This is a genomic window from Clostridioides sp. ES-W-0018-02, from assembly GCF_020658175.1.
Taxonomy (GTDB): Bacteria; Bacillota; Clostridia; order Peptostreptococcales; family Peptostreptococcaceae; genus Clostridioides.
Genome location: NZ_JACVVY010000001.1, coordinates 115,344 through 230,686 on the forward strand (window position 1 = coordinate 115,344; position 115,343 = coordinate 230,686).

General features: G+C 27.9%; 103 protein-coding genes, 1 tRNA gene, 4 riboswitches and 2 other annotated features (1 of these 110 only partly in view). Of the genes, 87 read left to right on the forward strand and 17 right to left on the reverse strand.

Translation table 11 applies throughout. The annotated features are described in order from the left end of the window. Nucleotides 1-274 precede the first annotated feature (274 nt). The 5 genes from IC219_RS00565 (at nt 275) to IC219_RS00585 (ending at nt 4,496) form a co-directional block, all read left to right on the forward strand. Nucleotides 275-976, forward strand: a complete 702-nt coding sequence (locus IC219_RS00565; protein ID WP_227432970.1) for a response regulator transcription factor — start codon at nt 275-277, stop codon at nt 974-976. 7 nt (nt 977-983) lie between these two features. After that, complete coding sequence (locus IC219_RS00570; protein ID WP_227831118.1) at nt 984-1,901, forward strand: sensor histidine kinase; 918 nt, start codon at nt 984-986, stop codon at nt 1,899-1,901. Between the two features lie 157 nt (nt 1,902-2,058). Beyond that, on the forward strand, nt 2,059-2,982 hold the full coding sequence (locus tag IC219_RS00575) for an ABC transporter ATP-binding protein (protein ID WP_227432974.1): 924 nt from the start codon (nt 2,059-2,061) through the stop codon (nt 2,980-2,982). Continuing rightward, nucleotides 2,975-3,712 (forward strand): ABC transporter permease, encoded by a 738-nt coding sequence (locus IC219_RS00580; protein WP_227432975.1) that lies wholly within the window; start codon nt 2,975-2,977, stop codon nt 3,710-3,712. Before IC219_RS00575 ends, IC219_RS00580 begins: the two co-directional genes overlap by 8 nt. 10 nt (nt 3,713-3,722) lie before the next feature. Continuing rightward, nucleotides 3,723-4,496 carry an ABC transporter permease gene (locus IC219_RS00585; RefSeq protein WP_227482363.1) on the forward strand — a complete coding sequence of 258 codons (774 nt, stop codon included), beginning with the start codon at nt 3,723-3,725 and terminating at the stop codon, nt 4,494-4,496. 669 nt (nt 4,497-5,165) lie between these two features. Here the strand turns inward: IC219_RS00585 and IC219_RS00590 are convergent. Next, nucleotides 5,166-5,732, reverse strand: a complete 567-nt coding sequence (locus IC219_RS00590; RefSeq protein WP_227432977.1) for a MarR family winged helix-turn-helix transcriptional regulator — start codon at nt 5,730-5,732, stop codon at nt 5,166-5,168. A 280-nt stretch (nt 5,733-6,012) separates the two neighbouring features. On the opposite strand from IC219_RS00590, the gene IC219_RS00595 reads away from it, so the two are divergent. The 5 genes from IC219_RS00595 to IC219_RS00615 all read left to right on the forward strand — a co-directional run bounded on the left by IC219_RS00595 (nt 6,013) and on the right by IC219_RS00615 (nt 11,850). Continuing rightward, nucleotides 6,013-6,954 carry an alpha/beta hydrolase gene (locus IC219_RS00595; RefSeq protein ID WP_227432979.1) on the forward strand — a complete coding sequence of 314 codons (942 nt, stop codon included), beginning with the start codon at nt 6,013-6,015 and terminating at the stop codon, nt 6,952-6,954. 127 nt (nt 6,955-7,081) lie between these two features. Then, nucleotides 7,082-8,293: a helix-turn-helix domain-containing protein gene (locus tag IC219_RS00600; protein WP_227823760.1), complete on the forward strand. Its 1,212-nt coding sequence runs from the start codon at nt 7,082-7,084 to the stop codon at nt 8,291-8,293. Nucleotides 8,294-8,591: 298 nt separating this feature from the next. Beyond that, nucleotides 8,592-9,389: a 3D domain-containing protein gene (locus IC219_RS00605; protein ID WP_227482365.1), complete on the forward strand. Its 798-nt coding sequence runs from the start codon at nt 8,592-8,594 to the stop codon at nt 9,387-9,389. Nucleotides 9,390-9,499: 110 nt separating this feature from the next. Continuing rightward, nucleotides 9,500-10,090 (forward strand): SGNH/GDSL hydrolase family protein, encoded by a 591-nt coding sequence (locus IC219_RS00610; protein ID WP_227432984.1) that lies wholly within the window; start codon nt 9,500-9,502, stop codon nt 10,088-10,090. Nucleotides 10,091-10,152: 62 nt separating this feature from the next. After that, nucleotides 10,153-11,850 carry a phospho-sugar mutase gene (locus IC219_RS00615; RefSeq protein WP_227432985.1) on the forward strand — a complete coding sequence of 566 codons (1,698 nt, stop codon included), beginning with the start codon at nt 10,153-10,155 and terminating at the stop codon, nt 11,848-11,850. Nucleotides 11,851-12,145: 295 nt separating this feature from the next. Here the strand turns inward: IC219_RS00615 and IC219_RS00620 are convergent, their stop codons facing one another. Both IC219_RS00620 and IC219_RS00625 read right to left on the reverse strand, forming a co-directional pair. Further along, nucleotides 12,146-12,322: a hypothetical protein gene (locus tag IC219_RS00620; RefSeq protein WP_227432987.1), complete on the reverse strand. Its 177-nt coding sequence runs from the start codon at nt 12,320-12,322 to the stop codon at nt 12,146-12,148. 291 nt (nt 12,323-12,613) lie between these two features. Further along, a complete protein-coding gene (locus tag IC219_RS00625) occupies nt 12,614-12,808 on the reverse strand; it encodes a DNA-directed RNA polymerase (protein WP_227432990.1) in 195 nt (64 codons plus the stop codon). Between the two features lie 626 nt (nt 12,809-13,434). Between IC219_RS00625 and IC219_RS00630 the strand changes: the two genes are divergently transcribed. The 25 genes from IC219_RS00630 to IC219_RS00750 all read left to right on the forward strand — a co-directional run bounded on the left by IC219_RS00630 (nt 13,435) and on the right by IC219_RS00750 (nt 39,337). Next, a complete protein-coding gene (locus IC219_RS00630; RefSeq protein WP_227823762.1) occupies nt 13,435-14,274 on the forward strand; it encodes a YihY/virulence factor BrkB family protein in 840 nt (279 codons plus the stop codon). Between the two features lie 129 nt (nt 14,275-14,403). Further along, entirely contained in the window at nt 14,404-15,024 is a 621-nt protein-coding gene (gene dhaL, locus IC219_RS00635) for a dihydroxyacetone kinase subunit DhaL (protein ID WP_227831117.1), read from the forward strand. Between the two features lie 55 nt (nt 15,025-15,079). Next, complete coding sequence (locus IC219_RS00640) at nt 15,080-16,081, forward strand: dihydroxyacetone kinase subunit DhaK (RefSeq protein ID WP_227831116.1); 1,002 nt, start codon at nt 15,080-15,082, stop codon at nt 16,079-16,081. Between the two features lie 23 nt (nt 16,082-16,104). Beyond that, a complete protein-coding gene (lsrF, locus tag IC219_RS00645) occupies nt 16,105-16,989 on the forward strand; it encodes a 3-hydroxy-5-phosphonooxypentane-2,4-dione thiolase (RefSeq protein WP_227432997.1) in 885 nt (294 codons plus the stop codon). A 44-nt stretch (nt 16,990-17,033) separates the two neighbouring features. Then, a complete protein-coding gene (locus tag IC219_RS00650) occupies nt 17,034-17,345 on the forward strand; it encodes a hypothetical protein (RefSeq protein WP_227853314.1) in 312 nt (103 codons plus the stop codon). A gap of 116 nt (nt 17,346-17,461) precedes the next feature. Beyond that, nucleotides 17,462-18,397 carry a sugar-binding transcriptional regulator gene (locus IC219_RS00655; protein WP_227433000.1) on the forward strand — a complete coding sequence of 312 codons (936 nt, stop codon included), beginning with the start codon at nt 17,462-17,464 and terminating at the stop codon, nt 18,395-18,397. Between the two features lie 127 nt (nt 18,398-18,524). Then, a complete protein-coding gene (locus IC219_RS00660) occupies nt 18,525-20,378 on the forward strand; it encodes an ATP-binding protein (protein WP_227831114.1) in 1,854 nt (617 codons plus the stop codon). Between the two features lie 80 nt (nt 20,379-20,458). Beyond that, nucleotides 20,459-20,699: a binding site (T-box leader), on the forward strand. 69 nt (nt 20,700-20,768) lie between these two features. Then, nucleotides 20,769-21,007 (forward strand) — a binding site (T-box leader). Nucleotides 21,008-21,091: 84 nt separating this feature from the next. Continuing rightward, the gene (locus IC219_RS00665) at nt 21,092-22,309 is read left to right on the forward strand and encodes a homoserine dehydrogenase (protein ID WP_227433002.1); all 1,218 of its coding nucleotides are present in this window, start codon (nt 21,092-21,094) and stop codon (nt 22,307-22,309) included. 113 nt (nt 22,310-22,422) lie between these two features. Then, complete coding sequence (locus IC219_RS00670) at nt 22,423-22,959, forward strand: hypothetical protein (protein WP_227831113.1); 537 nt, start codon at nt 22,423-22,425, stop codon at nt 22,957-22,959. Nucleotides 22,960-23,183: 224 nt separating this feature from the next. Then, the gene (hisD, locus tag IC219_RS00675; protein ID WP_227831112.1) at nt 23,184-24,449 is read left to right on the forward strand and encodes a histidinol dehydrogenase; all 1,266 of its coding nucleotides are present in this window, start codon (nt 23,184-23,186) and stop codon (nt 24,447-24,449) included. A 218-nt stretch (nt 24,450-24,667) separates the two neighbouring features. Further along, nucleotides 24,668-25,762, forward strand: coding sequence for an ROK family protein (locus IC219_RS00680; RefSeq protein ID WP_227823767.1), 1,095 nt, complete (start codon nt 24,668-24,670; stop codon nt 25,760-25,762). A gap of 1 nt (nt 25,763) precedes the next feature. Next, entirely contained in the window at nt 25,764-26,714 is a 951-nt protein-coding gene (locus IC219_RS00685) for a BadF/BadG/BcrA/BcrD ATPase family protein (RefSeq protein ID WP_227831111.1), read from the forward strand. Then, entirely contained in the window at nt 26,707-27,891 is a 1,185-nt protein-coding gene (locus tag IC219_RS00690; RefSeq protein WP_227831110.1) for a hypothetical protein, read from the forward strand. Before IC219_RS00685 ends, IC219_RS00690 begins: the two co-directional genes overlap by 8 nt. 12 nt (nt 27,892-27,903) lie before the next feature. Next, nucleotides 27,904-29,400 carry a sugar ABC transporter ATP-binding protein gene (locus tag IC219_RS00695; RefSeq protein ID WP_227482377.1) on the forward strand — a complete coding sequence of 499 codons (1,497 nt, stop codon included), beginning with the start codon at nt 27,904-27,906 and terminating at the stop codon, nt 29,398-29,400. A 24-nt stretch (nt 29,401-29,424) separates the two neighbouring features. Further along, nucleotides 29,425-30,375 carry an ABC transporter permease gene (locus IC219_RS00700; protein WP_227433013.1) on the forward strand — a complete coding sequence of 317 codons (951 nt, stop codon included), beginning with the start codon at nt 29,425-29,427 and terminating at the stop codon, nt 30,373-30,375. A gap of 23 nt (nt 30,376-30,398) precedes the next feature. Then, nucleotides 30,399-31,361, forward strand: a complete 963-nt coding sequence (locus IC219_RS00705) for a sugar ABC transporter substrate-binding protein (RefSeq protein WP_227831109.1) — start codon at nt 30,399-30,401, stop codon at nt 31,359-31,361. Between the two features lie 368 nt (nt 31,362-31,729). After that, nucleotides 31,730-32,362 (forward strand): YitT family protein, encoded by a 633-nt coding sequence (locus IC219_RS00710; RefSeq protein WP_227433016.1) that lies wholly within the window; start codon nt 31,730-31,732, stop codon nt 32,360-32,362. Nucleotides 32,363-32,530: 168 nt separating this feature from the next. Continuing rightward, nucleotides 32,531-32,674, forward strand: a complete 144-nt coding sequence (locus tag IC219_RS00715; protein WP_227823772.1) for a hypothetical protein — start codon at nt 32,531-32,533, stop codon at nt 32,672-32,674. 23 nt (nt 32,675-32,697) lie between these two features. Further along, entirely contained in the window at nt 32,698-32,775 is a 78-nt protein-coding gene (kdpF, locus tag IC219_RS21925) for a K(+)-transporting ATPase subunit F (RefSeq protein WP_227433307.1), read from the forward strand. 45 nt (nt 32,776-32,820) lie between these two features. After that, nucleotides 32,821-34,497 (forward strand): potassium-transporting ATPase subunit KdpA, encoded by a 1,677-nt coding sequence (kdpA, locus tag IC219_RS00725; protein WP_255612887.1) that lies wholly within the window; start codon nt 32,821-32,823, stop codon nt 34,495-34,497. A 24-nt stretch (nt 34,498-34,521) separates the two neighbouring features. Continuing rightward, entirely contained in the window at nt 34,522-36,579 is a 2,058-nt protein-coding gene (gene kdpB, locus IC219_RS00730; RefSeq protein WP_227831108.1) for a potassium-transporting ATPase subunit KdpB, read from the forward strand. 18 nt (nt 36,580-36,597) lie between these two features. Further along, on the forward strand, nt 36,598-37,224 hold the full coding sequence (locus IC219_RS00735) for a K(+)-transporting ATPase subunit C (protein ID WP_227433020.1): 627 nt from the start codon (nt 36,598-36,600) through the stop codon (nt 37,222-37,224). Nucleotides 37,225-37,461: 237 nt separating this feature from the next. Continuing rightward, nucleotides 37,462-38,370 (forward strand): cysteine synthase A, encoded by a 909-nt coding sequence (cysK, locus tag IC219_RS00740; RefSeq protein WP_227433021.1) that lies wholly within the window; start codon nt 37,462-37,464, stop codon nt 38,368-38,370. A gap of 26 nt (nt 38,371-38,396) precedes the next feature. Further along, the gene (epsC, locus tag IC219_RS00745; protein ID WP_227433022.1) at nt 38,397-38,987 is read left to right on the forward strand and encodes a serine O-acetyltransferase EpsC; all 591 of its coding nucleotides are present in this window, start codon (nt 38,397-38,399) and stop codon (nt 38,985-38,987) included. A gap of 161 nt (nt 38,988-39,148) precedes the next feature. Beyond that, a complete protein-coding gene (locus IC219_RS00750; protein ID WP_227433029.1) occupies nt 39,149-39,337 on the forward strand; it encodes a ferredoxin in 189 nt (62 codons plus the stop codon). Between the two features lie 53 nt (nt 39,338-39,390). On the opposite strand, the gene IC219_RS00755 is transcribed toward IC219_RS00750, so the two are convergent. Both IC219_RS00755 and IC219_RS00760 read right to left on the reverse strand, forming a co-directional pair. Continuing rightward, nucleotides 39,391-40,260, reverse strand: a complete 870-nt coding sequence (locus tag IC219_RS00755) for a methionyl aminopeptidase (RefSeq protein ID WP_227831107.1) — start codon at nt 40,258-40,260, stop codon at nt 39,391-39,393. 143 nt (nt 40,261-40,403) lie between these two features. Further along, nucleotides 40,404-41,657 (reverse strand): anthrax toxin lethal factor-related metalloendopeptidase, encoded by a 1,254-nt coding sequence (locus tag IC219_RS00760; protein ID WP_227831106.1) that lies wholly within the window; start codon nt 41,655-41,657, stop codon nt 40,404-40,406. Nucleotides 41,658-41,947: 290 nt separating this feature from the next. On the opposite strand from IC219_RS00760, the gene IC219_RS00765 reads away from it, so the two are divergent. From IC219_RS00765 to IC219_RS00815, 11 genes are all read left to right on the forward strand, one after another. Continuing rightward, nucleotides 41,948-42,259, forward strand: coding sequence for a GIY-YIG nuclease family protein (locus IC219_RS00765; RefSeq protein ID WP_227433034.1), 312 nt, complete (start codon nt 41,948-41,950; stop codon nt 42,257-42,259). Nucleotides 42,260-42,352: 93 nt separating this feature from the next. Then, nucleotides 42,353-42,445: riboswitch (TPP riboswitch) on the forward strand. A gap of 103 nt (nt 42,446-42,548) precedes the next feature. Beyond that, a complete protein-coding gene (thiD, locus tag IC219_RS00770) occupies nt 42,549-43,343 on the forward strand; it encodes a bifunctional hydroxymethylpyrimidine kinase/phosphomethylpyrimidine kinase (protein ID WP_227433035.1) in 795 nt (264 codons plus the stop codon). Between the two features lie 22 nt (nt 43,344-43,365). Continuing rightward, entirely contained in the window at nt 43,366-44,157 is a 792-nt protein-coding gene (gene thiM / locus IC219_RS00775; RefSeq protein ID WP_227433036.1) for a hydroxyethylthiazole kinase, read from the forward strand. A 21-nt stretch (nt 44,158-44,178) separates the two neighbouring features. After that, nucleotides 44,179-44,811, forward strand: a complete 633-nt coding sequence (gene thiE, locus IC219_RS00780; RefSeq protein WP_227831105.1) for a thiamine phosphate synthase — start codon at nt 44,179-44,181, stop codon at nt 44,809-44,811. Between the two features lie 136 nt (nt 44,812-44,947). Next, the gene (locus tag IC219_RS00785) at nt 44,948-45,250 is read left to right on the forward strand and encodes a PTS sugar transporter subunit IIB (RefSeq protein ID WP_227433038.1); all 303 of its coding nucleotides are present in this window, start codon (nt 44,948-44,950) and stop codon (nt 45,248-45,250) included. Nucleotides 45,251-45,676: 426 nt separating this feature from the next. Beyond that, on the forward strand, nt 45,677-48,433 hold the full coding sequence (locus tag IC219_RS00790; RefSeq protein ID WP_227433040.1) for a sigma 54-interacting transcriptional regulator: 2,757 nt from the start codon (nt 45,677-45,679) through the stop codon (nt 48,431-48,433). 132 nt (nt 48,434-48,565) lie between these two features. Beyond that, the gene (locus tag IC219_RS00795; RefSeq protein ID WP_227433042.1) at nt 48,566-49,045 is read left to right on the forward strand and encodes a PTS sugar transporter subunit IIB; all 480 of its coding nucleotides are present in this window, start codon (nt 48,566-48,568) and stop codon (nt 49,043-49,045) included. A gap of 15 nt (nt 49,046-49,060) precedes the next feature. Then, complete coding sequence (locus IC219_RS00800) at nt 49,061-49,483, forward strand: PTS mannose transporter subunit IIA (protein ID WP_227831104.1); 423 nt, start codon at nt 49,061-49,063, stop codon at nt 49,481-49,483. A gap of 28 nt (nt 49,484-49,511) precedes the next feature. Next, nucleotides 49,512-50,303, forward strand: a complete 792-nt coding sequence (locus IC219_RS00805) for a PTS mannose/fructose/sorbose/N-acetylgalactosamine transporter subunit IIC (RefSeq protein ID WP_227831103.1) — start codon at nt 49,512-49,514, stop codon at nt 50,301-50,303. After that, nucleotides 50,296-51,096 (forward strand): PTS system mannose/fructose/sorbose family transporter subunit IID, encoded by an 801-nt coding sequence (locus IC219_RS00810; protein ID WP_227831102.1) that lies wholly within the window; start codon nt 50,296-50,298, stop codon nt 51,094-51,096. Before IC219_RS00805 ends, IC219_RS00810 begins: the two co-directional genes overlap by 8 nt. A gap of 48 nt (nt 51,097-51,144) precedes the next feature. Beyond that, nucleotides 51,145-52,200 (forward strand): SIS domain-containing protein, encoded by a 1,056-nt coding sequence (locus IC219_RS00815; protein ID WP_227433048.1) that lies wholly within the window; start codon nt 51,145-51,147, stop codon nt 52,198-52,200. A 182-nt stretch (nt 52,201-52,382) separates the two neighbouring features. Here IC219_RS00815 and IC219_RS00820 read toward each other — a convergent pair whose 3' ends face one another. Genes IC219_RS00820 through IC219_RS00830 form a run of 3 tightly spaced genes read right to left on the reverse strand, consistent with a single transcriptional unit; the run spans nt 52,383 to nt 54,550 of the window. Beyond that, complete coding sequence (locus IC219_RS00820; protein WP_227433050.1) at nt 52,383-53,132, reverse strand: ABC transporter permease; 750 nt, start codon at nt 53,130-53,132, stop codon at nt 52,383-52,385. Then, a complete protein-coding gene (locus IC219_RS00825; protein WP_227433051.1) occupies nt 53,126-54,088 on the reverse strand; it encodes an ABC transporter ATP-binding protein in 963 nt (320 codons plus the stop codon). The genes IC219_RS00820 and IC219_RS00825 overlap by 7 nt, the downstream gene beginning before the upstream one ends. Nucleotides 54,089-54,091: 3 nt before the next feature. Next, the gene (locus tag IC219_RS00830; protein ID WP_227482395.1) at nt 54,092-54,550 is read right to left on the reverse strand and encodes a GyrI-like domain-containing protein; all 459 of its coding nucleotides are present in this window, start codon (nt 54,548-54,550) and stop codon (nt 54,092-54,094) included. A gap of 353 nt (nt 54,551-54,903) precedes the next feature. Between IC219_RS00830 and IC219_RS00835 the strand changes: the two genes are divergently transcribed. The 10 genes from IC219_RS00835 to IC219_RS00880 all read left to right on the forward strand — a co-directional run bounded on the left by IC219_RS00835 (nt 54,904) and on the right by IC219_RS00880 (nt 67,073). Next, nucleotides 54,904-55,260, forward strand: a complete 357-nt coding sequence (locus IC219_RS00835) for a GntR family transcriptional regulator (RefSeq protein WP_227433053.1) — start codon at nt 54,904-54,906, stop codon at nt 55,258-55,260. A 72-nt stretch (nt 55,261-55,332) separates the two neighbouring features. After that, on the forward strand, nt 55,333-56,049 hold the full coding sequence (locus IC219_RS00840; protein ID WP_227433054.1) for an ABC transporter ATP-binding protein: 717 nt from the start codon (nt 55,333-55,335) through the stop codon (nt 56,047-56,049). Beyond that, on the forward strand, nt 56,042-56,866 hold the full coding sequence (locus IC219_RS00845) for an ABC transporter permease (protein WP_227831101.1): 825 nt from the start codon (nt 56,042-56,044) through the stop codon (nt 56,864-56,866). Before IC219_RS00840 ends, IC219_RS00845 begins: the two co-directional genes overlap by 8 nt. A 10-nt stretch (nt 56,867-56,876) precedes the next feature. Further along, entirely contained in the window at nt 56,877-58,088 is a 1,212-nt protein-coding gene (locus IC219_RS00850) for a hypothetical protein (RefSeq protein ID WP_227831100.1), read from the forward strand. A 20-nt stretch (nt 58,089-58,108) separates the two neighbouring features. Beyond that, the gene (locus IC219_RS00855; protein WP_227831099.1) at nt 58,109-58,909 is read left to right on the forward strand and encodes a hypothetical protein; all 801 of its coding nucleotides are present in this window, start codon (nt 58,109-58,111) and stop codon (nt 58,907-58,909) included. A gap of 11 nt (nt 58,910-58,920) precedes the next feature. Continuing rightward, on the forward strand, nt 58,921-60,189 hold the full coding sequence (locus IC219_RS00860) for a hypothetical protein (protein ID WP_227831098.1): 1,269 nt from the start codon (nt 58,921-58,923) through the stop codon (nt 60,187-60,189). A 313-nt stretch (nt 60,190-60,502) separates the two neighbouring features. Beyond that, nucleotides 60,503-61,684 (forward strand): metal-dependent hydrolase family protein, encoded by a 1,182-nt coding sequence (locus IC219_RS00865; protein ID WP_227823784.1) that lies wholly within the window; start codon nt 60,503-60,505, stop codon nt 61,682-61,684. A 285-nt stretch (nt 61,685-61,969) separates the two neighbouring features. Then, nucleotides 61,970-62,764, forward strand: a complete 795-nt coding sequence (locus IC219_RS00870) for an ABC transporter ATP-binding protein (protein ID WP_227433060.1) — start codon at nt 61,970-61,972, stop codon at nt 62,762-62,764. Beyond that, nucleotides 62,765-64,837 carry an ABC transporter permease subunit/CPBP intramembrane protease gene (locus IC219_RS00875; protein ID WP_227831097.1) on the forward strand — a complete coding sequence of 691 codons (2,073 nt, stop codon included), beginning with the start codon at nt 62,765-62,767 and terminating at the stop codon, nt 64,835-64,837. Between the two features lie 691 nt (nt 64,838-65,528). After that, nucleotides 65,529-67,073, forward strand: a complete 1,545-nt coding sequence (locus IC219_RS00880; RefSeq protein WP_227831096.1) for a putative bifunctional diguanylate cyclase/phosphodiesterase — start codon at nt 65,529-65,531, stop codon at nt 67,071-67,073. A gap of 192 nt (nt 67,074-67,265) precedes the next feature. Here the strand turns inward: IC219_RS00880 and IC219_RS00885 are convergent, their stop codons facing one another. Next, nucleotides 67,266-68,225, reverse strand: coding sequence for a helix-turn-helix transcriptional regulator (locus tag IC219_RS00885; RefSeq protein ID WP_227482401.1), 960 nt, complete (start codon nt 68,223-68,225; stop codon nt 67,266-67,268). A gap of 108 nt (nt 68,226-68,333) precedes the next feature. Here IC219_RS00885 and IC219_RS00890 point away from each other — a divergent pair, with 108 nt between their 5' ends. The 9 genes from IC219_RS00890 (at nt 68,334) to IC219_RS00930 (ending at nt 78,263) form a co-directional block, all read left to right on the forward strand. Then, nucleotides 68,334-68,786 carry a DUF6194 family protein gene (locus tag IC219_RS00890; RefSeq protein ID WP_227482402.1) on the forward strand — a complete coding sequence of 151 codons (453 nt, stop codon included), beginning with the start codon at nt 68,334-68,336 and terminating at the stop codon, nt 68,784-68,786. A 392-nt stretch (nt 68,787-69,178) separates the two neighbouring features. Further along, entirely contained in the window at nt 69,179-69,547 is a 369-nt protein-coding gene (locus IC219_RS00895) for a GntR family transcriptional regulator (RefSeq protein ID WP_227433073.1), read from the forward strand. A 1-nt stretch (nt 69,548) separates the two neighbouring features. Next, nucleotides 69,549-70,274, forward strand: coding sequence for an ABC transporter ATP-binding protein (locus IC219_RS00900; protein ID WP_227433074.1), 726 nt, complete (start codon nt 69,549-69,551; stop codon nt 70,272-70,274). Further along, nucleotides 70,268-71,032 (forward strand): ABC transporter permease, encoded by a 765-nt coding sequence (locus IC219_RS00905; RefSeq protein ID WP_227433076.1) that lies wholly within the window; start codon nt 70,268-70,270, stop codon nt 71,030-71,032. The genes IC219_RS00900 and IC219_RS00905 overlap by 7 nt, the downstream gene beginning before the upstream one ends. Before the next feature lie 254 nt (nt 71,033-71,286). Beyond that, complete coding sequence (locus IC219_RS00910) at nt 71,287-72,537, forward strand: MFS transporter (protein WP_227482403.1); 1,251 nt, start codon at nt 71,287-71,289, stop codon at nt 72,535-72,537. A gap of 184 nt (nt 72,538-72,721) precedes the next feature. Then, complete coding sequence (locus IC219_RS00915; RefSeq protein ID WP_227433080.1) at nt 72,722-73,606, forward strand: mechanosensitive ion channel family protein; 885 nt, start codon at nt 72,722-72,724, stop codon at nt 73,604-73,606. Nucleotides 73,607-74,169: 563 nt separating this feature from the next. Further along, nucleotides 74,170-74,787 carry a PepSY domain-containing protein gene (locus IC219_RS00920; protein ID WP_227433082.1) on the forward strand — a complete coding sequence of 206 codons (618 nt, stop codon included), beginning with the start codon at nt 74,170-74,172 and terminating at the stop codon, nt 74,785-74,787. 107 nt (nt 74,788-74,894) lie between these two features. After that, nucleotides 74,895-77,426, forward strand: coding sequence for an FAD-dependent oxidoreductase (locus tag IC219_RS00925; RefSeq protein WP_227433083.1), 2,532 nt, complete (start codon nt 74,895-74,897; stop codon nt 77,424-77,426). 216 nt (nt 77,427-77,642) lie between these two features. Beyond that, nucleotides 77,643-78,263 (forward strand): TVP38/TMEM64 family protein, encoded by a 621-nt coding sequence (locus IC219_RS00930; RefSeq protein WP_227433084.1) that lies wholly within the window; start codon nt 77,643-77,645, stop codon nt 78,261-78,263. 128 nt (nt 78,264-78,391) lie between these two features. On the opposite strand, the gene IC219_RS00935 is transcribed toward IC219_RS00930, so the two are convergent. Together IC219_RS00935 and IC219_RS00940 are read right to left on the reverse strand one after the other, a co-directional pair. Further along, nucleotides 78,392-78,928 (reverse strand): metal-dependent hydrolase, encoded by a 537-nt coding sequence (locus IC219_RS00935; protein WP_227433086.1) that lies wholly within the window; start codon nt 78,926-78,928, stop codon nt 78,392-78,394. Nucleotides 78,929-79,040: 112 nt separating this feature from the next. Next, complete coding sequence (locus IC219_RS00940) at nt 79,041-79,745, reverse strand: superoxide dismutase (protein WP_285891625.1); 705 nt, start codon at nt 79,743-79,745, stop codon at nt 79,041-79,043. A 170-nt stretch (nt 79,746-79,915) separates the two neighbouring features. Here IC219_RS00940 and asnB point away from each other — a divergent pair, with 170 nt between their 5' ends. After that, the gene (asnB, locus tag IC219_RS00945; protein ID WP_227831095.1) at nt 79,916-81,799 is read left to right on the forward strand and encodes an asparagine synthase (glutamine-hydrolyzing); all 1,884 of its coding nucleotides are present in this window, start codon (nt 79,916-79,918) and stop codon (nt 81,797-81,799) included. Between the two features lie 73 nt (nt 81,800-81,872). Here asnB and IC219_RS00950 read toward each other — a convergent pair whose 3' ends face one another. Further along, nucleotides 81,873-83,309: a trypsin-like peptidase domain-containing protein gene (locus tag IC219_RS00950; protein ID WP_227831094.1), complete on the reverse strand. Its 1,437-nt coding sequence runs from the start codon at nt 83,307-83,309 to the stop codon at nt 81,873-81,875. Nucleotides 83,310-83,638: 329 nt separating this feature from the next. On the opposite strand from IC219_RS00950, the gene IC219_RS00955 reads away from it, so the two are divergent. The 10 genes from IC219_RS00955 to IC219_RS01000 all read left to right on the forward strand — a co-directional run bounded on the left by IC219_RS00955 (nt 83,639) and on the right by IC219_RS01000 (nt 95,392). After that, nucleotides 83,639-84,217 carry a TerD family protein gene (locus tag IC219_RS00955; RefSeq protein WP_227433090.1) on the forward strand — a complete coding sequence of 193 codons (579 nt, stop codon included), beginning with the start codon at nt 83,639-83,641 and terminating at the stop codon, nt 84,215-84,217. Between the two features lie 34 nt (nt 84,218-84,251). Next, nucleotides 84,252-84,830 carry a TerD family protein gene (locus IC219_RS00960; protein ID WP_227433091.1) on the forward strand — a complete coding sequence of 193 codons (579 nt, stop codon included), beginning with the start codon at nt 84,252-84,254 and terminating at the stop codon, nt 84,828-84,830. Between the two features lie 85 nt (nt 84,831-84,915). Next, nucleotides 84,916-85,545: a TerD family protein gene (locus IC219_RS00965; RefSeq protein ID WP_227433092.1), complete on the forward strand. Its 630-nt coding sequence runs from the start codon at nt 84,916-84,918 to the stop codon at nt 85,543-85,545. Next, the gene (locus IC219_RS00970) at nt 85,535-88,294 is read left to right on the forward strand and encodes a calcium-translocating P-type ATPase, PMCA-type (RefSeq protein WP_227823788.1); all 2,760 of its coding nucleotides are present in this window, start codon (nt 85,535-85,537) and stop codon (nt 88,292-88,294) included. The genes IC219_RS00965 and IC219_RS00970 overlap by 11 nt, the downstream gene beginning before the upstream one ends. 84 nt (nt 88,295-88,378) lie before the next feature. Beyond that, on the forward strand, nt 88,379-89,941 hold the full coding sequence (locus IC219_RS00975; RefSeq protein WP_227831093.1) for a YceG family protein: 1,563 nt from the start codon (nt 88,379-88,381) through the stop codon (nt 89,939-89,941). Then, a complete protein-coding gene (locus IC219_RS00980) occupies nt 89,942-91,078 on the forward strand; it encodes a toxic anion resistance protein (RefSeq protein ID WP_227433096.1) in 1,137 nt (378 codons plus the stop codon). 60 nt (nt 91,079-91,138) lie between these two features. Further along, nucleotides 91,139-92,215, forward strand: coding sequence for an HpcH/HpaI aldolase/citrate lyase family protein (locus tag IC219_RS00985; protein WP_227433097.1), 1,077 nt, complete (start codon nt 91,139-91,141; stop codon nt 92,213-92,215). After that, nucleotides 92,193-93,431 (forward strand): phosphoribosyltransferase family protein, encoded by a 1,239-nt coding sequence (locus tag IC219_RS00990; RefSeq protein WP_227831092.1) that lies wholly within the window; start codon nt 92,193-92,195, stop codon nt 93,429-93,431. Before IC219_RS00985 ends, IC219_RS00990 begins: the two co-directional genes overlap by 23 nt. Before the next feature lie 53 nt (nt 93,432-93,484). Beyond that, complete coding sequence (locus tag IC219_RS00995; protein ID WP_227823792.1) at nt 93,485-94,573, forward strand: cysteine protease StiP family protein; 1,089 nt, start codon at nt 93,485-93,487, stop codon at nt 94,571-94,573. Between the two features lie 27 nt (nt 94,574-94,600). After that, nucleotides 94,601-95,392 carry an HAD family hydrolase gene (locus IC219_RS01000; protein ID WP_227433102.1) on the forward strand — a complete coding sequence of 264 codons (792 nt, stop codon included), beginning with the start codon at nt 94,601-94,603 and terminating at the stop codon, nt 95,390-95,392. A gap of 100 nt (nt 95,393-95,492) precedes the next feature. Here the strand turns inward: IC219_RS01000 and IC219_RS01005 are convergent, their stop codons facing one another. Further along, the gene (locus tag IC219_RS01005) at nt 95,493-96,047 is read right to left on the reverse strand and encodes a cupin domain-containing protein (RefSeq protein ID WP_227433104.1); all 555 of its coding nucleotides are present in this window, start codon (nt 96,045-96,047) and stop codon (nt 95,493-95,495) included. 196 nt (nt 96,048-96,243) lie between these two features. Here IC219_RS01005 and IC219_RS01010 point away from each other — a divergent pair, with 196 nt between their 5' ends. The 6 genes from IC219_RS01010 to IC219_RS01035 all read left to right on the forward strand — a co-directional run bounded on the left by IC219_RS01010 (nt 96,244) and on the right by IC219_RS01035 (nt 102,436). Then, nucleotides 96,244-97,446: a DUF819 domain-containing protein gene (locus tag IC219_RS01010; RefSeq protein ID WP_227433106.1), complete on the forward strand. Its 1,203-nt coding sequence runs from the start codon at nt 96,244-96,246 to the stop codon at nt 97,444-97,446. Nucleotides 97,447-97,505: 59 nt separating this feature from the next. Continuing rightward, nucleotides 97,506-98,489, forward strand: coding sequence for a dipeptidase (locus IC219_RS01015; RefSeq protein WP_227433108.1), 984 nt, complete (start codon nt 97,506-97,508; stop codon nt 98,487-98,489). A gap of 242 nt (nt 98,490-98,731) precedes the next feature. Next, complete coding sequence (locus tag IC219_RS01020) at nt 98,732-99,685, forward strand: ABC transporter permease (RefSeq protein ID WP_227433109.1); 954 nt, start codon at nt 98,732-98,734, stop codon at nt 99,683-99,685. Continuing rightward, a complete protein-coding gene (locus tag IC219_RS01025; protein ID WP_227831091.1) occupies nt 99,675-100,631 on the forward strand; it encodes an iron chelate uptake ABC transporter family permease subunit in 957 nt (318 codons plus the stop codon). The genes IC219_RS01020 and IC219_RS01025 overlap by 11 nt, the downstream gene beginning before the upstream one ends. After that, nucleotides 100,628-101,383, forward strand: a complete 756-nt coding sequence (locus IC219_RS01030) for an ABC transporter ATP-binding protein (protein ID WP_227433112.1) — start codon at nt 100,628-100,630, stop codon at nt 101,381-101,383. Before IC219_RS01025 ends, IC219_RS01030 begins: the two co-directional genes overlap by 4 nt. Nucleotides 101,384-101,467: 84 nt before the next feature. Next, nucleotides 101,468-102,436: an ABC transporter substrate-binding protein gene (locus IC219_RS01035; protein ID WP_227831090.1), complete on the forward strand. Its 969-nt coding sequence runs from the start codon at nt 101,468-101,470 to the stop codon at nt 102,434-102,436. Nucleotides 102,437-102,569: 133 nt separating this feature from the next. Here IC219_RS01035 and IC219_RS21930 read toward each other — a convergent pair whose 3' ends face one another. After that, nucleotides 102,570-102,785, reverse strand: coding sequence for a GntR family transcriptional regulator (locus IC219_RS21930; protein WP_227482447.1), 216 nt, complete (start codon nt 102,783-102,785; stop codon nt 102,570-102,572). Nucleotides 102,786-103,768: 983 nt separating this feature from the next. On the opposite strand from IC219_RS21930, the gene IC219_RS01045 reads away from it, so the two are divergent. Then, nucleotides 103,769-105,628 (forward strand): GGDEF domain-containing phosphodiesterase, encoded by a 1,860-nt coding sequence (locus IC219_RS01045; protein ID WP_227433115.1) that lies wholly within the window; start codon nt 103,769-103,771, stop codon nt 105,626-105,628. Nucleotides 105,629-105,926: 298 nt separating this feature from the next. Here the strand turns inward: IC219_RS01045 and IC219_RS01050 are convergent, their stop codons facing one another. The 3 genes from IC219_RS01050 to IC219_RS01060 form a co-directional block, all read right to left on the reverse strand. Further along, nucleotides 105,927-106,526: a TerD family protein gene (locus IC219_RS01050; RefSeq protein ID WP_227831089.1), complete on the reverse strand. Its 600-nt coding sequence runs from the start codon at nt 106,524-106,526 to the stop codon at nt 105,927-105,929. 102 nt (nt 106,527-106,628) lie between these two features. Then, nucleotides 106,629-107,426 carry a MetQ/NlpA family ABC transporter substrate-binding protein gene (locus IC219_RS01055; protein ID WP_227831088.1) on the reverse strand — a complete coding sequence of 266 codons (798 nt, stop codon included), beginning with the start codon at nt 107,424-107,426 and terminating at the stop codon, nt 106,629-106,631. 113 nt (nt 107,427-107,539) lie between these two features. Then, a riboswitch (SAM riboswitch) is annotated at nt 107,540-107,647 on the reverse strand. Between the two features lie 90 nt (nt 107,648-107,737). Beyond that, the gene (locus IC219_RS01060) at nt 107,738-108,724 is read right to left on the reverse strand and encodes a lipoate--protein ligase (RefSeq protein WP_227433120.1); all 987 of its coding nucleotides are present in this window, start codon (nt 108,722-108,724) and stop codon (nt 107,738-107,740) included. A 168-nt stretch (nt 108,725-108,892) separates the two neighbouring features. After that, nucleotides 108,893-109,069: riboswitch (Lysine riboswitch) on the forward strand. A gap of 144 nt (nt 109,070-109,213) precedes the next feature. Here IC219_RS01060 and IC219_RS01065 point away from each other — a divergent pair. From IC219_RS01065 to gcvPB, 4 genes are all read left to right on the forward strand, one after another. Further along, nucleotides 109,214-110,944, forward strand: a complete 1,731-nt coding sequence (locus IC219_RS01065; RefSeq protein WP_227482416.1) for a Na+/H+ antiporter NhaC family protein — start codon at nt 109,214-109,216, stop codon at nt 110,942-110,944. Nucleotides 110,945-111,055: 111 nt separating this feature from the next. After that, nucleotides 111,056-111,136, forward strand: a tRNA-Leu gene (locus IC219_RS01070). 658 nt (nt 111,137-111,794) lie between these two features. After that, nucleotides 111,795-111,899, forward strand: a riboswitch (glycine riboswitch). A gap of 207 nt (nt 111,900-112,106) precedes the next feature. Then, nucleotides 112,107-114,581 carry an aminomethyl-transferring glycine dehydrogenase subunit GcvPA gene (gene gcvPA, locus IC219_RS21605; RefSeq protein WP_255612882.1) on the forward strand — a complete coding sequence of 825 codons (2,475 nt, stop codon included), beginning with the start codon at nt 112,107-112,109 and terminating at the stop codon, nt 114,579-114,581. Next, nucleotides 114,581-115,343, forward strand: the 5' portion of a protein-coding gene (gcvPB, locus tag IC219_RS01085; RefSeq protein WP_227831087.1) for an aminomethyl-transferring glycine dehydrogenase subunit GcvPB. The gene runs 695 nt beyond the window's last position; only the first 763 of its 1,458 coding nucleotides appear in the window; the start codon lies at nt 114,581-114,583; its stop codon lies off the right edge, out of view. Before gcvPA ends, gcvPB begins: the two co-directional genes overlap by 1 nt.

Consider the following 115,343-nt stretch of genomic DNA (forward strand, 5'->3'; position numbering starts at 1 on the left):
TAGTTCTTATTATTAGGCAAAATAAATCATGGTATTCGCACTCCATTTCTTGATTTTATTTGGTTCTCCATATATAATATATGCTGATATATTATAACGAAAGAACCATTTGAATATGGAATATATGTCTTGCCCCTAAGTGACGATAAAATGGGGCATTTCTGAAAGATGGTGCAAAATATACTGGAATTTTCAAAAATTGATTATATGTGGCTAATACTAAAAGACTCTAAAAAGTCGTATAGTAGAACAAAGAGGAGAAAGGAGCTATAATATGAATAATGTTGTGATTATAGACGATGACAAAGAGCTTTGTGCTCTTATGAAAAAATGTGTAGAGCAAGAAAATTTATCTGCTATTATTGCACATGGAGGTGTGGAGGGATTACGCCTGACTGATGAAAACAAAAATAGCTGCTCTCTTGTGATTTTGGATGTAATGATGCCAGACATAGATGGGTTTCAAGTTCTGAAAAAAATTAGGGAAACAAGTAATGTCCCAGTACTTATGCTTACCGCTAAAAGTGACGAGAATGATAAAGTTTCTGGGTTGCGTCTAGGTGCTGACGATTATCTAACAAAGCCATTCTGCATAAATGAGCTTATGGCTCGTATCAATTCTCTTATTCGCCGTTATACTATGTTAAACCCTACTTTTGTAACAGATACAGATTGCATAATAATAAAAGGCATGGTTATTGACAGAACAAATCGCGTTGTTTCCGTTGACAATATTCCTGTTCAGCTTACAAGCAAAGAATTTGATTTACTTTCTTTTCTGGCTTCTAATAAAGGACGAGTGTTTACCAAAAAACAGATTTATATGCAAGTGTGGGGAGAAGAATATGCTTTTGACGATAGTAATATTATGTCTTTTATCAGTAAATTACGGAAAAAGATTGAAGCAGACCCTGGACATCCATTTTATATTTTGACAGTCCGAGGTGTTGGCTATCGTTTTAATAAGGAGGCATAACCTAAATATGAATGTTTATCTGCTTTTTGCATTTGCTCTTGCTTTAATTATTATAGTGTATCTCGTTTCTATTTTGTGGCGTGTCCGAACACAGCTTGCACTTATAAAATATGCTTTAGAAGATATAAAAAACGGGAACCTTAACCGACGTGTTTTAACAAGGAAGAGTGATATAACAAGACAAATTTGCTATGATATTAACAAAATTGCAATCAACAGTCAATCACAGCTTATCCAGCAGAAACAATCGGAACAAGCATACAAACAGCTAATGACAAGTCTTTCCCATGATGTAAAAACTCCACTTGCTTCTTTGGTTGGTTATTTGGAGGCAATCGAAACTGATATTGTTGTAGGAGAAGAAAAGGACGAATATATACATGTTGCGTATAATAAAGCCCAACACTTAAAACATTTTGTAGAAAATCTATTTGAATGGGTGAAATTGGATTCTAGGGAACAGATTTTTCATTTTGAACTTTTCGATTTGAATGAATTATCTCGTAATATTATAGCTGATTGGGTTCCTATTTTAGAAAAATGCCATTTTGAATATGAAATTGATATACCTGAAACTGAGTATGTTATGCACATAGATGTAAACGCATATACCCGCATTCTTAATAATCTATTACAAAATATCATTAGGCATAGTGATGGAGATAAAGTAACACTACATATTTTTGAAAATGAACAGCAAGTCAAAATTGTAGTAGAAGATAACGGGAAAGGAATATCTTCTGATAATCTCCCACATATCTTTGAAAGAATGTATCAATGTGACCATTCTAGGTCATCAAAAGGTAATGGCTTAGGATTGGCGATTGTAAAAGAACTTATCAATGTTCACAAAGGAACGATTACCGCCAACAGCACCATTAATATGGGGACTATATTTACAATATTGCTTCCGAAAGCTCTGTAAAATGCAGGGCTTTCTTTCTGCTAAAACAAGATAAAAGCAAGGTTTTAGCAAGGTTTTGGCAAGGTTTATGTTGTATACTTCTAATTGTGATTGTTTCTGATATTCTATCAGTTATCACATGACAAAAGTAGTTTTATGGAAAGTGAGGAAATTTTATATGAATGATTTTGTGATTGAAACAAAACATCTGACAAAAGTTTATGGAGAACAGGAAGTGGTTAGCAAAGTCAATCTCCATATTAAAAAAGGTCAAATTTATGGTTTGTTAGGACGCAATGGAGCTGGTAAAACCACGATTATGAAAATGATTTTAGGACTGACGCCTATCACTTCTGGCGAAGTAACTGTATTCGGAAAAAATATCAAAGGTAGAGAAAAACAAATATATCCCCGTATTGGCGCAATTATTGAAACACCAGGATTTTATCCAAATTTAACTGGAACAGAAAATCTTGAAATTTTTGCGAAGCTGCGCGGCACAGCCAGCCCACACGCAGTTGAAAACGCATTGAAAATAGTAGGATTGCATTATAAAGACAAAAAGCTGTTTGGTAAGTATTCACTTGGAATGAAACAGCGTCTGGGAATTGCAAATGCTATTTTACATGACCCAGAAGTGCTGATTTTGGATGAACCTACAAACGGTCTTGACCCTATTGGCATTGCTGAAATGAGAGATTTTATTAAACATTTAAGTGTTGAGTGCGGAAAAACGATTCTTATTTCAAGTCATATTCTTTCGGAAATTTCATTATTGGCTGATGATATTGGAATCATCAACAATGGTGTCCTCTTGGAAGAAAGCAGCATGAGCCAACTAGAAAAGAAAAATCGTAAATATATACTGCTGCAAGTGTCAGATACTCCAAAAGCTTTACTGATTTTAGAGCGTCAATTCAACTTAAAAGATTATTCTGTTCAAGACAGCCATAGCTTACGTATTTACGACACTAATCTGAATATGGGTGAAATAAATAAAGCCCTTGTTATGCAGAATGTTACTGTAACTAGTTCGGGGATTTGTAATGATACTTTAGAGGACTATTTCAAAAAAATTACAGGAGGAGAAGGCATTGCTTAAATTTATTCAAACAGAATTTCTTAAACTGCGCCGCAAGAAACTTATTTGGTTAATGTTGTTAGCTACTCTCATTATGCCATTTTTCGCACTATTATATTTCAAGCATTTGGGAGAAACTGATGTTGACCCAATACAATTTTATAAATGGTCTGCGTTCAGTTATACTATTTTTATTATTTTGCCTGTCGTTTTGGGAATGCTTTGTACGATACTTATGCGCGAAGAAAATCAGTATGATATACTCAAACAACTTTTGATTGTGCCTATAAGCAAAATGGGATACTTTTTCAGTAAATTTTTTGTGGTTTTGATTTACTCTATTTGTTTCATGCTGATTACAGCCATTGCTTCTATTATATTCAGTATACTTCCTGGATATGTCGTATTTGAATGGGGAAGCGTTTTATATTTACTGAAAAAATGTTTGGAATTTGGTGTTATTATTGCTTTTGTAATGCTACCAATTTTAGCAATCGCTGTGTCGCAAAAAGGATACATTCTCCCAACTTGTATAACATTGGTGTATGCCTTTTCTGGTTTTATCTTAATGACAGTAAATATGTATTTACACCCGTTATCCAGTATGGCAGTTATCGTTATGCGAAATAAAGATATTCCAGGTCTTGTATATACACAGGCAATTAACATTCCACTTGCATTTCTTTGTATTTGCATTTGGGATATTGTTTCAATAGTACTTGTAAATATAGCATTAAGAAAAAGAAAGTGAGGTATGAATCATGCAAAAATTACTTTGGGCTGAAAGCCAAAAGCTTCGCCGTTCAAAGGTTGTTTGGATTGCAGTTTTTGCAATAGTTATGGTAGCTACTATGATTTTTGCAGGAGGACAAGGTGTGCATGATGGACCAGATTTACATTATGGATTAAAAACTGTATATGAGGGCTCTCGGTATATAGACAATGCAGGGTGGTATATGGACGAAGTTCAACCCTGGGCAACTTTTTTTGTTCTTCCAGCAGTCATTGCCCTTTTAGGGAGTTATATGATTTGTCGTGAAGAAGATGATGATACCATAAAATCTCTGCGCCTAATTCCTGTAAATGAAGCAAAATTAACCATTGCAAAAATGATTGTTACTTTTGCATTTAGCATACTCCTTTATTTGTTGCTCTTTGCCATAACATTTTTGACTGAAGTTATTTTACATCTTTCCGATTTATCAGTAGAACTGATTTTAAGTTCTTTGAAAGAATATTTTTTAGGTGGTGTAGGTGTATTCCTTGCAATTTCACCCATTATCGCGCTGGTCTCACGTATGAAAAAAGGGTATTGGCTTGCGTTAGTATTTACTGAAATTTATTCTGTTACTGGACTATTTGCGAGTATGTCAAATACTCTAAAAACCTTTTATCCTATTTCAGCTATATTTAACTTTTCTGGTTACCACATAACCACTGTAGGAAAAATAATGGGGAGTACTATAATATTGTTGCTGTGCATCTGTCTTTCTGCCTTTATACTGAAAGGGCTAAAACATAGTGAAGAAAATTGAAATAGGTAATATCAAAATGAAGAAGATGAAAAAGCTGATTATGCTTATTGTATTTCTATTGCTCTTTGATATGCTACACTGTTATATCGAATGGAAATTCAACAATGACTCACCTAAAGGGATAATAGAACTAATAGATGAGTGGACTGACCAGATTGGTCTGCATCATGTGATGGGTGTATTTTTTTATTCGAAAATGCAACTGGAATCATTTCTGTGTGGCGACTAAGAGTGAAAAGTAGAAATTCCTATCAATTCTCTCCCTTTCAGGCTGGAAGTAGAGTGAGAAATGATGAAGCCATTTGAAATTTCAGACAATCATAGAAAACCAGTTTGGTTACATCTATAGATAATTCATCTATGTATTTTAATGTAAGAATAAGCTTATAATGTTTGAGAATCTTATCTAAGCAACTTACTATAATCTGATTTTCATAATCTCGCATGATTTCAAGTTCAATGACCTTAATACAGTCAACAAAAGACTATAAAAGTTATTCAAATTTATAAAAGGATAAATAGATTTAACGGCGATTTTGCAAAAACTAAAGTCGCCGTTTTCATGTTTTGATTTATATTATACAAATATCTATATTTCAAACCTCCATCTTTAATCTCATGAGCATTTAAAAATATTGTGATATTATAGATAGCTTTTTCATTATAATATTAATCTTTTTTATTTACTTTATTTCTTCTTCTTGAGAATTCTTTAAGTGCTTCAGCTTTAATTTTATCAAGTTCTTCATCCTCCATAAAATTAGCATCGTCTTCAAATCCATCTTGTTCTTCGCCATTAAAACGATACATTTTTTTTAGTAAACTCCACAAGGTTTCTAATTCGTCTTGAGTAAACTCATGAAATACATCTGCCATAAAATTTATTCCAACTCTACTACATTTAATCATGACTTGTTTTCCTAAATCGGTAACCTTTACATTAATTGCTCTTTTATCATTTGGGCTTGGAACTACCTGAACATATTCATTTTTTTCAAGGTTAGCAACTATTCTATTTATATTTTGTTTACTTGTACCCATTTTTCGTGCAATATTATTTAATGTTGTTTCTTCTTCTGGTAAGTGAAGAATAGATAAAATAGTCATATATTGTCTTGAAGTAAGTACATCAAAATACTTATCGCCTTCTATTTGTATTTTGTTTGTAAGAGTAAAAAGAGTTGCATATGTTTGATTCATTAGAAACAATTCTTTCAATTCATTTGAATAATCCATAAAATATCTCCTTTGTATTTAGATACTATTTTGACGAAAACAGAATATCACGAATTGAATATAATGTCAATATGATGTCCAAGTATAGTTAAATGTTCTCTCTAAATAATTAATATTCAATAACTAAATTATTATATAGTTATTTAGAGCAACACTTGTATAGCAATTTATGCTAATAATTAATAAGTAAGAAACTTATATAGAACGTTTTGACTTGAAAATTGTAGTAATATAGTATATAAGTTAATATGTTGAATAAATTCAGGCTGGAGGAGTAATTATGAAGTGTACAAATTTTACTTTCAAGGGAAAAGAAGATTTAGATATATATACATATAAATGGGAAGATGAAAGTATAGAAAACCCAAAGGCAATTGTACAAATTGCCCATGGAATGGCAGAAACTGCACAACGGTATGAAGTTTTTGCTAAAGAGCTTACTAAAAATGGATATATAGTATATATAAATGACCATAGAGGACATGGAAAAACCGCAAAGACAGTAGAGAATGTTGGGCATCTAGCTGAAAAAGAAGGTTTTAGATGCCTTGTAGAAGATATGAATACTTTAACAAGTATTATAAAAAAGGAAAATAAAGATTTGCCAATTTATTTATTTGGGCATAGTATGGGGTCATTTGCGAGTCAAAGATACATAATGGATTACAGTGATAATTTATCTGGTCTTATATTATGTGGTTCAAATGGAAAACAAGGTATTATTCTAAATTTTGCTCATCTAATAATTAATCATGAGATTAAAAAGTATGGAAGAAATTCTCGAAGCAATAAAATAAATGATTTAATATTTGGTGGAGAAAGCATAAGAAGAAATAAAAATACTAAATTTGATTGGTTAAGTAGAGATAAAGAACAAGTTGAAAAATATATAAATGACCCATTTTGTGGGGTGGTATGTACTTGTGGCTTTTTTTATGATTTAGTGCAAGGATTAAAAGAAATAGAGGATAAAGAAAACTTAAAAAAGATACCACTTGATATTCCTATTTATATAATATCTGGAGATAAAGACCCTATAGGTAAAAATGGTAAGGGTGTCTTAAGGCTAAGGGATAGATATATAAAATTAGGAGTAAAAGATGTAACATGTAAACTCTATAAAGATGGAAGACATGAATTATTGAATGAGATAAATAAAGAGGAAGTTTTTGAGGATGTTATTTGTTGGTTAAATGAAAAATGGGAATTTTGTAGTCAATGAAATAAGCTTTTAACTTATAATTTAACCAATAGTTAAATTATAGGTTTTTTGTTAACTTTACCTCAATTTACTAATAAATGCTTTTTTAATATACTTAAATTAAGAGATATACATTAAGGAGGTATATATGCGAATTAAAATAGGTGAAGTCATACAAACATTGAGAAAAGAAAAAAGTTTAACACAAGAACAATTAGCAAAGTTTATAGGAGTGTCAACACCAGCAGTATCTAAATGGGAAAGTGGAAATTCCTATCCAGATATAGAACTATTGCCAGTATTAGCAGATTTTTTTAATGTATCTGTTGATAAACTTTTAAACTATAAAGTAGATTTAAGTGAAGAAGAAGTAATGAAAGTCTATAAAGAACTAGAAGCAACTCTTGCTAAAGTAGAAATTGATTTATTAATAGAGGAACCATTAGAAGAATTTAAAGAAGATTTAGAATCTGTAGAAAGACTTGCTAATATGTATATGGAGAAATATCCTCAAAGTTATCTGCTAAAGTTAAAAATAAGTTCGCTATACCAAATGTATTCATATAAATTTGGTAAAGATAAATTCAATAGTAAAATTAAAGAAACAACAAATATTCTTGAAGATATAGTTAGAAATACAGATGATATTCAGATTAAAGAAACAGCGCTTCTTATTTTATCAAATGCATATTATATGTTAGACGATTACGAAAAGGCAGAATTATATTTAAATATGATACATAAAGCAATAGGAGACACAAGTGTTAATTTAGCTATGATATATTTAAGTCAGAATAGATTAGATGAAGCAGAAACATTACTTCAAAATAAATTATTTAGCGATGTATTTAATGCAACTCTGGATTGTAAAGGATTAATTAATGTATGTAAAAATAAATATAAAGAATTAAAGAAAGAATTAGATGATGGAAGCTATAACAAAAAAACAACAGAAAAAGAAATGGAATATATAAAAAATAAATCATTAGGATATGCAAATATATCTTTAGAAATAAAGAAGAAATTTAGTGAAAATAGAGGTGCTTTTTTTGGAATATACATGGACTACATAGAGTTGTCTTTAAATTTCTTATTTTTTAATATGAAAGAAGAAGCTAAAGAAGCTTTATATGGTTTAAATGAAATATTAGAAAAATATCATCTACATGAAAGTTCAGATACAAGTCAAATGATGTTTTTTGATAAAGTAAAATCTAGAAATTCATATACTTTTAATGTATATACTAATCTACTTATCATGTTTAATGATAATAGTTTTAATGAATTAAGAGAAGAACCAATTTTTGAATCTATAATTAAAAAGGTTTCAGAATTGGAGAAAATGTTAAAAGATAAATAAATGTTTAGTGTGACGAACTGAAATTAGTAAATAAAAAGCTGGAAATCAGGATACTTAATAAAGTAAATACCTTGTTTCTAGCTTTTTATTTGCATGAAATAAGTTATCAAACATAGAGATTTAATTTGTATGAAATAAGTCATTAACCGTAGAATATAAAAAAATTATGAATAAAACAAATTTAGAAGTTACAAAAAAGTTACATAAATTTAGAAAGTTATAATATACATATATAATATAAGATTAAAACTGTAATAAATAAGTTAATTTAAAATTTGAACATGAAAGGGGAAATATTATGGAGAAAAGAGAAAAGAAAATAATAATATCATCTTTATTAAGTGTATCAATTTTAATGAGTTTAGTAAGTATATATTCTATATTAAATAAAGAAGAGATAAGTCTAACTGTTAAAGGCCAAGAACAAAAAGTGTCTTCATTTAAAAAGACAGTTGAAGAACTTTTGGATGAACAGGGAGTGAAATACAATTCTGAAGATAAAATTAATCCAAGTTTGAATACAGAATTAAAGGATAACATGAAAATCAAGGTTGTTAAAGTAACTAAAAATCAAAAAGAAGAATTTGAAAAAATACCATTTGACACAAAACATGTGAATGATAGCAATTTAGTAAAAGGAAAATCTAAAGTCTATCAGGAGGGAATAGAGGGAGAGAAAAAACTAGTCTATAATTTAACTTACCATGATGGAAAGCTAGTCAAAAAAGTCTTATCAAAAGAAGTGATTTCTAAAGAACCAACTACAAAAATTATAAAAAATGGAACTAAAGAAAAAGTATTAATTGCATCAAGAGGAGCAAATACAAGAGGAGGAAAACATATGAGAGTAGTTGCTACTGCATATGCAGGAGATACTATAACATCTACTGGTACAACACCAAGATGGGGGGTAATTGCAGTTGACCCAAATATAATACCATATGGAACAAAAGTATATATACCTAGGTTAGGTATGACATTTGTTGCAGAAGACTGTGGAGGTGCAATTAAAGGGAACAGAATAGATATATTTATGAATAGTGAAGGAAAAGCATCTAATTGGGGGAGACAGAGTCTAGATGTATATGTGTATTAATTTAGTGAATATAATAACTTTACTTAGAAGGAAAAAAAGTATAAAATATGAATTAATTAAACTGTTAGATTATTCTTAAAACAGAAAAAACATAGCTAAGGGGGGATAAGATGAAAATAGTCTGCTTAGGAGACAGTTTAACATATGGATTTGGAGTATCACGAAGTAATTCATGGACAAACATTGTGAGTCAGGAGACTGGTTTAGAAATAATAAATAAGGGTATAAATGGTGATACAACAAGTGGTATGTTAGTTAGATTTAATGAAGATGTTTTACAGAATTCTCCCGATATGGTTTTTATAATGGGTGGTACTAATGATTTTATTGCTGGAGCAGGAAATGAAGTTATTAATTCTAATATAATGGCTATGGTACATCAAGCATATGCAAAAAATATTATACCAATAATAGGTATACCACTGAGACCAGATATTCCAAATGTTAGGGAAGATTGGAGTAGCTTTACGGATTTTAATACAGTATCAAAAAAGTTAGAGTCATATAATTATTGGATAAAAAAATTTAGTGTGACATTTAATACTGATTTTGTAGATTTTTATTCTGAATATAATAAGAGTATGGAAAAAGAAGGATATAAAAAATTATATTTTGATGGATTACATCCAACTAAGGAAGGTCATAGAATAATTGCAAATATTTTTATTAAGTCAATTAATAAGTATATAGAAGAGTCATAATTATATAAAAAAGGTTTATCTATGCAATTATAATAAATGGATAAAATAGGGAGGATTTTATTATGGATTATACTAAAACTTATGAAGAATGGGTAAAGAGTTCATATTTTGATGAAGATACAAAACTAGAATTAGATAAAATAAAAGATAATGAAAAAGAGATAGAAGATAGATTTTATAAAGATTTAGAATTTGGAACGGCTGGTCTTAGAGGTGTAATTGAAGCAGGAACTAATAGAATTAACAAATATACAGTTAGAAGAGCTACTTTTGGATTGGCAAACTATATACTAGAAAATACTACAGAGGAAGAAAAAAATAGGGGCGTAGTAATAGCTCATGATAATAGACATAAATCTAGAGAATTTTGTATAGAATCTGCAAATACATTAGCAGCGTGTGGTATAAAGGCATATATATTTGATAGTTTAAGAACTACTCCAGAATTGTCCTTTGCTGTTAGAAATCTAAATGCAATAGCAGGGATAGTTATAACAGCTAGCCATAATCCACCTGAATACAATGGATACAAAGTATACTGGGAAGATGGGGCACAAGTTATGCCAGATATTGCAAATGCAATAACAGAAAAAGTAAATAGCATACATGATTATAGTATAATACCAACTTTAAATGAAGCTAATAAAAATTTAGTAGTCTTATTGGACGAAACACAGGATACTGAATTTATAGAAGCTGTAAAAAGTCAAGTTATAAGAAAAGATTTAGTAAAAAGCGTAGGTAAAAATTTTAAAATAGTTTATACACCTCTTTGTGGAACTGGCAATATTCCAATAAGAAGAGCATTAAAAGAAGTAGGATTTGAAAACATATTAGTGGTTCCAGAAGAAGAAAATCCAGACCCAAATTTTGCAGGGCTTGACTACCCAAATCCAGAAGAGAAAAAAGCTTTAAACAGAGGAATATTGCTTGCAAAAGAAAAAGGAGCAGACCTTGTAATAGCAACTGACCCAGATTGTGATAGAGTAGGTGTAGCTGTAAGAACCACTACAGGGGAATATGTATTACTTACAGGGAATCAAATTGGTGGAATGTTGACACACTATATAATAGAAGGCTTAAAAGAAAATAATCAATTAAAAGAAAATCCTACAATGATAAAAACTATAGTTACATCAGAATTTGGAGCGGATATAGCAAAAGAAAATAATGTTGATGTACTAAATGTTCTTACAGGTTTTAAATTTATTGGTGAAAAAATAAAATTATTTGAAGAAAATAAAGATAGAAATTATGTATTTGGATATGAAGAAAGTTATGGTTATTTAGTTGGAACTCATGCAAGAGATAAAGACGGTGTTGTTTCATCATTATTAATATCTGAAATGGCAGCATTTTACTATTCAAAAGGCATGAGCTTATATGAAGGCTTAATAGAACTATATAAGAAATATGGATTCTTTAAAGAACAGACTATATCTTTAACTTTAAAAGGTATAGAAGGTGTGGAAAAAATAAAAGAGATAATATCTTATTTTAGAGAAAATCAAATTGATTGTATAAATAATATAAAGGTAATTGATAAAAAAGACTACAAAAATGGTGTAGATAATCTCCCTAAATCTGATGTTTTAAAATATTTCTTGGAAGATGAGTCTTGGGTAGCTATAAGACCATCTGGGACAGAGCCAAAGCTGAAATTTTATATAGCTGTAAAAGGAACTAGTGATGCTGAAGCAGATGAAAAGCTTAGAGGTTTAAAAGAATATATAGATATTATGGTATCAAAATTAAAATAAAATAGACTAAATTGCTACATAAAAGAATAGTAAATAAGTATTAAAGATGCAATTTTATTTGTATTTAAATAAAAGCATTATAAAAAACTGGTTGACATTTAACTGAAAGTTAGCCAGTTTTTTAATTAAAAAGTATTTTACGAAAACTATTATTTTAATTATTTGTTTTGACAGCTTTTGTTATATTTGTAATAAATGATTTATTAAATTTTATACAACAGTATATTTTCTTAGTATGTAAACTTTAAAGACATTTGTTTTGAAAATAGATTTATTTTTCATACTTACTACTAATCTATCTCAGTCTTGTATAATAATATAAAAATAAAACAATATATACTATAGGTAATAAGAGTAATACTTTTAAATCAAGGTCAAAAGTATTAGTATAAAATGCAAATATGAGTGCTAATAATACAATTATTAAGTTTGGGATTGTTTGAAAGAATGCTTGTTTTGCTCTTTTATTCATTGTATTTCCTCCTTGTAAATATTAATATTTTAAAATGTTTTTCATAAAATAATCAGTAACTTATATTTGATTTTCTTAATCAAAGTATAACAAGAGAATAAGAATAAAGAGTTACTAAAATATTACAATAAGAAATAAAGAAACAAAAAAGTTAAGTATAAATATATGGAATAAATTATAATATATATCTGTATTTAATCTACCTTAATACCTTATGAAGTTATCTATATATAGAAAAAGCACCTATAATTAAAAGGTGCTTTTCTTATTTATACAATTTATATTGTGTCTTTATCCTATTTGTTTTATTAAAGCTTTTGCAGATTTAATCTTTGATTTTTCATTAGTTTTTTCTAATAAGTCTAAAGCACAATTAGTACAAATATTTACTTCATTACAACTATCTTTTTCAGAGTAAGTTATATACTTATTTTTAGATTTGTCTATCTTGTCTCCGCAATAATTACATATTATAAAGTTACTCATATTTTAAGACCTCCGTTTTATTTATTTTTGAATATAAAAATATTATTTAAATAGAATTTGCATTAACAATTAATGTAAAATTTGTATAATTCTGAAAATTAACTTGTTAAAATTATAGCAAATTTGCAACTTTACTTTTAATTATAATGTATTTTATTCAAAAGATAAACATTATAACCATAAATACTTAACTTTTATTACATATTTCTTAAATTATAAGCATAAGATTAATATTGATTTGATATAATCAATAATTGTTTAAGAAGAAAATATAATAAATTTAAAAGTTATCCTGCTAATACTAGTTTGTTTAATATTTTTATTTGTTGTTACTTTAAAAAACCTTTTTGTGTTGTCAATTCAATTAGAAAATACATCTCGAATTTTATCCTTTTAAATTAATACCACTAGAAGCTTGTATATAATCATAATTATAGTCCAATAATATATATTTAATTCAAGATTATACTTTTTATTTTCAGTGATTAAAAAATTAAAATATTAGTAGAATTATTATTTTCAGCTTTTATTTACTTTATTTTTGTTTAAATAATTATATTATGGTATGAATCTGAGTATAATTAATATTGTATAATGAAATTAATATTAGAGAAAAGGGGATATTTATGTTTGGGATAGATAAGAAATTAATTGAATATATAGTAGCAAAATCTAATTATAGTGAGTTAAGTTCAAAATCAGCAGAAGTATCTTTTTTCTTAATGTTGTCTATATTTCCTTTTTTAATATTTACAATAAGTTCTATAGCATATATACCAGTTCTTCATTTAAATAAATATATAGCCTTATTTAGAAACATGATGCCAGAGAGTGCTTTTGATGTATTATCTTCAATTATAGTTTCTGCAATAGACAATAGAAGTTTAAATTTTTTAGCTGTCAGTTTTGTACTTACGATGTGGACATCTTCAAGGGCAGTAAAAGCACTTATTAAAGGAATGAATAGAGCTTATAAAGTTAAAGAAACTAGGTCTTTTTTTAAAATCTTATCTATATCATTTTTATTTACGATTATGCTTTTGGTATTGATTTTTTTATCTATGATATTTTTGGTTTATGGAGAGAAGATAGGTTATTTTATTTTTAACTTTATAGGATTAGATGAGATATTCATAAAAATATGGGATATTCTAAGATACACTGTAGGTATTGCAACAATAATAGTAATATTTACATTTTTGTATAAGTATACACCTAATAAGAGTTTGACTATGAAAGAATCTGCTCCAGGTGCTATTTTTGCTACGTTTGCTTGGTTTGTAGTATCATTTTTCTATTCTTATTATACAAACTATTATGCTAACTATGAAGTAATCTATGGAAGCATAGCTGAAATAATTGTACTTATGACATGGATATATTTTAGTAGTTGGGTTATTGTTGTAGGTTATGAATTAAATTCAAGATTGTATTTTAGAAAGATAAGAAATGAAATGTTAAAGTAAAATATTAAAATAAAAATTGGTATTTGATATTGCAAATGTAAATTTTGTAAAAACGTTTTCTAAAAATAATTTACATTTGTTATTACATATGATAATATTGAGTTAAGATATTGGTAAGGAGATGATTCAATGTTGTCGACAGTTACATGGAGAAAAATGCTAATAAGTGCAGCAGAAATATTAAAAGAAAATAAGATATATTTATGTGAATTAGATGGTATAGTTGGAGATGGTGACCATGGAGTTACTATAGACAGAATAGCTGATTGTATGAGAAAAAGGGCTCTAGAAGAGCATGATGATGATAGTATAAAATCAATTAATGAAGATTTGAGTACTTTATGTATGAATGTAAATGGAGGGTCAGCAGGACCTTTATGGGGAACTATATTTGAGGGAATGGCTGAAGGAATAGAAGATAAAAAAGAACTTAAAATAGAAGAAGTAAAAGATATGTTTATTGAAGCAAGAGAAAATTTATCTCTTATTTCTACTGCTAAAGTAGGTCAAAAAACACTAGTAGATGCATTATACCCAGCAATAGATGCTATGCATACTATTGAAAGTGACAACATAAAAGATGTTTTTAAAGTGGGTTATGAGAAAGCAGTAGAAGGCGCAGAAAGCACTAAAACTTACATAGCAAAATTTGGACGAGCAAAAAGTATAGGGGAAAGAAGTTTAGGGCATATGGACCCAGGCGCTGTTTCTATATCATTAATGTTTAAAGGTTTATATGACGCATTATAAAAGAGATTAACACAGCAATTAATCAATATAACAAATTTAATAGGGGGAATTTATCATGTCAATGAAAAAATTTATTAACCAACCAGAAGATTTAACTAGAGAAGTTTTAGAAGGTTTAGAACTTTCAAATTCGGAGTTACTAAGAGTTACAGATTCAAATTTAGTGATAAACAAAAAGTTGGAAGAAGAAGACAGAGTAACAATAGTTACTTTAGGAGGAGCAGGTCATGAACCAGCTTTGAGTGGATTTGTTGGAGATGGAATGGTTGATATAGCTGTAGTCGGAGATGTATTTGCCGCTCCAGGACCAAATTCTTGTTTAGAGGCTATAAAGATGGCAGACAAAGGGAAAGGTGTATTATTTGTAGTTCTTAATCATGCAGGAGATATGTTGACAGGAAACCTTGTTATGAAACAAGTTAAAAAAGAAGGATTAAATGTTAGAAAAGTTGTTACTCAAGAAGATATAGCAAATGCACCGAGAGAAAATAGTGATGATAGAAGAGGATTGGTTGGATGTATACCTTTATATAAAATAGCTGCAGGGGCTGCTAAAGAAGGAAAATCTTTAGATGAAGTTGCAGAAATAGCACAAAAATTTGCTGATAATATGGCAACTATAGCTGTTGCATGTAAAGGAGCAACTCATCCATCTACAGGTATGGTAATTTCTGAACTTGGAGAAAATGAGATGGAAATAGGAATGGGGCAACATGGAGAAGGTGGAGGTGGACGTATGGAAATGAAGTCTGCTGATGAAACTGCTGGAATAATGACACAAGCTTTAATAAAGGATTTGGATATCGAAGATGGTGAAAAAGTAATGTTAGTAGTTAATGGTTCAGGAGCTACTACTTTAATGGAAATGTTAATAGTTTATAGAAAGTGCCATAGAATATTACAAGAAAAAAATATAGAAATAGTTTCAAATTGTGTTGGAGAACTTTTGACTACTCAAGAAACAGCTGGATTCCAACTATTTATAGCTAGAATGGATGATGAATTATTGAGATACTTCAATTCACCATGTAATACGCCTTACTTTAAAAAGAATTAGACTAAATTAAAGGGAGATAAAAAATGGCAGATAAAGATGGAATAATATTACCAAAAGATTATGGAATAGGGATAAAACCACCTCAACAAAGTTTTTATTTAAAAGGAATGGACAATGTAGATTGGGGAATGAAAAATAGATTATCAAAGATATTTAATCCTAAAACAGGAAAATCATTGATGTTAGCTTTTGACCATGGATATATAATGGGTCCTACTCAAGGATTAGAAAGATTAGACCTTTCAATACCTGAACTTATAGAAGATGCAGATTGTCTTATGGCTACAAGGGGAGCTTTAAGAACGTGTATAAATCCCACTCAAGATAAAGCTATAGCACTTAGATGTTCGGCTGGTAGTTCCGTACTCAGAGAGGATATGAGTAGAGAGGTTATAGGAGTTGATATAGAAGATGCTATAAGAATGAATGCATCATGCCTAGCTATACAGACATTTATGGGGGCTGAAGGTGAGTGTAAGGCTATAGAAAATTTAGTCAAAACAATAGATATGGGAAATAGATATTCAATACCAGTTTTGGGTGTCGTTGCAGTAGGTAAAGAGATGGAAAGAACTGCAAAATATTTTCTATTAGCCACTAGGATGTTAGCTGAATTTGGAGCAAGTATAGTAAAGACTTATTATTGTGAGGATTTTGAGAAAATAACATCTGCTTGTCCAGTTCCAATAGTTATAGCAGGAGGGAAAAAAGTTCCAGAAAAAGAAGCGTTAGAAATGGCTTATAGAGCTATAAATGAAGGAGCAGCAGGAGTTGATATGGGAAGAAATGTATTCCAATCAGAAAATCCAAAAGCTATGATAAAGGCAATAAAGGCTGTAGTTCATGAAAACAATACTCCAGAACAAGCATACAAGTTATTTGAAGAATTAAAAGAAGAGTATAAGTAGTATAAGTTTAATATATAGGTTTTAATATAATTGGAGGGGAATTTATGGAATTTGTACATATAGGTGTTATAACAGATAAGCTACAAGAGCATGAAGAGTTTAATGAAGAATTGAAGGTGTATATAACAGACCCAAAATACACAGATTTCAAATATGAATATTTAAGATTTGTTGAAGGAAGTCCACTTCCAGAAATAATGCAAAAAAATCCTCATGTTGCATATAAAGTAAAAAATATGGACAAATATCTGAGTGAGAATGAAGTAATTGTAGAACCTTTTAAAGTAGGAGATAACTTAAAATGTGCATTTATAATTAATGGTGGTTTTATAATTGAATTAATGCAAGAATGTTAATAATTAAGCTAAAAAGCCCAGAATTTTTCTGGGCTTTTTAAATTTTTTATACAACTTGACAAATTTTATCTAATGAGATAATTTTATCTTAGAATTAGCTTTGAAAGGATGAAAATATGACTATTGAAAACGAAATGTTGAAATTAGTAGAAGTATCAAAAATGTATTATGAAGATAATAAAACTCAAGCAGAGATTGCAAAAATTTTAGGAGTATCAAGACCATTGATAAGTAAAATGTTAAATAAAGCAAAAGAAATTGGAATAGTAAAGATAGAGATTAGGGAACTATTTTCTAGTAATGATTTGCTGATGAATCAGATGAAAGAGATATTTAACATTAGAGGTGGACTAATAGTACCAGAAGCTAAAACCGAATATATAACTCAACAAACTATACTAAGTCATGGAATAAAATATATAAAAGAAGAATTACCTAAGGTTAGTAATGTCGGTATAGGATGGGGATATACTATAGGTAATATAATAGAAGAAATACAAAAGAGTGAGGATACTTTTACTTTTAAAGGAGAAGTATATCCATTGGTTGGAATGGCTAACATACCAAATAAAGGATATCACCCTAATGAATTAATATCTGTATTTTCAAATAGTACAGGATTTAGTCCTGTATTTTTATATGCGCCTGCATTTCCAACTAGTAGTGAAGAGCGAAATATCTATTTGAAAACTGAAAATTATCAGAGTATGGAGAAAAAATGGGATAATATAGATACAATAATTTTATCTGTTGATAATTATCCTCAGGTTCCAGACCAAGCTACTGCGATTAGATTTGGAAAGAAGCTTACAAAAGAAAAAGCAATAGGTTCCTTTTTATCTTATTATTTTAATAAAGATGGAGAAATAATTAAAAGTGATAGTGATTATGTCATACAAATACCTCTTGAAAAATTAAAAAAGGCAAAAAAAGTAATAGCTATATGTTCAGATTCTAGTATAGATTCAATAACAGGTGCACTGAAGACTGGATACATAACACATGTCATTACCGATGAAAAAAAAGCGACACAAATAATTATAAACAAATAATAAATTACATAAAATTAAATTTATTTGAAAATATTTGTTATGAAATATGTTATAATTAATAGAAAAATGTCATATAATTACTTAAGAAGTATTATTATAAATAACATTGAGAGGTCGTGGTTAGGATATGGATATCCATAATAAATATGTGAATTTTATAAAAAATATACCTGTGCCTTTTTTATACTGTAAGATTATAAGAGAACATGAAGATATAGAATATAGAGTGGAATATATAAGTAAAGGTATGAGTCAAGTATTGAAACTAGAAGAGGGAATTTGTGATAAAGATATATTAGATGTATTACCTATATTTAGAGCAAAAAAATATTCTAAAGAGTTGTTCTCAGATAATATAGATTGTATAAAAAGATATATTCCAGCACTTAAAAATTGGATAAACATAAGAAAACAAATAGTTGGAGATTCGTACGTAGTTTTGTATTTTAGTAAAATAGTATTCGATTATAGACAGATAATCGATTCATTTGATAAAAAAGAAAAATTAGCTTATGTTAAAGATGAAGAAGGAATATATATAGATTGTAGTGAAAATTTAATATCAATATTAAATAACAAAATTAAAACTACAAAAGATATATTTGGAAAAAACGATATAGAAGTATGGGGAGAACGAACTGGAAAATTATTTAGAGATGACTATTTAGAAGGAATATCTAGTAAAAAAAGATTTTTACAAAAACTATTTGAATACGAAGAAACATTTTTTATGGTTGAAAAATATTTCTTATATGATGAAAGTGAACTTTTAGGTACTATAGGAATAATAGATAATATAATATACAGTGGATATAATAATAAAAACTATGATTCAAAAAACTTAATGAAGATGATTGAACATTCAATACCAGAGAATATGTTTTATAAAGATGTATATGGAAATTATATTGGATTTAATTCAGGATTTTTGAATCTAGCATGTATGAATAAAGAAGAATTACTAGGTAAGAATAGTCATAAATTATCAACAGAAGAATCTCTTATAGACAAGATATGTAAAAGTGATAAGGATGTAGTTGAAAATAAAAAGATTGTTACATTTGAATCAAATATGACTATACATAACGAAAATAAATGTATTGAGATTACAAAAAGACCATATTTTGATAGTTATGGTAGTGTCATTGGAATAATTGGTACAGCAAGAGATATAAGTAGAAGAAAAAAACTAGAAGAAGAGATGGATAAAAATAGAATGGAGTTTTTTGCAAATCTATCTCATGAACTTAGAACTCCTATAAATTTAATATCATCTTCATTACAAGTAATAGAAAAGAAAGAGGCAGACTTAATAGAATCAAATGATACTCTAAAAAGAAATCTAGGTATAGTAAAACAAAATGGAAATAGAATATTGAGATTAGTAAATAATGTTATAGATTTTACAAAAATGCAGTCGGGATATTTGGATTTTAAGCCAAAAGAGTCTGATATAATATCATTTGTGGAAGATATATGTATGTCTGTAGCTGATTTTGCAAGTCAAAATAATATACAACTTACATTTGATACAGAAATAGAGGAATTTTCAATGTTATTTGATTCAGAAAAATTGGAAAGAATAATATTGAATTTACTTTCTAATGGAATTAAGTACAACAAAGAAAATGGGAAAATAAATATATTTTTATATGTGAAAGATAATATGTTTGAAATGAAAATATCTGATAGTGGTATAGGTATACCAAAAGAAAAAATAGATAAAATATTTAATAGGTTTGAACAAATTGACAATGAACTTTCTTATAGAGTTAAAGGCAGTGGAATTGGGCTTTCATTAGTGAAATCTTTAGTTGAATTGCATGATGGTAGTATATCTTTAAAAAGTCAACTTGGTGTTGGAAGTGAATTTATTGTCTCGTTGCCAGTTAGAAGCAATAATAGTGAAAAATGCAATTATAAAAGAGAGCTCAGTAGTGAGCTAAGTAAAAAATTAGAAATAGAATTTTCGGATTTATAGATTAAGTATAAAAAATAAAATTAAAAAAACTATTGACAATTTATTTGTAAGGGTTTAAAATAAATTACAATATAATAAATAAAAAAGCGATGAATAGGAAGAGTAAATCTAATTCGATTATCAGAGAGAAAAGTCCATTGGCTGAAAGACTTTTTAAATTAGAGAGATTGAAAACTACCTAGGAGCTACTTTCTGAAGTTATCTATATTAATAGATTTTAGTAAGAATAGTCGTTAACTACGTTAAAGTTTAAAGTGGGTTTTCATAAAAAATGAAAACTAAATTAGGTGGAACCGCGGGAATTATACTCTCGTCCTTATGTTATAAGGATGGGAGTTTTTTGTTATTTAAAATATTATTTGAAAGTATAAAAAGGAATTATAAAAAATTATAAAAGCGATGAATAGGAAGAGTAAATCTAATTCGATTATCAGAGAGAAAAGTCCATTGGCTGAAAGACTTTTTAAATTAGAGGGATTGAAAACTACCTAGGAGCTGTTATCTGAAGTTACTCTAAAAAGAGTTTTAGTAAGATTAACCGTTAACTGCGTTAAAGTACAAAGTGGATTTTGTCAATAATTGACAAAAATCAAATTGGGTGGAACCGCGAGTATAGACTCGTCCCTTTATATAGGGATGGGTCTATTTTTATTACAATAAAAGATTGAAAATTAAAAAAAATCGGAAAATTATAAATTTAGGAGGAAAATAAAATGCAAAATAAAGTGAAAATTGGAGTACTAGGATATGGAACTGTAGGAAGTGGACTTATAGATATAATAGATAATAATAAAGAGAAAAGAAATATAGAAATAGTTGGAATATTAGTTAATAATTTAGAAAAGCATAAAGAAAAAAAATACTCTAATATAATAACTAATAATATAGATGACATATTTGAGAAAGATATAGATATATTAGTTGAAGTTATGGGTGGTTTAGAACCAACACTATCTTATATAAAAAAAGCATTAAATAATAAAATTCATGTTGTTACAGCAAATAAAGATTTACTAGCTGAATGTGGAGATGAACTTGCAAAATTAGCTAGTGAAAATAAAGTAAGTATTAAATTTGAAGCTTCAGTTGCTGGAGGTATACCAGTATTAAAGCCAATAATAGAATCATTAGAAGGAAATAATATAGACAGCATAAATGCTATTTTAAATGGAACTACTAACTTTATATTATCTAAAATGTATGATGAGGATTTGTCTTATGACATGGCATTAAAACAAGCTCAAGAATTAGGTTTTGCTGAAGCAAACCCAGAGTCAGATGTATTAGGATATGATGCTGCTAGAAAGCTATCAATATTGTCAACTCTAGCTTATGATAATAGAGTATACTGGAAAGATGTATATCTAGAAGGAATTACAGATATAGATGAAAAAGACATAGAATATGCTAAAAAACTAAATTGTAAAATAAAATTAATTGGGCAAAGTAAATATGAAAATGATAAAGTAAGTGCATTTGTTAGACCTGTTTTAGTGGAAAAAGATAACATACTTGCTAGAATAGACAATGAGTTTAATGCTGTCATAGTAAATGGAGATTCAGTAGGAGAAGTTTCTTTTGTAGGTAAGGGAGCTGGAAGTCTAGCAACAGGAAGTGCAGTTTACTCAGATGTTATTGATATAATAGATAACAGAGTTTCTAGTATAGATTCTTTTACTAAAGATAGAATACAAGTAAATAAAATAGTTAGAGAAAAATGTGGAGCACTTCTTAGATTTAAAAAATGTAATAAAGATGAAATATTGAATATAGTTGGAAATTGCTTAGTAAACTATGATATTTTAAATGATGATGATGAGCTTGCTATTATGGTTTATGCTGACTCTGAGTATGAAATAAATAACAGTTTATGTCTAATAAAAGACAAAGGATATTGTGAAAAAATGAATAAAATGTTGAAAATAAGCTAAAAAGAAAAGAATATAGGTTTCTATGTAACATATTTTGGAAATTTTAATACTATATAGTATGAGATGAAACAAAACATCTCATAAAAAATTAAAATTAAAAGGAGATATGCTATATGGGAAATAATAAATGTTCAGGAGATTGGTATAGAAGAAGTTATTCTACATCAAGATGGTTCCAAGATGATAATAATTCATGGGATAGAGATAGAGACAGAGATAGAGATAGTGACAGAGACAGAGATAGAGATAGTGACAGAGACAGAGACAGAGATAGAGATAGAAATTGTGATAGATTTAGAAGAGAAGCAGAAAAAAGAGAAAGAGAAGCAAGAGAAGCATTCTGTGAAGCTGAAGAAAGAGGAAGAGAAGCAAGAAAATTTGAAAATGAAGCTAGAAAAATGTGGGAAAAAGCAGAAAAATCTTGGAATGAACACTCAGCTTATAATTATCAAGGTATAGAATCTCTAGAAGAGTCTAGAAGATTCTTTGACGAAGGTATGGAATGTGAAGCTAGAAGAAATGGAAACAACCATAATAACCATGATTGTGATAGATGTAGATGTCATAAGTGTAATTGTGACAGATGCAAATGTGACAAATGCAACAAATGCAAATGTGATAGATGTAATTGCAATTGCTGTAGAAGATAAAAAATTTCATTGACAAATTAATAGTTAAAATATATCATATTATGTATAATAAAGAGAAAATTCAGAAAGATTAACTGAAATATAAGTATAGTTATTAGACAAATAGTGCTCAGTCAGTGAGGTGAGTACAATATGATTAAACTCCTATCCTCTAGTTATTGATAGAGGGTGGGAGTTTTTATTTATTGCTAGAATGATAACATTATAAAACTAGGAGGGAAAAGATGAAGATTATAAAAAAATCAAATATAAAAGAAAAGGTAGATGAAAAAATACTAAGAGAAGAAGTAAGTTCTATAATAGAAGATATAAGAAATAATAAAGAGACTGCGTTGAAAAAATATAATGAAATGTTTGATAAAAACACAAGAGATGAATTCAGAGTTACTGAAGAAGAAATAAAAGAAGCCTACAAACATGTAGATGAGGAGTTTATAAACAATTTGAAAATTGCTGCTAAAAATATAAGCGAATTTGCAAAAGCCCAAAAGGCTAGTTTCGAAAATTCTTTTGAAAAGGAAATCTATCCAGGCGTTATTTTAGGTCAAACTAATATTCCTATAGAGTCATGCCTTGCATATGTTCCAGGTGGACAATATCCTTTATTTTCAACAGCTCTTATGCTTATAATACCTGCAAAAATTGCAGGAGTAAAAAGAATAGTGGCATGTTCACCAACTATGAAAAACACTAAAAATATAAATCCTAAAACATTAGTAGCTATGGATATAGCAGGAGCTGATGAAATATATGCAACTGGAGGAGTTCAAGCTATAGCAGCATTTACATATGGTACAGAAAAGGTTAAACCTGTTGATATAATTGTAGGACCAGGAAATAAGTTTGTAACAGAAGCTAAAAGACAATGCTATGGGCAAGTCGGAATTGATTTTGTAGCTGGTCCAAGTGAAGTTCTTATAATAGCTGATGAAACTTCAAATCCAGTCTATATTGCAGCTGACTTGTTGGCACAATGTGAGCATGATTTAAATGCAAGAGGTATATTATTAACTGATAGTTTAGAAATAGCACAAGAGGTTGAAAAAAATATGAAAATCATGTTAGAAAATTTACCAACAAAAGATATTGCATATAATTCATGGAAAAATAATGGTGAAATAATACTGGTTGATGATATAGATGAAGCAGTAAAAATAAGTAATTTTTATGCACCAGAACACTTAGAAATAGCAGTAAATAAATATGAAGAAATTTGTGATAAACTAACTAACTATGGCTCATTGTTTATTGGAAACTTATCTGCTGAGGTATTTGGTGATTATGTTTCAGGTACAAATCATACACTACCAACATTAAAAGCATCAAGATATACTGGTGGTGTTTGGGTTGGTACTTTTATAAAAACTTGTACAAAGCAAATATTAAATGAAAAAGCTATAGAAGTATTAGCTCCTGTTGCAGAGAAGCTAGCAAAAGAAGAGGGATTATATGCACATGCAAAGGCAGCAGAAGTTAGATTTAAGAAGTAGATAAAGAGAGTTTTAATTGTTATAAAAATATATACTGCAGTAAAAAATAAAATTTTAGAAACAATTATTTATATTATAGTTGAGAATTTAAAAGAAATAAATTTAGAAATAACCTATTTTAAATTTATTTCTTTTTTATTGGAATAATATTGACAAATTTAACCTGTAACTATTATACTAAACTTAATAAATAAAGTTTATAAAGTAAGGTGTTGTTTATGAAAAATATAGTTGGAAAGCCACAAACGATAAAAAAAGTAAATGAAGACTTAATAAAAAATATTATAAAAAATGATGGACCTATAACAAAGCCAGAAATTTCAAGCATTACTGAATTGAGTTTAGCAACAGTTAATAAAATTGTAGAACAATTAGCTTTGAAAAATGAAGTTAAAGTAAGTGGATTAAATGAATCTACTGGAGGAAGAAGAGCTCAACTATTTGAAATAAATGCAGACTTAGAACATATAATAGCCTTGTATTATTATAGAAACAGCTGTATAGGAGTAGTTGCAAATTTATTAGGTGAAATAACTTATCAAGAAGAGTTCAATATAAGAATGGATACATATGAAAACGTTAACCACGATACTTTTTTTGTTATAGATACTTTGATTGAAAAAGTAAGGGGAAACAATATAAGAGCGATTGGAATTGGTGTTCCAGGAGTTGTAAAAAAAGGTGTAGTCAAAAACATTCCAACAATAAAAAGTTGGGAAGGTATAGATTTAGAAAATTTAATAAAGAGTAAATATAACACTAAAGTATTTATAGAAAATGATACAAATATTACCACTATTGGAATTTATCAAAAACAGTACAAAGACGAATATAAAAATATGGCACTTATGTATTTAGATGATGGTATTGGCTCAGGTATAGTTATAAATGGTGAATTATATCTAGGTTCTACAAATTTTGCTGGTGAACTAAGCTATCTAAATATAGAGTTTAGCAAGTATAACTATGATAACTTAAATATTGAAGATTACATTATGAGTTTAAGAAAAAGATATTTAAAGAGCAAAGATAATAAATTTAAGAAAGAAATTTTATCTATAATATCAAATTTTGTAAGGACTCTTGTTTGTGTTTTAAATCCAGAAGCTATGATTATACAATGCAATATATTAACTAAAAGTGACATGGAATTTATAGAAGAAGATGTAAATAAAAGTGTTGGAGGAGAAAATTTCCCTAGACTAATAAAAGTGGAGTCATTGAGAGAGGGAAGTATAAATGGGGTAATTAGTATGTGTTTAAAAGAAACTGACTACCAATATTCCCTATCTAATAAAAAAGGAGGATATTAATGTGAAATATTTGATTTCAATAGATGGAGGGGGAACAAAAACAAAATTTTGTGTAAGTGATTTAGATGGAAATATACTTAAAGAACATACTACTGGTTCAACTAATTATAAGTCAGTTGGAGTTCAAAAAACATATGAAAATATTAATAATGGATTTGAGAAAATATTAAAAGATTTACATATTGACTATAACGATATTGAGTACACTGTATTTGGTATATCTGGATGTGATTCTCCAAATGATTATAATATTATAATGGATGAAATATTAAAAGTTGGGTTTAACAAAGAAAAAATATATTTAGTAAATGATGCAGTTTTAGCCTTTTATGCGCAAACTGATGCTCCTGGCTTAGTAATTGTAGCTGGTACAGGTTCAATTGTATTAGGAATTAGGGAAGATGGAGACATATATAGAGTCGGTGGATGGGGATATAATTTTAGCGATTTGGGTTCTGGATATGATATAGGAAGAAAAGTACTAAAGAAAGTTTTACTTTATTGTGATGAGTGCCATGAATATAGTGATTTATTCGATTGTGTTTTAGATTTCTTTAATGCAGATAGCTTTAAGAAACTTACATATATGATTACTGAAATAAATAACAATGTTGAAATAGCAAACTTAGCTTCATTAGTGATTGATTGTGCTGAACGAGATGATAAATTAGCTATTGAAATACTGAGAGAGTCATCAATTGAACTGTCCAAATTAGCTCAAGTAATATTAAGTAAAATATCTAATTCAATGAAAAATAATAAAAGTGAAATAGATATAGTTTTATCTGGTGGTACATTAAACAAAACTATATATGCTCAAATGTTAATGGACAACTTAAGGGAAGAAAATACAGATAAAAAGTTAAAATTTATACTTCAAGAAAATCAGCCAGTATATGGAGGTATAAGACTTGCTATGGCGTTAGCTAATAGGAGGATCAAACATGGATAGGAAAAAAATAGTTGTACAAATCTTTACAGGTGGATTCAAAAATAAAGAAATAAAATTTAATGATATAAAATGTAAGCTATTAGAATTAATGGAATGTATTGATGTAGAAAAAGTCATTATGGGTTGGAGTGTAGACAAAGAACTATATGTAAAAACTAAAAAACTTTTAAAAAAATATAATGTTGAATTATATCTTTGGTTCCCATGTTTTTCGGAAGTAGGATTACTTGAAAAAAGTAATCTATTAGTTGATTATACTGGAAAAGAAGTTAAAGGATATGCATTACAAGAAGATGAAAACTTTGAATTTTATTGTCCAAATAGTAAGGGAAATATAGAAAACATAAAGAAAATATATAGTACTTATTTTAGTGAAATTGAGTTTGATGGAATTTTTTTAGATAAGATAAGGTATGGCTCTTTTTCTAATAAATTAAATGGTGTTTTTAATTGTTTTTGTAAAGATTGTTTAGATATATATGAAAAAAATAATATTGATAAAAGGTCATTAATGATAGAAATGGATAATGTATCTAATGAAGTTATAGTTAGTGAAGATACTCCATTTGGTATAACAGAATACATTAATGGAAAATACAAATTTAAAAATAAAATATGGGAAGATTTTTTTGAAATGAAAAGTCAAAATATATATAACGCACTAGTGGATATAAGTAGTTATTTTAAAAGTAAAGGATTGAAAATAGGGATAGACACTTTTTCCCCTTTTATCTCTTACTTTGTAGGTCAAGATTTAGAAAAATTACAAGAAGTAGCAGATTTTATAAAACCAATGATGTATAGAATTACTAAAGCTCCAGCAGGTTTGCCATTTGAATTTGAAAGATTAATTGATGAATCAGTACATGAAAATAAAGAGATTGCAAAAAGAAATTTATTAGATATTTTAGGAATTAGAGAGTATGAAGGAGATATATATCCTATAAAATTTGTGCTAGAGGAAATCGATTTTATAACAAAAAATCTTGTCAAAGATATATATGTAGGTATTGAAATAAATAAAAAAGAAATTATAGCTCCTGTTACACCTAAATATATAAGTGAAAATATTTCAAACATAAATAAGACAACAGTAAAAGGGTATGTACTATCTTGGGATTTGTTATCAGCACCAAAAGAAAATATTGATGAAGTTATAAATTGGTTTAGGAATTAGTGAGGTGATATAGTGAGTAAGATACTAAAAATGCAACAAATATATAAAAGTTTTGGAAAGGTAGACGTTTTAAATGGTATAGATTTTGAACTAGAAAAAGGAGAAGTAAGAGCCCTTTTAGGAGCTAATGGAGCAGGAAAATCTACACTTATTAAGATTCTAGGAGGAGTCCATTCTCAAACTAAAGGTAAAGTGATTTTAGCTGGCAATGAAATAATGTTTAAAAACCCACATCATTCTAAAGAAAATGGTATTAGTATAATTTATCAAGAATTAAGTTTAATACCAACTCTTACAGTTATTGAAAATATTTTTTTAGGTAGAGAGACTTTAAAAGGAATTGTGTTTTTAAATAAGAAAGATATGCTAGAAGAATACATGAAAATTTGTGAAGATTTTGACTTTAATATAGACCCACATGTAGTAGTGTCTAATTTGAGTGTAGCAAATCAACAAATGGTTGAGATAATGAAAGCAGTTTCATGTAATTCTGAAATCATCATAATGGATGAACCTACAACATCACTTACTAATAATGAAAAAGAAGGATTATTTAAAATAATAAACAGATTGAAATCTAAAGGTAAGACTATAGTTTACATTTCTCATATACTAGAGGAAGTTTTTAAAATATGTGATAGTGCAAGTATAATGAAAAATGGAACTATGATTGGAACTTATGATGTAAAAGATTTAACTAAATTAAAAATAACTCAACTTATGACAGGAAATGATAATCACAAACTTATTGAGAAGAAGGATTATACATTTGCAAAATATGAAGAAGCTCCTGTATTAGATGTTAAGAATGTAAGTTGGTCTAATAAAATAAAAAATGTTTCATTTAAAGTTTATAGAGGTGAAGTTGTAGGTCTTGCAGGTCTTGTGGGTTCAAGAAGAACTGAAATTATAAATTTAATATTTGGGATAGATAATAAAGATAGTGGAGATATATTTATTAATGGTAAAAATGTAGATATAACTTCTCCTAAAGTTGCTATAAAAAATAAAATAGGGTTAATCCCTGAAGATAGAAAAAATCTTGGGCTAATTTTGGAACAAGCTATATATACTAATTCGGCATCAGTACAAATTGATAAATTTAAGAAATTCTTGTTTATAGATAAAAATAGAGAAATTGAGTTTTCTAAAAAGGGTGTCAAGGAACTAGGAATAAAAGTTAGTGATGTAAAACAAGAAGTAAAAGAACTTAGTGGTGGAAATCAACAAAAAGTAGTAGTCTCTAAATGGTTAGACAAAGACTTAGATTTAATAATATATGACGAACCAACAAAGGGAATAGATATTGCTGCAAAAGAAGATATTTTTAATACAATAAAAGAATTTTCAAGTAAAGGGATAGGAGTAATCTTTATATCTTCTGATTTGGAAGAAGTAATAAGAGTAAGTGATAGAATTTTAGTGACAAGAGAAGGTTCTATTGTGGATGATTTAAAAAATGAGAATATAAAAGTTCAAGATATAATGAACAGTATATTTAATGTATAAAAGAAATGAAAATGGAGGACTGAGATGAAAAAAGCTTTTGAGAAATTGAATTTAAGAGATTATGGAGTATTACTAGGTTTTTTGGCTTTATGTATAGCGATAAGTGTTGCAACTCCATCATTTTTAGGTAAACAAAATATACTTAATCTTTTGCGACAATCTTCTATAATTGGAATAATTTCGGCAGGTATGACTTTTGTTATAATATCTGGAAACTTTGATATATCAGTTGGGGCAGTAGCAGCTCTTGCAGGTGCTATAACGATGAAATTTGCGACTGGTGGAACCAATTTATTTGTATCTATGCTTTTAGGTATAGCAATTTGTGCAGTAATAGGACTAATAAATGGGATAGTAGTTGCAAAGATAAATGTACCATCGCTAATAGCTACTATGGCTATGGTTACTATTGTAAGAGGATTGCTTTTGATGCTTACAGGAGGATATCCAATTACTGAAAATATACCAATACTCGATTATATTGGAAATGGATATTTATTTAATATACCAATACCAGTAGTAATTTTCTTTATAGTAGTACTAGTTGCATTTATTGTACTAAATAAAACTAAGTTTGGTAGATATGTTTATTCTGTAGGAGGTAATCAAGAAGCAAGTAAACTCAATGGTATAAATGTGGATTCCCATAAAATAAAAGTATTTATTATTAATGCTGTACTTGCAGGAATAGCTGGGATTGTACTAACTGGAAGACTTGGAACGGCAACTGCGATTGCAGGTGAAGGCTATGATATGGATGCTATTGCATCTGTTGTAATCGGAGGGACATCAGTAGCAGGAGGCTCTGGCTCTGTACTTAAAACTGTTATAGGTGTGTTACTTATGAGTGTTATAAACAACAGTTTTAATCTTCTTGGAATAGATGTATATTTCCAATACATATTTAAAGGTTTAATAATTTTAGCAGCAGTTGGATTTGATTCTTATAGCAAGAAAAAGCTTGCTTCAAGATAAAAAATAAGAGGGGGAAATTTTTTATGAGAAAATTAATGAAACATTTAGCATTATTACTATCACTTGCTATGATATTCAGTTTAGTTGGATGCTCAAATGATAGTGGAAAAGGAAAAGATGGAGAAAAAAAGATAGCCGTATTGTTGCCAGGTTCAACAGGTTATTTTGTAGCAACTAAACAAGGTATAGATGCAAAATCTAAAGAATTAGGTGTAAATGTAGAATATGCAGATGCTCAATGGGATGCTAGTAAACAATTATCACAAGCTGAAGATTTTATGGCTAAAGGAGTAGATATGATTGCATTATGTGGAGTTGATTCTGCTGTAAGCGAGAGAATAGTTAAGGCTGCTAATGATTCAGAAGTTCCTATAATAGCATTTACAAATTCTATAGGAAGTAACTCAACTGGAGAATTTAAAGGCTTAGTTACCTATATAGGGCAAAATGAGGAAGAAACAGGAGCATTAACAGGTAAAATTGCTAAAAACTTATTAGGAGAAGCTGGTGGAAAAGCTGTATTAATAGAAGGTGTTCCAGGAACTACTCCACAAGTATTAAGAAAAAAAGGTCTTGAAAAAGAGTTAAAAGATAGTAACATACAAATAGTTTATAACCAAACTTCAAATTGGGAGAAAGAGCAAGCCTTAAAGGTAACAGAAGATTTAATTCAAAAGAAAACTGATTTTAATGTTATAATATGTCAAGATGATAACTCTGCTCCAGGAGCAGGACAAGCTTTAAAAGATGCTGGTCTTAAAGATAAAGTTAAAGTTATAGGTTTAGGTGGAAGTAAAGACGGATTAAAAGCTGTAACTGATGGGTTAATAGATGGTACAACTTATATGTCTGCTGTTGAAGAAGGTGCATTAGTTATAGAAAAGGCATCTAATTTCCTTAAAGGCGAAAAAGTTGAACCTGTTACACAAATTAAACAAGTTGAAGTCAACAAGGATAATATTTCAGAATTTAAGGGTGAATGGTAAGATATTACATACATTAAAATTGAGAGAGTTACTTTATATAGTTTCTAAAGTAACTCTCTCTTTAAATCCAACCTAGTAATAAGTTATTGGATAGTATTTCTAAACAAATAAAAAATTAATATAAACAAAGACTTATTTATACTAAATTATAAGTCAAATTAATATAAACTTATGTAAAATGAGAAAACATTTAAAGTATTGAAAATACTAAGGTTCAAAAGAATTATTAAAAAAACATAAAAAAACATAAAAAAACTATTGAAAAAAATAAAAAAATTTTGTATAATTAAAGTTTTAAAAAGTGTGGTATACAAAGCCAATTCTTTTGTATATAATATATATAAATTAAGAAAAAGGAAGGGATATGTATGGCCAGGCGGTTATTTTTAGAAAGAATTGGACTTATATTATTAGGTTCAGCAATATTAGCATTTGGAGTTTATAATTTTTACTATCTAAACAACATAACAGAAGGTGGAGTGTTAGGTATTTTACTACTGTTAAAAAATTTATTCAACATACAACCAGCAATAGCAAATATTGTAATTGATGGTTTACTACTTTTAGTAGGATATAAATTTTTCGGTAAAAAATTCCTAATATATTCAATAGTAGCTTCTATAAGTTTTTCAGTATTATATGATTTATTTGAAGCTATAGGACCTCTTGTACCACAATCACAAAATATGCTTTTATCAACTATTTTGGCAGGTATAACTGTAGGAGTAGGAGTAGGGATAATAGTAAAAGCAGGTTGTGCATCGGGAGGAGACGATGCTTTAGCATTAGTAATTTCTAAGACTACATCTTTGAACATAGGGCAAGTTTATCTAGCAACAGATGTTATTGTATTGTTGTTATCATTAGTTTACCTATCCGCATTTGATATTTTTTATTCTTTAATTGCTGTTACGATTAGTGGTAAAGTAATTGATTTTATTTACTATCATGGTAAAAATTTAGATATGGATATGAGTAATGAAATAGTTCCAGAATGTTAATATAAACTAAATAACAGTATTTTTGAAAGGTGGCAAACTTGCCTCCTTTTTTTATGTCTAAATTAAGTAGAGAAGAGCTAATTTTATATTTATGCAATACTAATCAATAATAGATGTATCTTAACCCTATCTTTATACCTAAAATGATAAGATAAATGAAGTAGCAATATGAAACCAAAACGTATCAAAGAAACTAAAGTAAATGGAGGAGTCGAAATGTTAGATATAGTGATGATAGTGTCACTGGCTATAGGATTTATTTCCATGAAGTTGCTTGCTGGCTGGTGTGGGAAACAAACTGAAAAAAAATAATGTAATGTATGGAGGTATTACCTATGTGGTTTCTGGCAGTTGTAATTGTAATGTTGATAGTATATTTGGTGTATGCGCTTATTAATCCTGAAAAATTCTAAATAGTATAGAGGTAATAAGCAAGTTGAATTGGGGGGAAAATTTTTATGGTACAGATAGTAATAGTATTGGCGATATTTATGGTTTTAGTAATACCTATGGGTAAATATTTATATCATATATCCACTAATCAAAAAACATTTGGAGATAAAGTGTTTGATAAAATAGACAATGGAATATATAAGGTATGTAGCATAGATAAGAAAAAAGAAATGAATTGGAAGCAATATGCTTTAGCTTTATTAGTTACAAATGCAGTCATGGTGTTTATAGGATATGTAATACTTAGAACTCAGAGCATGCATATTTTTAATCCTAATGGAATTAAAGGTATGGAACAAAGTTTATCATTTAATACAATAATAAGTTTTATGACAAACACGAATCTTCAACATTACTCAGGTGAAACAGGGCTTTCATATCTTAGTCAAATGACAGTGATAATATACATGATGTTTACATCAGCAGCAACAGGATATGCAGCGGCCATGGCATTTGTAAGAGGGTTAGTAGGCAAAAAGAAAACATTAGGCAACTTTTATGTAGATTTAATTAGAATAACAACAAGAGTACTTTTACCAGGGGCTTTAATTGTTGGTATTATATTAGTTACACAAGGAGTACCACAAACTTTTGCTGGTACAGAAACAGTAACTACTATAGAAGGAAAACTTCAAGATATAGCTAAAGGTCCTGTGGCAGCACTTGAATCAATAAAACACTTAGGAACAAATGGAGGAGGATTTTTTGGTTCAAATTCATCACATCCATTTGAAAATCCAACAATAATATCAAATATAGTAGAGATGTTATCTATGATGATATTACCAGGAGCTTGTGTTGTTGCATTTGGACATATGATAAAGAATAAAAAACAAGGCTGGGTTGTATTTGGTGCAATGTCAATCATATTTTTAATAGGTTTAGTGGTTTGTTTTAGAGCAGAAAGTGCAGGAAATCCTATCTTATCACAATTAGGACTTAATCAAAGCATGGGAAGTATGGAAGGTAAAGAAGTTAGATTTGGTATAGCTCAATCAGCATTGTTTACGACAGTGACGACTTCCTTTACAACTGGTACAGTTAACAACATGCATGATACTTTAACTCCTCTAGGAGGATTAGTACCACTTTTAAATATGATGTTAAATGTCGTATTTGGTGGTAAAGGTGTAGGTCTTATGAATATGCTAATGTACGCTATAATAGCAGTATTTTTATGTGGATTAATGGTAGGAAGAACACCAGAATTCTTAACTAAGAAAATTGAAGGAAAAGAAATGAAGCTTATAGCTTTACTTATTATATTACATCCACTTTTGATACTTATGTTCTCTGGACTTGCAGTAGCATTACCAGCAGGTCTTGAGGGAATTTCAAATCCTGGATTCCATGGATTATCACAGGTTTTATATGAGTTTGCATCTTCAGCAGCTAATAATGGCTCAGGATTTGAAGGTTTAGGAGATAATACTATGTTCTGGAATATAACAACAGGTATAGTTATGTTTTTTGGAAGATATGTGTCTATTATAATATTACTTGCAATATCAAGTTTATTAGCATCTAAGAACTCTGTAAATGAAAGCATAGGAACACTTAGAACTGATAATTTCACATTTACAATAATTTTAGTATTGGTTGTTTTAATTGTTGGTGCTTTAACATTTTTCCCAGCCTTAGCGCTTGGACCTATTTCAGAGCATCTAGTATTATGGCACTAAAAAATTGGGAGGGAGTAAAATTTTATGGAAACTAAAAAAACAAAGTTTATTACAAAAGATATTTTCAAAACTTCCATTATAGAAGCTTTTAAAAAATTAAATCCTAAATATATGATGAAAAATCCAGTTATGTTTGTTGTAGAGATTGGATTTATAGTAACTTTGATACTTACAATAGTACCTAGTTTGTTTGGAGATGAAGGTAATAACTTAAGAGCTTATAATGGGATTGTAACAATAATACTATTTATAACTGTTCTTTTTGCAAATTTTGCTGAAGCTGTAGCTGAAGGTAGAGGAAAAGCACAAGCAGATACATTAAAGAAAACTAGAAAAGATACAGTTGCAAGAGTTTTAGATAAATTAGGAAATGAAAAAATGATAAGTGCAAGCGAGCTAAAACAGGGAGATATTGTTTTAGTCAATGCAGGAGAAGTTATTCCAAATGATGGAGAAGTAATAGAAGGTATAGCTTCTGTGGATGAGTCAGCAATAACTGGAGAATCTGCACCTGTTATGAGAGAATCTGGAGGAGATTTCGCTTCTGTTACAGGAGGAACTACAGTTGTAAGTGACTGGCTAAAAATAAAAATAACAACAAAACCAGGAGAATCCTTCTTAGATAAAATGATAGCTCTTGTAGAAGGAGCTTCAAGACAAAAAACACCAAATGAAATTGCTTTAAATACTTTATTGGTGGGATTAACACTTATATTTATGGTTGTTTTAATCTCTCTTTATCCAATGGCAAATTATGCAGGTGTAAAGATTCCAATTTCTACTATGATAGCACTTTTGGTGTGCTTAATACCAACTACGATAGGTGGATTATTGTCAGCTATTGGTATTGCAGGTATGGATAGAGTAACTAGATTCAATGTTATTGCAATGTCAGGAAAGGCAGTGGAAGCTTGTGGTGATGTTGATACTATGATTTTGGATAAGACAGGTACTATTACTTATGGAAATAGACTTGCATCAGAATTTATAGCAGTTGGAAATGCAGATTCAAAAAATTTAATAAACTATGCTGTTATGTGCTCATTAAAAGATGACACACCAGAAGGAAAGTCTATAGTTGATTTAGGGATAAAACTAGGTTCAACAGGAAAAACAAAAGAGGCCGAAGAAGCTGAGTTTGTAGAATTCTCTGCACAAACTAGAATGAGTGGTATAAATTTATCTGATGGAACAGCTATTAGAAAAGGGGCTTATGACAGTATAATAAATCGAGTAAAATCTTCTGGTGGATTAGTACCAGACGATTTAGAAGAAAGTGTGAATAGAGTAGCAAAATTAGGTGGTACACCTCTAGTAGTGTGTGTCGATAATGAGATATACGGTATTATCTACTTAAAGGATACAGTAAAATCAGGTCTTGTAGAAAGATTTGCTAGACTTCGTGAGATAGGAATAAAGACAATCATGTGTACAGGAGATAATCCTTTAACAGCAGCCACAATTGCAAGAGAGGCTGGAGTAGATGGATTTATTGCAGAATGTAAACCAGAAGATAAGATAGAGGCAATAAAAAAAGAACAATCTGAAGGTAAAATAGTTGCTATGACAGGGGATGGAACAAATGATGCTCCTGCACTTGCTCAAGCAGATGTGGGTCTTGCTATGAATAGTGGTACAACATCTGCAAAGGAAGCAGCAAACATGGTAGATTTAGATTCAGACCCAACTAAAATATTAGAAGTGGTTGAAATAGGAAAACAGCTTTTAATAACACGTGGTGCTTTAACAACATTCAGTATAGCAAATGATATTGCAAAATACTTTGCAATTATACCAGCTATATTTACCCTTGCAATACCTCAAATGGAGATATTAAATATAATGAAGCTTTCTACATCATTTAGTGCGATATTATCAGCTTTAATATTTAATGCTATAATTATCCCATGTTTAATACCTCTTGCTATGAAAGGGGTAAAATATAGACCTATGAAATCGCAAGCTATGCTAATGAGAAATATGCTTATTTTTGGTCTTGGTGGGGTTATAGTACCATTTTTAGGAATAAAAGTAATTGATTTATTAATTACACCTTTAGTAATGGTTCTTAATTTAGGTTAATAAATGGAGGATATAAAAATGAAAACATTAAAACCAGCATTGCTTGTAAGTCTTGTATTGTTATTTGTTTGCGGACTTGTATATCCACTTGTTTTAACAGGCGTAAGTCAAGTTGCATTTAAAGATAAAGCTAATGGAAGTATGATAGAAGTAAATGGCGTAAAGGTTGGTTCAGAGCTTATTGGTCAAAGTTTTACAGATGCAAGATTTTTTAAGGGAAGAGTTTCATCAGTAAACTATAATACTTATACAAAAGAAGATTTAATACCAGATAAGGATGGAAATACAGTTTATGGCGGTGTTTCATCGGGTTCTTTTAATTATGGGGCAACTAATCCAGAGCTTCATGATAGAGTTCAAAAAGACATTGAACAGTTTTTGAAGGATAATCCAGGTGTAAAAAAAGAAGATATACCAACAGATTTGCTTACAGCATCAGGTTCAGGACTTGACCCTAATATAAGTCCCGCTTCTGCAAAGGTTCAGATACCTGCTATAGCAAAAGTATCAGGAATATCAGAGAGTAAATTACAAAAAATTGTAGATGATAATACTTCAAAAAAACTTTTCGGAGTTTTAGGTGAAGATAGAGTTAATGTGTTAAAGGTTAATGTAGAGGTTGCAAAAATATTAGGTCTTATATAGTATTTCGTAGAATTTTTGTAGTGAAGTATTGTGTATGACTTAGCATAAAGCTTGAAGTTTGAAGAGTGAAAATCGATAATGATTTTCACTTTTTTTGTTTGAATATTACTAATATTAGAAATAAAACAATTGAAAGGATAAAATCCAAAAAAAGGTTGCATTATCAAAATGATAATACTATAATATATTTATCGTTATCAATTTGATAATAGAATTGGACATATAGGAGGAAGTAGTATGTTATATAATAACGCATTAGAGTTGATAGGAAACACACCTGTAGTAAGGTTAAATAATTTAGGATGTACTAACGGGTGTTCTAACATATATGTAAAATTAGAAAAAGTAAATCCAGCAGGAAGTATAAAAGATAGAGCAGTTTATGAAATGCTAGAAGGATTAGAAAAAAGAGGAGAATTAAAAAAGGGTGATGTACTAGTAGAAGCAACTAGTGGCAACACTGGTATTGCATTATCCATGATAGGAAGATTAAAAGGATATGAAGTAGTAATAGTAATGCCAGAGACTATGAGTATCGAGAGACGAGATTTAATGAAGGCTTATGGAGCAAATTTAGTACTTACAGATGGAAAAGCTGGAATGTCAGGCTCTATAGAAAAAGCAAATGAACTATTGAGAGAAAATCCAAACTATAAAAGTTTGAAACAATTTGAAAATAAAGACAATCCAAATGCACATTATAAAACAACAGCAGTTGAAATTATGAATGATGTTAGAGATTTAGATATATTTGTATGTGGAGTTGGAACAGGTGGTACTTTAATAGGGACTGCAAGATATTTAAAAGAGCAAAATCCAAATATAAAAGTAGTTGCACTTGAGCCAAAAAAATCTCCAGCTATATCAGAAAATAAAACTGGACCTCATAAAATACAAGGAATAGGAGCTAACTTTGTTCCTGAAAATTATGATTCTAGTGTAGTTGATGAAGTAATATTAGTTGATGATGAAGATGCTTTTGATACAGTTAAATTACTTGCATCAAAGGAAGGGATTTTGGTAGGTATATCTTCTGGAGCAAATATATTTGGAGCTATGGAAATGGCGAAAAAATATCCAAATAAAAAAATAGTAACAGTAGCTCCAGATGGAGTAGATAAATATATGTCCATGGGAATATTTTAATAATTTTATTTGAGGGAGTGAATACTTTGTTTAAAAAAATAAATAAAGATATTGAATATATAATGAAGAATGATCCAGCAGCTAGATCTAAGATAGAAGTTTTTTTACTATATCCATCAGTGCATGCAATGATAATGCATAGAATAGCTCATTTTCTTTATAAGAAGAAGATGCTTTTTTCAGCTAGATTAATATCCCAGATATCCAGATTTATGACTGGTATAGAAATACATCCTGGAGCTAAAATGGGAGAAGGTATTTTGATAGACCATGGAATGGGTGTTGTAATTGGCGAAACAGCTGAAGTGGGAAATAGAGTAACAATATATCAAGGAGCTACTTTGGGTGCTACAGGAAAGGATACTGGCAAGAGACATCCAACTGTTGGCGATGATGTATTAATTGGAGCTGGAACAAAAATACTAGGACCTTTAAATATCGGTTCTAATTCAAAAATAGGTGCAAATTCAGTTGTTGTTAAAGATGTACCTAATGGAGCCACAGTTGTTGGTATACCAGCAAAAATAGTGAAAATAAGAAATCTAGAACCTGTAAAAAAGAATAAAAGAGAAGTATCCTACGAATACGAAGAGTTAGACAATGTATATTATATATAGTCATAACACAACTATAAAATAAATTTTATAAAATTTATTTTGAAAAGGTATTATTTTCAAATTTGAGGACATAATAAAAAAGAACTGAAGGTCAAAGTTTTAGTTCGCCAATCGTTGGTAAACAAAAATTTTAAATTTGTAACATATAGGAGGATTTTATTATGAAAGCAAATGTTAATCAAGATACTTGTATAGGTTGTGGATTATGTCCATCAATATGCCCAGAAGTATTTGACATGGCTGATGATGGAAAATCACATGTTATAGTTGATGAAATACCAAGTGATGCTGAAGAATCAGCAAAAGAGGCTAGAGAAAGCTGTCCAGTTGATGCAATAGATGTGCATTAACAAAAGAAAAGCCTATGAAGATTGAAAGCTCAATCTTTATAGGCTTTTATATTTTATTGAGTTAAAATTTCAATTCCTGTTTCTGTAACTAAAACCATGCACTCCCATTGAGCAGATAATTTACCATCTTTTGTGTAGATAGTCCAATCATTTTCTTCATCAACAAAAATCTCATGAGTTCCTTCATTTACCATAGGTTCTATAGTAAATATCATTCCAGGAACCAACAACATTTCAGTTCCTTTTTTAGAAACATAACTTACAAATGGGTCTTCATGAAAACTTAGTCCAACTCCATGCCCACCAATTTCTCTAACAACAGAATATCCATTTTCTTTTGCATAAGAATTAATAGCATCACCTATATCACCCAAGAATCCCCATGGTTTAGCAGCTTCAAGACCTTTTTGAATGCATTCTTTAGTAACTTGAACCAGTTTTTTTGCATTTTCTTTAACATTTCCTACCATAAACATTCTTGAAGCATCTGAGTAATATCCATTAAAAATAGTAGACACATCTACATTTATAATATCTCCATCCTTTAATAGGATGTCTTTACTTGGGATACCATGACAAACTTCATTGTTTATTGATGTACATACACTTTTAGGAAAACCATTATAATCTAGTGGTGCAGGAATAGCTCCATTTTCTAATGTAAAGTTATGGACTAATTCATTTATATCTTCTGTAGACATTCCAACTTTAATTTTGTCCGAAATATAATCTAAAATCTTTGTGTTTATTACAGCACTTTTTTTAATTTCTTCAATTTGTGTTGTATTTTTTATGATGTCATGAGTAGGTACAATATGACCTAGCTGAGCAAATGAATTTATTTTATTATCTATATCCATATGACATTTTTTATATTTTTTAGTACTTCCACACCAACAAGCATCGTTTCTGTTTAATTTCATAACTCTTCATCCTTTTTATTATTTATTTAAATTATGGGCTACATAAACTATTTTAAAATATAACCATTAGAAATATTATAACATAAATATCAAAAAGTCTTTTATAAAGAGTACTTTATTAAATAGAAATATATTATTAAGTATTAATGTGTTTCATAGCTTAGTTCTAATTCTTCAAGAAAATTATATGTTAAAGGACAATTTTCTTTCAATATATTTTTTGAGTCTTCATCAAGATAATAATGCACAAATGATTCCGCAAAAAATTCTTCTGGGAATTTACTAATATATGCATGTGCAACTTGTTTAGGGTCATAAAGTTTATACCTTTCTTGAATAAACACTTCCATAAATTCTTCTGAATTTGATTTTTTGTCTAATACATTTTTATCTATAGCATGTGCAGTTTCATGTAATTCCAAATTTTTAGCTGAATGAACATTTGCATAACTAGGGTTACTATAACCTATTTTAGCCACAATAGAGTTATTTCTATATACCCCAGGTACATCTTTCCAAGTTTTACCTGATCTTACCCAGCATGGAGGTAATTGGTGTTTTAAATCACTAAATTCTGGTTCATCAGTTAAATTTGAATTTATTAATTTTATAATTATATCTTTTTCTTTAAGTGTTTGTAGATATTTTCCATTTATGTTTGAAAGTCTGTTTTTCATGTTTTCAACTTCATCTTTATCATAGTCTGAATTATCTGGAAGGATAAGCATTTGTTCAATTATATCTATATTACTTTCTCTTATATTTTTACTGTTTTTGTTAACTTCATATTTGAGGCTATCATCTCGATAAAAAGTCATATTTGCATCGTTTTCTGAAAAAGAGGAGTGAATATTTTCTAAGTCTAAAATGTTCATTTGATGTAAAATATTTTTTGTTTCACCACTCCATACCACTAAAGAAATTGAATTAAAGTGAATTAGTGGATTTTCTTTCATTTTTGTTTTATTACTTATACTGACATCGAATACATATTCAATGGAGTTTTCTATATCAAGATTGTTTGTATTCTTCTTAAGATATAGATATGCTTGTCTTAACTCTATATAAATGTTATCTAAAGATTCGTCGAAAAATTCTGATAGATTGTTTGTAAATATTTCTTCACTTAAAAGTTCACTTTTATCAGTTACACTTTCAATTAAAGTATTAATTTCTTTTATCATCTCAGGAATATTTATCTTCTTGCTTGCTTTTTCATCAGATACATTGCATGGTGCAAGAGCAATGCAATAAAAATCTTCTTCTTTTTTATAAAAGGCTTTAAGTGATTTTGACAAAAGTGTAAAGTCTACACCTATCTGTAAATTGACTTTAAATAAGTTCTTTTGTGATAATTCAATATTATTGCTTTTAGCTATAATTAAATTGTTTTCCATAATCATTGCCCCCTTTTTATTAGGTTATCATAATTTTTTTATATATGTCAATTTATTTTTTGAAAATTATAATTTTTTTGAAAATTTTATTTTTTATATTTGTGAATTTTTTGTTAGAAGAATAAATATGTTATTAATATGTCAAAATTTAGCGTCAAATACTTTTAGAGTCTACTTTACGAATTTACATTTGAGTTATTGTTATAGCTCACCAATATATAAAATTTACAGCAGTTTTTTTTATTTTATAATATAATGTTTATATATTTAATTTAAGGATGTGAATTAAGATGTATTTTACATATATTATAAGGTGCAAAGATGATTCTCTATATACTGGATATACTAGCAATATAGAAAGAAGAATGAATGAGCATAAGTCAGGAATTAATTCAAAGTATACAAGAGCAAGGGGATTTAAAAAGTTAGAGGTTTATTTTGTAACAAATACAAAAAGTAATGCAATGAAATTAGAATACTATATAAAAAAGTTAACTAGGGATAAAAAATTATCTATAATAAAAAATCCCAATATACTTATAGATTCAATTGACAATAAAGAAAATTATATTATTGGAGAAGAGATAAAAGAACTGAAGTAAGTGTCTTTAATTATATTGTAAATAAGTATATACAGTGTAAAAACTTGACAATAAATACTATTGTAATATAATGAAGTTATAAATATAATAAATTAAAATAGCTAGGGGAGCCAAGAGCTGAGAGGAATACCGACCCTTACACCTGAACTGGATAATGCCAGCGTAGGAAAGCTTAGTATAAAACTTAAGTATGTATTATTTGTGATATATGCGAATTTCTAAGCTATACCTATTGTAGGTATAGCTTTTTTAGTTAATCTATTTAAATTAAATTTTTAGGAGGGTATAAATGAGTAACTACAAAATACCAACACTTACAATAGCTGGTTCAGATTCATCTGGAGGAGCTGGAATCCAAGCTGATTTGAAAACTTTTAGTGCAATTGGCACATATGGAATGAGTGTAATAACAGCTATAACGGCACAAAATACTCAAGGAGTTTTTGCTGTAGAAGATTTAAGCCAAAGTATAATAAAAAAACAAATAGAGGCAGTATTTGATGATATACCTCCAAGAGCAGTAAAAATAGGAATGGTTTCAAGCCCAGAAATTATACTTGAAATAGTTGAAAATTTAAAAAAATATAATCCAGAATATTTAATAGTAGACCCTGTAATGATATCTAAAAGTGGATATTATTTATTAAAACCAGAAGCAAAGGAAAATCTAATTAATTATTTAATACCACTTGCATATATAATTACACCAAATATTCCAGAAGCAGAAGAAATTACAGGAATAAAAATACATAATGTAGATGATATGAATAGAGTAGGAAAGAAAATATTAGAGCTTGGACCTAAATTTGTTCTTATGAAAGGCGGACATTTAGATGGAGAAGCAGTGGATATTTTAGTTGGTAAAAATATATTTGAAGTGTATAAAAGTGAAAGAATTGATAAAAAAAATACACATGGAACAGGATGTACATTATCTTCTGCAATAACATCTTATCTTGCATTAGGTTATGAAATAAAAGAAGCAGTAAAATTAAGTAAAATTTATATAACAGAAGCAATAAAAAATAGTTTTGATATAGGTCATGGAGTAGGCCCAGTACATCATTTTTATAAGTTTGAATAATAAAATTTTATGGAGGTAGAATATGTATAATTTAATTGAAGAAGTAAAGAAAGTAAACCCATTAGTAATTCACTATACTAATAATGTAACAATAAATGATTGTGCTAATGTAACTTTAGCTATAGGTGCAAGCCCTCTTATGAGTTTTTCATATGAGGAAGTAGAAGAAATGGTAAGTATAGCAAATGCTGTAGTTATAAATATAGGAACTATGAATTCAAATATATTAGATTTGTTTTTATTGGCTGGAAAGGCGGCAAATAAATACAATAAACCTGTTATCTTAGACCCAGTGGGAGTCTTTGCAAGTAAAGCCAGAGCAGAACTTACAAATAAGCTTTTAAATGAAGTTAAATTTGATGTGGTTAAAGGGAATATAGCAGAAATAAAATTTATAGGTGGCTTTGATGTAATGGGTAAAGGTGTAGATTCCTTTGATGATGAAGAAGATTCTACTGATATAATAAAAAAAGTTTCTGAGAAGCTTGAATGTATAGTTGCAGCAACTGGAAAAATAGATATAATAACTGATAGTAAGAATACATATAAAATAAATAATGGAACTGATAAATTAAAAGGTATTACAGGCACAGGGTGTATGACTGCTAGTTTGATTGCAAGTTTTATGGCTGTGACTAAAAATAAATTAGAAGCAGCTACAATGGGTGTACTTACAATGTCGTTAAGTGGGGAGCTGGCTAATTTAAATAATCCACCAATAGGTACATTTAAAGAAAAGCTAATGAATTCTATTTATCAAATGGATGAAGAGATTATAAGTAAAAACTCTAATATTGAATTTTTAAATGAATAAATGGTCAACAGGAGGCTGTAAATGATAGATAAAGAATGTTTAAAAAAAGACTTAAAGTTATATTTAGTGACTGATTCTGAAATGCTAGAAGGTAGAGATTTTTATAAATGTATTGAAGATGCAATTGTTTCTGGAATAACAACGGTGCAACTCAGAGAAAAAAATGCTTCTGGAAAAGAATTTTTAAAAAAGGCTATGAAGCTAAGGGAAATAACTAGAAAACATGGTGTTAAGTTTATAATAAATGATAGAGTAGATATAGCAATTATTTGTGATGCAGATGGAGTGCATGTAGGACAGAGTGACATTGATGCAAAGGAAGTTAGAAAGCTTATAGGGAAAGATAAAATACTAGGTGTATCAGCAAGAACTTTAGAAGAAGCTATCTGTGCAAAAAATGATGGTGCAGACTATTTAGGTATAGGGTCTATATTTACAACATCTACCAAACTGGATGCTAAATCCGCATCATTTGAAACTGTCAAAGAAATTAAAGAAAAGATAGATATACCATTTGTATTGATTGGTGGTATAAAACTAGATAATGTAGATAAACTTAAGTGCTTAAATAGTGATGGATATGCTATAATATCTGCTGTATTAAAATCTGAAAATATTTCTGAAGAAGTAGAAAAGTGGACATTAAAAATATAAAATGAGTTAAGGTAGTGAAAAAATTGGAAAAATTTGATATAATTTAAAAGTAAAATATAGGAAGTTATAAATGTAAACTTTTCTACATATACTTTTTAATCAAAATATATGTAGATTTGATTAAAAGGAGATATTAATGATTAGGATATTATTAGTGTGTGTTGGCGGTATGTCTTCTACTTTATTGGTAAATAAAATGGAGAAAGATGCAAAGAAAAGAGATATAGACTGTAAAATATGGGCAGTTGGAGAGGGAAATATAAAATCAGAACTTGGTAATTTTGATATTTTGCTTCTTGGGCCACAGCTTAGATTTATGTTTGATGATGTAAAATCTATAGTTGGAGATAAAGCTCCAGTAGCTATAATAGATATGGTAAACTATGGTACTTGTAATGGTCATGCTGTATTAAATGCAGTACTAGAAATACTAAATTAAATTAATCACTGATAGTGAACTCTATGATATAGAGTTCACTTTTTATATTTTATAGTTCTTTTTCAAATTTTTTTATTTTCAACAAGGCTGATTTAAATTGTTCATCTTCATAGACTCTTAATATATAATTAACTTAGAAAAAAATTATTTCTAGAAAAAAATTAATAAAGGAGAATATAAGGTAGAGTTGTTTCTATATGTAAATTATTCCTAAATTTGCACTGATTATATACTTATCCATTTAGATTTTAATCTATTCAAAATACACTTCTATTTACTCGTTTATCAATTTATATGGCAATAATTGGATTTGATTGTATGAAATTAGTGCAGTACTATTTATTAGAATAAAAGAATATAATTTATTTTTTCACTAATATATAAAGGATATACTGGTATCATTGACATTTATATTGGAGGTTGATTATGAAGAATGAAATTTTACGTTTTATAAATGAAAAGGTATTATTTGACAATTTTGATGAACTTAAAAAACAAAGTGGTATAGTAACAGAAGATATAGTAAAAAAGTTTAATTTAAGTAGAACTCAATCAAGCAGATTATTAAATGATTTGGTAAAGTCTGATAATCTTATAAAGATAAATAGTAGACCTGTTATCTTTCTACCAAAAAATAAGATAAATGATGCAATAGGTCCTACGAAAAAAAGTATTTATGAAAGTGTTGATGAACTTAGTAATGAGTGTAAATTATTAAAGCAGGAGATTGTATTTAACAGTATTATAGGTCATGAAAGTAGCCTAAAGGAGGCAATAGAGCAAATAAAAACCGCTGTACTTTATCCAAATGATGGACTTACAATAATGCTAACAGGTGAAAGTGGTGTAGGTAAAACTTTTTTAGCGAAGGTAATATATAAGTATAGTGTAAGTAGTAATATATTAGAAAAAAATGCTCCATATAATGTACTAAACTGTGCACAGTACTATAATAATCCAGAGTTATTATCAAGTATACTATTTGGACATGTCAAGGGGGCTTATACTGGAGCAAATGAATCTAGAGCTGGGTTAATAGAGAAATCTGATGGTGGTATATTATTTTTAGATGAGGTACATAGATTAAACAGTGAAGGTCAGGAAAAGTTATTTACATTTATGGATACAGGTACATTTTCTAGAATTGGAGAGAATGGAGTAAATAGAAGTGCTAAGGTAAGGCTAGTATTTGCTACAACAGAAAGCTTATCTGAGTTTTTGCAGACTTTTTTAAGAAGAATACCTATAAATATTTATGTTCCCAATATAGAGGAAAGAGGAACTATTGAAAAAAGGAAGATTATAGAACATTTTATATATGAGGAAAGTAAGGTGCTTGGTTTACCTATAGAGATAACTCAAATTACATTAAATACGATTTTAAAGATAAAATTCAAAGGTAATATAGGTGAATGTAAAAATGTAATAAAATATGCATGTGGAAGGGCATATGCAAAAAACCAAAAAAGAAATGGAAATATTTTTGTTACACTTCAAGACCTTCCTAGAAATATTTATATAGAAAATGTAGATATATTTCAGTTCCAAAGTGCTAAAAGCAAAAGTATTGTGTTTTCTCCTAAACAATTTAATATTGAGACATCAGATGAAGGAAATAAAAGAAATATAATATATCAAAGTCTTACAAAGTGTTTAGATTATTTTGATAGACTAGAAAAAAAAGAAATAACAAAAGAGATATTTAGTGAAAAGAGCTCAAACTTAATGATTAGGTTAATGGATAACCTAGTTTTTTCAAATAATGATGAAAATAAAAATGTACTTATGGAGCTTATAATATCTATAATGCAGGATATATTTAGAAATTTAGAAGTTAACAACAATATAAAATATGATGGAAATAATGTATTAGCATTTTCTTCGTATCTTTATTTGAAGGATGAGTCTTATCAATTGTCTGATGAATGTAAAATCTTACAAAGTAAATTACTAACATATTTAAAGAAAGAAAATTACAAAGAATACTCTATAGTAAATAAAGTATCGACATTAATAGCAAATAGATTGGATATGTATCTTAATAATGTAGATATAATTATAATGATTATATTTATTAAGTCGACAGTTATAAGAATGAAGTCTAATAAAGTTAATGCAATGATTATAGCACATGGGTATGCTACTGCTAGTAGTATGGCAAATGTATGTAATCGTATGTTGGGTAAAAATGTATTTACAGCTATAGATATGCCTATAGATGCGACAATTGCTGATGTATCAAATCAAATGTCTAGATACTTGGAAGGAGATAGGATAAAAAATGGACTAGTTGTGTTATTTGATATGGGCTCTCTTAATCTGATATATGAAGATTTAAAAAGTAAAATAAGTAGTCCAATGTTGTTTATAGACCAAATATCCACTATTTTTGCACTAGAGGTAGGTAATTTATTAATGCAAGGTAAAAACATTGAAGATATAGCAGAAATTATGGATGAAGAAATTAAACCCAACATACAATTGTATTATCCTCAAAAAAATAAAGAGTATGCTATAGTATCTTCTTGTTTTACTGGGATAGGTACTGCTATAAAAATCCAACATCTACTTTCAGAAAGCTTAATGGGGATAGTTGATGTTAAGATAATACCGCACGATTATGAGAGTCTTGTTTCTATGGGAGATAAAGATCCACTTTTTAAAATGTATGATGTATTGGCCATAGTAGGAACTGCTAATCCAAATGTAAATGGAGTAGACTTCATACTACTAGAGGATATAATATCAGGAAAAGGAGAAGATGATGTCTTTAGAATATTTAGTAAAGTAGTAGAAAGTGAAAAAATCAAAAACATAAATGATTCTATCATAAAGAATTTTTCTTTGATTAGAGTAATAGACAGTTTGACTATTTTAGACTCAAAAAAAATAATAGAGAGAATAGAAGAAGGAATCAATGCTATAGAAAATAATCAAAAGAAAAAACTTCCTAATGATAAAAAAATTGCTTTATATGTTCACTTAAGTTGTATGATTGAAAGATTGGTTAGACAAGCTGAGATTGAAGAATATACTGATATGAATTTATTAATTAAAAACCATCACAGTGAAGTTAAACTAATAAAAAATGCATTTAGTGTGCTAGAAAAGAGTTATAGTGTGCAAATATCTATTTCAGAAATTGGATATATCTATAATATTATTTATGGTCCACTTCAGTAAAATACAGTATTAAAAAATAAATAAATAAAATTGAAAAAAAGTATGCCACTAGTTGGCATGCTTTTTGCTTTTATAAATAAACAAGAGGATAAAAAATAAAAATTTTAATATATAATGGAGGATTTGAGGAAAATGATATCTTTAATGAGGATTGATGACAGACTAATACATGGTCAGGTAGCATATGGATGGACAACATCATTAGGTATAAATGTAATATTAGTTGCAAATGATGAAGCAAAAAACGATCAAATGAAAGCCATGTCATTAAATTTAGCTAAGCCTAGCAATGTAACTTTATATATAAGGGGGGTAGAGGAATCTGGAGAAATAGTAGAAAAATTTGCTTCTTCAAAGAAAAGTAATGTATTAGTATTAGTAAAAAATACAAAAGATGCTTTAGATGTAGCTAAAAACTCAGGAGGAGTTTTAAAAGAAATAAATGTAGGTGGATTAAGATACGAGGAAGGAAAGAAGAAGCTGACAGACTTAGTTGCTGTTGATGATAATGATATAAACAATTTTAAAGAAATAACTGATTTAGGAATTGATATAGAATTTAGAATGTTACCTAGAGACAAAAAGAAAAAATTATCAGACTTAATAAAATAATTTGGGAGAAAGAAAATGAAAAATTTTTTAGTTGCAACACATGGAGAATTATCTAAGGAGCTTGTTGAGACAAGTAAATTAATAATTGGTTCATTAAGTAATGTTGAGTACTTTTGTATGACAAAAGATAAATCAGCAGACGATGCTGAGAAAGAAATGATAAGTATATTATCAAATAACAAAAATAATGGAGAGCTTATCATACTAACAGATATATTTGGTGGAAGTGTAGCAAACATATGTACTAATTTACTTTTACAAGGGTTTAAATTTGAGTTATTGACAGGAGTAAATTTACCGATGCTTTTGGCTATTCTTTTATCAACAGAAGAGGATGCAAAGCTATTAGCTAAATCAGGTTTAGAGGAAGCGAGAAATGGAATAGTTCATGTAAATGAACTATTAGAAAATAAAAATGAAATCAAAAGTGTGATGTAATTAATGTAAATTAAGAGGGAGGTTCACTATGTTAGTACAAGCTATTATGTTAGCTATTATAGCAGGCTTTGGTATATTAGATGGACGTATATTTGGTCAGTCTATGTTTGATAGACCAATAGTTACAGGGGCATTAGTAGGATTAGTTTTAGGAGATATAAAGTCAGGAATTATGATTGGTGCACAACTTGAATTAATTTGGATGGGAATTGCAGGAATAGGTGCAGCTACTCCTCCAGATGTAGTAACAGGTGGTGTATTAGGTACAGCGTTTGCTATATTATCAGGAAATGGTGCAGAAGTTGCTCTAGCTGTAGCAGTGCCAGTAGCAGTTTTAGCACAATCTCTTGGAGTATTGGTTAGAATAGTAAACTCATATTTTTCTCAAAAGGCAGTTTTTTATGCTAAACAAGCTGACTTTAAAAAGGTTACTATAATGATGTGGATTCCAGTAGTATTATTCTTTTTAAGTACATCAGTTCCAACATTTTTAGCAATTATGATTGGTGCTGATAAAGTTACAACATTAATAAATGCAATACCTAAAGTTATATTAGATGGATTAGGTGTTGCAGGAACATTGTTACCAGCAGTAGGATTTGCACTACTTATGGATATGCTACTTTCAAAAAAGATGTCTGTATTTTTCTTTATAGGATTCCTCTTAGCATCTTATGTTGGACTAGATATAACTGCAATAGCGTTGTTTGGAGTCTGTGTAGCAGTTATATTAAACTTTTATATTAACAGCAAAGAAAATAGTCAAAATCCTCAAGTAGCAACTAATATTTTAACGGAAGGAGAGATTGACTTTGAATAAACTAACAAAAAAAGAATTAAGAAGTATGTTTTGGCGTTCATTTGCTCTTCAAGGTGCGTTCAATTATGAAAGAATGCAAAACTTAGGTTATTGTTATGCAATGTTACCTGCAATAAAGAAGTTATATAATAAAAAAGAAAATCAAGCAAAAGCGATAGAAAGACACTTAGAAATTTTTAATACAACCACAGTAGTAGTTCCTGCTATATTAGGTATAACAGCAGCTATGGAAGAGGAGAATGCTAATAATTCAGAATTTAATGAAAACTCAATCAGTGCTGTTAAAACAGCTCTTATGGGACCTCTTGCAGGAATTGGGGATTCACTATTTTGGGGAACATTTAGAATTATAGCTGCTGGAATAGGAGTATCACTTGCAAAAGAAGGAAATATATTTGGCCCGCTATTATTCTTACTGTTGTATAATATCCCAGCATTTGCTCTAAGAATACTTGGACTTAAATATGGATATAAAGTCGGAGTAAATTCACTTGAAAGAATACAAAGAGAAGGGCTTATGGAGAAAATAATGTCTATGGCTACAACTGTTGGTTTATTCGTTGTAGGAGGAATGGTTGCAACAATGTTGAGTATAACTACTCCACTAAAATTTAATTTAAATGGTGCAGAAGTGGTTTTACAAGATATATTAGATAAAATAATACCTAACATGTTACCTTTAGCTTTTGCATTTGTAATATATTACATGCTAAAGCGAAAGGTAAGTGTAACAAAGTTAACTCTAGGCATTATAGTGGGAGGAATTGCTTTACATGCAATAGGGTTATTATAGAAAAAAAATTATAATTTATTAAATATATGAATAAGGAAGGCATACAAAATGAGAATACAAGATTATATGTTAGAAACACCAGCAAAAATGAGAGAAATGATATCTAATGCAGATAATTTATTTAATGAAATTAAGAAAGAAGATATAAAAAAGATTATAATAACAGGTTCAGGTACTAGTTATCACTCAGGATTGCAAGTACAACCATATTTGCAAAATTTATTAGACATAGATGTTGTAGAAAAGTATCCATTTATGATAACTGAAGATACATTTAAATTTGATAATAAAAATACTTTAGTGGTGGGAATATCTCAAGGTGGAAGTAGTTATTCTGCATATAATGCTATGAAGTTAGCTGAAGACAAGGGTTGTAAAATAGCATCTATGGCAGGCTGTAAAAATGCTCTAATAGATGAGATTTCTGACTATATATTAACAGTGAATTGTGGTGAAGAAAAATCTGGTGCTAAAACAAAAGGCTTTTATTGTACAAAGTTAAATTTAATGTTATTAGGTCTTCAAATAGCTAGAGAAAAGGGAATAATATCTAGTGAAAAGTACAATGAAGAGATAAATAAGATATTGGATGCAATAGATAGATTTGAATCAGTATATAAATCATCTGAGCAATGGATTGAAAGAAACAAAGAAAAGTTAGTTAACGCTAAAGAAATAAGAGTAGTAGGTCACTCTGATATATATGGAGATACATTAGAGTCAGCATTAAAATTATTAGAGACAATGAGAATTCCTGTAACTGGATATGAGTTTGAAGAGTTCATACATGGTGTATACAATGCTATAAATAGTGATTCTACTATATTTATACTAGATACAGGAAGAGAACCTAGAGTAACTAAGATGGTTGAAGTACTTTCTGGATGGACAGACAATGTATTTGTCATAGGTAGAGATGTTGCAGAAGAAGATAAAAATTTAAAGGCAGATATTATAGATAATCCTTACTATCAAACGTTTAACTTCATAGTACCTATACAATTGATATGTGGAGAAATACCTACATTAAGAGGTATAAACCCAAGTATTCCAAAAGATACTAAGTTCCACATGAAGTTAGGTAGTAAGAAGTTTAATAAGTAATTATACATATAAGTACTTTAGTTTATAGTTTCTTGTATAAATTTATAAATATACACTTAAGTAGCATGAATTATAAAGGTGGTGTTTCAAAATGATTTTAATTAATAATTTTGGAACACCACTTTTTAGTGTATATATAATAGATTAGTTTTTTACAAATCTACACACATTATCTTCAAAAATCAACTTACCATTTCTTTTTTCAGTCTCCACATAGCAAGTGCGAAACTTCCACAACATAATATTAAAAATAACACTATAACAGGTAGTATATCTCCAACTAGAATGGTTTCACCAAATATTAGACTACGTAAAGTATTAATAACATGGGTAAATGGATTGAGCATAACTGCTATTTTTAATCCTCCAGATAAATCTTCAACAGGGAAGAGAGCAGAGCTTAAAAAGAAAATAGGAAGTACAATGGCAGTCATAATTGTTTCATAAATTATTTCATTTGGTAATAATAGACTTATAGCATAAGCTAGGCTTGATAAAAAAAAGGCTGTCATAAATATCAATACTATCATTATAGCAATTCCACCAATACCAGATGCTATTTTTACTGAAAAGAATATGCTTACTATGCATAAAATTGCTACTTCAATAAAAGACACTAGGATAGCTTCTAGTAACTGACCAAAGACAATGGAATATCGACTAATAGGTGCAATTAAAACTCTATAAAAACTCCCGCTATTTTTCATTATAAAATTGATGATACCACCACTACTACATGATGAAAAGATAACCAATACAATTATACCTGGAAGTATAAAAGCTGTATAATTATCGATGTTCATATCACTCATAGTTTGGTTTGCGACAGAGCTATAAAGTACAAGCCAAAGAAGAGGTTGTAATATAGTAACTACAAATGAAATTGGATTTTTAAAACGCCATTTCATATTACGCCATAAGATATTTAACATTTCCATTCCTCCTTTAAATCTTTCTTAGAACTTGTTAATGCTAAAAAAACATCTTCAAGACTTGGCTCTACAATTTCTATTGCATCAAACTTTATATTATGCTCTAAAAGAAATTTATTTATTAAAGTAAGTGAAGTTCTACTTTCTTCTACACTTATGAAAAGAGAATTTTCATGTATATTCATAAATTTAACTAAGCAAGCATTTTTAATATCATTCTTATATTTTTTTATATCTTCAATATCATGAAATGCGATACGAAGTATATTTTGCTTAATATAATTACGTAAACTAGATGGTGTTCCTTGTGCCAAATCTTTTCCATTTTTCATAATACAGATATTATCACTTAGCTGTTCAGCTTCTTCAAGATAATGAGTGGTTAGAAAAATAGTTGTATCATATTCATCTCTAATTTTTAGTAGCATATCCCACATAGCTTTTCTTGAATCTACATCCATACCAACAGTAGGTTCATCTAAAAACAGAATCTTAGGAGACGACACCATATTCATAGCTATATCTAATCTACGTTTTACTCCACCAGAATAAGATGAAGTAGGATACTTTAAGTAACTAGTTAACTCAAATTTTTCAATTAAAGAGTTTATTCTTTCTTTTGCAACTTGTGGTTCCACTTTATACATTTTGCTTTGGAATATCATGTTTTCCATGAGAGACAGGTGTTCATCAATAGATACTTGTTGTGCTACACAAGCAATTTGAGTGCGTATCCAAGATGGATTATTTATTAAGTCTTTTCCAAGCATCGTTACATTACCCGCTGTAGGCTTGTAAAAAGTGGTCAAAATATTGATAAGCGAAGATTTACCAGCACCATTTGGACCAAGTAAAGAAAATATTTCTCCAGTCTTTACACTAAAACTTAGAGCATTTAAAGCTCTTACACCATTTTTATATTGTTTTACTAAATTGTTGATTTCGATTGCCAACATGTATTATTCCTCCTCTTTAAGTGGAAATATGATTTCTGTAATATATTTATCTGGATTACCTTTTATTAGCATACCTGGTCCTTTAATAAATACTTCTCTCCAAGGAGTTTTTATTGTTAGATTATTTTCATGAATATATTTAAATATCATTTCATATGTTTTCGGCAAATTGTTATATGAACCAATGTGGGTAAAAAACAAAGCTTTTGTTTTAGGAAACTCTTTTATTGTTACACCCATACGATTTGGAGTTTCAGAAGTTGGTACACATAACTCCATTTTTCCTATGCCAGTTTCTTGGTCAACATTATGGTAACAAAAGAATGGTGCACCATTTGATTTTCCTTTTATGGATTTAAATACATTTGGAAAATATTTTGTTGCTTCAGTCATGGGTCCATTGTAACTCATAGTAGCTGCTGTGACTGATTCGATGTTTTTAATTTCAATTTTATAATTCATTTGTTTTCCTCCTTAGGTATGTTTATAATGGTTTAATTAACCCATTAAGTATTAGTACAATATAAGATTTTTGATTCATTGATGATATAACCTTACCTTGTTTGTTTTCAAGTCTAACATAACATAAAATATATATCCTCTCATTTGATGCTCAATTTTGTAAACTTATTATTTGAATTTTGAATTTAATGATTTAATAAATTAAAATCAAATAATTTATTAAAAAGTATTTACAAATTAAGTGTATTAATCGTATAATACACTTAACGAAATATAAAATAAAATTTAAAGTAGAAGTGTATTTTTTTAGAAAAAGTGTATTATCGTATTAATACACTAGAATAGGAGGAAGTATGAATTTTGAATTAGATAATACATCTCCAATTTATTTGCAAATAATAAAGCATATAAAGAGACAAATAGTAACAGGAGAATTAAAACCAGGAGAAACAATACCATCAAGAAGAGAAATGGCACTTAATTTAAAAGTAAATTTAAATACTGTTCAAAGAGCATATAAGGAGATGGGTGATATGAATATAATAAATACTTTTAAAAACTATCAGAGTAGCGTGACAGTTGATGAAAATATATTAAAAAATTTAAAACTAGAGTTAATAAATGAATCTTTAGTTGTATTTATAGAAGATATGAAGGCAATAAATGTTACTAAAGAAGAAGTTTTAAAGATAATAGAAGATAGATATTAGTTTTTTAACAAATATAAACACTTAACTTATAAGGTTAATTGTACAAGCATATTAAATATGGAGGATACTAATATGATAGAAATTAAAAATGTAAGCAAAACATATAAAAGAATGCAAGGACTAAAAGTAAAGAAAATAGATGCTTTAAAGAATGTAAGCTTTAGTATTGAAAAAGGAAAAATAACAGCTTTACTTGGGATAAATGGTGTTGGTAAGTCAACAATTTTAAAAGCAATAGCAGGGCTTATAAAAATTGATAGTGGAGAGATTTTAATAGATGGAGAAAAAATGAATAAAAACATATATAATAAACTTGCATTTGTTCCAGATGTAGAATCTCACTTTAGTAATACAACAATAAAAGAGTCATTTGAATTTATGGAAATTTTTTATCCAAGATGGAATAAAGAAAAATCAAAAGAAATGATGGATATATTTAAACTGAATGAAAATGAATTAATTGACAATTTATCTAAAGGAAATATTGCAAGAGTAAAATTAATTCTTGGATTTTGTCAAGACCCAGACTATATATTACTTGATGAACCATTCACAGGGATTGACTTGTTTAAAAGAGAAGAATTTATAGGAGTAATAGCACAGTATATGAAAGAAAATCAAGCTATTATTATAACCACTCATGAGATAGTAGAAATAGAAAGTCTAGTTGATGAAGTTATAATTCTTGATGAAGGTAAAGTAATAACATCATTTAATGCAGAAGATTTGAGAGAAAGAGAAGGTAAGTCTATATTAGATAAAATGAGGGAGGTATATAAGAATGAATAAGCTTCTATGTCTAATAAATGTAGATTTAAGGAGAAATAAGAGGTTTTATATAGCCTATATATCTTTTTTATCTTTAATTACATTGGGCTTAAATTTATTTGAAATTATTAAATTTAAGAACTCTAAATTTATTATAAACTTAGCAATAGAGGATTTTGGAGGTGTATTTTATGGAATAGGTATCATTGGCAATCTTAGATGTATCCAAACAATTTTGCTGTATGGAATATTGGGAATGTTTACATACTATATTTTTATGTGGAAAAGAGATTTCTTTTCTAAAAATCAAAGTATTTATACTTTAATGATGTTACCTCAGAATAAATTTAAACTTTGTATATCTAAGTCAATCACTTTGACAACAATGGTATATGGTTTTTTGATAAGTCAGATAGCAACATTATTTATATGTAAACACATATTTAATTTTGTTTTTAGAAATGTTCCAATAGTTAATATGTCCTTTGCTCAGGATTTATATTATTTAAATTTAAAAAGTATTCCAATCGATTTTATTTATTTCATAACAATTTATGTATTTTTACTGTTTGTAGCTATTTCTTTTTTGAATAGTTGTATATTATTCACATTTTCTTACAGAGGTAAATTTTATGTGATTTTAATTACCTTGATAATTTTGGCAGGGTTATATTTTTCAACAGTATATATAAATATAATTAGTTTGTTTAGAAAGTATTATGGATTTGTTGGAACACAACTTAATTCCTTAGGTAACTATGTATTAAGTTTTATAGTTATAATGTTTATTTTAAATGGAATCTCTTATTTCTTAATAAATAAGAAATTGTCTATTTAGGAGGTGTGACATGAAATTAAAATCTAAAATATCTATACTTATTATATTTTTAGCAGTGGCAATATATTTTAGTATAGACCTATTGAACAATGAAAACAATTTAAGTATAAAAACGATAAAAGGTGACCAAGATGAATTGGGTTATATAAACATATATTTTGGATATGATTTTAATGGATATATAAATTCAAGATATATAATAAATGGAAGCAATAAAACTAAAAAAACAGAATTATTAAAATCAATAAAAGAGAGTGAGAACACGAATAACCTAATCGATGTCTCTAGTGGTTTGGATTCAATAGCTCATGTTGGTTTTGAAATAAGTGATGATTCTAAATCTAGTTCAAAAGGGATAAATTTTGTTATAGATGAGAAAAAAGAAGACCTAGAAAAAGGTGTATTTATTTCAGAAGGAAGTGATAAAAAAGTTGAATATGAAAAACTAGATATGGATAATTTTATAAGAACTAAATATAAAGTAGATAAAGATATCGATGAGTATCATGTAAAAGTGCTATCATCAAAAAGATACAAAAAAGATTTATATGTGTCTGTGCTTTATGCTCCAAATGAGTCATCAGAAAAAAATGAAAAAGATTTGAATACTATAGATATAATAAAGATTAATACTAAAAGTAAAAAAATAGAGACGATAAAAAGTATAAATATAAGCAAGTATCTTTTTGAAAAATACAACAACATACAGAGTATTGATGTAAGTTATTCTAGTAAAGATGGAGATAAAATGTATATTTTGATAGAAGCGATAAATGCAAATACATGGGATGATGTTGATTCTAAGCTCAATTTACTTGAGTATAATGTTAAAGAGAATAAAGAGAAAATAATAGAATTAAAAAGTTATAATAGAATGTCTTTGGAAAAAGCAAAGCTAAAAGATAGTAAATTATATATGATAATGTCAGAAAGAGATAATTCCAATAAAAGTAAAGAGGTAAATTTAATAACTTATAACATACTAGATGGCAGTTTAGTTGAAGATAAATATGTTTTGGATGAAAAAGAAGAAAGAAGCATCAGAAACATTGAAATTGATTCAAATAAAATCATTGTATGTACATCAAAAACAAATTCCGTACTACCCTGGGACAATAAGACTATTCTATATATAATAAATAAAAATTCGAAAGAAATAGTGTATAAGGGAGAATTACAGTTTAATAGTTCAAATAGCAGTTTAGAATTTGAAATAAAGTAGGTGAATTGATGAGGGATTTAATGAAGTTATTTGAGTTTGATTTAAAAAGAAACATAAAAAATTATATATTTATAATAAGTTGTTTTTGTTCTATTGTATTTTTAAATCTAGTGAAAAATTTAAATGATTATAACTATATAATAGAAAATGCAGTAAAAACTGAGCAGTTATCAAAAGTAGGAAAGACAATAGAAACAGCAAGTGTCATGGGATTTTCAAGTTTTGGAAACATAATGGGTTCTATACAATCATGTTTTTTATTTGGGATATTTGTGTGTATTTGTTATGCTTTTTTTATTTGGTATAGAGATTTTGACATGAAAAGCAAATCCATATATACACTTGTGATGCTTCCTAAGAATAAAATTAATATTTATATATCTAAATTATTAAATGTATTGTTTCTAGTGTATAGCTACACTATATTATTTACAATAACTTTATTTATTGCAAGTAAAATACTACCTAATTATATGCTTGGTAGTATTGCAAACTATAATTTTGTACAAGAAACAATATATAAATTAAATATTTTACTTCCATACAGCTTTGAGAACTTATTAGTAGAATATGTATTTTTACTAATAGGAGTTATATGTGTAGTATTCACATCAATTCTTATAAATAAATCTGTGTATAAGATGAGAGCTTTAATGAGTTTTCTATTTTTAGTTATAGAAATTCTAATATTTATAATTCTTGTAGAGTTTATTATACCTTATGAATATAGTAATGTATTTACTGTAGTATATTCAAGTGTGAGCATATTTGTATGTAGTTTTATGTCTAATAAACTTTTAAATAATAAAATTGACTTTTAGGAGGTGTATATATGAGAGAAAAGAAATTAGGAAAATATACAATATGTTTTATAACAGTATGTTTATCAATGATTATTATGACTTTGATATTGAGTTGTCTTAGTAAAAATAAATTATCTATAAGAACTTTAAATGGTAATCTAAAGGATATAGGAAGAGTTAGTTTAGTATATACACCAAATATAAGTAGATATACTTATGAAGAAGTAACCATAAGTAAAAATGGGACAAGAAATGATATAAATCCTAAAACTAAAATTGGAAATGATTATTTGCATATTGATAAGAAATACAGCGATTTTATTGATGGTAAAGGAATCGAATTTATATATAAAGATGATTTGAATATAGGGGTAGCATATACTTCTACTAAGTCTAATTCAGTACAGGAAAGAAACAATTTAAATGATTATATAAAAGTTTCAAATAAAAATTTGAAAAGTGGCTTAGAAGAAAATTTTGATATTGATTTAAAAAAATCTGATTTTAAAGAAAATAGTTGGCAAACTATTTTTAACAAAATATATAGAGGAAATTTATATATGGTGATTAGTGAAACAAATGTTTCAGGTGTTACAGTCAATAATATTTGTATATTAAAGGTAGATATAAAAAATAAATCCTATAAATTATTAAATAGATTTAATTTAGACTCACAAAGTAAATACCAACAAAATATTAATGAGATTAAATTTTCTATTGGAAGTAAACTTTATTTAGAGAGGTTAAACAACAAAGAGATAAATGGTGACATTGAAGGGCATGATAATTATTCAGATTTCATTGTGTATGATATAGAAGAGAATTCTTTCGATAAAAGTAACAAGTTTATGGATAATTTAAATAAAGAAAAAAATGCTGACCAAGGGGAAATGGGCTTATTGAGTAAAACAAAGTTAGACTATATCGTTAAAGATAACAAACTAAATATTATAGTTACAGATAAGAGTCGTTTTATAATTAATCTTGTTTATAGTGTTGATTCTAATGAAATTAAACTAGAAGATTATGAAAAGCTTAATTTAAAAGTAGATTATGATGAAGCACTATCTGGTGTTAGGAAAGTTAAGTTATTAGACGATAAAATATACTCTATTTCAAGTGTAAAGGAAACTATTTCAGGAGAGAAAAAAGGAAGTGGAGTTACTTCTGATATAGTTGGAACCAAGCCAATAAAATTTCAAGTATTTGATATGAATCTTAAAAAAACAGTATATGAAGCTGAATTGATAAATGGAGATGTAAGTTTACAAGATAAGTTATTCTTTGTAGCAAATTAAATAATAGTATTAATCAAATAACTTTAAATTTAGATATTTTTTCATGTAAAATATAAAAATGAATAGATAAAAATAAAACAAGATAATTATATACATTTTGATTATCTTGTCTTATTTTAGCATTGATATAAAAGCAATTTGATTAATATCTTTTACATATTATAAATATTCTAATATTATAATATATTCTAGTTTAATCCGATATTTAATTCACTTAAATTTGAAATGATAGTAATATAGTGGTAGAATTAATTATTAGAATATTAAAAATAATAAATAATACATTATACTTGAAGAGGGGGATAATTTAAAAATGAGTAAAAAGTATATAAAAGCAGGAAATTTAATTGATGGAACAGGAAATAGTATTATGGAGAATAAAGGTATAATTATTGATGGAGATACTATACTTGAAATTGAAGATATAAGAGAAGATTTAAGTGGATATGAGGTGTATGATTACCTAGATAAAACTGTTATGCCAGGAATTATGAATTGTCATGTGCATTTGACAATGGAACCAGTAGGAAATCCAAAAGTTTATTATGAGAATGTATCTGATGTAGAGCTTGTAGTAAATACAATAAAACAACTTGATGCATATTTAGATTCAGGAGTAACATATATTAGAAGTCTAGGTTGTCCGAAATATGTGGATGTACAACTTAAAAATCTTATAGACAAAGGATCTATAGATGGTCCTGGTATAGTTACTTCAGGTCCAGTTATATGTATGACAGGAGGACATGGATACTATTTTGGTATTGAAAGTGATGGAGTAGATGAATGTAGAAAATCAGCTAGAACAGTTTTAAAAAATGGAGTAGATTGTGTAAAGATAATGGCTACTGGAGGTGTAACAACTGATGGTGTTGAGCCAGGTTCACCACAGTTGACTTTAGAGGAAATGAAGGCTGCTGTAGATGAAGCTATAAAAGCAGGTAAAATAACTGCTACACATGCACAAGGAAGAACTGGTATAAAAAATGCAGTTCTTGCAGGTATTACTTCTATAGAGCATGGTGTTTATTTAGATGATGAAATAATTGATTTGATGCTTGAAAAAGGAACATATCTAGTTCCAACAGTTGCTGCACCATATTTTATTTTAAATGCAGGAAAAGAAAGTGGAATAACTGAGGCTACTCTTAGAAAGTGCGAAATTGTTGCTATTCCTCATAAGGAATCATTCTTAAAAGCGTATAAAAAAGGAATTAAAATTGCAGTTGGTTCTGACGCAGGAACTTCTTATAATGAACATGGAAAGACGTATTATGAAATGAAATTAATGTCAGATTATGGTATGGATAACATGGATGTAATAGTAGCAGCTACAAAAACTGCATCTGAACTTTTAAGAATTGATAAAAATTATGGAACTCTAGAAAAAGGAAAGAAAGCAGATGTGATAGTGGTAAATGGAAATCCTATAGATAATATAGATGTAATGTCAGATGTTTTATCAGTATTTAAACTTGGCAAAAAAGTTAGATAATAAAATAAAAGAGAAATTAGAAAAAAGTGTCTGAAAGAATGTTTAAAAGATTAGAGACACTTTTTTTTATTGATAATATTTATTAATACTTTAAAAATTCATATGTTATTTTATATCCATTAGTTAATATATATATTATAAAAGAATAAAAAGTAATAATTTGTCATGTAAATATATGTGTTTTTATAAATAATATATTTTAAAATAAAAAACAGTATATAAAAAAGGTTTATATGTTATATTTATATAAATATATCTATAAATAAGAAAGGAGCAAGTTGGTAAATGATAGAGGTAGATAAATTATGTAAATCTTTTACAAGGGTTGTAAAAGATGATAAAAGTAAAAGTTCGATAAAAAAATTAAAGAAGATTAAAACTAAAAAAGAAGACTTTCTTGCTGTAAATAATGTTTCTTTTAGTGTTGAAGAAGGTGAGATAGTTGGAATATTAGGACCAAATGGTGCTGGAAAAACAACATTACTTAGAATGTTAGGAGGAATATTAACACCAACATCAGGAAATATAAGTGTTTCTGGATATGATTATTCAATAGATAGAAATTCAGCAAAAAAAGAAATAGGATATCTATCTGGAAATACAAAGCTGTATGGGAGACTTTCTCCTAGAGAACTTTTAACAACTTTTGGAAGTTTATATGAAATGACAAAAGAAGAAATAGAAGAATCAATTAAAAATGTTGTAAAAGTAATGGATATGAATGAGTTTATAGACAACAGAATTGAAAATCTATCAACTGGTCAGACACAGCGAACATCTATAGCTCGTTGCTTAATACATTCCCCAAAAGTATATATTTTTGATGAGCCGACATTAGGTCTTGATGTTTTGAGTAGTGCATCTATAATAGACTTTATGAAAAATGAAAAGTTAATAGGAAAAACTGTACTTTATTCAACTCATTATATGGAAGAAGCAGAAATTTTATGTGATAAGATTTTAATGATTCATAATGGAAAAATAATTGCATCAGGGACTCCAGAAAGTTTAAAAGAAGAATCAGGAGTAAATAACTTGAGAGATGTGTTTATAAATCTTGCTAGAATGGAGGAGGTTTAGATGAGAAGTAAAATTGTAAAATACATATTCAAAAAAGAAATGTTAGACATACTAAGAGACAAAAAGACTTTATTTATGATGATTGTTATACCACTTCTTTTATATCCTTTGCTTATGTTGTTGATGATTCAGGTAATGAATATGTCCGCAAATAGTATGAATAGTAAAGATATTAATATAGCTTTTGATAGTACACCCAATAAAGTGCTTGTATCAATGATTGAAAAGGAGAATAATTTAGAGGGAGACACTGGGAACAATAAAGATACTACAAATGATAAAGGCAAGATAAAAATATTAAGTGTTGATAATTATAAGAAGTCTTTAGAAGAAAATAAAATTGATGCCTACATAAAAATAGAAGAAAAGCAATCAGCTACAAGTTATAAAATATATATGAATTCATCTCAGGAAAATTCTTCTAATTCTGTAAAAAGAATTGAAACTGTTTTAGATAAATACAAGAGACTTACTGTAGAAAATACTTTAGCTGAAAAAGGATTAGATGCACAGAGTACATTGGAACCTATAACATACAGTACTATAGATGTTGCAAAAACAGAAGAAGTAGCAGGTTACTTTTTAGGTCAGATATTACCATTTATATTAATAATAGGAGTTTTGCTTGGTTCAATATATCCAGCAATAGATGTTATGGCTGGAGAAAAGGAAAGAGGTACACTAGAAACTTTATTTACACTCCCAATATCGAATTTAGAATTAGTAATGGGAAAATATATGGCTGTTTCCCTTAGTGCAATAGTAACAGCAATTTTAAATATTTTATCTATAGGATTAACGATGGCATTTATTTTAGTTAGTGGTGGTCTTAGTAGCCAGTTTGGTTTTGGAAATTTTAATTATGGAGATTTAGTTTTACCAGTTATTACTACTTTAATATGTGTATGTCTGTTTTCAATGGTAGTTGCAGCAATAAGTATGTGTGTATGTTCACTAGCAAAAAGTTTTAAAGATGCTCAAAACTATATAACTCCTCTTATGTTGGTTATTATGATACCATCTTATGTTTCTATGATACCCAATATAGTATTGGATAGAGTAACAGCTGTAATACCTGTGGTAAATATATCATTACTTATAAAAAGTGTATTGTCTTTTAAAAGTGATTTAAATCTGATAGCACTAGTTTTAACATCAAATATAGCTTTTGTAATATTGGCAATTATACTTCTGTCTAAAATGTTTAATTCTGAAGAAATACTTTTTGGAAATAGTAAGAGTTTTTCTTTCTTGGAGAAAAGATGCAATATAAAAAAAGGGTCTATACCAACTGTGAGTGATGGTATTATTTTGTATGCAGTAGGATTAGTTCTTTTAATTTATGTTGGTTCTTTGGTTCAAATTAAATTTGGAACAGCAGGTATTGTAATGACGCAAGTTATGATAATTGCTTTACCACTAATATTTGCATATTATATCAAAGCTGATTTTAGAGAAGTATTTAGTATAAAGATTCCAGCATTAAAACATCTCTTAGGAGGCGTTGTTCTTTGGGTTGGAGGATACATAATTATTATGATTATAACTCAGTTAATTTTATTTTTATTTCCTCAAAATATGGAAGTGGCTGAGAGTTTAAATAAATCTCTTTTTATGAAGGATAAATTTTTATTGAATTTATTGATAATAGGATTATTGCCAGCTATATGTGAAGAAATATTTTTTAGAGGTTTTATATTTTCTGCATTTAGTAAATCCAAAAATGGAGTTAAGTCTGTAAAGTTAGCAATAATATGTAGTGGAGTATTGTTTGGTATTATGCATATGGATTTTATAAGAATAATTCCAACATCAATATTAGGAATCATATTTGCATACAGTGTATATAAGTCTGGCTCTATATTTGTATCAATGTTATTACATTTCTTAAATAATAGTGTAGCGGTTATAGTAAGCCATTATGCAACAGGAAATATAGCTAACTTATATAAGTTTATTGAGGTTGATTTTTCAAATTTAAATATATTTAAATTTGCTTTAGTTCTTGTAATAAGCTTTATATTAGTTATATTAGGAATGAGACTTTTATACAGAAAAGATTTAAAAAATTAAATATAAATTTCTTAAATATATTGAGATAATAAATAACACTAAAATATATAAGTATTGCTTTATTTATATATACTTTAGTGTTATTTTATTTATTTATTCATTATATAAACTCTTTATAAATTCATTTATATAATATTTTAATTATATAAATGAATTTATAAAGAGTTTATATCTAAAAAATGACTTTAAAAAATTAGGTAAAAATGGCATATTAAAAAATTTATATTAAATATTATTCAATTTAGTTAATTATAAAAATTAAGTGTTGATTTGTCGAAATGAATAGAAGAAGAAAAACATAATGAAATTTTAAAGGTGAATGTATTGGAAATACTGTGTTTTAATAAAAAGTAGTCATTTCTTGTAAAATGGATAGTTTTTATTAAAAATTAATATAATTATAATATAAAAATAAAATTTTTCAGAAAATTCATAGAAAGATATAGGCTTTTCATCAATAATTATATGCCAAAATAATCCAATTTATTTTCTATTATACCGATATGAAATGTATAAATCAATAGGAAAGACAACTAATATAACATATTCTATATATATAGTATAGCAAAATTTTACAAATTTTAAAATAAATATAAACTATCCATTTTACAAGAAATGGAAACTTTTGGAATGTGTTTATTTGCTAGTGGTTTATAATCAAATAGAGGTGCTTTAATGGGAGGAAATTTTTATGAGGAAATTACAAAAAAAATTAATGGTTTTTTTATTTATTTGTATAATTTTACAAGTTAAATATACAACACCAGTCTATTCTTTACATAAGCTTTATAAAAATAACTCCATAAATAACCTTGAATTCAGCTTATTTAATAAACAATTTATTAGCTACTATGCATTGCAGATAATATTTATTATGACGATAATATGTCTAGTACTTATTTTTTATATAATATATGATAAATTAAGTTTAAGAGTTAAATTGCAAAAGATAGTATATACAGATGGTCTTACAGGAGCAAGTACTATGGATAAATTTGTAATTGATGCTAAAAAAATATTAAGCAAAAACACTCAAGAGAAATATGCGTTATTATATATAGATATTGATAAATTTAAGTATATAAATGACTTGTTTGGATATGAAGTGGGAAATAAAATTTTATGTAGTTTAACAAATATTATTAAACATAATATATTTGAAGAAGAAATATTTGCAAGGATATCTGCTGATAATTTCACAATAATCATGAAATATAGAGAAGAAGAAGATATAATAAATAGATTAGAATCTATATTTAAAGAATTGGATTTATTTAATAATAATCAGGAAGAAAAATATAAATTAGTTTTAAGTTGTGGAATATACTTTATACTTCCAGAAGATAAAGATATCAACCCAATAATAGATAGAGCTAATATACCTCATAAAATGGCAAAGGGAGGACATAAAAGTTCATATGCATTTTATGACAACAAGATTCATGATCAAGAAATAAAAGAAAAAGAGATGGAAAATACAATGTTCTCAAGCTTAGAAAATAAAGAGTTCATAGTATACTTGCAACCTAAAATAGAACTAAATACAGGAGAAATACAAGGTTCGGAAGCACTTGTACGATGGAAAAGTCGTGATAAGGGATTAATTCCTCCAAATGAGTTTATACCATTTTTTGAGAAAAATGGTTTTATAATAAATTTAGATTTATATGTACTAGAAGAAGTTTGTATACAACTTAGAAAATGGATTGACACAGGTATAAACCCATTAACTATTTCAGTTAATGTATCAAGAATACATTTATATTGTAATAATTTTATAGAAACCTATAAAAATATAATTGACAAGTACAATATACCTGCAAAATATATAGAACTTGAATTAACTGAGAGTATTATATTTGATAATTTTGATATTTTAATTGATATAATGAATAGTTTAAAAGAGATAGGTTTTTTAATATCTATGGATGATTTTGGTTCAGGGTATTCATCATTAAATATGTTAAAAGAAATTCCTATGGATATTTTAAAACTTGACCAAAAATTTATCATGGAAACATATAATAGTAAGAGAAGTAAAATAATTGTTACTAAAGTTGTAGAGATGGCAAAGGAATTGGGGATGAAAGTAATATCTGAAGGTGTAGAGACAGAAGCACAGTTTAAACTATTGAAGGAAGTCAAATGTGATATGGCACAAGGATATCTATTTGGAAAACCAATGCCAATTGAAGAATTTGAAAAATTGATTGCATACACTTCAGCAAAAGAATAATCAGTTTACTTTATAAAAAATGAATAAGTTATATTAAAAATGAACTTTAAGCTAGAGTTCATTTTTTTATGTGGATTTTTATACATTTATTTATTAAAATATGTAAACATTAACAAATATAAATATAGTCTTATCTTATATAGATTAGACAAAACACTAGAATGTAGTATATATTGATAGCATCCATTGACATTACACTCCAGTGTTTATTTTGCAGTAATGATTGTACAACTCCTGAACTTTTGATTTTATCAATGTTTTAAGCTCAATTGGTTCTAGTACTGTGGCCTCTTTTCCAAATGACAAGAAATATTCAGCTACCCAGTTTAGTGTTGTTTTTGAGATATACATATCTATGTAACCGCCATTAGGAAAAACAGTCAATCCTTTTGCTAATAGAAATTCTGCCTCACAGCGTTTTACTCCTATATCTGTTAGTTGAATTTTAATATGATAATCTTTAGCAACTTCTAAATTTTCAAGATATTCATGTATTGAATTTGGAATACTGTATTTTGAACTTGTTATATTTTCTATACTTACAATCTTTTCAATTCTGTCTACACGAAATTCACGGATAGATTTTGACTTTAAGCAATACGCTGGACAGTACCAAAGACCATTCATTGCATATAAACCAACAGGTATAATAGTTCTGATACTTTGGTTTTTATTTGATGAATATTGAACTGTAAGAGCAGAATTATTTGTAATTATGTTAAATAGTTCTTTTAGCAAGGGAGAAGAGCAATGTCTATCTGGTGTCCAGAATACAATTTTATTTTGTATTTGAGTAATATTATGTTGTACATCTGCTGGTAGACAATTTAAAAACTTTTTTAATACAGAGACTCTCTCTTGTTCAAATGGCAAATCACGATAAAAAGCTAACGATTGATAGGCAAAAAATATTGCTTTTGCTTCACTTTCTGAAAAGGTAATTGGTGGTAGTATACGTTCTTTTAACATATGATAACCACCTGTTGCTCCTGTTTTTGAATATAGAGGGAATCCCATGCTTTCTAAAGCTTGTAAATCTCTAAGTATTGTTCGTTTTGATACACAAAATTCTTCAGCCAATTCTCTTAGAGTAAAATTTCTTTTTGCATTTATAGTTATCATCAATTCAATTAAGCGCTCAGCCTTTGACATTTTTCTACTCCTTTTTTTACAATAGTGACAATTATTGTCACTATTATATGATAGGATATTATCGTGTTGAAAGCAATATAAATATTATAGAAAGGATGGATATTTAATATGAAAGCTGACGATATATTCAATTACTGTGTATCAAATTTAGATGATGTTGTTTTAACAGAAAATTGGGGGGAAAGAGGGATATTTTATAATCCTAATGGTATTTTAAAGAAAGGAGTATATGTTCTTACTATCAAAGAAAAAGATGGTGAAAATGACAAAAGTTCATCACTAAACCGAAGTAATGTTTATCGTGTAAATGTATGCTTGAAAAAGGAAACATTTATTAAAAGGTTTGATAATATCCCAAAACGACCAGATGCTGGGCAAATTGTGAAAATGGACTTTGATTTTACAAAACTGGATACAATTATGCCTCATCCTGTTTATGCATGGATGGGATGGGTGTGTGTCTTAAATCCTTCAGAAAAAACATTTAAAGAATTAAAAGTAATGATACAAGAGTCATACGATTTTGCTAAGGAAAAATTTGCTAAAAGGATAAAAAAGTAATAGCATGTGAACATAATTATAATAAAGGCTACTGAAACCTGAAAATACAATTCTATTTTTTCACTTCATATATTCTTATAGATTCATATAAAATTTGGTAGCCTTGAATGTAAATCTCTAAGTCAGACAAGAGAAAAATAAATACCAAATGAAATATCAAAAAACATAGTGATTAAGGAAATTTCTTGTATTATACCTATTTAGACTTGAAGATTTTGAGATTTAATAGTAGGTTTTAAAATGCTATTTTTTATAAAAACTATCTTTAAATGAAAAAGCTTGTAGATATTCATAATTTTATTTAAAAATAGTTGACATATGAGCTGTATTATTATATTATTGTATTAGGTTATTAATACAATAATATAATAACACAATGAGGAGGCATGAATATGGAATGGGAACTTGATAATAACAAACCTATATATATACAATTAGTAGAACATCTAAAGTTAAAAATAGTTTCAGGGGAAATAAAAATAGGTTCTAAATTAGAAACAGTAAGAGCACTTGCTGAGGATGCTGAAGTTAATCCAAATACGATGCAAAAAGCTTTAACAGAACTGGAAAGACAAGGATTGGTTTATAGCCAAAGAACAAAAGGAAGATTTGTAACAGATGATAAGGAAAAAATAAAAGCTATGAAAGAGGAAATAGCCAATGTTGAAATAAATACATTAAAAGAGACTTTAGTAAAACTTGGATATGACGAAGATGAAATGTTAAAACTTATAACAGAAAATTTGAAAGGAGAATTATAAAATGGATAAAAATATAAATGATGTTTCTCAAAATGACATAGTTGAATTTAAAGGTGTAAATAAAAGCTATGGAACTAAAAAGGTTTTAAAGAATGTTGAGTTGAATATACCAAAAGGAAAAATAGTTGGCTTGTTAGGTCCTAATGGAAGTGGTAAAAGTACAATGATTAAATTGATGAATGGATTATTACAACCTGATGATGGTGAAATTATGATAAATGGAATGAAGCCATCTATAGAAACAAAGAAAATAGTATCATACCTACCAGAAAGAACTTATTTAAACGACTGGATGAAAGTATCAGATTTACTTAAATTTTTCTATGATTTTTATAGTGATTTTGATGTTAGAAGGGCAAATGAAATGATTAAGAGTTTAGATATTGATGTAGATGAAAAATTAAAAACAATGTCTAAAGGAACTAAAGAAAAAGTACAACTTATTCTGGTTATGTCAAGAAAAGCAAATATATATATTTTAGATGAGCCTATTGGAGGTGTTGACCCAGCTGCAAGGTCATATATACTTAAGACTATACTAAAAAACTATTATGAGGATAGTACTTTGCTGATTGCAACTCATTTAATAAGTGAGATAGAAAATATATGTGATGAAGTAATATTCATATCTAAAGGTGAGATAGTACTACAAGGAGATGTTGAATCAATAAGAGAGGAAAAAGGTAAATCTATAGATGCATTATTTAGGGAGGAATTCAAATGTTAGGAAAACTATTAAAATATGAGTTAAAGGCAAGTGGAAGAACGTTTATACCATTATATATAGCTATAATAGTAGTGGCTATATTAAATGGAATATTTATGAAGATTGATATATTCCAAATACAAGGAATAGGAATACTTGTACTTACAAGTCTTTTTATGGCACTGGGTGTTTTAACTATTGTAGTTACAATTCAAAGATTTAGAAAAAATCTTTTGGGAGATGAAGGCTATTTAATGTTTACTCTTCCTGTTAGTACTAGTTCACTTATATTATCCAAATGTATAACAGCACTTATATATGCGGTACTTAGTTTTATAGTTGCAGTAGGTACATTTGCAGTACTAATGTTTTTTAGTGCTTCTGGAATTGCATTTGCTGAGATTTTAGATTTTTTTAATAATGTTTTCAGATTGGGGTTTGAAAATTTTTTAGATATGTTCTTGCTATTATTAACAATGCTTATTTCATATACTTCATTTATTTTATTGCTATATACAGCAATTTCAATGGGGCAATTACCAAAGTTTAATAAACATAGAAATGTATCTGCATTTGTTTCTTTTATAATTATAAATATGATAATATCAACTGTTGGTAGTACAATTGAAAGATTTTTACCAGGAGAAAATACTAACATGATTTATCATTTATATCAAAGTTCTCATTTTATGTTTGCTATACTTGGTAGTATTATAATTTTAGTAATATTATTTATTGCTACAAAATATATACTAGATAGAAATTTAAATTTAGAATAGATATTTTTATAAAGAGCCATCTTTTAGAGTTACTTTAAAAGATGGCTCTTGTTTACTTTAAGAATTAATTAAGTATTATATAAACAGGAATAAATTCTTATATATGGTTAAATGTGTATGTGTATTGTATAATAGAAATGCATATTAAAAATTTTGATAAATAATTACAAAATTCTTATAAACAAATACTGTAAATAGAAAGTCTACAAACAGAGTAATAAAAGTTAAAATTACATAGATTTGAGGGAGAAAATATGAAAAGTTATACAAAGACTAAATGGAGTGTTTGGGGCATAATTACATTTTCATTTATTTTAGTCTTATTTTTAAGGATGTCAACTGCTGTTGTCTCAGATAATTTAGCAAAAGAGTTAGGGTTTAATTCTATACAAATATCAAATATAGCATCATTTTGCCTTTACTCATATGCACTTATGCAAATACCAGCAGGTATATTAATTGATAAATATGGAGCAAGAAAGATTAGTAGTATTGGAATAATAACGGCTAGTATAGGTTCGATACTATTTGGATTAATACAAAATATAGAATTAGCATATCTTTCTCGTATAGTTGTAGGAGCAGGAACATCAGTAATATTACTCTGTATCTTAAAAATTCAAGGTAGATGGTTTGATAAATCGGAGTTTGCTTCTGCAACAGCTAAGTTCTCATTTGTTGGAAATGTGGGAGGAGTTCTTGCTACTTTTCCGCTAGTATTTTTGTCCGAATTTATTGGTTGGAGAAATTCATTTTTATTAATAGGTATAATAGGTATTTTAATTGGATGTTGTATGTATATTATTGTTAGAGATACACCAAGAGAATATGGATTTAATGTAAATGTTGATATTTATGAAGAATCAGAAAAAATTAGTATTATTGAAGGGATTAAGTCCGTTATAATTAATAAGTCAACATGGTATAATTCAATAATAATGTTTTCTTTTGTAGGTTTAACAAGTGCATTTACAAGTCTTTGGGGAGTAAGATACATAATGGATGTTTATGGAGTTAGTAAGAGTTTTTCTGCGTTTATAGTATCATTTTTTACATATGGATTTATATTTGGTTCAATAATCATGGATTTTGTGTTTGCAAAAATAAAGTCTAGCAAGTTTAACATAATAAAATATGGTGCAATGATAGACTTATTTATATGGATAATAATTGTAATTGTTTTTAAAGTAAAACCACCAATAATGTTTTTACCAGTAGCATTTTTTATAATGGGGTGTATAGTCATGTCACATCTACAAGTATTTAATGATGCTAAATATAAAAATAAAGAGATTTATTCTGGATTGGCAACTAGTGTTATTAATACCTTTGAATTTATAGGAAGTGGTATTATTAATTTAATCATAGCTATATCTTTACAAATAAATTTCTATAATACAGTTGATGGATATAAAAGAGGATTTATTGTATTTATAGTATTAAGTATTATAACTATAATAGCATCTCATATTGGTGTAAAAAATGATGATTTTAAAACTCAATAGCATTTTCATAGTGGCTTAGCATAAAGTTCTACAAATAATAGAAGGTTTGGATTTAGAAAAAAGAGCTAACTGGAATATAAATCTTGTTTACTATGATTAAATGATATTGTATCATATTAAATAGAAAAATAAGAACTTTAAACTATAATATTGGTTCTAAAATATAAAGTAAGGAGTTTTTTCTATGGATACAACAAAAATAGATGATATAAGTAAGTTAGATTTAAATAATCTAGATATTAATAAAATGGACATGGGTGGTTTGATGGAAAGCCTTTTGGAATGGGCAACTACAAGTGGAGTAAAACTTATAATAGGTTTACTCATACTTTCAATTGGATTTAAAATAATAAAAAAAATTGTAAACCATGTCATGACAGTTCTTGGCAAAAGAGATGTCGATTTAACTTTAAGAAGGTTTTTGAAATCTCTTCTTTTAAGTGTACTTAAAGTTGCTGTTATAATAGTTGTTCTTGAATACTGGGGGATGAGTTTATCTAGTTTTGCTGCTGTAATAGCTTCAGCAGGGGTAGCGATAGGTTTAGCGCTGCAAGGTAGTTTATCAAATTTTGCTGGAGGATTTATTATACTTTTGATTAGACCTTTTAAAGTAGGAGATTACATAGAAGCAGCAGGTCATGGAGGAACAGTTGAGCAAATAGGACTTTTTTATACTCAATTAGCTACTCCAGATAATAAGCAGATACTTATACCAAATGGCTCTGTATCAAATGATAGTCTGATAAATTATTCTGCAAAAAATACTAGAAGGGTTGATTTAGTTTTTAGTGTAGGATATGAAGATGATATATTACATGTTAGAAGAGTCTTAAAAGAAATTGTAAATAGACATAAATTAATAATAAATGAACCAGAACCATTTATAGGAGTAGTAGAACATGGAGATAATGCCATTAAATTTGCAATTAGGGCTTGGTGTAAGACAGAAGACTATTGGACAATTTACCTTGATTTATTAGAAGATGTTAAAATTAGATTTGATGAAGAAGGAATTACAATACCTTATCCTAAAATGGATTTAACAGTTAGGGAACTAAATAAAATTTAAGTTTTTAATTATATAAAGGGGATGCTATTTAAAGCATCTCTTTTAGTTGTTTTTATTTTATGTAGATTTTTTATTTTCATATTTAATTAATGATAATTTTTACTATTTTATAGATTTAAATTTTAAAATTCTGGTATAATAAATTATATTATATAGATTTTAAAAATATTTCATCTTTGAGCGATACACGTATAGTTAAATATTATTTTACGATAGACAGAAAATCATCTTATCTCAGTATTTTAAAATAATAAGAAGTTGTATAACTTTGGATATTTGTGTATCATCCAATTTCATCTCAGTTTATCTCAACATTTCTATTTTTAAGAATAATTATGATTTATAAACAGGTATTATATTAGAAATTTAAAAATTTGTACTCATATCTTATTATTTAGGTTAATTTTCATATAAGTAATATTAAAATAGATTTTTAGCTTTTGATTATAAAGCTTTGAAAATAATTAAAATAAAGTAAGGAAAATATGCAATATAAAAGGGTAAATGAAGGGTTTAAAGGGCATAATATAGAATAAATTAATTATTATTTAAGGAGGATTTTTATGTGTAAAAAATTATATTTATTAGTAGCAAGTATACTTATTGCAGGTTTATTAACTGCATGTAGTGGAAATTCAAATTCAGGACAAGCACCTCAAAATAGCAATACAAAAAAAGAAGCAAATGCTTCAAATAGTGATTTAAAAGATGGCAAAATTGATGAAAGTTTAATGGAACAAGACTTCAAAGTACCTTATACAGATGCAATAAATATGTTTAAAGACAAATATAAGGATGCTGATATAGTAGATTTAAGTCTTGAAAGCGATTTAAATAAATATGTTTATACTGTTGAAGGTGTAGATGATAATAATGAGTATAAGATGAAAATAGATGCTAATACAAAGGATGTATTGCAAGATAAAACTGAAAAATTGGATTCAGAAGATTTAAATGGTAAAGCTAGAAAAGAAAAATTAGATTTAAATGATATAATAACACCTCAAAAAGCTATGGAAATTGCATTGAAAGAACAAGATGGAATAGTAAAAGAATGGAGTTTAGATAAAGATTTAGATGTTACTTTTTATAAAATAAGAATAGATAAAGATAAAAATGAATATGACATAAAGGTAGATTCTAAAAAAGGAACTATACTGGAGGTAGAAAAAGAAGATTAAGAGTTTCAAGTTGCTTTTAAAATAAATTCTTTTTTGAATAAAATTTGTTTAAAATATAACAAATAGGGTATAAAAAGGTTAAATAACTATTTTAGGAGGAGTACGGTATGTCATTAAAATCATTGAAAATAAAAGAAAATTTATATTGGGTAGGTTCACTTGACCCTGATTTAAGAGTATTTGACATAATTATGTATACACCTTATGGAACAACTTATAATTCATATGTCTTAAAAGGCACAGAAAAAACAGTTTTATTTGAAACAGTTAAAGATAAACATTTTGAGAAATATATTGAAAGATTAAATGATTTAAATATAGACTTTGAAAAAATTGACTATATTGTGGTAAGTCATACTGAACCAGACCATGCAGGAAGCGTTGAAAAGCTATTAGATTTAGCAAAAAATGCAAAAGTAGTAGCTTCAGAAACTGCTATTAAGTATCTAAAGGAAATCGTAAACAAAGACTTTGAATATATTGCAGTTGCAGATGGAGATGTGCTATCAATAGGCGATAAGACTTTAGAATTCTTCTCTGTACCTATGCTTCATTGGCCAGATACTATATACACATATATAAAAGAAGATAAAACTCTTGTAACATGTGATTCATTTGGAAGTCATTATAGTAATGACAAGATAGTAAACACTCTTAATGAAGATGAAGAAAAGGATTACTTAGATGCCTTAAGATATTATTATGATTGTATAATGGGGCCATTTAAACCATCTATGGTAACTGCTATAGAAAAGATAAAAGATTTAGATATAGACACAGTGTGCCCAGGTCATGGACCAGTATTGACTGAAAATCCTAGAAAAATTATAGACCTTTATTATAAATGGAGTGTAAATGAACAAGTAAAATTAGAAAAAGAAGTTACAATTTGTTATGTTTCTGCACATGGATATACAAAAATCATGGCAGAGGCTATAAAATCATATATTGAAAAAAATAGCAATTATAAAGTAAATTTATTTGATGTAATAGAGCATAAGCAAGAAGAAATTCTAGATAAAATAGCAGTATCGCAAGGTGTATTATTTGGAACACCAACAATATTAGGGGATGCATTAAAACCTATATGGGATATATTAGTATCTTTAAATCCAGTTCTTCATGGTGGAAAAGTTGCATCAGTATTTGGTTCATATGGATGGAGTGGAGAAGGTATAGAAAATGCTATGGAGAGAATCAATCAGCTTAGAATGACAACAGTGAAACCATTTGCTGTTAATTTTAAACCATCAGGGGAAGAAGTTGACAAATTATATGCTTATACAGGAAAATTCTTAGATAAGTTAAACTCTACTTTTGGAAGTAAAAAGAAGACTAAAAAGTTTAAATGTGTAATTTGTAATGAAGTATTTGAAGGAGATAGTGCTCCTAGTATATGCCCTGTATGTGGAGCCAAAGAGGACCAATTTATAGAAGTTGAAGAAGATGAGGTTACTTTTAGAAAAGATACTGACGAATATTTTGTTATAGTAGGAAATGGTGCAGCTGGTTTCTATGCAGCAGATGCTATAAGAAAAAGAAATAAGACTTGTAAGATAACTATGATTTCTAATGAGGAAGAGTTAACTTACTATAGACCTGCACTTTCTGATGGTATAAATGAAGAACTTAATTCTGATTTCTATATGGAAGATAAAGCTTGGTATGACGAAAACAACATAGTAGTAATATTAGGAACAAATGTAGATAAATTAGATGAAGCAAATAAAACTATTGTAGTAAATGATGGAGCTATTAAATTTGATAAGCTTGTAATAGCCACAGGAAGTAGAAATTTCATACCACCAATTAAAGGTCATGATTTAGAAAATGTATTTACACTTAGAAATATAAAAGACTTATATAATGTAAAAGAAGCATTAGAAAAGTCTAAGAAAGTTGTAGTAATTGGTGGAGGACTATTAGGTCTTGAAGCAGCATGGGAATTTAAATTAAAAGGCTTAGAAGTAGTAGTGGTTGAAGCAATGGATGGTATATTATCAAAACAACTTGATAAAGAAGGCAGTAAAATACTAGAGCAATGTGTAAGAGATACAGGCATAGATGTAAGATTAGGTGTGGCAGTTGATGGTATTGATGGCAATGGAAGGGCTCAAAAAGTTGTATTTAAAGATGGCAATAGTGTTGACTGTGATATGGTAGTCTTTTCAATTGGAGTGAGAGCAAATACTCAGATGGTTCAAGATACATCTGTAAAAATTGATAGAGGTATTGTTGTAGATAATACATTACAGACAAATGTTAAAGATATATACGCTTGTGGAGATGTTGCACAAGTAGGAAACACTAGTCTAGCAATATGGCCATCTTCAGTAGAAATGGGAAAAATAGCAGGAGCAAATGCAAGTGGAGATAGTTTGAAATTTGAAAGTGATGTATATCCAGTTTCATTAGATGCTATGAATGTTAAAGTATTTAGTATTGGTAATATACAAGATTTTGATAAAGAAATTTCATCAAAAGATGAAGGTAAAAGAGTATATAAAAAATTATTTATGAAAGATGGTTCATTAGTAGGAGCTATACTTATAAATGATTTAAGTTGCACTGTTAAATTGATAAGATTAATATCTGAAAAAGGGGATTTTGAAGATGTTATGAAGTCAGATATACTATAGTTTAAATATATCTAGATAAAAAGAAAAAGTCTTGAAATATGATAGATTCATATTTTAAGACTTTTTTGTTATAATATATAATAAAATAAAGATACCTTAACTGTAAATTTACATAAATTATTTACTTTTGAATATTAGATTCCTTTTTGAAATTGGTATGTAATAGCAATATAGAGTATATAATAATAGTTAAAGTTAAAAAAGGGGAAAAGCAATATGCAGTATATACAAGAATTACTTGATTTAACTCAAAACTATTGGGTGTTAGCCACAATAATTGGTTTATTAAGTGCATTTATAGAAAGCTTTATACCAGCCTTACCACTTGTGGCGATAGTTACAGCAAATGCTGCTATACAAGGGTTATTACTTGGGTGTTTGCTATCATGGATTGGCTCAGGGCTTGGGACAACCTCATTATTTTTATTAATAAGTAGATTTACTGATAGTAGACTTTTTAATAAGTTGAGAAATAGTAAAACTGAAAGAGCAATAAGTTGGATGGACAAACAGGGATTTAAACTGCTATTTATAGCATATGCTTGTCCATTTATGCCTGGGTGTTTAGTTACTGTTGCATCAGCTTTTTGTAAAAAAGATATAAAAGATTTTGTTCCAGCAATGTTGGCAGGAAAATTTGTAATGTTTATAGTAATAAGTTATGTGGCAAGTGATATAGAAGGATTTATAACAAGTCCACTAAAGATAGCATCATTTATACTATTAGTATTTTTATCATGGAAGATTGGAAGTAAAGTTAATAAAAACCTTGAAAATCATAACTATGAATTTCATCATAAAAAACACGATAATGATAGAGATAACAAAAGAATTTAACTTGTCAAAAAATTAAAATTGTCTTAAAAGAATTAGATTTAAATAAAAATTAAATTTAAAAGTATTCTTTTAAGACAATTTTTTTAATTTATTTAATTAATTTATAAATATGTAGCTATAAAAATACATTAAAATAAAATGTAAAATTGATATCCGATTAAAAAAATAACTATGAAGTTTAAAAGTTTAGATATGAATTTTTCTGTTTTTGAACTAGTTTTTATAGGGAGTAAGGAAATGTTTATAGTAATGGGAAAAAACAATTCGATACCTTCTTTGGTAATAAGGTCAAGACACATGTGAGAAAAATATCCTATTATAAATCCACTAGACAGACATGAAAAAACTATATTGTTGTTGGTAAAGATTGTTAGAGACTTAAAAAAACTACTAATGAGTAATAATGCAAGAAGACTATGGGTAAACCCTCTGTGTCTAAACCTACTTCCAAATAATTTGTAAATTAATATGAATTTTTTACTTATGTAAGAACCTCTCATATCTATATCTGGAAACAATGAACCTAAATATGCAAAATAGATATAGATTATAATTAATACTATTTTATATGTAGTATCGTATTTGACTAAATATATATTATTTATAAAGGGGAGTATCAAAAGCGCTAATATATATCCTCCCCTTTCATGTGTTTCTTTTATCATATAAAAATCCTCCTGAATCGTCACTATAAACACAATATTGGTAAATTTAGACTATCTTTTATTATATTATATAGCAAACATAAGTTTTTTTCAAAAGGATTTTAATATTTAATTACTCTTGAGATTTTAAATTTTTGTAATTTTCTAAAGCTCCATTCCAATTAACTACATTAAACCAGTTGTTAATATATTCATTTCTTCTGTTTTGATATTTTAAATAGTAAGCATGTTCCCAAACATCAAGACCTATGATAGGAGTCAAGTTTTTACTTACAGGGCTATCTTGGTTTGGAGTAGTTATAATGGACAATTTACCATCTTTAGTGGCTACCAGCCAAGCCCAACCAGAACCAAAAACATCTAAAGCTGCTTTTTGGAATTCTTCTTTGAATTTTTCAAAAGAACCAAAATCTCTGTCGATAGCTGCTTTTAAAGATTCAGAAGGTATAGTTTTCTCAGGAGTCATTATATCAAAAAAGAATTTATGATTGTAAGCACCACCTGCATTATTTCTTACTGTTGTAGCAATGTCTTTAGGCAAAGAATCTAAGTTTTGTAATAATTCACATAAAGAATAATTATAAAGCTCAGGATATTTTTCAAGAGCTGCATTTAACTTATCAACATAAGCCTGATAATGTTTATCATGATGTAAAATCATAGTTTCTTTATCTATATATGGCTCAAGTGCATCATAAGCATAAGGTAATGGTTTAACCTTAAACTTGTTATTTTCGGGTGTAAAAGCAAATAAAGTTATACACTGTGAAAGTATAAATAAAGACATAATAACTGGTATTAACATTTTTTTCTTCATAAAAATCACCTCCTAATATAGTATTTCTAGAAATTAAAAAATTATGAAAGATTAGCAGATAATTTATAAAAATTTGATAGTAATTTTTTTAAAATTGAATAAGTTTTGAAGGCAAAGACAAAACTATGAAATAAGGATAACACTAAAAATTAGGAAGGAAATTTGATAATATGTGTGGCAATATTTCAATTTATTATAAAGGAGATATATCTAAAAAAGAAGATATTAAATTTAAAATAAAAGAATCTGTAAATAATATAAATCATATAAGTCTTGATAGTAGAGGATACTTAAAAGGTGAGGAAAAAGAGTTTGATTTTAATAGATTTGATGTAATAGATGTTATACATGGAGTTAAACCATTTGAAAAAGATGGAAAGGTTATAGTTTTAAATGGTGAAATATATAATAGTTGCGAGATAAAAGAAGAATTGATTAAAAAAGGGTACAGCTTTGCTACAGATAGTGATATTGAAATCTTATTAACATCTTATATAGCATTTGGAAAAAATTGTGTACATAAGATAAAAGGTATGTTTAGCTTTATAATATATGATAAAGAAAATGAAAGCATATTTGGGGCAAGAGATTTATTTGGAATAAAACCACTTTACTATATAAATAAAGAAAAAGTGATAATCTTTGCATCAGAATATAAATTTATACTCGAGTATGTTAAAAAACTAAACATAAATGAACGAAGTTTACAGAGTTATTTTTCGTTTCAATATGTTCTTCCTGAAGATACTATGATACAAGGAATAAGATTGATACCAGCAGGACATTTTTTTAGAGTGGAAAACGGAATACTATCTTTAAAGAGATACAATAAACTTGAATTTAGGAGTAGTACAAAATTTTTTTACAGTAAGAATCATTTAGGGAATAGAGATATAGGCGAAGAAGAAATAAGAAATGTAGTAATAGATTCGGTAAGAAGACCGGTAGCAGAAAATAAACAAATTGGGACATTTTTGTCTGGTGGTATAGATTCATCAATTATAACCTCTATAGCTTCACAAATTAATCCAAATATAAAGTCTTTTTCACTAGGTTTTAATGTTAAAGGGTATAGTGAATTGGAAATAGCTAAAAAAACAGCTGATAAATTGGGCATAGAAAACATTCCACTTAACATAACACAAGATGACTATATAAAAGCATTACCGAGTGTAATTTATTTTTTGGATGACCCTGTGGCAGACCCATCAGGAGTAGGTCTTTATTTTTTAATTAAAGAAGCTAGTAAATATGTTAAAATAGCTTTGTCTGGAGAAGGTGCTGATGAATTATTTGGGGGATATAATGTATACAAGGAATATAATAATGTGAAATCAGTTATAAATTCACCAGTGTATATTAGAGGCGTATTAAATAGAGTTTCAGAGCTTATGCCTAGTATAAAAGGCAAAAATTATCTTTACAGAGCTACAACACCTTTAGAAAAGAGATATATAGGAAATGCGAAGATTTTTGAAAATAATGAAGTAAAAAGATTCTTTTTTAAATATAAGGAAAAGAATATACATGAGTATTTATTATCAAATTTGTACAGAGAAGCGCAGAAAAATAATTACGATTATATAAGTAAAATGCAACATATAGATGTAAATACATGGCTTCAAGGTGATATACTTCAAAAAGTTGATAAATTCTCTGTAGCTGAGCATCTAGAACTTAGAGTACCTTTTTTAGATAAAGATGTATTTGATGTAGCAAAAAATTTAAGAGTTGAACAAAAAATAACAAAAAAGAACACAAAAGTGCTACTTAGAGAATCCTTTAAAGATATAGTGCCAGAGCATGTTATTCAGAGAAAAAAATTAGGATTTCCAACGCCAATAAGAGTTTGGTTAAAAGATGATTTAGGAGTTGTTGTAAGAGAAACTATTTCCAATGCAAATGTAGACGAGTTTATTGATAAAAAATATATAATAAAACTTTTAGATGAACATCTAAAAGGTCACAAAGATAATTCAAGGAAAATATGGACTATATTTACATTTTGTCTATGGCATCAATTGTTTATAGAGCATAAAAACATCAAGTATTAATTTTTTCATTATATGGAGAGGGGGAACATATATAATGTTCTCACCCTCTCTATTGGTATGAAGAAAGAGTAAATTAGTTTATTATTTCGATAAAATTATTGGCAAATATTTTGACAAGATGACTTTCCACCGCTAGATTTAAGTTTTGTCCATCATCATATCCAGCAGAAATTAATCCCAGTAAATTGCCAAACATATCTAAAAGAGCCCCTCCAGAACTACCACTAGAGATTGGAGCTGTAAATTGTATCATTTGAACTGTTTCAAAGTCACGAAAAGCAGAGATAATTCCATCTGAAACTGTATTGAAAAGACCTAAAGGGCTTCCAATTGCAACTATTTTTTGGCCTCTTACAGGTTTTTTACTAACCTTGACTGGTATTGATTTACATTCTCTATCAACTTTTATTACAGCCAAATCATAATCTGAGTGGTATTTTATGATTTGATGTGATGTATAAACTTTATCATCATTTTCAAATCTAACTAAAAATGAATAGCCTTCATTAACTACATGGAGATTTGTAAGTATGTAACCTTCACTATTTATGACTACTCCAGAACCGCTCTTGAATGGTTTGTTTTCATTATCACACACAACAATCATAACAACAGAAGTTGATAATTTTGCGAGTTCTTCATATGTAAGTTCTATTTCTTTATATTTTTTATTTTTTGTAGATGTAAAGTTTGTGTCAACAGAAGTTTGTTCAGATTGAGGTTTATTTATAGGAGTATAAGTTTTGTTATTATTGATATTATTATTTATATCTGTATTTAATTTTTCCAAAGGTATATCTAGCATAGTTGGACTTTTTTTAGAAAATTCAACTAAAGTAGAAAATCTAGAACATTCAGGATACAAATCAAGGATATCCTTATGAGGATTTATATATAAAATATCACATCCAAGCTGTGATAAAAAATATAAGAAAAAAAGTTCCTGTCTCTTAATATTTCCAAAATACACTACCTTGGGTGAAACAGTAATTTTAATTTTATTATAAAATAATTTAGGTAGAAAATAATCTATCCAACATAAAAGTTTAACAGCAAAATTTTTAACAATAGAAGGTGTTGAATGTGGTGTGTTTTTAGAAAACAAATCTAATGTATTTTTAAATGCAATTTTTTTTGTCCAATCTAATGTATCATTTTCTATCTTACAAGGAAATTCAATATTGTATAAATTCCAACTGTTAAATTTAGCATCATTATAAGTATTGAAAGTATTGAGCATCTTATCTGTTTGTGATTTATCAAAATTTATATTTAAGTTGTTTAGCCTAATATAGGGAACTGTTATATTGTTAAAAAAATGAGCATCTATATTTTTGATGTTTTTTATGTATTTATCAATCGAATTATCAATACCTATATATCGTGTAAAGTAGACTTCTTTAATATAAGAAGAACTCTTATTTGTATAAGACTTACTAGACATAAATTCATTTAAAGGCTCTTTTGAGTTCTTTATTACAACTTTTAATGGTTTAATAGTACAAATCATATTTTTTCTCCTCTAATAAGATGATATAATCTATTATAAAACATCTTAAAACAATATAATACAAAGAATTTTGTAGTTTCAAAATAAAATGTATACTTGTATATATAAATGATATATAATTACATATTAAACATAGATTTTATCTATTTAAAAAAATATGTAAAATCTATGTAAAAAGTAAGAAATATAAACATTTTTTTAATTATATTTTAAAAATATCAAGTAAGTTTTATTCACAAATGAATAAAAAATGTTATAATATGATTAAAGAAAAAGATAAATAATTAGCAAGATTTGTTTAGCTAAAATTAACAAGGGAGCGATAAATTATGGGTATAACATTATCAAAAGGCCAAAAGGTTGATTTAACTAAGGGAAACCCAGGGCTTAAAAATATTTTAGTAGGGTTAGGATGGGACACTAACAAGTATGATGGTGGATTTGACTTTGACTTAGATACAGCAGCATTTTTAACAGGAGCAAGTGGAAGTGTTACTAATGATGGAGATTTTGTATTTTACAACAATTTAAAGCATACTTCTGGAGCAGTTGAACATTTAGGTGATAATAGAACTGGTGAAGGTGATGGAGATGATGAGCAAATAGTTGTTGATTTATCTAAGATTCCTGGAGAAATAAGCAAAATTTCTTTTACAGTTACAATTCATGATGCTACAGAAAGAACACAAAATTTTGGGCAAGTAAGTAATTCTTATATAAGAATAGTAGATAAAGATACAAATGAAGAGCTAATAAAGTATGAATTAGGTGAAGATTTTAGTATAGAGACAGCTATAGTAGTAGCTGAAATATATAAACACAATGGAGAATGGAAATTTAACGCACTAGGTTCTGGTTTTGAAGGTGGACTTGCTGCGTTATGTGGAAACTTTGGAATAAACTTATAATTTTAAATACAATAAACTAGAGGGGGTATTTTCCATGGCTATAGTATTAAAAAAAGGACAAAAAATTGATTTAACTAAGGGAAATCCAGGACTTAAAAATATTAGACTTGGACTAGGATGGGATACAAATTCATTTGATAGTGGATATGATTACGATTTAGATGTCAGTGTTTTTATGGTAGGAGAATCTCAAAGAGTTGAAAGAGATGAAGATTTTATATTCTATAATAATTTAAAACATCCATCTGGAGCAGTTGAGCATTTAGGTGATAATAGAACTGGTGAAGGTGATGGAGATGACGAAGAAATATTAGTAAACTTAGATACAATGCCAAAGCATATACAAAAAATAGCTGTAACAGTTACAATATATGAAGCTGCTGAAAGAAAACAAAACTTTGGACAAGTAAGCAACTCATATATAAGAGTTTTAAACTCTGAAAATGACCAAGAAATATTAAGATATGACTTAGGTGAAGAATTTAGTATAGAGACTGCAATTACAGTATGTGAGATATATAAATATAATGGAGAATGGAAGTTTAGTGCAGTTGGAGCAGGATTTGAAGGTGGCTTAGAAGCACTTTGCAGAAACTATGGATTAAGTGTTTAGTATGAGTAACACAGTATATTAAATATAAGTAGCCTATACAAATAATGTATAGGTTATATTATATAAAATTTTATGGAGGTTTAGTATGTCAATTAATTTATCAAAGGGTGATAAAATAGATTTAAAAAAATCCAACCCAGGATTGAGTAATATACTTGTAGGCCTAGGATGGGACCCTGTGCAACAGGCAGGTGGAGGATTCCTTAAGTCTTTATTTGGTGGAGGACAAGCTGATATAGATTGCGATGCATCTGTATTTATGCTAAATCAGGAAGGAAAATTAAGTGGTATAAAAGACTTAATTTATTTTGGAAATTTAAAGAGTGCCTGTAAGTCAGTTTTACATACAGGAGATAACTTAACTGGTGAAGGTGTGGGTGATGATGAACAAATTCTAGTTAATTTAGATAAAGTTCCATCAAATATTCACAGATTATTATTTGTAGTAAATATATACAATTGTATAGACAGAAAACAACACTTTGGGATGATAAAAAATGCCTATATAAGAGTTGAGGACCAAAGCAATAAAAAGGAAATAGCAAAGTATAATTTATCTGATAATTATTCAGAAAAAACTACTCTTATAGTAGGGGTTATATATAGAAAAGATGGAAGTTGGCAGTTTAAAGCAATAGGTGAAGGAACAAAAGATGCGGGTCTTAAAGAAGTAATGCAAAATTTAGACAGGATTGAGTGTGTATATGGAATTTAATAACGATATCAAATATTATAATGTTGACAAAGAAGACGTAACTAAAGACTTATCTGTTAACCCTGATAGAGGTCTATCAGAATCAGAAGTCAAGACTAGAAGAGAAAAGTATGGTTTAAATGAATTTACACCAAAAGAGGAAGGAAGCTTTTGGGATGATTTAAAAGACAGTTTAAGTGAACCAATGATAGTTATTTTAATTATTGCAGCAGTAGTAAGTGCAGTAATTGGAGAAACTCATGATGCAATAGGGATTGTAGGAGCTATAGCAATAGGTATAGCAATAGGTATGATTACAGAAGGTCGTTCTAAGAAAGCAGCAGATGCTCTTTCTAAGATGACTGAAAATATTGAAGTTAAAGTACTAAGAGATGGAGAAATACATCAAATTTCTAAGAATGAACTAGTACCAGGAGATATAGTATATATTGAAACTGGTGATATGGTACCTGCTGATGGTAGACTTATAGAAACTATAAATCTTAAAATTAGAGAAGATATGTTAACAGGAGAATCAGATGATGTATCTAAAAAATGTGATGTAGTAGTTCCAATGGAAGAAATAGAATCTAAAGGAGCACTAGTGGTACAAGAACCAATTCCTGCAAAACAAATAAATATGGTATTTGGTGGTACACTTGTTGCTTATGGTAGAGGAATATTAGTTGTAACTTCAATTGGAGATAGCAGCGAAATGGGTAAAATTGCTCAAAACTTATCAGATGCAGATGAGCAAACTCCACTTCAGATAAAGCTTGGAAATTTAGGTGGATTGATAGCTAAAGTTTCCAGTGCAGTAGCAGGACTATTATTTATATTCATGGTTTTCCAAATGGTAAGTAAGAATGTATTAAATGTTGATATGTCTGGAATTTTACCATTTTTAGAATCAATAGACCCTGTTAAAACAGCCTTTACAGTATGTGTTGCATTGATAGTTGCAGCAGTTCCAGAAGGTCTGCCAACTATGATAAATATGACACTTGCAATAACAATGCAAAAAATGGCTAAAATAAATGCCTTAGTTACCAAAAAAGAAGCTTGTGAAACTATAGGTTCTGTTTCTGTAATATGTTCAGATAAAACTGGTACATTAACAGAAAATAGAATGACAGTAGAAGTTGCATATATTGATGGAAGATATATTGAGAGCTCAGAAGAAGAAATAAATAGTTATTTTGAAGAAAACTGTATGATAAACTCTACAGCTGATGTAGAGCATAATGATAATGATGTTAAGTACCTAGGAAGTGCTACAGAATGTGCATTACTTCTATATTATAAAAATGTAGATTACAGACAAGTTAGAAAAGAATCTAATATAGTAGCTCAAAATCCTTTTACTTCTGATTCAAAGAGAATGACATCTGTCATAGGTCAAGATAATAATCATGTGTTGTTATCAAAAGGAGCACCAGAAGTATTGCTTGAGCTATGTTCACACATTCAAAGAGGTAAAGACATAGTTCCAATAACTGAAGGTATAAAACATGAGATTTTAGAAGAAATAAAAAAATTACAAGTAAAATCAATGAGAACCTTAGGTTTTGCATATAAAGAAATTTCCCAAGCTGAAGAAGAAGCAGCAGTAACTGCTGAAAGTGATTCTATGAATGTAAGTGCAATGGAAAGTAATTTAGTATTTAGTGGATTTGTTGGTATAAGAGACCCACTTAGAAAAGATGTTATAGAATCAGTGAATACAGCAAATAAAGCTGGTGTTTCTGTAAAAATGCTTACAGGAGACAATATAAATACAGCAAGAGCTATAGGTGAAGAGTTAGGTCTATTAAAAGGAAATATGAGAGCAGTTGAAGCTTCATATATAGATACTTTAGATGATGAAGAATTAAAACAAGAAATACAAACTATTTCGATTGTTGCAAGAAGTAAGCCAGATAGTAAAATGAGAATAGTTTCAGCTCTTCAAAAGAGTGGAGATGTTGTTGCTGTAACAGGTGATGGGATAAATGATGCCCCAGCGCTTTCAAAGGCAGATGTTGGTATAGCAATGGGTATATCTGGTACAGAAGTATCAAAAAGTGCAGCAGATATAATTTTAACTGATGATAGTTTTAGCACTATTGTAAAAGGTATTAAATGGGGTAGAGGAATTTATGATAACTTCCAAAGATTTGTTCAATTCCAATTAACAGTAAATGTAATTGCATTTTTAGTGGCTATAATATCTCAGGTTATGGGACAAGAAATGCCATTTACAACAATACAATTGTTGTGGGTAAATATAATTATGGATGGGCCACCAGCACTAGCATTAGGTTTAGAGCCTGTTAGAGACCACGTATTAAATAGAAAACCTGTTGATAGAAAAGCAAATATAATTTCTAAGTCAATGGTATATACAATAGTATTAAATGCATTCTATATAACAGCAATACTAATGTTACAATCTACATTTAACTTCTTAGGTGTTGATGAAGCTCATAAGGGAACTGTAATGTTTGCGTTATTTGCTTTTAGTGCATTATTTAATGCATTTAACTGTAGAGAATTTAGTGCAGATAGTATTTTTCCAAACTTTACACATAATAAACTAGCATTACAAATAATAGTTTTAACAGGTATTGCACAAGTAATATTTACTCAGTTATTCCAAGATTTCTTTAACTCTGTAGCTATGGATGTTATGACATGGGTAAAAGTTTTATGTGTTGCAGCAAGTGTAGTTGTAGTCAATGAAGTTGTAAAGTGTGTAATAAGATTAGTAAAACCAAAGAAAACAGCCTAAAACAAATTTTATAAAAAAACAAACTGGCTCAAAATATATATTTTGAGTCAGTTATCAATAAACAATTAAATTGGGAGGATAATTATGGGTGACTCAAAGGTATTTGAAAAAATATTCTCCAGCCAATCAGATAGAGGAAATTACACTCCTTCAAAGGGATATCTAAGTTATTTTATTTCATATATTGGTTTAGAAGATGAGATTTTGTATAATCTTGAAATATTTAAGACGAAGCAAAATATTGATAGTAGAAAAGATATTGCCTTATTTACTGATGCTATAGCAAATCCTAGTGATTTTGACATTATTAATTATTTTAAAAATGGGCTTAAAAATTATAAAAACAGTACAGAAGATGTAGATATAAGTATTTTAGGGTTTGAAGAAATAGATTATAAAATAAAGCAAGCAATAGATAAAGTATTAAAAGAGGAAGAAAAAGATTTTACTAATGATAGAGTTAAACAAAATTTTATAGTGAAAATAATGGCATGGATAAAGACTTATATTGGTGCCTTAGATATAAATAAAAATGATGCTCCAAAAATAATATTTTATGGAGATATAAAAAAGCATGAAGTCTATCTACTTTTAATATTGTACTTAGCAGGATTTGATATATTATACCTTAATCCAAACTCAAAGAGTAATATAAGTATCTTAAATTTAGAGAAATATAAGATAGAATTAGAAGAGGCTAATATAATAGAAGAAAATGTTTCTTTTGAAGATAGAGTTGTTTCAGGTGAAAAGATAGATAAAGGTTCTGTAAAAAAAGCTTTTACTGTTGGAGCAGAAGCATCAAAAAGAATAAGTGAAGAATTGTTAAATGATGCTGGATTTATAAAACCCTGGCAACTTCAAGATAGAAAAATAAAAAGCTTGCTTTTAAGTTCAACTATTGATGAAATATCAATATATTGGAATCAGCCATTAAAATTGAGACCAGGATTTAAGTTTAATGATACTATAGTAGAAACTCCAGTTTTCTTTTCTAAAATCAATGGAATATATAATGATAAAAATGAATACATTAAGTTTTTAGATTTATTAAGAGATTCAGAAAGTTCAACATTTATTGAATTTAATGGAGATATAGATAGATTTTCAAAAGAATTTACAAGAGAAGCTTTTAGCCTATCATTTGTATTAAATTCAAAAGGTATTATAGATAAAAATTCTGTTTTAAATAATAAAGAATATTCTATTTCAACATTAGCATTAAATCAACAAATTATGATTTTAGAAAAAGTGGAAGAACTTATAGAAGGCAACATGTTTTTAAATGGACTAAGTGGAGAGGATAAAATAAAAGGCTTATTCACAGTACTTCATATGGATAAAAAGCTTGTTCATATGATGAATAATTTCGATTACTCTCTCATAAATCCAAAGTTGGTTATATATATGTATAAGAGCATTGTGTTTGATAAAGAAGTTGTATTCCTAATGCTTTTACTTAGTAAAATTGGATTTGATATTATTATATTATCTCCAGGCGGAGAAAATAATATAGAAAATGTTATAAATAACCAATTGATTGATATACACAGATTGGATAAAATGGTATATGACCTTAAATTGAACTTACTTGAAGATGGAATACCTTTACTTAAAAAAATTTTTGGCAAGAGGAGACGATTTTAAATGGGGATAAATATAAATAATTTTTCAAAAGATAATAATTCTGTAGAGACTGTTGAAAATTTACCTACGACTATACAAGAAGAAAATTTTGATATAATGGAATATACAAATAATAAAAAAAATGAACTTAGAAAGTCTAAAGAGGTGGAGGCTTTAACTTCTCTTATAGAAGTAGAAAATCCAGATACAATTTTACAATTTGGTAGAAAAGCATCTGAAGGAGTAGCTAGAGTTTCTGATAGCCTATTAAACACAATAAAATTAAATAGAAATGAAGAAAATTCTAAGATGCTTGTTCACTTAACTAAAATAATGGATAAGTTTGATTTAGATGATTTTCAAGAAACTAAGGAACCAAATTTTGTTCAAAAACTTTTCAAAAAAGCTAATAATGCTATTGAAATGATGTTTCAAAAGTATGAAACACTGGGAGGAGAAGTTGAAAAGATTCAAATTGAACTTGAACAATATGAAAGAGATATAGCTCTTTCTAACAAGCAAATTGGTGCTATGCTAAATGAAAATTTTGACTTTTATAATGAACTTCAAAAATATATTGTTGCTGGAGAAATGGCAGTAGAAGAAATGGATAATGAAATACTACCATATTTCAAACAAAAATCAGAGACTAGTGGAGACCAAATGGATATTGTCAACTATCAAGAACTATTAAAAGTCTATGATATGTTAAATCAAAGAGTCTATGATTTAAGGATAGCAGAAAATATAGCTATTCAGACTATACCTATGCTTAGAGGTATGCAACATAATAACTATGGTTTAATTAGAAAAATCAATAGTGCCTTTGTTGTAACTCTACCAGTATTTAAACAATGTTTATCTCAAGCTATATTACTTAAAAAGCAAGAATTACAAGCAAAGTCTTTAAAAGCTCTTGATGATAAAACTAATGAATTACTGCTTAGAAATGCACAAAATGTAAGTTCTCAAAGTGCACAAATAGCTAGAATGGCTGGAACAAGCTCTGTGCAAATAGAGACATTAGAAAAAATGTACAATACCATTAAATCTGGTATAGATGAAACTATGAGAATAGAAGAAAATAATAGAGTTACAATTAAGGATAATACAAAGAGATTAGAAGAATTAAATACAGCTATAATTTATAATAAGTAGTATATTAAGGGCTAATTTTGATAAAGTTGGCCCTTTCTATGTATATGAGGAGGCCACACATTGAAATATTTCGATTATATCTGCAAAGAGGATTTAGAGAAAATTTTTTTGAAAGTGCCAGAAGACTTTAATGCCAATACTGAAAAAGATGTACTGAAATATGCACTAGGTGCTTTTTTATACGTTCCAGCGACTCAATATAACATGATTTATAAAAGTATTATAGGTGATGTTAAGGGAGTTAGACCATTAGCTATTTGTTTAGAAGATGCTGTTGGGGCAAATGGAGAATCTGAGGCTATAGAAAATCTTAAATTGATTTTGAAAAATATTAGCAATGAAAATATAACTAATAAAGATGGTATACCATTAATTTTTGTGAGAATAAAAGATGTAGAGCAATTGCTAAGAATTAAAGAGATTATAATTAAAAACAATAATACAATAACAGGAATATTGATTCCTAAAGCAAATTCTGAGTTAATTGAAAACTGTATAGAAGTTTTGAATTCTATAGGTCTTCAAAATATGTATGTTATTCCAATAATAGAAACAAGAGAATTCATATATAAAGAAAACAAAGAATTAAGCTTCAGTAGTTTATATAATACTATTTTAAGATATAAATCAAGAATACTCAGTATTAGAATAGGTCTAACTGACATATTAGGTATGTATGGTATAAGAAGAAATAAAAATTTTTCTATATATAATAATTTAATTTGTTCTTCTTTTATATTAGATATAATTACATATCTTCAAAGACCAGAGATAGATATACCAATAAGTGGAGGTGTATCGGAATTTTTTGATATGACAAATGAAGAGATAAGAAATAAGTATATAGAAGAAATACTATTGGATAAATTTCATGGATTAGTTGGAAAGACAGTAATTCATCCAATGCAAATTCAAATTGTACAAGCTTTGTCTGCAGTATCATATGAAGATTTTACTGATGCTTTAGAGATACTTGATAGTACAAATAGTAAATATGGTGTGAGTAAAGGCATATTAGGTGAGAGAATGAATGAAACTAATCCTCATTTTTTATGGGCTAAAAAAACATTGATTTTATCTAAAATATATGGTGTATTAAATAAAGGAGTAGACTATGAAGAATTGCTTAAATTTTAATTGTGAGATTGACATTGTTGATAATCCATTGAACTTAGATTTAAATGATTTTTTAGATATAGGAATAAGAAATAACAGCAAAAGACGTTTTTTATTTATATCAAAAAAACTTGGAAAACATTTAGCTTGTAAGCCAAGTGAAATGGATAATTTAGGAAAACTAATGGCTACGATTTATAATAAAAAAAATAAGGTGGCATCAAATGGAACTGTAATAGCTTTTGCAGAAACTGGGACAGCCGTTGGGCATAGCTTTTTTGATTACTTATCTGGAAATTATGAATTTATTCATACCACTAGAGAGCAATTTGATGAGCTAGAAAATTTAGATTTTTTAGAAGAACATTCTCATGCAACAGACCAAAATTTATATTTTGAAATGCTAGACAATTTTAAATTTGGCGATGAAGTAATTTTGGTAGATGATGAAATTACTACAGCTAATACATGTATGAATATAATCAGAAAGATTCAAAGTATCTATCCTAAAAAAATATATACTATATGTTCTATACTTAATTGGGTAAGTGATGAAAATTTAAGAAGAATTAGTAGTCTAGAAATAGAACTTGGATGTAAAATAGAATTTGTGTATTTATTTAAAGGAGACTTTAATTTTGATATAAATGAAGATATTGTTGCAAATTACAATGATAATTACAATATTAGTAAATTGAGTATTATGAAGGATGATAAAATAAATTTAATAGTAAATCATATCAATGTTGATTTAGAAGATTATATTGGAAATAAAAAATATATAAGATATACAGGTAGGTTTGGAATTAACAAAAGAGAACAAATTAAATTAAAAGAAATTATAAAAAGAGAAAGTAAAAAAATAGTTATAGAAAGTAAAGAATCTTTAAAAAAGAAAGCAGAAAAGGTTCTATTTTTAGGCACTGAAGAATTTATGTATATACCTATGTTATTTGCAAAAGAAAAAGAAAATCAATGTGATATATACTATCATTCAACAACTAGAAGTCCAATAATTAATATTGATAAAAATAATTATCCTATTAGAAGTAAGTTTAAATTAAAGAGTTTTTATAATTTAGATGTTCAAAATTACATTTACAACATAGACAGACATAATTTTTCTGAGTGTTATTTATTTGTTGAGTTAGATAAAAGTGAGAATTCTTATCTGGAATTTATTGATATAATTAAAAATACAAGTATAAAAAAATTGACTATAGTATGTTGTAGCTAAAATGTTTTATTGCGATAAAATATATCACAGTTTTAAGATAGGAGTTGAGTCATATGAGAGAATTTAGCACATATTCTAAAGATGATGTTATCTTTTTATTAAAAGATATATCAAATTTAATTGAAGAAGAAGGAAACAAAGAGAGAGAGTTAAAAATACAAAATGGCAGACATTATTCGGAAATGATACCAATAGAGTATGAGGTTAGCGAAGATTATCTGAAATTATATCATGATAAACTAGAAGAAAATAAGAATAAACTTGCATTTTCTATAGGTGTTATGTGTGAAAAGATAATTAAAAAAAATGGAAATGATGTTGTACTAGTTTCACTTGCTAGAGCAGGAACTCCAATTGGTATTTTGGCAAAGAGATATCTAAGAAATAAGTATAGTTTAAATTTACCTCACTATACAATATCTATAATAAGAGATAAAGGAATAGATATGAATGCAGTTGAATATATAATAAATAGTCATCCAGATTCAAACATACAATTTTTAGATGGATGGACTGGCAAGGGAACAATATCAAGGGAGCTAGAAAAAGCATGTGATGAGCTTAAAATTAAATTTAAAAAGAATTTTGATTCAACACTTGCCGTATTAGCTGACCCTGCTGGATATTCTGGACTTTATGGAATTAGAGAAGACTTTTTAATACCAAGTGCATGTTTAAACTCAACTGTTTCTGGATTAGTGAGTAGAACTGTGCTAAGAGAAGATTTGATTGGTAAGGATGATTTTCATGGTGCTAAGTTTTATAGCCATTTAAAGGATAAAGATGAGTCTATAAATTATATAGAAACTATAGAAGCATGTTTCAAAAACCAATTTGAAAATATATCTGATGAAGTTGAAAAATGGAAAAGTGATATTATAACTAAAGATGGTTATTTTGATGTTTTAAATATAAAGGAAAAGTACGATATAAAAGATATCAACTTTATCAAGCCAGGGGTAGGAGAAACAACAAGAGTTTTACTTAGGAGAGTTCCATATAAGATACTTGTTAAAGACTTAAATGATAAATCTTTAGAGCATATATTTATTTTGGCAAAAGAAAAAAATGTTGAAGTTGAGAAAATAGATTTAAAAGCTTACAAGTGTTGTGGCATAATAAAGAATATGAAAGATGTTTAGAAAATATATTTGACAGGAGAATGCTGAATGATTGTTTTTTCAGACTTAGACAGGAGTATTATTTACTCTGATAAATTTTTAAATACTAATAAGAGATATACCAATATAGAAATCTATAAAGAGAAAGAAATCTCTTATATATCTTTAAATACTATAAATTTAATAAAACAAATACAGTACTATGGTATGTTTGTACCAACTACTACTAGAACAATAGAGCAGTTTAAGCGTATAGAATTTAATAAATATGGTATTTACTTTCCATGGAGTATAACTTCAAATGGAGGAGTTATACTTAAAGATAATGAAATATTGAAATCATGGAGTGAGAAGATAGACAAATTAAAATCTGACTATGAGCCTATTGAAAGCATGGTAGATAAATTTAAAATTTATTTGAATGTAGAAGGAATAACTAATTTTAAAGTTGCAGAGGATACATTTTTTTATATAGTTGTAGATTTTAAAAAATTTAATTTAGATTCAATTAGGGAGTATATAAATATATTAGAATCAAAAAATTGGAGATTGTATGTGAGTGGTAGAAAAATTTATTTTATACCAAAAGAAATCTCAAAAGAAAATGCCATAGAATATTTAACCAAAGAATTAGGAATAGAAAGTTTTTATGCAATTGGGGATTCTATTATGGATTATGGGATGCTCGATATTTCAAATAAAGCTTATGTATTGAAGCATGGTGATATAAATAAAAATGAAATAAAAAACACATTTATATCAAGTAAATTTGATGGAATGAGTGGAACTGAGGAAATATTATCTGAAATTTTAGATGAAAGTTGTCTACTCAATATATAACCAATAAACTAGAAAAGTCTGAAATAAATTAGGATAAAATTTATCATACTAATTTATTTCAGATTTTTATTAATTTATATTTAAACAAGAGCTGCATATATTAAAATGAAGGTGGAGTCATTGCCCAGACGGAAATACATTCATCATCATCACAGTTTTCATATATATGTGGTATAGTGCTGTTAAAATAAAAACTGTCACCCTCCTCTAATATATACTCTTTATTACCAAGTGTTATTTTCATTTTTCCTTTTATTATGTATCCGCATTCCTCTCCTTCATGTGTAACAAATTCATTACTTTTTTTTGTATGTCCATTTAATGTAACAAGTATAAATTCTATTTTTTTTCCAATTAAATTAGGAACAAGAAGCTCGTAAAATTTTGTAGAATCGTTAGTTACTATTTTCTTTCGATTGTTTTTCTTTACTACTATATTAGAATTATCCTTCCCAATATCATCAAAAAAATAACCTATGTTTACATCAAGCGTTTTTGATATTTTCCACATTGCTATAATTGATGGAACAACCATATTACGTTCAATTTGACTTATTAAGCCTGTACTTAAACCAGACTCTTTTGCTAAGGTAGCTATACTTATATTTTTAGATTTTCTAAGAGCTCTAATTTTGCTTCCAACATCTATGTCCATTAGATAAAACCCCCCTCAAACATGATTATAACATATATAGTTTTCAAAATTAATAAAATAAAATAAAAGTTATATAATGAATGTATTTACATCGTTATATTGAATTTTCTGAAAAGATGAATTATAATAGTATTAATATTCAATATATTGAATATTAATATTGATATTTTAATTTAATGAAATGGAGGCGGTTGAGATGAGGAGTTTTGTAAGTCCTGATAATATTTGGGTATTGTGGGCAATTGTAACTGGATGGGCAGCATTTAGTATTTATTTAGAGCAAAAGTATAGTTGGGCATCAAAAATATCAGGAGCAATAATAGCTCTTGTAGGAGCAATGTTATTATCAAATCTAAATATTATACCAGTAGAGTCTGTTGTATATGACCAAGTCTGGGGTTATGTTGTCCCTTTAGCCATAGCTTTGTTGTTATATCAATGTAATATCAAAAAGATATGGAAAGAGAGTGGAAGATTACTTGTAATATTTCTTGTAGGTTCTATAGGAACTGTACTTGGAGCTATGATTGGATTCTTGGCATTAAAAAATGCAGTACCAGATTTAAATATTGTTGCAGCCATGATGACAGGTTCTTATATAGGTGGAAATGTAAACTTTGCAGCTATGTCAGGAGCATTTGATGCACCTGGAGAATTGGTATCAGCAACTGTTGTAGCAGATAATCTTTTGATGGCATTATATTTCTTTGTTTTAATAGCTATCCCATCTATTGGATTTTTTAGAAAACATTTTAAACATCCACATGTAGATGAGATGGAAAGCATAGGTGTAAATGAAGGCGAAACAATAGCAGCAAATTATTGGGGAAGAAAAGAAATATCTTTAAAAGATATAGCAATAGCCATTGGTAGTGCTTTTATAATAGTTGCAGTATCAGTAGAATTGTCAGGTTGGTTTAAAGCTATAATACCAACATCAAATCCATTTTTAGCAATGTTAAATACTTTATTTGGCAATCAATATCTAATAATAACTACTTTAACTATGATGTTTGCTACCTTTATGCCTAATTTCTTTAGTGATATAAAAGGAGCGCAAGAGCTGGGCACATTTTTAATCTACATTTTCTTTGTTGTAGTAGGTGTTCCTGCTTCAATCCCATTAATAATTCAAAAATCACCATTATTACTTTTATATTGTGGAATAATGGTACTTATAAACATGCTAGTTACATTTACAGTTGCCAAAATATTTAAGTTTAGCTTGGAAGAAGCTATTCTTGCATCTAATGCAAATATTGGTGGACCTACAACAGCAGCAGCTATGGCAATATCAAAAGGGTGGTCTAAGTTAGTAGGGCCAATACTTATAGTTGGAACATTTGGTTATATAGTTGGTAATTATTTTGGTCTTTTGGTAGGAAATATTTTAATATAAGTTTTGTAAAGAGTGAAAAACAAACGTTTGAAAAAGATTTTATTTAATTGGAGGTTGTCATGATTTTTGATGGACATTCAGATACTTGGTCAGATGTAACGATAAGAAGAATTAATGGAGAGAAAGATGTATTTAGAAGAATCCATCTTGAAAATTTTAAAAAAGCAAATATTGAAGGGGCTATTTTTGTAATATGGATAGACCCACCATATGATAAAAAGCCTGAAAAGAGAGTTAAGCAGATAATAGAATGTGTAAAAGAAGAAATTGAAGATATGAAGGATATTGTAAACATAGTAAAAAAATATTCTGATATAAATAAAGGTCTAAATGAGAATAAAATAAATATTTTAATTGGTCTTGAAGGTTTAAGCCATGTTGGAAAAAATTTAGACTTAATCGAATATTATTATAAAGAAGTTGGAGCTAGACATGCATCATTAACTTGGAATGAGCAGAATGAACTTGCTACAGGGTGTTTAGGAGATGAAAACAGAGGCTTAACTGCAATAGGAAAAAAAGCAGTAGATAAGTTAGAACAATTAGGTATGCTAATAGATGTATCACATCTAAATGAAAAATCATTTTGGGATTTGATGTCAGTTGTAAGTAAACCAGTTATAGCATCTCATTCTAATGTTAAGAATCTATGTGATGTAAAAAGAAATCTTACAGATAATCAATTAAAAGAAATTTCAAAAACAGGTGGATTAGTGGGAATAAATAGCTTTAGAGCATTTACCAATATTAATCCTAAGAAGCAAGATTTAATACATTTAGTTGACCATATAGATTATATGGTGAATCTTATAGGTATAGAGCATGTATCTTTTGGTTTTGATTTTAGCGATTATCTAGGAGAAGAGACTATAGGTTCTTTTACTGAAGAAAATTCCAAAAATCCAAGTGTAGATGGGCTTAAAAGTACATATGAAGCTAAGAATATAATAGTAGAGCTTGAAAAAAGAGGATATAAAAAAAGTGATATAAATCTAATATCTAGTGGAAACTTTTATAGAGTGTTTAAAGAGATACTAAAGTAAGATAGTAATTAAATTAGGTGTAGAAAATACTATATTTAATAAGAAGCATTCATATATATAGATTTATATATGAGATATGGGTTAGATTAAATTTAAATGTTACTAGAATTTTTAATTCTAGTAACATTTTTTATATAAAAAAACAAATATATATACATATTGACAATGATAATTATTATTGATAAAATGTAAAAAGAAATGATAATAATTATCATTTTAAGTAAAAAAATTAAGGAGGGAGAATGAAAAAGAGATATTTAATTATAGGAATAATAATTTTATCTTATTTTTCCTTATTTATAGGAGCAGAAGATATAAACATAATGCATATATTTGCAAAAAATCAGCATAAACTTATGATATTTGTCATGAGTAGAATACCAAGATTAATAAGTATATTAATTGCAGGTATAGGAATGAGTATAGCAGGCCTTATAATGCAACAGATAAGTAAAAATAAATTTGTATCGCCTACTACAGGAGCAACAATAGATGCGGCTCAATTTGGTATAGTAATTTGTATGCTTTTAATACCAAGTGCATCGATTTTCACGAAGACCATAATAGCATTTATATTTTCTCTTATAGGAACATTTATGTTCATGAAAATAATAAGGAAGTTACAGTTTAAAAGTATAATATTCGTGCCATTAGTAGGTATAATGTTTGGAAATATAATAGGTTCTATGACTGATTTTATTTCATATAAATATGATTTGAGTCAAAATGTAAGTTCTTGGATGCAAGGTGACTTTTCTATGATACTTAAAGGAAATTATGAAATATTATACATAACAATACCTCTCATAATAGTAGCATATATTTATGCAAATAGATTTACTGTTGTTGGGATGGGGATGGATTTTGCAACTAACCTAGGTCTAAGTTATAAAAAAGTCGTTAATATAGGTTTAATAATAGTAGCTCTTGTTACAGTATGTGTAGTTGTTACTGCTGGTAATATACCTTTTATAGGTCTAATAGTTCCTAATATTGTATCTCTGTATATGGGTGACAATATAAGAGATAGTATATGGCATACGGGATTATTTGGGGCACTATTTGTACTTATATGTGATATTTTTGGAAGGCTTATCATTTATCCATATGAAATATCTATAGGGCTTACAGTTGGTGTTATAGGAAGTATACTATTCCTTTACTTAATACTAAGGAGGAATATAAATGAAGCTTAGTCTTAATAAAAAAATTTACTTAGTGACTGCATTACTCTTGATATCAATGGTACTTTTTTTAACCTATGGAATAGATATGAATAATCTAGATTATGCATTATCACAAAGAATACCAAAAATACTTGCAATGATACTTGGAGGAGGATGTATAGCATTTACTACAGTAGTATTTCAAACAATTACTAACAATCAGATATTAACACCAAGTGTGCTAGGGTTAGATTCCTTATATGTAATGATTCAAACTATAATAGTATTTATATTTGGAGCAACCAGTAATCTCATTACAAATGAAAATTATAATTTTATCATTAATGTTACTATAATGATTGTAGCTTCAATGTTATTGTATAGAGCATTGTTTGAAAGAAAAGAAAATAATATTTTCTTTTTAATCCTAGTAGGAATGATATTTGGAACTCTATTTAAAAGTGCAACAACATTTATTCAAGTAATGATAGACCCTAATGAATTTCTAGCACTACAAACTAGCATAATGGCTAGTCTAAATAATATAAATACAAATGTATTGTTAATTGCATTTATAATAGTTATTGCAACAATACCTTTTATATATGATGATATAAAATATTTAGATGTACTATCATTAGGTAGAGAGCAAGCAATTAATTTAGGTGTAGATTTTGATAAAGTAGTAAAAAAAATGATAATCCTAATAGCAATTTTAGTTTCAGTATCAACGGCACTTATTGGACCTATGACATTTTTAGGTCTTTTACTAGCCAACATAGCTAGAGAAGTTTTTAAAACATATAAACATACCTATTTAATTTTAGGTTCTATATTGCTAGGAATGATTACGTTAATAATAGGTCAATTTTTTATACAACATATATTCAAATTTGATACAACATTAAGTGTAGTAATAAATTTTATAGGAGGAATTTACTTTATCCAATTATTATTAAAGGGGGCAAATAGATGATAGAAATAAAAAATATATTTAAAAAATATAAAAATAAAAATGTTGTAGATAATGTTTCTTTTAATATAGAAAAAGGAAAAATAACATCTTTTATAGGTCCAAATGGGGCTGGTAAAAGCACTGTGTTATCAATAGTAACAAGACTTATAGGAGGTGATAGTGGAGAAGTATTGATAGAAGGAAAAAGCTTGAGTTCTTACAACAATAAAGAACTTGCAAAAAAAATAGCTATACTTAAACAATCTAATAATATAACTTTAAAACTCACAATAAGAGAATTAGTTGGCTTTGGAAGATTTCCATACAGTGAAGGAAATTTAACTCAAGAGGATGAAAAATATATTAATGAAGCAATAGAGTATATGAAATTAACTGATATACAAGACAAATATTTGGATGAATTAAGTGGAGGTCAAAGACAAAGAGCTTATATAGCAATGGTAATAGCCCAAAATACGGAGTACATATTACTTGATGAACCACTTAACAATTTGGATATGAATCATTCAGTACAAATGATGAAGGTACTTAGAAGTCTTTGTGATGAGTTAGGTAAGACTATAGTGTTGGTCATGCATGATATAAATTTTGCTTCATGCTATTCAGATAATATAGTTGCACTTAAAAATGGAAAAATTGAAAAGGTAGGTCGTACAGATGAAATAGTTAATGAAAAAGTTTTAGGAGATATTTACGAAATGAACTTTGACATTAAGCATATAAATGGAAATAGAATATGTGTTTATTTTTAAAACACTATAGATAAAAATCTATGAATTTTCTAATCAAAATTTAAATTAAGACAAGTATTAATAAAAAATGAGGGAGACATTAAGATGAATAAAAAAGCAGCAATAATAGCAACCGTGGCTATAGTAGGATTAGTAGCAGTATTTGCATTAGGTGGGAGTAAAAAAAGTGATAAGAAAACATTAGATGCTTCAAATGCTACTATAAAAATAACTCATAGCTTAGGAGAAACAGATGTAAAGTTGAAGCCTAAAAAAGTAGTAGTATTTGATTATTCAGCACTAGATACAATGGATGCACTAGGTGTAAGTGAGAGTTTAGTAGGACTTCCAAAATCAAGCTTACCAGTATCTTTAGAAAAGTATAAAGATGAAAAATATGCAGATTTAGGTGGATTAAAAGAACCAGATTTAGAAAGTATAAAATCAACAAATCCAGATTTAATCATAATAAATGGAAGACAAGAAGATTTTTATGAGCAATTATCTAAGATTGCACCAACAATAAGTACAAGTAAAGATGATAAGAAGTATTTAGAATCTGTCAAAAATAATATAAATAAAATAGCTAAAATATTTGGAGTAGAAGAGAAGGCTAATCAAGAATTTGCTAAAATTGAAAAGAAAATAGAAGTTTTAAATAAAAAAGTAACAGAAAAAGACTTAAATGCTTTAACTCTTATGGTAAATGAGGGGAATTTAAGTGTATTTGGTGAAGAGTCTAGATTTAGCATATTATATAATAGTTTTGGATTTAAGAATAAAGATAAAAATATAAAGGAATCAAGTCATGGTCAAAATATTACTTTTGAATATGTAGCTAAACAAAATCCAGATATTATGTTTGTTATAGATAGAGGTATAGCTACTGGTAGTGATGTGAAAGCTGGTTTAACAGCTAAATCTGTTTTAAACAATGACGTAATAAAGTCTATGGATGCTTATAAAAATGATAATATAATATGCTTAGATGCACCAACATGGTATGTAAATGATGGTGGTCTTACATCTTTAAATAAGATGATAGATGATGCTTCAAAAGCAGTTAATAAGTAAGTCTATTTTTTATGGCAAATGTGTTTTATATAATGATTATGTAATCAGCCACCTTAAAGTGGCTGATTTTTTTTGATTTAAATACTTCTGTGGACGAGTTTTGTAGACTTGTATAAATCTATAACAGTTTCCTTTATTGCTGAAAAGTAATTAATTGAATACTTTTTTGAATTTCTTCATCTTGTTTAAAGATGATAATAGAAGTTAGTTTAACTCTAATTGAAATATATCCAGCACCTTGCATTCGTGATAGAGCAGTACGAGCTGTTTGTGGTGCAACTCTAAATTGCTTGCAAATTGTTTCAATAGATGGTAGAGTTTGCCCTTTTTTATAATGTCCAAATAATATACTCTATACATAGTATTCATAAATTAAATAATACAAGCCATATTCGTGTTTCAAAGTATTTACACTTCCTATTATTATACAACTTATTTGATGAATCTTATTTTATCATTCTATGTTTAAGGTTTAAGAAAACTAGCTAGAACTTGCGGTTTATTAGTTATTTTGATACAATTAATCTAATACATACATGAACAAGGTTATGTTATTATATTAATAATTCAATGGATATATATTTATTATATAATCTCTCAGGAGTGGTTTAAATATTAGAATAAAATCTTCTAAAAAAACGTTTTTCTATTTTTGTTACTAATTATTGATTTTATCCGTATAAAACCTCCAGCATATGCACTAAAGAAAGAATGTAGAAATTGATTAAACAGACCCTTATTTCTCAACTAGTTTACATAAAAAATACTTTGCACAACAAAACTTGAAAAACATTTACAAGTGTATGGACTTATGAGTGATTATTTTATTAAGTATGATTATAAAAAACACATTGATATTTTCAATACCACCTACAAAGGAGAATGAACAACCTAGATTAATAACAATGAAAAAAAGGAAAAAGGTCACGATAGATTTTAGATTGCAGATTTTGAATAAAAATAAACAAACATTAAACTTGCAATAGCTATTATGATTATAGTATTTATATAGGTTCTAAAGTTTGTTAACAGAAACTAAACCTAGACCTATTGGAAAATTTGAAAAAATGATGATTTACAAAAATATGCAATGTCAAAAATAAACTATGTAGAATAAAATCTTCTATATTTTAAGTAATAAGAGAGTTTTATTAAGGTTTAATACACGTTATTTGAGAAAATGATTATACAATATTTTACTAAGTTGGTTATTAAAAATGTTTAGAAAATTTATTGAAGAAATCATATTAATTATTTATAACATATAAAACCTAGTTAGCATAATTGTAGAATATCTGATAAACGTGAAAACATAGGGGATAGAGGTATTTTATGAAGAGATTTTTAAAGATAACTATCTTAGTTTTATTTGTTTTATTAATTTCTATAAGTTACATTTCTGTTCAATTAATTCACAACATTGGAGATTATGGAAAGTTGATTAATTATGTTGGTATTGTTCGTGGAGCGAGTCAACGTCTAACTAAATTAGAAATGAATTTTCAACCAAATGATGAACTAGTAGAATATATCGATGAAATTTTACATGAATTAAATACAGGACATGGAAAATATGGTCTAGTAGTCACTGATTGTAAAAAATATAACGAGTATTTATCTTTATTAGAAAGAAAATGGGAAGATTTAAATATTGAAATTAAAAAAGTAAGGATGGAAGAAGATAGTAGTCAGTTACTACAAACAAGTGAAGAATTTTTTAAGATTGCAAATGACACAGTATTTGAGATAGAACATTATTCGAAAGAAAAAAGCGATTATTTAATGACTTTAATAATTATAATATCAGTTGTAGGTATAGTAGCATGGACTATATTGATTATGCAGTACAATAGAAGATTAATTAGACTTGAAAAACTAAATGTAGATTTAAAAAATATTGCATATAAAGATGAACTTACAGGAGCAAATACCATAGACAAGTTTAAGTTGGATGCAGAACAGTATATTTATAAACATAAAGACAAGAAATTTGCTATATTTTATATCGATTTTGAAAATTTTAAGTATATCAATGATATATTTGGATACGATTATGGGGACATGATATTAAAACGCTATTCTAATTTCATGATGGATGATATTGGAAAATATGAAATATTTGCAAGAGAGATTGCAGATAGATTTGTTGCATTAAGATGTTATGTAGATAAGGAAGCTTTACTAAGAAGACAACAAATTGTAGATGATAAGTTGATTAACATTACAGATGAAATTAAAAATAAATATAGTATTACTATTGTCAGTGGAATTTGTTGTATTGAAGATGTGAATGAAAAATTAAATATAGATGATTTGATAAATCGTGCAAATTTTGCACAAAAGACTGTCAAGAATAAACCTGGTACTAAGTATGCTTTTTATAATGAAAATATTCGCAAAAAAATGATTGAAGAAAATACCATTAAGAGTAGAATACATGAAGCACTCAATAGAAGAGAATTTGTTGTTTATTTTCAACCTAAAGTTAATTTACATAATCAAAAAATAGATTGTGCAGAAGCTTTGGTACGTTGGATGACACCAGATAAATGTGTGATATCTCCAGCGATATTTATTCCAATATTAGAAAAGGAATTTTTTATTAGCTTAGTAGACCAATATGTATTTGAAGAGGTATGCAGATGGATTAGAAAGAGATTAGATGAAAATGAACAAGTTGTTCCCATCTCAGTTAATGTTTCTAAGATTCAATTTTATAATGCTAAGTTTGTAGAAACTTATTCGCGTATACAAAATAAATATAATATACCTAAAAATACTATAGAAATTGAATTTACAGAAAGTGTTGCTTTTGAAAATCAAGAGCATCTTTTAGAAATTGTACATGACCTACATGAAAGTGGCTTTACTTGTTCTTTGGATGATTTTGGAAAAGGATACTCGTCTCTAAGTGTTTTGAAGGATTTACCATTTGATGTTTTAAAGCTTGACTCAATGTTTTTTAAAGAAAGTTTAAATAAAGAAAAAGAGAAGATAGTAATAAAAAATATTATACATATGATAAAAGAGTTAAATATTATAACTGTTGCTGAAGGTATTGAATATAAAGAACAGGTTGAGTTTCTTAAAGAGATTGGGTGTGATTTGGTTCAAGGGTTTGTCTTTTATAAACCAATGCCAATATTAGACTTTGAAAAAATATTAGATGAAGAAACTGTTTATAGTTTATAATAGTTAAAGTATATTTTAATATATACTAATCTAATAAAGTGCTTATAATATAAGTGCTTTATTAATTTTGTTAACTATCTAAAATGTACAGTGATACAAATATTGAGAATAACATCAATACATAATATACAACTTTATTTAAATAATTACATGAAAACTATAAATTCTTATAAGGTTTTATGTGAGGTGTAAATAATATAGAGTTATGTTTTAGAGAAGATGAACTTATTGATAGTGTTGATGGCGAATACATAAATAAAGACTATAAGTAGATTTACTTATAGTCTCTTAAACATTGTTATTTTTTCCCTGCAACCCATTTTAAGCCCCAGTTAAATTCATTATCCATTTCTCTATGTCCTTTAAAGTATTTAACTACCTTTTCAACACTAAATGTTTCATCGTTTACATTTTCTATTAATGCTATTGAACACATATTATAGCCATTTTTATGCTCATCAAGCTTAACCACTAAATCAGAATCTTGTTTTTGTTTAATAGTTACAACTCCGTCAGCTTCTGACCAATTAGCCACACCTTCATAAATAAAAGCATAAATCAATATTCTTTTTATTTCTTTTATCTTGTTACCATTGATTCTTATATTTTCGCCTTGTGTATTGCTTCCTGTTCGGTCATCTCCATCTAGTTGAGCAAAAGGAGGATGTTCTAAATTGCCAAAAGAATTGCCTAACGCTTGAACAGCACCTTTTACACCATTTTTCATTTCAAACAAGCAACCTAAATCTAAATCTATATTACTATTTCTTAGAGCTCCAAAAAAGCCCTTTTTTTGTACTTTTTGATTCCAATTTAAATTAACTAAAATCTCACCTAAATCGATATTTTCTTTTTTTGTAAGATTTATTTTTTGTCCTTTTTTCAATTCTATAGCCATAGTAATCTTCCTCCACAAACATAGATTTACTTAAATGGTAGCACTTAACAAGTCAATATTCAACAAGATTACAATAATAATATTAAAATTATACTAATTCTACTAAAAAACAGGAATTACAATTCCTTTGTATTTTTCTTTAATTAAGTTTCTTGCTTTATCTGATGTAAGAACTTCTTGTAGAACTTTAATTTTTTCACTATCTTTATCTTCACTTCTAAATGCTAAAAGATTAGCATATTCATCATTTACTGGTGCTGTGTAGATTCCATTTTTCTTAGCATCAAGATCAGCAGGTACTGCGTAAGTAGTGTCTATAAATGCAGCAGTTACATCTGGAAGAGAAGATGGTATTTGAGCAATATCTAATTCTTTGAATTGTATGCCCTTTGGATTTTCAATTATATCTTTAGGACTAACTAAATTATTTTCTTTAGGTAAAGTTAAAAGTCCTATACTTTCAAGATATCTAAGGTCTTTAGAACAAGAAGATGGATTGTTGCTTATTGCAATTGTATCTCCCTTTTTAAATTCATCAACAGATTTTATTTTGTAAGAGTAAAGTATCGCTGGGCATACATATAGTTTAGTTCCTGCCATTATTTTATAACCTTTAGCTTTAACAGCTTCTTTTAGATAAGGTTCATGTTGAAATAGATTTGCATCAATTTCGCCATTATTTAAAGCTTCATTTGGAAGTATGTAATCGTCAAAGTTCTTAACTTCTAAAGTATAACCTTTTTCTTCAATCAGTGGTTTTAGTTCCTCTAACAACTCTCCACCTGGAACTAAAGTAGCACCAACAACAATTTTTTTATCGTCTTTAGATTTTGAACATCCAACTACAGATAAAGTAAATACTAGACATAATAACAAACTTAATAATTTTTTGAATTTCATAAAAATTCCCTCCTGAATATAATTGATTAGTTAAAAATAAAATACCCTCTTTTTATCACATTGTGAAAATAAAATAAGCCTGAGTGTAAACTCAGGCTTTAAAAGCTAATTTAAACTCATCTTTCAGTACAATACTGCAGGATTTAGCACCAATGTATATTAAAAAATATACTGGTTGCTGGGTTTCACAGGGCCAGTCCCTTCACCACTCTGGATAAGAAGTATTAATTTTTAATTATGTTATACATATTAGCATGATTTTTTGTGTCTGTAAACATAATTTTATAAATATTTTAAAGTTTTTGTTATTTCTATTTAACACCCAAAATTCCAGAAACTAAAATATTAGTATCAGCACCCAAGAAATAGTCATTTATTTCAATAGCATCTAAAATAGCTCTCAATGAATTCTCCTCATGCTTTGTACCAATAAGTTTATCTTCTACAAAAGATACATCACACTTCCCAAAGAAATCTCCAAAAAACTTTATACTAGTTATTATACCTTTATCAACATTTAAATTAAATTCTACATTTCCACCAGCATATTTTAATTCATTTGAAAGAGAGTATTTTGGTGAATTACCAAAATTCCAATCCCAAGTTTCATATTTTGATTTAGTAAGTTTTTCTATTTCTTCTATGTCATATTTACTTAGAGAGTAATTTGTATTACCAGTATTTGTTGAAGAAAGATAATTCATTATAGCATCTTTAAACTCAAGTATATCCATATCAGACTGTAAATGTTCGCTTATATTGGTTACACGAGACTTTACAGATTTTATGCCTTTACCTTCAAACTTTATGGGTTTTACTTTTAGTGCATTTGAAAGGTCATTTATTTCAGATGAAAATAAAAGTGTCCCATGATGCATCACTTTATTTTTATAGTTATGTTGAGCATTTCCAGAGAATTTTTTACCTTCTATAAGAAGGTCATTTCTTCCAGAAAACTCAGCATTGACATCTAAGGTTTTAAGCAAGTCTATTATTGGTTGAGTGAATCTTCTGAAATCACTAAAGCTATTATTATTACAAGCTATAAATGTAAAGTTTATATTTCCTAAATCATGAAATACAGCTCCTCCACCAGATTGTCTTCTAACAACTGGTATTGAATGTTCTTTTATATATTCTAAGTTTATTTCAGAAAGTGTATTTTGATTTTTTCCAACGATTATAGAAGGTTCGTTCCTCCATAAAATAAATAAATCTTCGTCAAAGTTTTTAAGTAGATATTCTTCCATTGCTAAATTAAAATAAGGGTTTGTTTTTTCATTGTAAATTAATAACATTAAAGTAATTCCTCCATATAATTGATAAAATTTTTTTAGCTGATTTTAGTACAATTATTTTTATAATTCGACAATAATATAAAAAATCCTTTAAAGTAAAATTTTTAAAACTTCCTTGCAAATTTTAAATAAATAATATATACTCAAAATATATTTAATAAAAGTGAATAAAAGGGTAGAGGCGCAATAATCTATCAGTACCAATAAGGAGTTAAGCACAAAGAATTATTGGGAAAGGGGATATTGCCGAAGTTTTATAATCGATGCTTTAAGATTATATTGCTGGGGGTACATAAAATATATGTACAACTGTCACAGGTTTATTTGTGGTGAGCTATCATTTAAGGAATTATATTATATTTGTTTTTAGTATTATCAATGTATTGTAATGTTTAAGCCTTGAGTGTTTACCACTCAAGGCTTTTTTATTTTATCATAACCCATAATACCCTATATAATTCACAAAATTAAAAAGAGAGGGAGATTTATATGAGAAATAAAAAATTTAACATTATTTTTCTGACGACAATTATGTTTATAATGTCAACTGTAATGGTATTTGCAGAGGAAGATATAGATACAATTGCACTGGCTAACGCAGAAAAATTTGGAATTTTAACTTTAATACCACCATTAGTTGCTATAATACTTGCATTTATAACTAAAAATGTAATAATTTCTTTATTGCTAGGAATTCTTTCTGGAAGTTTTATAATTCAAGTCAGTGGAGTTAATGTATTTGCTGCATTTATACAAGCGTTTTTAGACTTAGTAGATAGAGCTTTAGTATCTCTGTCAGACCCATGGAATGCAGGGATAATACTACAAGTCTTAGCAATTGGGGGAGTAATAAATCTTGTTGCCAAGATGGGTGGTGCTAAGGCTATAGCTGAAGCACTTGCAAAGAGAGCAAAATCAGCTAAAGGTACACAGATTATAACTTGGTTTTTAGGTCTTTTAGTTTTCTTTGATGATTATGCTAATTCATTAATTGTAGGACCTATGATGAGACCAGTTGCAGATAAAATGAAAATATCAAGAGAAAAATTAGCATTTATAATAGATGCTACAGCAGCACCAGTTGCTGGGCTTGCTATAATATCTACATGGATAGGTCTTGAAGTTGGTTTGATACATGATGCTTTTGAAAGTATAAGTGTAGATGTTGATGCATTTGGCATATTTTTAAATACAATACCATTTAGATTTTATAACATATTAATATTAGCATTTATTGTAATTTCAGCGTTATTATTAAAAGAATTTGGACCAATGAGAAAAGCTGAAATAAAATCTAGAAGTAGAAAAATTGGTACAGACCTTGATGAAGGTGTTGAAGAGTTGGATGATTTAGCTCCAAAAGATGGAGTGAAATTAAGTGTATGGAATGCTATAATTCCAATAGGTACATTAATAGTAGTTGCACTAGCATCATTCTATTATAGTGGATATACATCTATAATGGGAGGAGAAGATAAGACTTTAATACAATTATTTACAAATTCGCCATATTCTTTTGAAGCAATCAAAGAAGCGTTTAGTGCATCTGATGCATCTAGAGCATTATTCCAATCTGCATTAGTTGCAAGTTTAGTTGCTATTATAATGGCTGTAGTTAAGAAGATTTTTACAGTATCAGAAGCAATTGATGTTTGGATAGATGGTATGAAAAGTTTAGTAATCACTGGTGTAATATTAATACTTGCTTGGTCATTAAGTTCAGTAATAAAAGAGTTAGGTACAGCTAAATTCTTGATACATTTATTATCAGGTTCACTGCCTCCATTCTTACTACCAAGTTTAATATTTGGATTAGGAGCAATAATATCTTTTGCTACTGGAACTGCTTATGGAACAATGGGTATACTTATGCCACTTGCGATACCACTTGCATATTCACTAAATCCTGACATGTCTTATGTAATAGTAAGCACAAGTGCAGTTTTAACAGGTGCAATATTTGGAGACCATTGTTCTCCAATTTCAGATACAACAATACTTTCTTCAATGGGAGCTGGATGTAATCATATAGACCATGTTAATACTCAAATGCCATATGCTATATTTACAGCAGTAATTACTATTGTATTTGGATATATACCAGCTGGATTTGGATTGCCAATATATATAGTATTGCCAGTTGCTATAGCAGCTGTATTTGTAGGTCTTCAAGTTATAGGTAAGAGAGTTGATGAAGCAGAAATAGAACTTGCAGAATAAGGCTGTAAATGAATTTTACCTTTTATTATCATTATTTTGTTTATTTTTAGATAATTTAAAAAAGTTATTGAAAATAATAGCGAAATATAGTAAAATAAAAGAGTAATATAAGCGGATGTGGCGGAATTGGCAGACGCACTAGACTTAGGATCTAGCGCCATTGGCGTGGGGGTTCGACTCCCTTCATCCGCACTTTACAGTACTTAGTTGTGCTGAAAAAAAACTGGGGTTGCTGGCTTTCGGAGTGGGCTATCCCGTTTTTATTTTTTGATAAATAACTATATTAAATTAATAGGGATACCTAATGATAGGAATTTGCTATATTGTTATTTTTAGAAAACTTGTAAAAAAGCTCAATAAGTTCTTTTTGTTATACAAAAATAAAATTACATATACAACATTTAAAATGTATGTAAATAAAGGTATAAAATTTTATAGCAATGTATTTTAAAAGTATAAAATGATTAAAATTTTAAGAAATATTCAAATCACATAACCATTCAATAGTTGTAATTCTATTAAAAATATTCTATTTTAAAAATCTTATTTTTCACAAGTTTAAAATTGTAAACGATTTCATCAAGTGTATGAATATACTTTTAACATGTTATAGTAAATCTCGATACAAATTTACATTTGGTTCTTTGTGTGTTATTTTAATAATAAATTAAGTGAAAATGTTATTTTGCATTAATATATAATATGTTTGCAGAAGAGTGAATAATATAAAAGAGAAATAATTGATAATAAAAACTTAACAAAAAAATTAATACATAAAAAAAAATAAATATAATGTGTTGACATTTGATTTAAATATTCATAAAATAAAATTGAAAATAAATATTTCCAAGTGAGATTAGCGAGAGAGACCTTTATACAAAAAGGAGCCGAAGAAGAAATTTAAGAAATGCCAATTCTTAGAGAAGCTTTCAGGCAAAGATATCGCTAATTGATGGGACTCTGGAGAGACTTAAGTTAAATACTATAAGTCACCGAAGAAGCAGAATAATATTAAATTATTAAATCTTTCAGGTATACAAACAGGGATATATAGGCTAGGATTATTTCCTATGCTTATATATTTTTTTTTATGGGAAAATACAGGACATAATGGCGAAGTTGCTTAAATAGAATAAGTTTAGTTTTATAGGGAGGGTTATATATGAATGAATTAAAAAGAGTACCTTTGTATAATACACACAAAGAGCTTGGTGCAAAGCTTGTTGAATTTGCTGGTTGGGAAATGCCTTTAGAATATGAAGGAATAAACAAAGAGCATGAAATGGTTAGAAAAAGTGCAGGTATATTTGATGTATCTCACATGGGAGAGATAGAAGTAAAAGGAGTAGAATCAGAAAAATTTATACAAAATCTAGTTACGAATGATATAAGTGTATTAAAAGTCAATGACATCATATATACACCTATGTGCTATGAAAATGGTGGAGTAGTTGATGATTTATTAATATATAAGTTTGGGGAAGAAGATTATTTGTTAGTAATAAATGCAGGAAATATAGACAAAGATGTTGCATGGATAATGAAGCAAAGTGAAGGGTATAAAGTAAATATAAAAAATATATCTAATGAAGTTTGTCAATTAGCAGTTCAAGGACCTAAAGCAGAAAAAATTCTTCAAAAAATCACGGACATAAATTTAGAATCAATAAAATTTTATAAGTCAATGCCAAAAATAAAAGTATCTGGATACTCTTGTTTAGTTTCAAGAACAGGATATACTGGAGAAGATGGTTTTGAAATATATTGCAAAAATGAACATATAAAAGCAATTTGGGATGAAGTCCTGAAAGTTGGAGGAGAAGATATATGTCCAGCTGGTCTAGGTTGTAGAGATACTTTAAGATTTGAAGCAGCTCTACCTCTATATGGACATGAGATAAATGAACACATATCTCCACTTGAAGGAGGATTATCTGTTTTTGTAAAAGTAAATAAGGAATCATTTATTGGCAAATCAATCTTAGCAGAAGAAAAAGAAAATGGGATTAAAAGAAAATTAGTAGGATTTGAAATGCAAGGTAAAGGGATGCCTAGAAATGGATATGATATAAAAGTTGGAAATAAAACAGTTGGTTTTGTAACTACTGGGTGTGCATCTCCAACAACAGGAAAAATCTTAGGAATGGGAATTATAGATGCTGAATATGCAAAAGCAGGAAATGAAATAGGTATAGCAATTAGAAAAAAAGTTGTTCCTGCTATAACAGTTAAGAAGCCTTTTTATAAAAAACAATATAAAAAAGATAATGTTGTAGTAAATAAAGAAAATAAATTTTCATATATACCTGCCACAAATGAAGATAAGGAAAAAATGTTAAAAGTAGTTGGATTAAACTCAGTTGATGAATTATTTTCAGATATACCAGATGAACTAAAATTAAAAAGAGATTTAAATCTAGATAGTGGAAAATCTGAATTGGAAGTTAGTAAAATAGTAAAAAGATTGTCAGAGGAAAATTTAAGTCTAGAAGATTTAACTTGTTTTCTTGGAGCTGGTGCATACGACCATTATATACCATCAATTATAAAGCATATAACTTCAAGGTCCGAATTTTATACAGCATATACTCCATATCAAGCAGAAATAAGTCAAGGAACTTTGCAAGTAGTGTTTGAGTTCCAATCTATGATTGCAGAAATTACTGGTATGGAAATTGCAAATGCATCAATGTATGATGGAGCGACTGCTGCAATAGAAGCATGTATAATGGCAATGAATCAAACTAGAAAAAGTAAAATAGTAGTATCAAAAACTACACATCCAGAAACTTTATCAGTACTAAAAACTTATTTACAATATAAAGATTGTGAAATAGTAGAAATTGATTTTTGTAATGAATATGGAACTACAGATATAGAAAAATTAAGAACTTCTGTAGATAAAGATACAGCATGTGTCCTTATACAAACTCCTAACTTCTTTGGGATTATTGAAGAGATGGAAGAAATAGAAAAAATAACTCATGAAAATAAAGCCATGTTAATTATGAGTGTTGACCCAATATCATTAGGTGTTTTAAAAACACCAGGTGAAATAGGAGCAGATATTGTTGTTGGAGAAGCTCAATCACTAGGAAATCCTCTTAATTTTGGAGGTCCTTATGTAGGATTTTTGGCTAGTAAATCTAAATATACAAGAAAAATGCCTGGAAGAATAGTTGGGCAAAGTTTAGATACAGAAGGGAAAATTGCATATGTATTAACTTTACAAACTAGAGAACAACATGTAAGAAGAGAAAAAGCAACTTCTAATATATGTTCAAATCAAGCTCTAAATGCTCTTGTAGCATCAATATACATGGCTACTATGGGTAAAGAAGGATTTAAAGAAGTTGGTATGCAATCAATGAAAAAAGCACACTATGCTTATAATAAACTTGTGCAAACAGGAAAATACAGACCTATATTTAAAGGCAGATTTTTTAAAGAATTTGCAGTACAAGGAAATTATAATATAGACACTATAAACGATAAACTTTTAGAAGAAAATATATTAGGTGGTTATAATTTAGAACACAATTATCCAGAATTAAAAAATTCAACTTTACTTTGTGTAACTGAAAAAAGAAGTAAAAATGAAATAGATAAGTTAGTTGGAATAATGGAGGGGTTATAATGAAAGAATATAATAGTTTGTTGATAGATATATCTAAAAAAGGTAGAAAAGCATACTCACTTCCAGAATTAGATATAGATGATATAAAAATAGAAGATATGATTGACCCAACTATGGCTAGACAAAATGAATTAAACTTACCAGAAGTTGGTGAATTAGAATTAGTTAGACATTATACTTTATTGTCAAATAAGAATTTTGGTGTTGATACTGGTTTTTATCCTTTAGGTTCTTGTACAATGAAATATAACCCTAAAATTAATGAAGATATGGCAGCACTTCCAAACTTTACTGGAATGCATCCATATCAATCTTCAGATACAGCACAAGGGTCTCTTGCTCTTATGTATGATTTATCAAATAAACTTGCAGAAATTACAGGTATGGATGAAGTGACACTTCAACCTTCAGCAGGTTCACATGGTGAATTTACAGGTCTTATGCTTATAAAAGCGTATCATGAAAATAGAGGAGACTATAAAAGAACTAAAGTAATAATTCCAGATTCTGCACATGGAACAAATCCAGCAAGTGCAGCTATGGCGAATTTTGATGTAATTCAAATAATGTCTGATAAAAATGGTGCTGTAGATATAGATGCATTAAAAGAAGTTTTAAATGGTGAAGTAGCAGCCCTTATGCTTACTAATCCGAGTACTCTTGGGCTATTTGAAAAAAATATAAAAGAAATAGCTGACCTTGTACATGAAGCAGGTGGTCTTTTGTATTATGATGGTGCAAACATGAATGCTATTATGGGAA

Excerpts from the sequence above, each read along its gene's own strand:
- IC219_RS00565 (WP_227432970.1), top strand. The coding sequence starts at position 275 with ATGAATAATGTTGTGATTATAGACGATGACAAAGAGCTTTGTGCTCTT.
- IC219_RS00570 (WP_227831118.1), top strand. The coding sequence starts at position 984 with ATGAATGTTTATCTGCTTTTTGCATTTGCTCTTGCTTTAATTATTATA.
- IC219_RS00575 (WP_227432974.1), top strand. The coding sequence starts at position 2,059 with ATGAATGATTTTGTGATTGAAACAAAACATCTGACAAAAGTTTATGGA.
- IC219_RS00585 (WP_227482363.1), top strand. The coding sequence starts at position 3,723 with ATGCAAAAATTACTTTGGGCTGAAAGCCAAAAGCTTCGCCGTTCAAAG.
- IC219_RS00590 (WP_227432977.1), bottom strand. The coding sequence starts at position 5,732 with ATGGATTATTCAAATGAATTGAAAGAATTGTTTCTAATGAATCAAACA.
- IC219_RS00595 (WP_227432979.1), top strand. The coding sequence starts at position 6,013 with ATGAAGTGTACAAATTTTACTTTCAAGGGAAAAGAAGATTTAGATATA.
- IC219_RS00600 (WP_227823760.1), top strand. The coding sequence starts at position 7,082 with ATGCGAATTAAAATAGGTGAAGTCATACAAACATTGAGAAAAGAAAAA.
- IC219_RS00605 (WP_227482365.1), top strand. The coding sequence starts at position 8,592 with ATGGAGAAAAGAGAAAAGAAAATAATAATATCATCTTTATTAAGTGTA.
- IC219_RS00610 (WP_227432984.1), top strand. The coding sequence starts at position 9,500 with ATGAAAATAGTCTGCTTAGGAGACAGTTTAACATATGGATTTGGAGTA.
- IC219_RS00615 (WP_227432985.1), top strand. The coding sequence starts at position 10,153 with ATGGATTATACTAAAACTTATGAAGAATGGGTAAAGAGTTCATATTTT.
- IC219_RS00620 (WP_227432987.1), bottom strand. The coding sequence starts at position 12,322 with ATGAATAAAAGAGCAAAACAAGCATTCTTTCAAACAATCCCAAACTTA.
- IC219_RS00625 (WP_227432990.1), bottom strand. The coding sequence starts at position 12,808 with ATGAGTAACTTTATAATATGTAATTATTGCGGAGACAAGATAGACAAA.
- IC219_RS00630 (WP_227823762.1), top strand. The coding sequence starts at position 13,435 with ATGTTTGGGATAGATAAGAAATTAATTGAATATATAGTAGCAAAATCT.
- dhaL (WP_227831117.1), top strand. The coding sequence starts at position 14,404 with ATGTTGTCGACAGTTACATGGAGAAAAATGCTAATAAGTGCAGCAGAA.
- IC219_RS00640 (WP_227831116.1), top strand. The coding sequence starts at position 15,080 with ATGTCAATGAAAAAATTTATTAACCAACCAGAAGATTTAACTAGAGAA.
- lsrF (WP_227432997.1), top strand. The coding sequence starts at position 16,105 with ATGGCAGATAAAGATGGAATAATATTACCAAAAGATTATGGAATAGGG.
- IC219_RS00650 (WP_227853314.1), top strand. The coding sequence starts at position 17,034 with ATGGAATTTGTACATATAGGTGTTATAACAGATAAGCTACAAGAGCAT.
- IC219_RS00655 (WP_227433000.1), top strand. The coding sequence starts at position 17,462 with ATGACTATTGAAAACGAAATGTTGAAATTAGTAGAAGTATCAAAAATG.
- IC219_RS00660 (WP_227831114.1), top strand. The coding sequence starts at position 18,525 with ATGGATATCCATAATAAATATGTGAATTTTATAAAAAATATACCTGTG.
- IC219_RS00665 (WP_227433002.1), top strand. The coding sequence starts at position 21,092 with ATGCAAAATAAAGTGAAAATTGGAGTACTAGGATATGGAACTGTAGGA.
- IC219_RS00670 (WP_227831113.1), top strand. The coding sequence starts at position 22,423 with ATGGGAAATAATAAATGTTCAGGAGATTGGTATAGAAGAAGTTATTCT.
- hisD (WP_227831112.1), top strand. The coding sequence starts at position 23,184 with ATGAAGATTATAAAAAAATCAAATATAAAAGAAAAGGTAGATGAAAAA.
- IC219_RS00680 (WP_227823767.1), top strand. The coding sequence starts at position 24,668 with ATGAAAAATATAGTTGGAAAGCCACAAACGATAAAAAAAGTAAATGAA.
- IC219_RS00690 (WP_227831110.1), top strand. The coding sequence starts at position 26,707 with ATGGATAGGAAAAAAATAGTTGTACAAATCTTTACAGGTGGATTCAAA.
- IC219_RS00700 (WP_227433013.1), top strand. The coding sequence starts at position 29,425 with ATGAAAAAAGCTTTTGAGAAATTGAATTTAAGAGATTATGGAGTATTA.
- IC219_RS00705 (WP_227831109.1), top strand. The coding sequence starts at position 30,399 with ATGAGAAAATTAATGAAACATTTAGCATTATTACTATCACTTGCTATG.
- IC219_RS00710 (WP_227433016.1), top strand. The coding sequence starts at position 31,730 with ATGGCCAGGCGGTTATTTTTAGAAAGAATTGGACTTATATTATTAGGT.
- IC219_RS00715 (WP_227823772.1), top strand. The coding sequence starts at position 32,531 with ATGAAACCAAAACGTATCAAAGAAACTAAAGTAAATGGAGGAGTCGAA.
- kdpF (WP_227433307.1), top strand. The coding sequence starts at position 32,698 with ATGTGGTTTCTGGCAGTTGTAATTGTAATGTTGATAGTATATTTGGTG.
- kdpA (WP_255612887.1), top strand. The coding sequence starts at position 32,821 with ATGGTACAGATAGTAATAGTATTGGCGATATTTATGGTTTTAGTAATA.
- kdpB (WP_227831108.1), top strand. The coding sequence starts at position 34,522 with ATGGAAACTAAAAAAACAAAGTTTATTACAAAAGATATTTTCAAAACT.
- IC219_RS00735 (WP_227433020.1), top strand. The coding sequence starts at position 36,598 with ATGAAAACATTAAAACCAGCATTGCTTGTAAGTCTTGTATTGTTATTT.
- cysK (WP_227433021.1), top strand. The coding sequence starts at position 37,462 with ATGTTATATAATAACGCATTAGAGTTGATAGGAAACACACCTGTAGTA.
- IC219_RS00750 (WP_227433029.1), top strand. The coding sequence starts at position 39,149 with ATGAAAGCAAATGTTAATCAAGATACTTGTATAGGTTGTGGATTATGT.
- IC219_RS00755 (WP_227831107.1), bottom strand. The coding sequence starts at position 40,260 with ATGAAATTAAACAGAAACGATGCTTGTTGGTGTGGAAGTACTAAAAAA.
- IC219_RS00760 (WP_227831106.1), bottom strand. The coding sequence starts at position 41,657 with ATGGAAAACAATTTAATTATAGCTAAAAGCAATAATATTGAATTATCA.
- IC219_RS00765 (WP_227433034.1), top strand. The coding sequence starts at position 41,948 with ATGTATTTTACATATATTATAAGGTGCAAAGATGATTCTCTATATACT.
- thiD (WP_227433035.1), top strand. The coding sequence starts at position 42,549 with ATGAGTAACTACAAAATACCAACACTTACAATAGCTGGTTCAGATTCA.
- thiM (WP_227433036.1), top strand. The coding sequence starts at position 43,366 with ATGTATAATTTAATTGAAGAAGTAAAGAAAGTAAACCCATTAGTAATT.
- thiE (WP_227831105.1), top strand. The coding sequence starts at position 44,179 with ATGATAGATAAAGAATGTTTAAAAAAAGACTTAAAGTTATATTTAGTG.
- IC219_RS00785 (WP_227433038.1), top strand. The coding sequence starts at position 44,948 with ATGATTAGGATATTATTAGTGTGTGTTGGCGGTATGTCTTCTACTTTA.
- IC219_RS00790 (WP_227433040.1), top strand. The coding sequence starts at position 45,677 with ATGAAGAATGAAATTTTACGTTTTATAAATGAAAAGGTATTATTTGAC.
- IC219_RS00795 (WP_227433042.1), top strand. The coding sequence starts at position 48,566 with ATGATATCTTTAATGAGGATTGATGACAGACTAATACATGGTCAGGTA.
- IC219_RS00800 (WP_227831104.1), top strand. The coding sequence starts at position 49,061 with ATGAAAAATTTTTTAGTTGCAACACATGGAGAATTATCTAAGGAGCTT.
- IC219_RS00805 (WP_227831103.1), top strand. The coding sequence starts at position 49,512 with ATGTTAGTACAAGCTATTATGTTAGCTATTATAGCAGGCTTTGGTATA.
- IC219_RS00815 (WP_227433048.1), top strand. The coding sequence starts at position 51,145 with ATGAGAATACAAGATTATATGTTAGAAACACCAGCAAAAATGAGAGAA.
- IC219_RS00820 (WP_227433050.1), bottom strand. The coding sequence starts at position 53,132 with ATGTTAAATATCTTATGGCGTAATATGAAATGGCGTTTTAAAAATCCA.
- IC219_RS00825 (WP_227433051.1), bottom strand. The coding sequence starts at position 54,088 with ATGTTGGCAATCGAAATCAACAATTTAGTAAAACAATATAAAAATGGT.
- IC219_RS00830 (WP_227482395.1), bottom strand. The coding sequence starts at position 54,550 with ATGAATTATAAAATTGAAATTAAAAACATCGAATCAGTCACAGCAGCT.
- IC219_RS00835 (WP_227433053.1), top strand. The coding sequence starts at position 54,904 with ATGAATTTTGAATTAGATAATACATCTCCAATTTATTTGCAAATAATA.
- IC219_RS00840 (WP_227433054.1), top strand. The coding sequence starts at position 55,333 with ATGATAGAAATTAAAAATGTAAGCAAAACATATAAAAGAATGCAAGGA.
- IC219_RS00845 (WP_227831101.1), top strand. The coding sequence starts at position 56,042 with ATGAATAAGCTTCTATGTCTAATAAATGTAGATTTAAGGAGAAATAAG.
- IC219_RS00850 (WP_227831100.1), top strand. The coding sequence starts at position 56,877 with ATGAAATTAAAATCTAAAATATCTATACTTATTATATTTTTAGCAGTG.
- IC219_RS00855 (WP_227831099.1), top strand. The coding sequence starts at position 58,109 with ATGAAGTTATTTGAGTTTGATTTAAAAAGAAACATAAAAAATTATATA.
- IC219_RS00860 (WP_227831098.1), top strand. The coding sequence starts at position 58,921 with ATGAGAGAAAAGAAATTAGGAAAATATACAATATGTTTTATAACAGTA.
- IC219_RS00865 (WP_227823784.1), top strand. The coding sequence starts at position 60,503 with ATGAGTAAAAAGTATATAAAAGCAGGAAATTTAATTGATGGAACAGGA.
- IC219_RS00870 (WP_227433060.1), top strand. The coding sequence starts at position 61,970 with ATGATAGAGGTAGATAAATTATGTAAATCTTTTACAAGGGTTGTAAAA.
- IC219_RS00875 (WP_227831097.1), top strand. The coding sequence starts at position 62,765 with ATGAGAAGTAAAATTGTAAAATACATATTCAAAAAAGAAATGTTAGAC.
- IC219_RS00880 (WP_227831096.1), top strand. The coding sequence starts at position 65,529 with ATGAGGAAATTACAAAAAAAATTAATGGTTTTTTTATTTATTTGTATA.
- IC219_RS00885 (WP_227482401.1), bottom strand. The coding sequence starts at position 68,225 with ATGTCAAAGGCTGAGCGCTTAATTGAATTGATGATAACTATAAATGCA.
- IC219_RS00890 (WP_227482402.1), top strand. The coding sequence starts at position 68,334 with ATGAAAGCTGACGATATATTCAATTACTGTGTATCAAATTTAGATGAT.
- IC219_RS00895 (WP_227433073.1), top strand. The coding sequence starts at position 69,179 with ATGGAATGGGAACTTGATAATAACAAACCTATATATATACAATTAGTA.
- IC219_RS00900 (WP_227433074.1), top strand. The coding sequence starts at position 69,549 with ATGGATAAAAATATAAATGATGTTTCTCAAAATGACATAGTTGAATTT.
- IC219_RS00905 (WP_227433076.1), top strand. The coding sequence starts at position 70,268 with ATGTTAGGAAAACTATTAAAATATGAGTTAAAGGCAAGTGGAAGAACG.
- IC219_RS00910 (WP_227482403.1), top strand. The coding sequence starts at position 71,287 with ATGAAAAGTTATACAAAGACTAAATGGAGTGTTTGGGGCATAATTACA.
- IC219_RS00915 (WP_227433080.1), top strand. The coding sequence starts at position 72,722 with ATGGATACAACAAAAATAGATGATATAAGTAAGTTAGATTTAAATAAT.
- IC219_RS00920 (WP_227433082.1), top strand. The coding sequence starts at position 74,170 with ATGTGTAAAAAATTATATTTATTAGTAGCAAGTATACTTATTGCAGGT.
- IC219_RS00925 (WP_227433083.1), top strand. The coding sequence starts at position 74,895 with ATGTCATTAAAATCATTGAAAATAAAAGAAAATTTATATTGGGTAGGT.
- IC219_RS00930 (WP_227433084.1), top strand. The coding sequence starts at position 77,643 with ATGCAGTATATACAAGAATTACTTGATTTAACTCAAAACTATTGGGTG.
- IC219_RS00935 (WP_227433086.1), bottom strand. The coding sequence starts at position 78,928 with ATGATAAAAGAAACACATGAAAGGGGAGGATATATATTAGCGCTTTTG.
- IC219_RS00940 (WP_285891625.1), bottom strand. The coding sequence starts at position 79,745 with ATGAAGAAAAAAATGTTAATACCAGTTATTATGTCTTTATTTATACTT.
- asnB (WP_227831095.1), top strand. The coding sequence starts at position 79,916 with ATGTGTGGCAATATTTCAATTTATTATAAAGGAGATATATCTAAAAAA.
- IC219_RS00950 (WP_227831094.1), bottom strand. The coding sequence starts at position 83,309 with ATGATTTGTACTATTAAACCATTAAAAGTTGTAATAAAGAACTCAAAA.
- IC219_RS00955 (WP_227433090.1), top strand. The coding sequence starts at position 83,639 with ATGGGTATAACATTATCAAAAGGCCAAAAGGTTGATTTAACTAAGGGA.
- IC219_RS00960 (WP_227433091.1), top strand. The coding sequence starts at position 84,252 with ATGGCTATAGTATTAAAAAAAGGACAAAAAATTGATTTAACTAAGGGA.
- IC219_RS00965 (WP_227433092.1), top strand. The coding sequence starts at position 84,916 with ATGTCAATTAATTTATCAAAGGGTGATAAAATAGATTTAAAAAAATCC.
- IC219_RS00970 (WP_227823788.1), top strand. The coding sequence starts at position 85,535 with ATGGAATTTAATAACGATATCAAATATTATAATGTTGACAAAGAAGAC.
- IC219_RS00975 (WP_227831093.1), top strand. The coding sequence starts at position 88,379 with ATGGGTGACTCAAAGGTATTTGAAAAAATATTCTCCAGCCAATCAGAT.
- IC219_RS00980 (WP_227433096.1), top strand. The coding sequence starts at position 89,942 with ATGGGGATAAATATAAATAATTTTTCAAAAGATAATAATTCTGTAGAG.
- IC219_RS00990 (WP_227831092.1), top strand. The coding sequence starts at position 92,193 with ATGAAGAATTGCTTAAATTTTAATTGTGAGATTGACATTGTTGATAAT.
- IC219_RS00995 (WP_227823792.1), top strand. The coding sequence starts at position 93,485 with ATGAGAGAATTTAGCACATATTCTAAAGATGATGTTATCTTTTTATTA.
- IC219_RS01000 (WP_227433102.1), top strand. The coding sequence starts at position 94,601 with ATGATTGTTTTTTCAGACTTAGACAGGAGTATTATTTACTCTGATAAA.
- IC219_RS01005 (WP_227433104.1), bottom strand. The coding sequence starts at position 96,047 with ATGGACATAGATGTTGGAAGCAAAATTAGAGCTCTTAGAAAATCTAAA.
- IC219_RS01010 (WP_227433106.1), top strand. The coding sequence starts at position 96,244 with ATGAGGAGTTTTGTAAGTCCTGATAATATTTGGGTATTGTGGGCAATT.
- IC219_RS01015 (WP_227433108.1), top strand. The coding sequence starts at position 97,506 with ATGATTTTTGATGGACATTCAGATACTTGGTCAGATGTAACGATAAGA.
- IC219_RS01020 (WP_227433109.1), top strand. The coding sequence starts at position 98,732 with ATGAAAAAGAGATATTTAATTATAGGAATAATAATTTTATCTTATTTT.
- IC219_RS01025 (WP_227831091.1), top strand. The coding sequence starts at position 99,675 with ATGAAGCTTAGTCTTAATAAAAAAATTTACTTAGTGACTGCATTACTC.
- IC219_RS01030 (WP_227433112.1), top strand. The coding sequence starts at position 100,628 with ATGATAGAAATAAAAAATATATTTAAAAAATATAAAAATAAAAATGTT.
- IC219_RS01035 (WP_227831090.1), top strand. The coding sequence starts at position 101,468 with ATGAATAAAAAAGCAGCAATAATAGCAACCGTGGCTATAGTAGGATTA.
- IC219_RS01045 (WP_227433115.1), top strand. The coding sequence starts at position 103,769 with ATGAAGAGATTTTTAAAGATAACTATCTTAGTTTTATTTGTTTTATTA.
- IC219_RS01050 (WP_227831089.1), bottom strand. The coding sequence starts at position 106,526 with ATGGCTATAGAATTGAAAAAAGGACAAAAAATAAATCTTACAAAAAAA.
- IC219_RS01055 (WP_227831088.1), bottom strand. The coding sequence starts at position 107,426 with ATGAAATTCAAAAAATTATTAAGTTTGTTATTATGTCTAGTATTTACT.
- IC219_RS01060 (WP_227433120.1), bottom strand. The coding sequence starts at position 108,724 with ATGTTATTAATTTACAATGAAAAAACAAACCCTTATTTTAATTTAGCA.
- IC219_RS01065 (WP_227482416.1), top strand. The coding sequence starts at position 109,214 with ATGAGAAATAAAAAATTTAACATTATTTTTCTGACGACAATTATGTTT.
- gcvPA (WP_255612882.1), top strand. The coding sequence starts at position 112,107 with ATGAATGAATTAAAAAGAGTACCTTTGTATAATACACACAAAGAGCTT.